Origin of the sequence: Lelliottia sp. 7254-16, from assembly GCF_002922995.1 — a bacterium.
GTDB lineage: Bacteria > Pseudomonadota > Gammaproteobacteria > Enterobacterales > Enterobacteriaceae > Enterobacter > Enterobacter jeotgali.
Genome location: NZ_PQVS01000009.1, coordinates 57,672 through 173,014, shown reverse-complemented (window position 1 = coordinate 173,014; position 115,343 = coordinate 57,672). Strand labels below are relative to the sequence as shown.

The following is a 115,343-nucleotide window of genomic DNA, read 5'->3' as shown; positions in this document are numbered from 1 at the left end:
CGCACTGGCGCGATGGCTGGATCAAACGGGCTGTGGGTGTTGCAGTGGTCGACGTTCTGGATGTAGATACGGCCAGTGGAGGCACGTTCCTGCATCATCAGAGAGAACAGGTCAACGGCTTTCACACGCTGTTTACGGATGCTGTCGTCGTTTTCGTATTGGGTGTACAGACGCTCGAACTCATCCTGATCGGCGAAGAACGCATCGTACAGGCCAGGGACGTCAGACGGGCTGAACAGGGTGATGTCCTGGCCTTTCAGCAGACGGGTGTACATCAGTTTGTTGATTTGTACGCCATAGTCCATGTGACGAACGCGGTTACCTTCGACGCCACGGTTGTTTTTCAGAACCAGCAGGCTTTCAACTTCCAGATGCCACATCGGGTAGAACAGAGTGGCCGCACCGCCGCGAACGCCGCCCTGAGAGCAGGACTTCACCGCAGTCTGGAAGTGTTTGTAGAACGGAATACAGCCGGTATGGAACGCTTCACCGCCGCGAATCGGGCTACCCAGGGCACGAATACGACCGGCGTTGATGCCGATTCCGGCACGCTGGGAGACGTATTTCACAATGGCGCTGGAGGTGGCGTTGATAGAATCCAGGCTGTCGCCGCACTCGATCAGCACGCAAGAGCTGAACTGACGAGTCGGGGTGCGCACGCCAGACATGATCGGCGTAGGCAGAGAAATTTTGAAGGTCGAAACCGCATCATAAAAACGCTTCACGTAGCTCAAACGCGTCTCACGCGGATAGCCAGAGAACAGGCATGCGGCAACCAGAATGTACAGGAACTGCGCGCTTTCGTAGATTTCGCCGGTGACGCGGTTCTGAACCAGGTATTTCCCTTCGAGCTGTTTAACCGCTGCGTAAGAGAAGTTCATATCGCGCCAGTGGTCGATAAACCCGTTCATCTGCTCGAACTCTTCTTCCGTGTAGTCTTCCAGCAGATGCGTGTCGTATTTGCCCAGTTCGACCATTTTCACCACGTGATCGTACAGCTTTGGCGGCTCAAACTGGCCGTAGGCTTTTTTACGCAGGTGGAAAATCGCCAGACGTGCCGCGAGATACTGATAATCCGGCGCTTCGCGGGAGATGAGGTCAGCCGCCGCCTTGATGATCGTTTCGTGGATGTCAGAGGTTTTGATGCCGTCGTAGAACTGAATGTGTGAACGCAGCTCAACCTGGGAGATAGATACGTTATTCAGTCCTTCTGCTGCCCAGTCGAGAACTCGATGAAGTTTATCGAGATTGATACGCTCAGTGGTACCGTCGCGCTTTGTCACCAGCAGACTCTGATTCATGTGGGTTTTTACCTGTCCGTGAATTACCGTGAAATAGAAATATCCCCCGCTTATCCACAGAATGGTCTTGTGACTAAGTCTGTGGATAAATACTACATGTAGGGGTTTTGCGATTAGAAGAACGCTATATGGTGAGTATTCTAGTATCGAATCATTTCAGTACAAGGGTTGATTTTGACGTTAAATTGAGGTTGTGAAAGGGTAAAAAAGCCTAAGTCCTCGTACTGTAAGGCCTGGACGACATGTCAATATTTAAGAAAAAAAATTCAAAATTTGATCGAGTGCTGATTTCTTCAACGAGAGGTCAAAATTGCGCAACATGATGCTGCGCAATCTTTATAAGATTATCGAATGACGTTAGTCGTTTTTTGCGGTTGTGTGCAACATATAATTAACATCTACACCCGGCGCCAGCTTGAATTTATCCGTTAACGGATTGTAATGCAGACCGGTGATGTGCTGCTCTTTGAGCCAGGTGCCATCGACCCAGCCTAACAACTCTGCTGGTTTAATGAATTTTTTCACGTCATGGGTGCCTTTTGGCACCATCCGCAGCACATATTCCGCGCCGACCACCGCCATCAGCCACGCCTTGCCGTTGCGGTTAATGGTCGAGAAGAAGACCTGTCCACCGGGTTTGACCAGCGCGGCACAGGCTTTGACAACCGACTGTGGATCAGGAACGTGTTCCAGCATTTCCATGCAGGTGACGACGTCATACTGATGCGCATGTTTCGCCGCGTGTTCTTCTACAGTCTCCTGCACATATTCCACCTGAATACCGGTTTCTAAAGCGTGCAGACGCGCCACCTGTAACGGCTCAAAACCCATATCCAGCCCGGTGACCGTTGCGCCTTCGCGCGCCATGCTTTCTGCCAGGATGCCACCACCACAGCCGACATCGAGCACTTTTTTACCGAACAGACCGCCGGAACGCTCCGCGATATAGCCCAGACGCAGCGGGTTAATACGGTGCAGAGGTTTGAACTCACCTTCGAGATCCCACCAGCGGGATGCCACCGCTTCAAATTTGGCGATCTCGTTGTGGTCAACGTTGTGAGCTACCGGGGATTTTTCGGCATTCATGGGCGCTTTTACTCCTTATTTCGCAAGAGGATCGAGTATATCAGGCTCTCCCCATGAATAAAGCATACAGGTTTACCTGTCTGAGAGCGGTTGTGTTATAATTTGCGACCTTTGAATCCGGGACACAGTAGAGGGATAGCGGTTAGATGAGCGACCTTGCGAGAGAAATTACACCGGTTAACATCGAGGAAGAGCTTAAGAGCTCCTATCTGGACTATGCGATGTCGGTCATTGTTGGCCGTGCGCTGCCAGACGTCCGAGATGGCCTGAAGCCGGTACACCGTCGCGTACTATACGCCATGAACGTATTGGGCAATGACTGGAATAAAGCCTACAAAAAATCTGCCCGTGTCGTTGGTGACGTAATCGGTAAATACCACCCTCATGGTGATACCGCCGTTTATGACACTATCGTGCGTATGGCGCAGCCTTTCTCCTTACGTTACATGCTGGTGGATGGCCAGGGTAACTTTGGTTCTGTCGATGGCGACTCCGCTGCGGCGATGCGTTATACGGAAATCCGTATGTCGAAAATCGCCCATGAGCTGATGGCCGACCTGGAAAAAGAGACGGTAGATTTCGTCGATAACTACGACGGCACCGAGCGCATCCCAGACGTCATGCCAACTAAGATCCCGAACCTGCTGGTGAACGGTTCTTCCGGTATCGCCGTGGGTATGGCGACCAACATTCCGCCGCATAACATCACGGAAGTGATCAACGGTTGTCTGGCCTTTATTGAAGATGAAGACATCAGCATTGAAGGGCTGATGGAACACATCCCTGGCCCGGACTTCCCGACTGCCGCCATCATTAATGGCCGTCGTGGTATCGAAGAAGCGTACCGTACCGGTCGCGGCAAAATTTATATTCGTGCCCGCGCGGAAGTGGAAGCTGACGCGAAGACTGGCCGCGAAACCATTATCGTCCACGAAATTCCGTATCAGGTGAACAAAGCGCGCCTGATCGAGAAAATCGCGGAGCTGGTAAAAGATAAACGCGTTGAAGGCATCAGCGCGCTGCGTGACGAGTCTGATAAAGACGGTATGCGCATCGTGATTGAAATCAAACGCGACGCCGTGGGTGAAGTGGTTCTGAACAACCTTTACTCCCAGACTCAGCTGCAGGTTTCCTTCGGTATCAACATGGTTGCTCTGCACCATGGTCAGCCGAAGATCATGAACCTGAAAGAGATTCTGAGCGCGTTCGTGCGCCACCGCCGTGAAGTGGTGACGCGCCGTACCATTTTCGAACTGCGTAAAGCGCGCGATCGTGCGCACATTCTCGAAGCACTGGCTGTTGCACTGGCGAACATTGATCCGATCATCGAACTGATCCGTCGCGCGCCAACGCCTGCAGAAGCAAAAGCGGGCCTGGTTGCACGTTCGTGGGAGCTGGGCAATGTTTCTGCAATGCTGGAACGTGCGGGCGATGACGCCGCGCGTCCTGAGTGGCTGGAACCTGAGTTCGGTGTGCGTGACGGTCAGTATTACCTGACTGAACAGCAGGCACAGGCGATTCTGGATCTGCGTCTGCAGAAACTGACTGGCCTTGAGCATGAAAAACTGCTCGACGAGTACAAAGAGTTGCTGGAGCAGATCGCTGAACTGCTGCACATCCTGGGTAGCGCAGATCGTCTGATGGAAGTGATTCGTGAAGAGCTGGAGCTGGTCCGCGATCAGTTTGGCGATGAGCGTCGCACTGAGATTACAGCGAACACCGCTGATATCAACATCGAAGATCTGATCAACCAGGAAGATGTGGTTGTAACCCTGTCTCACCAGGGCTACGTGAAGTATCAGCCTCTGACCGACTACGAAGCTCAACGTCGTGGTGGTAAAGGCAAATCTGCTGCACGTATCAAAGAAGAAGACTTTATCGACCGCCTGCTGGTGGCCAACACCCACGATACGATCCTGTGCTTCTCCAGCCGTGGTCGTCTGTACTGGATGAAGGTTTATCAGCTGCCGGAAGCGAGCCGTGGGGCACGTGGTCGTCCAATCGTCAACCTGCTGCCGCTTGAGCCGAATGAGCGTATTACTGCGATTCTGCCGGTGCGTGAGTACGCAGAAGGTGTCAACGTCTTCATGGCAACCGCCAGCGGTACCGTGAAGAAAACCGCGCTGAAAGAGTTTAGCCGTCCACGTTCTGCCGGCATCATTGCCGTCAACCTGAACGAAGGCGATGAGCTGATTGGCGTCGATCTGACATCCGGTACTGACGAGGTCATGCTGTTCTCTGCCGCCGGTAAAGTGGTGCGCTTTAAAGAGAGCGCGGTGCGCGCAATGGGTCGTACGGCGACCGGCGTGCGCGGCATCAAACTGGCGGGCGAAGACAGCGTTGTTTCCCTGATTATTCCACGTGGCGAAGGCGCAATCCTCACCGTGACGCAGAATGGTTACGGTAAACGTACGGCGGAAGGGGAATACCCAACCAAGTCTCGCGGCACGCAGGGCGTTATCTCGATCAAAGTCACCGAGCGTAACGGCTCCGTGGTCGGCGCAGTGCAGGTTGATGATTGTGACCAGATCATGATGATCACCGATGCGGGCACGCTGGTGCGTACACGCGTCTCTGAAATCAGCGTCGTCGGTCGTAATACTCAGGGCGTTATCCTCATCCGTACTGCGGAAGACGAAAACGTTGTGGGTCTGCAGCGTGTAGCTGAACCAGTGGATGACGAAGAACTCGATTCTATCGACGGAAGTGTGGCAGAAGGCGATGATGAAATCGCGCCAGAAGCTGATACCGATGCCGATGATGAAGCGGCAGATGATGCCGAAGAGTAATGTCTCCTGACAGAAAAAGGGCCGGTTTCCGGCCCTTTCTTTTTTGCAGACAAGCGAGCATTGCGGCAAGCCGCGTTTACCGCTACCTTAACCACATTCCTTTTTGACCCTGCTGGCGGAGCTTCGCCCCCTTGAAATACCTCGTCTCCTTTCGTACCACGCTTAAAGTCTCTCGCTATCTGTTTCGGGCGCTGGCGTTATTGCTTTGGTTGCTGGTCGCGCTGTTCTCGGTGTTTTATATCGTTAACGCGCTGCATCAGAAGGAGTCCGAGATCCGCCAGGAGTTTAACTTAAGCTCCGATCAGGCCCAACGCTATATTCAGCGAACGTCTGATGTGATGAAAGAGCTTAAGTACATTGCTGAAAACCGTCTGACGGCGGAAAACGGCATTCTTGCCACGCGTGGGCGGGAAGACAAATCAGAAGTTCCGGACTTTGAGCCTTTGTTCCCGGATTCAGACTGCTCGGCGATGGGCAATGCGTGGCGAGGCTCTCTTGAGTCACTGTCCTGGTTTATGCGCTACTGGCGCGATAATTTTTCTGCTGCGTACGACCTTAACCGCGTGTTCCTCATCGGCAGCGAAAATCTGTGTATGGCTGATTTCGGCCTGCGGGATATGCCCGTCGAGCGGGAAGATGCGCTGAAAAGTCTGCACGAGCGTATTCTTAAATATCGTAATGCGCCGCAGGATGAGCGCAGCAATAATATCTTCTGGATAAGCCAGGGGCCGCGTCCGGGAGTGGGGTATTTCTATGCCCTGACGCCGGTGTATCTGGCTAATCGCCTGCAGGCGCTGCTGGGCACTGAGCAGACGATCCGCATGGAGAATTTTTTCACGCCGGGCAGCTTACCGATGGGCGTGACCATTCTCGACGAAAATGGTCATAAGCTGATTTCCCTGACCGGACCGGAAGATCGTTTGAAGGTCGATCCACGCTGGATGCAGGAACGCTCCTGGTTTGGCTACACCTCAGGGTTCCGTGATTTGGTGCTGAAGAAAAGCCTGCCACCGTCCTCCCTGAGCATCGTCTATTCCGTACCGGTTGATATGGTGCTGGAACGCATTCGGATGCTGATCCTCAATTCCATCTTACTGAATGTGCTGGTGGGGATTGCGTTGTTTACGCTGGCGCGGATGTATGAGCGTAAGATTTTCATTCCGGCGGAAAATGACGCCCAGCGACTGGAAGAGCACGAACAGTTTAACCGCAAAATTGTGGCCTCCGCGCCTGTCGGTATCTGTATCCTGCGTACTCAGGACGGGACAAATATCCTCAGTAATGAGCTGGCGCATAACTATCTGAACATGCTGACGCATGAGGACAGGCAGCGGCTAACGCAGATTATCTGCGGTCAGCAGGTGAATTTTGTCGATGTGTTAACCAGCAATCACACTAATCTGCAAATCAGTTTTGTACATTCCCGCTATCGCAACGAAAACGTGGCGATTTGCGTACTGGTGGATGTCTCCTCGCGCGTGAAAATGGAAGAGTCGTTGCAGGAGATGGCGCAGGCGGCGGAGCAGGCCAGCCAGTCGAAGTCGATGTTCCTTGCGACCGTTAGCCATGAATTGCGTACACCGCTTTACGGTATTATCGGCAACCTCGATCTGCTGCAAACCAAAGAGTTACCGAAGGGCGTTGAGCGCCTGGTGACCGCGATGAATAACTCATCAAGCCTGTTGTTGAAAATCATTAGCGACATTCTCGACTTCTCTAAAATTGAATCTGAGCAGCTGAAAATCGAGCCGAGCGAATTTTCTCCGCGTGAGGTTATGAACCACATCAGCGCCAACTATATGCCGCTGGTGGTGCGTAAACAGCTCGGCCTTTACTGCTTTATCGAGCCTGATGTGCCGGTAACGCTGCTTGGCGACCCGATGCGCCTGCAGCAAGTTATTTCGAACCTGCTCAGTAACGCCATCAAATTTACCGATGTGGGTTGTATCATACTGCACGTTTCCCGCGCCGGAGATTATCTGAGCATTCGTGTCCGTGATACGGGAACGGGTATCCCGGCAAAAGAGGTGGTAAAACTGTTCGATCCATTCTTCCAGGTGGGGACCGGCGTTCAGCGTAACTTCCAGGGAACGGGGCTGGGGCTGGCGATTTGCGAGCAGTTGATCAGCATGATGGACGGCGATATTTCTGTGGATACCGAACCGGGCATGGGCAGTCAGTTCACGATTCGTATTCCGCTCTACTCGGCAAAATATCCAGTGAAAGCACCAGCGGAAGGCTTGAGCGGCAAAACCTGCTGGCTGGCAGTCCATAACGCTTCGCTGTATGCCTTCCTGGAATCAATGCTGACGAACAGGGGTCTTCGCGTTGTGCGCTACGAAGGGCAAAGCACGGATGCAGACGATACATTGATTACGGATGTGGACGTTGACCCATCGTGGCAGGGCAGAGCCGCCATCATCTTCTGTCGCCGTCATATTGGTATTCCGCAAGAGCGTGTGCCGGGAGAGTGGACGCATAGCGTCGCAACGCCGCATGAGCTGATGCACCTGCTGGCGCATATTTATCGCGTGGAAGTGGACGAGCACGACGGCGTTAACGCGCTACCGTCGCCGGACTCAACGGTGGCAATGAATGACGATATGATGATTCTGGTCGTGGACGATCACCCAATCAACCGCCGTCTGCTTGCCGATCAGCTCGGATCGCTGGGATATCAATGTCTGACGGCCAATGACGGTGTGGACGCCCTCAATGTCCTGAGCAAAAATCACATCGATATTGTGCTTAGCGACGTGAATATGCCGAATATGGACGGCTATCGTCTGACGCAGCGTATTCGTCAGTTGGGCTTGACGCTGCCGGTTGTCGGCGTGACGGCGAATGCGCTGGCGGAAGAGAAACAGCGCTGTCTGGAGTCGGGCATGGACAGCTGCCTGTCGAAACCGGTGACGCTGGATGTGATTAAACAGACGCTGACGGTGTATGCCGATCGCGTCAGGAAATCCAGGGTATAAAAAAACCCGGTAAGCGCGAGCGCTGCCGGGTTTTTTATGAGAGGCGCAGAATCAGTCTTTATCAACCGCGCTCAGCGTAACCGAAGAGAGATAGTTCAGCAGGGCGATATCGTTTTCCACACCCAGCTTCATCATGGCCGATTTCTTCTGGCTACTGATGGTTTTAATACTGCGGTTCAGCTTCTTGGCGATCTCCGTCACCAGGAAACCTTCGGCGAACAGGCGCAGCACTTCACTCTCTTTCGGCGACAGACGTTTGTCACCGTATCCACCGGCGCTAATTTTCTCGAGCAGACGAGAGACGCTTTCCGGCGTGAATTTCTTACCTTTCTGCAGCGCAGCCAGCGCTTTTGGCAAATCGGTTGGCGCGCCTTGCTTCAGGACAATCCCTTCAATATCGAGTTCCAGCACGGCGCTTAAAATCGCCGGGTTGTTGTTCATCGTCAGAACGATGATCGAAATGCTCGGGAAGTGGCGCTTAATGTATTTGATAAGCGTAATCCCATCACCGTATTTGTCTCCAGGCATGGAGAGATCGGTAATGAGAACATGTGCATCAAGTTTCGGGAGGTTATTGATAAGTGCTGTAGAGTCTTCAAATTCACCGACAACATTCACCCACTCGATCTGTTCAAGTGATTTGCGAATACCGAACAGTACAATCGGGTGGTCATCGGCAATAATTACGTTCATATTGTTCATGTATAAGGCTACCTTGCTACAGCAAGCTTTTGACGTAGGCGTCAATGTCGCTGATGTATTTTTCTGTGCCAGAAGCATCCTTCTCGCGAATAAGATGTTCCAGCGTTTCACATAACTGCTTGCCCGGAACCAGATTAAGCATGGCAAACACCCCTTTAAGCCGGTGTGCTGTCTGCGCCAGCGCAGCGAAATCCTTCGCCGCGGACTCAGTATACAACCGCTTAACATCATCTGGTACTGTATCTACAAAGAGCGAATAATATCCACTGGCATGGAGTTCGGCATTTTCATCACCACCCAACGGGGACTCCAGGATCTCTTCTTGTGCCAGTTGCTCCTCTATTAGTTGTAGTACAGCCTCCTGCATAGCATTGCTCATATTAAAGTTGACGCGCATCTGGCCAGGGCCGATTTTTCGCACGCCTGACTCATCATCGCTTAAAAGCAAGCCCGAGGCAGTAAGATTAGACGGATTATCAGTTAAAAACAGATCATATTCTTGACTCGTGAGCCTTTCATCCGGCGTTATGCAGGACGCGCCCCAGTTTTCCAGCTGGCGTACCACGATGTTGCGGATCTCACTCGAGGTCACATCCACCATGATAACTACATCATCCAGCAGTCGTTCTTCATCTTCTTCCTGCGGAGTGGCGGCCATTTTGACGTGCAGTGAATAGCGTGTGCCAAGCGACTCGCGGGCTTTAATGTTCAGATGACCGCCAAGTTTGCGCGCCAGTTGATCGCACAGCCAGAAGGTGAGGGCGTTGGCTTTGCCGTAACTGTCGCTCTGGGTATCGTTCAGGAACGGGAAGTGCAGGTTGTCGACTTCGCTCAGCGTAACGCCTTCGCCGGTGTCCAGAATGCGGAACGTCAGACGATCGTCGGCGGATTCGTCAGTGCTCACTTCCAGCGTAATTTTACCGATTTGCGTGGTGGTGACGGCATATTGGATAAGCATCAGCACAATGCGGCGCAGCGCATCACGATCGCCGTGGCGCTTATCGTTGGCAGGCAGGTTGTTGTTAATCAGCAGCTGCAGCCCTTTGCGCTTGATAACCGGCAGGACTTCAGGCACCACTTCGTTAATCAGATCCTGAATGGAAAACAGGGTGGCGTTGCCTTTCCAGGTGTCATTTTCCAGCATATTGGCCAGCTGGATTTCATCTACCAGGTGTACCAGCGCATCCGCCTGGCTGGCGAGCTGATGGTTTTCCGGGGTGCTGACCATCGCCGCCTGGCTGGCAAGCTCTTTCAATGGGCGTTTAAACGCGTCGCTGATGTTTTGCATAAACGCCGCGCGGCCCTGCTGGTTTTTCTCGTACAACCGCTGGGCCTGCTTCAGCTTTTTGTTCACCAGAACTTCACGGTCCTGGTCGCGAATGATAAAGATCTGCGTGCGAGAAGCGACCTGACTGCGGAACTGACGGATTTCGTACAATTCATTATTTATGGTGGCCTGAATCACCCCCTGATGCTGATCGGCCATCGCAGTGATGTTCTGTAAATTCAGGTGCGGCAGCAGGTGATCGGCAATCTTGTTGCTCATGATTGTACGATTGGCTTCCTGGTCATGCACCAGCAGTCCGAGGGGCAGAATGGAGACGATCTCTTCATTCAGCGCTCGCAGAACACGTAATTCATTGTTTGAGCCGGATGACGAAACGCTTTCGCTTTGACGTCCAGGCTGGAAGCGGAAGGTGCTGTAGCCAAACAATGCCAGCGCCAGCAGACCAATATTCAACAGCAGCGGCAACAGAATGTTTTGCAGAGTATCGAGCAGCAGCGTGCCAAACGGGACTTGCCAGACCAGGCGCATCCCTGTCGAATTAAGCGGCGAGGCGATTTCAATTTTCGAGCCATTAAAGGTGATGGATGCGCTCTCGGTGCTCTCTTTTTTATCCGGTGGCGTACGCAGATTTTGCGCGGAGTTGTCGGGTTCCAGACGGAAGCTGTCCAGCTGCATATCAGGAGGAATCAGATCGTTAATCGGTAAATCGAACGCGACGACGGTGGCGAGATGCCCCGGCTGATTAAAAGTGGTACGCAGCGTAAAGTAATGCCCGTTTTGCCACGCCAGACGGCGCAGGGAAGAGAAGCTTTCGCGCTCATCCAGGGCGTTGGCCTGCTGGAGCATCTCCGCACGGCGAGAATCGACAATCGACCCAATAGTGGACTCTTTAAACCCGGAAGAGAGATCTTTAAGAGGCAGCGTGGAAATCAGGATCATGCTGTTATCCTGACCGTTCAAATAGTACATCGACCAGGGCACGGTTTCTGCGCCCCACAGGGTATCGAGATAGGTCGAGATCCGCTGCGTCATCTCAAGCGTTGCGCTATCGTGCGAGCCAAATATCAGCGCTTCGGTCTTACGGCGCGTTTTTTCAAGGTAGTAAACGTCCTGTTTCAGGCGCGTTTCCTGCAAACCTTCCCCTGATGATGCTCCCGGTGCGGCAGCGATGTTGTCGTAAATCTGCCAGGTAGCATAGCGCCAGGTATCAATACGCTTATGCACCGCGTGGGTGATGTCAACAATCTGGTAGCTTCTGTCCTTCAGCCAGGTATTGACCGCGCTTTGAACCATAACGCCCATCGTCACCAACAGCACAATGATCAAGAGAAGAAAGAAGCGGGTGATGCTCCCAGGAAGGAGGGAGAACTTACCTGGCGCTGAGGTTTCAGACTGACTCATTGATATGTTTAACCCGATTTGGCCGCACGTAAAGGGGGATAGGGCAGTATAAAGGGTAATACCTGAATTTCCAGCATCGTAGCCCGAGCCGGAGGGACTTTTTGTACATTGAATTGCGCGTGGCTGAGTGATTCAGAAAGTGTACAAGAGTGATAGAACTGTACAAATATTTGGCAAGATGCTCGAAAAATAGCACTAATTAACAAGAAATTAAAGATTGTTAAATTTCAGGAAAGAATCAGAAAGGCAATTAATGATTAATTAATAGTCGTTATAATTTCAGTGCGGTAGCACAAATCAATTCATTTTACGTAAAGAAGAGTAAAAAAAAACCGAATGCAGTGCACTCGGTTGAATTAGGGATAAACAGACATTCAAAGCTGAATGACGGTAATAAATAAAGTTAATGATGATAGCGGGAGTTATTTTAGTGATTTGGATGGATTTTGTTTTGACAATCAGTGCGGTAATGTATTCTTTCGCTAAGTCTTTGGTATTACATGGATTAAATGGGTTGTTGCTTTAAAGTGCTATATTTTTTAGCTATTCGTGCTAATGAAAAGTTCCCTCTTATTTACAAAATGAAACATGTTCGTAGATAAATGAAACATCTTCAAAGTTTTAGTATCATAATCTTATTGGATTATTCTGTATTTTTGCGGAGAATGAAGTTGCCGACTGGTTAAGAGGGTTAATCAGTAAGCAGTGGTAATAATAAGGCATATAACAGAGGGTTAATAAAATGAAAGTTAAAGTACTGTCCCTCCTGGTACCAGCTCTGCTGGTAACAGGCGCAGCAAATGCGGCTGAAATTTATAACAAAGACGGCAACAAATTAGATCTGTTCGGTAAAGTCGACGGCCTGCACTATTTCTCCGACGACAAAGGTAACGACGGCGATCAGACCTACATGCGTATCGGCTTCAAAGGCGAAACTCAGGTTAACGATCAACTGACCGGTTACGGCCAGTGGGAATATCAGGTTCAGGGCAACACCACCGAAAGCGACAACCAGTCCTGGACGCGTGTTGCGTTCGCGGGTCTGAAATTCGCTGATGCGGGTTCTTTCGATTACGGTCGTAACTACGGCGTGATCTATGACGTGACCTCCTGGACTGACGTTCTGCCAGAATTTGGCGGCGACACCTATGGTTCTGACAACTTCCTGCAATCCCGTGCTAACGGCGTAGCAACTTACCGTAACCAGGACTTCTTCGGTCTGGTTGATGGTCTGAACTTCGCTCTGCAGTATCAGGGTAAAAACGGCAGCGCAAGCGGTGAAAACGACACCGGTCGCAGCACGCTGAAACAGAATGGTGACGGTTACGGTGGATCCCTGACTTACAACCTGGGCGAAGGCTTCAGCATCGGTGGTGCAGCGTCTTCCTCTAAACGTACTGCTGACCAGAATGGCGCGGTTGTGTATGGTCAGGGTGACCGCGCGGATGTTTACAGCGGTGGTCTGAAATACGATGCCAACAACATCTACCTGGCAGCGCAGTATTCTCAGACTTACAACGCAACGCGTTTCGGTAACTCTCAGAACAACAGCACTGTTTACGGCTTCGCGAACAAAGCGCAGAACTTCGAAGTGGTTGCTCAGTACCAGTTCGACTTCGGTCTGCGTCCATCCGTGGCTTACCTGCAGTCTAAAGGTAAGGACGTAAGCAACAGCACCACCAACTTCGGCGATCAGGATCTGCTGAAATATGTTGATGTTGGCGCGACTTACTACTTCAACAAAAACATGTCCACCTACGTGGATTACAAAATCAACCTGCTGGATGAAAACACCTTCACCAAACAGGCTGGTATCGGTACTGATGATATCGTCGCTCTGGGTCTGGTTTACCAGTTCTAAGACACGCTCAGTAACACAAAAGGGGCCAAATGGCCCCTTTTTCTCTTCTCTTTTTGCGGTCTTACCTGCGTCATGTTTTGGTATACTCTTGCCGCCCAGGCATGAGGATAATAACCAATGGACATGACTTTTTGGCGCGCCGGACTTCTGGCGAGCGTTTTATTACTGGCGGCATGCGACTCTTCCACCTCTGCGGTAAAAACCGAAACCCCTGCGGCCACCGTGCTCGAAGGGAAGACCATGGGGACGTTCTGGCGTGTCAGCATTATCAATGTTGATACCAAACGCGCGGACGAACTGCGCGATAAAATTCAGTCACAGCTCGACGCTGACGATCAACTGCTCTCTACGTATAAAAATGACTCAGCGCTGATGCGCTTTAACCTGTCGAACAGCACTTCCCTGTGGCCGGTAAGCGAAGCGATGGCCGATATCGTCACCGAGTCTCTGCACATTGGCTATAAAACCAATGGCGCAATGGATATTACCGTCGGGCCGTTGGTCAATCTGTGGGGTTTTGGCCCAACAAAACAACCTGAACATGTGCCCGATCAGGCACAAATCGACGAAGCCCGCGCGCGTACCGGTTTGCAGCATCTGACGGTGATCAATCAATACGGGCAGCAGTACCTGCAAAAAGACATTCCCGATCTGTTTGTTGACCTGTCGACAGTCGGAGAAGGCTACGCTGCGGATCATCTGGCTACGCTAATGGCGCAGGAAGGTATCTCACGCTATCTGGTCTCGGTGGGCGGTGCGCTGGTGAGTAGGGGCCTGAACGCCAGCGATAAGCCCTGGCGTGTAGCGATCCAAAAACCGACCGATACCCAAAATGCGGTCCAGGCGGTGGTGGACATTAACGGCCACGGTATCAGCACGTCTGGCAGCTACCGCAACTATTACGAGCTGGATGGAAAGCGAGTTTCGCACGTTATCGATCCAAATACCGGTCGTCCGATCGAACACAATCTGGTTTCCGTCACCGTCATCGCGCCAACTGCGCTGGAGGCCGATACCTGGGATACGGGGCTGATGGTCCTCGGCCCGGAGAAAGCCAAACAGGTGGTGCGACAAGAAGGGCTGGCGGTGTATATGATAACCAAAGAGGGCGAGAGTTTTAAAACCTGGATGTCGCCACAGTTCCAGGGCTTCCTCGTCAGCGAACAAAATTAAAAAGCAAGGTTGCGGGTTTTTGTTCAGTGGCGCTCAGGCATTGTATGAGTATGCTTGTAAGAGGAGCCGATGATGAAAAACCTGACCCTGAATACAGATGAACAACGCTGGCTGGCTGTGCTGGCCCGCGATGTTAATGCCGATAACCAGTTTGTCTTTGCCGTCCAGACAACCGGCATCTATTGCCGTCCCTCCTGTCGGGCGCGTCACGCGCTGCGTAAGAATGTTCATTTCTATCCCGATTCTTTTCATGCCGAACAGGCAGGGTTTCGCCCCTGCAAACGCTGTGCGCCGGACAAAGCTGATCCACAGGCGCAAAAAATGGCCAAAATCGAAAGGGCCTGCCGCCTGCTGGAAAGTGATTCGACGCTAACCCTGAATGCACTTGCCGATCAGGTGGCGATGAGTCCGTTTCATTTTCACCGTCTGTTTAAATCGGTGACGGGCATGACGCCCAAAGCCTGGCAACAGGCGGCACGAGCCCGACGTTTGCGCACGTCTCTCACGGCGGGAGAAAAAATTACTGACTCAGTATTAGCCGCCGGATTCCCCGACAGCAGCAGCTATTATCGAAAAGCCGATGACGCGCTGGGGATGACGGCGAAACAGTATCGCAGCGGCGGAAGCGACGTGACCGTGCGCTACGCCATCAGCGACTGCGATCTGGGCCGTTGTCTGGTCGCAGAAAGCCAGCGTGGGATCTGCGCAATTCTGCTGGGCGATAATGATGATTCTTTGATCGAAGAAATCCACACGCTCTTTCCTCTGGCGCACTCAGAATCGCCAGAGGGTGAATTTGCAAAAAGGCTCCACCAGGTCATTAACAGCCTGGATAACAGCAGTAATACTTTGGCACTCCCGCTGGATATTCGCGGGACTGCGTTTCAGCAGCAGGTCTGGCAAACCCTGCGCTCTATACCTTGCGGTGAAACGGCCAGCTATCAGCAGATCGCCAGCGCTATCGGTAAACCGAAAGCCGTGCGGGCAGTCGCGAGCGCCTGTGCGGCAAATAAACTGGCAATCGTCATCCCCTGTCACCGCGTGGTGCGAAACGACGGCGCTCTGTCCGGCTATCGCTGGGGAACGGCGCGAAAAGCGCAGTTGTTGCAACGTGAAGCAAAAAACCAGGAGGAGTGATGCTGGATCTGTTTGCGGATAGCGATCCCTGGGAAGAGCCTTTAGCGCCCGGCGCGGTGATTTTGCGCCGCTTTGCTTTAGCACGCGCAGAGACCTTATTTCAGGGCATTGAAGCCGTAGCCGCTATTTCGCCGTTCCGCCACATGGTCACGCCGGGCGGCTACACGATGTCGGTGGCGATGACCAACTGTGGCAATCTGGGCTGGGCGACGAACGAAAGAGGATATCTCTATTCGCCCGTCGATCCCAAAACGGGTCATCAGTGGCCGAAAACACCTGAGGTTTTCAGTTCGCTGTGCTATGACGCAGCGGTTGCAGCAGGCTATCCGCATTTTCGGCCCGACGCCTGCCTGGTCAACCGCTACGCGCCAGGGGCGAAATTGTCGCTGCATCAGGATAAAGACGAGCCCGACCTGCGCGCGCCGATTGTGTCTGTTTCGCTGGGCCTGCCCGCTATCTTTCAGTTTGGCGGTTTACGTCGCAGCGATCCGCTTAAACGCCTGATGCTTGAACACGGCGATGTGGTGGTGTGGGGCGGAGAGTCACGGCTGTTTTATCACGGGATTCAACCCCTTAAACCCGGTGTGCATCCGCTGGCGGGGGAGTATCGCTATAATCTGACTTTCCGTCAGGCGGCTGATAGCGAATAAAAATAAGAATTATTCTTGATGTAACCGTCGGGCAGTTTACACTGCTGGCTGTTTTTTCTTGTCCGGATTGCTTTGCATGCAACTACTTCTCCTTGTCTGGCGTCAGTACCGCTGGCCGTTTGTCGCGGTCATGGCGCTCAGCCTTGCCAGCGCCGCGCTGGGCATTGGGCTTATCGCCTTTATTAACGTGCGTTTGATTGAAATGGTCGATACCCAACTGTCGGTTTTGCCGGAGTTTCTCGGCCTGCTGCTGCTATTAATGGCAGTCACCCTGGCCTCACAGCTGGCGCTGACGGCGTTGGGGCACCATTTTGTTTATCGCCTGCGTGGCGAATTTATCAAACGGATCCTCGACACCCAGGTTGAGCGTATCGAACAGCTGGGCAGTGCGTCATTGCTAGCGGGGCTGACCAGCGATGTGCGTGCCATTACCATCGCTTTCGTGCGCCTGCCGGAGCTGGTACAGGGCATCATTCTGACTTTCGGGTCAGCGGCTTATCTGGCGTGGCTGTCGACCAAAATGCTGGCCGTGACCGCAATCTGGATCGTAGTCACTATCTGGGGCGGCTATCTGCTGGTGTCGCGCGTGTACAAACACATGGCGGTGCTGCGCGAAACAGAAGACAAGCTCTATAACGATTATCAGGCGGTGCTGGAAGGGCGTAAAGAGTTGACGCTGAACCGCGAACGCGCCGAGCACATTTTCAATAATCTCTATATCCCGGATGCGCGCGAATATCGGCATCACATTATCCGCGCCGATACTTTCCACCTGAGCGCGGTGAACTGGTCGAATATCATGATGCTGGGCGCAATTGGTCTGGTGTTCTGGATGGCGAACAGCCTCGGATGGGCCGATACCAACGTGGCGGCGACCTACTCGCTGACGCTGCTGTTCCTGCGCACGCCGCTACTTTCTGCCGTTGGCGCACTGCCGACGCTGCTTAGCGCGCAGGTGGCGTTCAGAAAGCTCAATCAGTTTGCGCTGGCGCCGTTCCGCGCAGAATTCCCGCGCCCACAAGCCTTTCCGAACTGGAAAACGTTGGAACTGCGTAACGTCACTTTCCATTATCAGGACCATAATTTTGCGGTCGGCCCGGTGAATCTGACGATCAATCGTGGTGAACTGCTGTTCCTGATTGGTGGTAACGGTAGCGGGAAATCGACTCTGGCGATGCTCCTGACCGGGCTGTATCAACCGCAGTCGGGCGAAATTTTGCTGGATGGTCAAGCCGTGTCGGTCGAGAAGCCGGAGGATTATCGCAAACTCTTTTCTGCCGTCTTTACCGACGTGTGGCTATTCGACCAGCTGTTAGGTTCCGAAGGCAAACAGGCCGATCCTGAGCTGGTGGCAAAATGGCTTGAACAGCTGAAGATGTCCCATAAACTGGAACTACAGGACGGGAAAATCCTCAATCTCAAGCTGTCGAAAGGGCAGAAAAAACGCGTGGCGCTGCTGCTGGCGTTAGCGGAAGAGCGTGACATCATTTTGCTGGACGAATGGGCAGCCGATCAGGACCCGCACTTCCGCCGCGAGTTTTATCAGGTGTTGCTGCCATTGATGCAGGAAATGGGTAAGACTATTTTCGCCATCAGCCATGACGATCACTACTTCATTCACGCCGACCGCTTGCTGGAGATGCGTGACGGTCAGCTCAGTGAACTGACCGGCGACGAGCGCGATGCGGCGTCGCGGGATGCGGTGGCGCGAACCGCATAAACTGTTTTGCCCGGCGGCACTGCGTTTGCCGGGCCTACAAAACCGTAAGCCGGTTAAGGCGTAGCCACCACCCGGCACAAAACCTCTCACTATCCGCCGCTTTTTTATCCATTCCGGCTATTTGTTTATTATCATTTACATTCCCCCGCGCTATGCTTGATATCACCTTATTTCATGGATTTATGATTGATGTCGTTGATAAACAAAAACAGCGCAAGGCTGCGCGATCAGGAGCGTGCCCGACTTATCTGGCTCCTCACTACTGATAAAGCAGTCACGTCGGCGTTATTAGGTAAATTAACCCTGGCTGAGCAATATGACGTCGGTACCTTGTCCGACGATATTGCTGAGGTAGGGGCGCTGGTAGCCCATTTGCCGCCGCCGGATCTGGCGGATACCCTCGAATCTCTCCCCTCTGAAGAGCGTCATGCCCTATGGCGACTGGTGCAGGATCATGAACGTGGTCAGGTACTTCTGGAAGCTTCTGAAAACGTCTGGGACGATCTCATTGATGAGATGAGCGACCGGGAACTTCTTGATGCCGTACAGACCCTGGATATCGACGAACAGATCTACCTGGTCCAACACCTGCCGCGAAATCTGACTGGCCGGTTGCTGGCGTCGCTGCCAGCCGAAGAACGCGCCCGCGTGCGGCAGGTGATGAATTTCGATAAGGACAGCGTCGGCGCGATCATGGAATTCGAAGTGATCATGGTGCGCCCGGATGTCACGCTGGCAACCGTGCAGCGCTATCTGCGCCGACTGGGGAAAATGCCTGAGAACACCGATAAATTGTTTGTCACGGCGCGCGACAAAACGTTGCTCGGTGAGTTAACGCTGCAAACCATCCTGCTCAAAGGTACGCAGTGCCGGGTGAGTGAGGTTATGGAAACCCAGCCGATGGTTTTCTCACCCGAAGACGATGCGGAAAAAGCCGCGCGTACCTTCGAACGTGACAACCTGATCAGTGCCGCCGTGGTCGATTCTGTCGGCAAACTGATGGGCCGTGTGACGATCGATGAGATCGTTGATGTGGTGTACGAAGAAACCGACAACGATTTACGTGCGTTAGGCGGTTTAAGCGCCGAGGATGACGTTCACGCCTCCGTTGGTAAGGCGGTTAAAACGCGCTGGGCGTGGCTGGCCATTAACCTTTGCACCGCTTTTATTGCTTCTCGTGTGATCGACGGTTTCGAACATACCATTTCACAGCTGGTGGCGCTGGCCTCACTGATGCCCATTGTGGCGGGGATTGGCGGTAACACCGGTAATCAAACCATTACCATGATTGTACGTGCTCTGGCGCTGGAGAAAATCCAGCCCGGTAACTTCACGTTTCTGATCTTCAGAGAGATGGGCGTAGCGCTGATTAACGGCCTGGTCTGGGGCGGAATCATGGGCGGCATCACCTGGTGGCTTTACGACGATATGGCGCTGGGCGGGGTGATGATGCTGGCAATGGTGCTAAACCTGTTGGTGGCGTCGATGATGGGAGTCATTATCCCACTGGCTATGACCCGCTTTGGGCGCGACCCCGCAGTGGGGTCGAGCGTGATGATCACCGCCATTACCGATACCGGCGGCTTCTTTATTTTCCTTGGTCTGGCGACGATTTTCCTGCTTTAGCCCTATGTTTGTGTTTTAGGCGGGCAGGGATTATCGCCATCACGATAATTCCGCCCACTACGCCAATCGCCAGATTGCCGGTGAATACGGTGGCTGCAACGGTTACTAGCATCACCGCCGTTTCCGCGACTGGTACAGCCTTAACGGCTGCTGGCTGAACGCTGTGCCAGTTGAAGGTTTTGAACGCCACAATAGCCATGATACCGGCCAGCACCGCCATCGGGATTTTGGCCATCACTTCACTCAGTGCCGTCACCAGAAGCAGCAAAATAACCCCCGCAGCCAGCGTAGAGATACGGCTGCGACCTTTCCCCATCTCCACATTGACGATGGTTTGCCCGATCATCGCGCAACCGGCGATACCGCCATAAAAACCCGACATAATGTTCGCCACGCCCAGCCCGATGCTCTCCCGGCGCTTGCTGGACGGCGTCAAGGTCAGTTCATCAACCAGTTTCGCGGTCAGTAGCGATTCCATCAGACCGACAAACGCGGTACTCAATGCGCAGGGCCAGATAATGCTCAGGGTTTGCATATTCAACGGCACCAGCAGCTGCGTCAGGCCTGGCAAACCGCCGCTCATGGAACCTTCATCGCCGACGGTCGGCAGAATTTGCCCGCTGGTCACAGTGAATATCGTTAATATCACAATGGCGATCAGCGGCGAGGGAACACTTTTGATAAACCGTGGTGCCCAGATAACAATCAGCAATGTGAGCACAAACAGGCCGACGATCAGCGGGCTTTTGCTCCAGAAATGGGGAACCTGAGCAAAGAAAATTAAAACGCCAAGGGCGTTAACAAATCCGGTCATGACCGCTTGCGGAATAAAGCGCATCAGACGCGCCATGCCCAGTGCGCCAAACAGGATTTGAATGAGTCCGGCGAGGATCACCGCAGGCAGAATGTACTGCACGCCATGCTGATGCACCATCGGGCCGATCACCAGCGCGACGGAACCCGCAGCAGCCGTGACCATCGCCGGGCGACCGCCGAAAACGGACATCGCCAGACACAGCACCACTGACGCAATCAGGCTCACCTTCGGATCAACCCCGGCGACCACAGAAAACGAAATCACCTCGGGGATCAGCGCCAGTGCGGTAATCACACCCGCTAATGTTTCTCGCATAAACAATTTGGGGGAGCGCAAAACGCTCGCCACACGGCCATCGTCAGGCGTCAGGGCAGGAGAGTGGGGTAATGACATAGGCATTCACTGGTTAGGGCAGGCTTCCGTGCGCGCGATCACAAAGTGCAGCATAGTAGCCACAAAAACCTCGCCTTGCCAGCCGCCTCTGTGGGTATCCCAACAATAATCCCAACATTTAATTTCACAATTACAATAATTTCTTAACCTTTAAACAATGTTTAAAAATTGTTAAGTTTGCCCCGCAGTTTATTTCACCTGCAATTTCCACCTAAAAAGCACGACTACAAGTAAGGCATAAATGATGAAAAAAATGACTGCCATGCTCTTTTCTATGGCCGTAGGGCTGAGCGCCATCTCGATGGCGGCGAAAGCTGATACCCCGAAAGAGCAGGAAACGGACGTCCTTTTAATTGGCGGCGGCATTATGAGCGCCACTCTGGGCACCTACTTACAAGAATTGCAGCCAGACTGGTCGATGACCATGGTTGAGCGCCTCGACGGCGTCGCGAAAGAGAGTTCGAACGGCTGGAATAACGCCGGTACGGGCCACTCGGCACTCATGGAACTGAACTATACCCCGCAGAAAAAGGACGGTTCCATTAGTATCGAGAAGGCGGTGGAGATCAATGAAGCATTCCAGATCTCCCGCCAGTTCTGGTCGCATCAGGTCAACAGCGGCGTGATGCACGATCCGCACTCGTTCATTAACACCGTTCCGCACATGAGCTTTGTCTGGGGCGACGATAACGTCAATTTCCTGCGCGCGCGCTATGCGGCACTCCAGCAGAGCAGCCTGTTCCGCGGCATGAAATATTCTGAAGATCATGCTCAGATCAAAGAGTGGGCGCCGCTGGTGATGGAAGGTCGCGACCCGAATCAGAAAGTGGCCGCCACGCGCACTGAGATCGGTACGGACGTGAACTACGGCGAAATCACCCGTCAGCTGGTGGGCGCTCTGCAGAAAAAAGACAATTTCAAACTGCAGGTCAGCACCGAAGTGCGCGGTTTCAAGCGCAATGCGGATAACAGCTGGAGCGTGACAGTCGCCGATCTGAAAAACAACGAAGCCGAGCACGTGATCAAGGCGAAGTTTGTCTTTATCGGTGCCGGTGGCGCAGCGCTGAAACTGCTGCAGGAGTCTGGTATTCCCGAAGCGGACGATTATGCAGGCTTCCCGGTTGGCGGCCAGTTCCTGGTATCTGATAACCCGGAAGTGGTGAATCGCCATCTGGCGAAAGTGTACGGTCAGGCCTCTGTTGGCGCACCGCCAATGTCTGTTCCGCACATCGATACCCGTATTCTGGACGGTAAACGCGTGGTGCTGTTTGGGCCGTTCGCGACCTTCTCCACTAAATTCCTGAAAAATGGTTCCCTGTGGGATCTGCTCAGCTCCACGACCACCTCTAACTTTATGCCGATGGTGGACGTGGGCCTGGATAACTTCGATCTGGTGAAATACCTGATTAGCCAGGTGATGCTGTCCGATGATGACCGCTTCGCTGCCCTGCAAGAGTATTACCCGCAGGCTAAGAAAGCCGACTGGCGCTTGTGGCAGGCGGGCCAGCGCGTGCAGATTATTAAACGCGATCCGAAAGAGGGTGGTGTACTGCGCCTCGGTACCGAAGTGGTGAGCGACAAAGACGGCACCATTGCGGCGCTGCTTGGCGCATCGCCTGGTGCATCAACTGCCGCACCGATCATGCTGCATCTGATGGAAAAAGTGTTTAAAGACAAAGTCGCCAGCCCGGAATGGCAGGCGAAGCTGAAAACGATTATTCCTTCTTATGGCACTAAGCTGAACGGGAATGTTGCCGCGACGGAACAAGAGCTGGAATACACCAGCGGCGTTCTGCAGCTTAAATACGAAAAACCGCAGGCAGCGGATGCGGCTCCACAGGCGCAACCGCAGGCAAAACCTCAGCCGGAATCTAAACCGGTCGCGGATATTGCCCTCTGAGTTAACGCAATACAAAAAGGCCGGGTATCGCTACCCGGCCTTTTTTTAACGCACGACGGCGTTTTCGACTTTTTCGTCTGCTTTCCAGACTCGGTATTTCACGTCGATATTCTCAGGCGTGTAGACCACAATCGGTAATTTACTGTTGTAGCGCAGCAGGCTGTTATCACCCAGATAGGCCGTCACGAACTGCTGAGTTTTCTTGCCATCCGGGCAGGCCATCATGGTTGAAACCGGTGACGTCACGTTATCAAACACGTAGTAGTCATAGCCCCAGCCTTCGAGGGTTTTGCTCTCCAGTTTGCCACCCAGGCGATGACGGTTACAGTCCACTTCCAGGTTTTGCCCAATCAACAGCTCGACTTTAAACGCCGATTCATCTTCCTGAACCGGGAGTTGGATGACCTGGCGCTTCATGCCTTTTTCCGCCTGCGGATACGGCGCAGTCTTTTCAAGAGGCTGTGGCTTCTGCGTTTCGCTGGCGAAAGCGCTGGTGCTCATGCAGGCAGCGGTCAGAAGGGCAATGGCAAATTTAGGTGTGTTTTTCACATTCATTCCTTTTATGTCAAACAATCGATGCAAGATTAGCATAGCGCAGGCCAGTGCTTGGTTTGATTTACTTATATTTTGATTTCATAAGGTGGATTGAACTGCTTTGGTGGCGATGGTGCAGATTTAAATGCTGATATGGAATGAAAAGGACGATCGTGTTAGGGTAAGCGGAAATAATGTTATTCATCTGTAAAGGAAAGAGAGACATGGTCCGCGAAAAACTTAACACTCCGCAAGGCAGGAAGTTTTTACTGGCGCTGTTTGTGGTGTTTTTGATTGCCGCAGCTGGCGTTGGGCGAGCGACAATTGTCGGCGTGATTGAGCAGTACAACATTCCGCTCTCGCAGTGGACCACCAGCATGTATGTGCTGCAGTCTGCGATGATCTTTGTTTACAGTCTGGTATTTACGGTCCTTCTGGCTATTCCCCTTGGGATCTTTTTCCTCGGCGGCCCCGATAAGCGCTAAACACGAATACCTGATAGAAGAAGCCAGCCTGTGAGTTGGCTTTTTTATGCCTGATTGTTAGCTAATATCGTTTTATCATCGTTAAAAAGTTACTCATGCGTTAAGTTGTTTAATGTCAGAAATATATTTAATTAACACCTATTATGTATACATTAAATAATGGCCATCCTATAAAAAACTTTCATTTATTGTATTCGTTGAGATGATTGCTTTCATTTTGTAATAACTCTATTCTTTGTCATACAAATCTAATTCACACAGTAATAGATTTAATGTAAACATTTTCAGCCCCACGAATAATGATGAAATTTTTAACGCATTTAATCTATGCGGGATTTTCTATTAAATAAATTTGATGAGTAATGCAATGAATAAAACAATTATTTCTCTGGTGGTACTTTCTGCTTTATCGATGTCTGCGCATGCAATGTCTATTGCGGATGCTGATGCAGAAGTCGCTCGCTCTGAGCGAGCCGTAGAATCTGCCCATGAGCAAGTTATTCACAATATACACAGTGTCTCTCATACGACGATGCAAGACGATCGCGATTTAATGAATGCTGCAGGTGAAATGCGTGCTCAGGCGTATGCTGACCAGCGTGCGGCAGTACAAGAAGCGCAGAATAAACAAGACACCGCTGATAAAGCTGAGATGATTGCAGAGCGAGATGCCAGAACGGCTGCAGCTCGTTTAAATACGCCGTCTGCAACGGCCAGCCGAAGCCTTGGCTGGACGATGGCGCCGGGTATCATCAAAGAATCCAACCCTGAAGGGCATCCCACTCATCAGGTTGACCCGATGGACCCTCACCACTGGACGCAAACGCCAGGCGTTGTGAAAGAGAGTAATCCGGCGGGGCATCCAACCCATCAAATTGGGCCAGCGACTCGTCTTGATAGTAGTACTGCGGATCATCAGGCAGCTAAAGCTGCGGCGAAAGCAGCAATGGCCCAACATAAGGCTGAGTTGTCTCAATACGGAATAAAACAGTCTGGCACCGCGACGTATTCAGAGCCTGCTCATGCGGTTAGCTATTCAGGCACCTCTTCTCGTCCAAATACCGGGGCGACAATCAACGTTGCCGCCAATACTCTTAAACCTGACACCCTCATTCAGGTTACCGATCGCACAACTGGTCGCAAAAGCGTGGTAAAAGCATCAACTCTGACGCCGTCTACTCAGATTAGCGTGCCGTTCCACGACGTTTTCCAGCATTCCGTAAAAGGTGGTAACAGCCATGAGAACGCCGTTTCTCACGGTGATCACGGCACGGGTACGGGTGCTGACAATGCGCATGACCACGCTTTTGGTGGACATGACGGTGCCGGTGGTGGATTCCATATGTAATTGCCGCGTTAGTAAAATTAAAAAGGCCATTAGTTGATGGCCTTTTTAATCGTTGCGATGTGAGTTCTGCTCATCATTAATAAAAATAAGCACCCCTCTCTGGATCCCAATGATGTTTTCTTTTTTCATGTCTGCCAGAATCCCCATCACGCCACTGCGTGACAGTGCCGTTTTTTCAATAATATATTTGCAGGCATTCGTTTTCAGGCGATATTGTTCATTCTCGTTCATCAAATCAAACAGACAGTCACGAATGATATCGCGTGAACGAAGCCCGATACTATGATTACTCAGAGTGGAATGTAATCCCATAATATACAGAAGATAATTACTGTAGTCCTCCCATAACTTCTGCTCTCTGATTATCGTCATCGCACTTTTATATGGCAGGATAGCGACTTTGACCGCCGTTGCACTCATTAAATGGAATGCGTTTCCCATATAGTCTGGATGTGATATCCCCGCCACAAATGGCGCTTTCAATGTTCCTTTTAGAATGCCGTCATCGATGCGGGAAATATCGACCAGACCCTCGAGCAGTATTAAGCATGCCCGTTCTCCCTTGCGATCAAGATGAAGGAGACGATTAGCGGAAAAGTGTTCAATTTCTGCATGCGGAAGGAAGTGGTGAATCAGGCTGTCAATCTGAGCGAAAGGCTTAAAACGTGTCAGAGTGTGGAGCGGCATGACGACTTTGGGATTCATGATGTTGCCCATCAGCTGTTTACATCATTATTGCAGAAGTTATAAAGCGCGCAATCACGCGCTAAATCTGCACTAAGAATTACTCAGAAACCATCCACATATCGGCTTCTTCAAACATTTCTTCGAGCATTCGGTTGAGCTTTTCACGATCGCTTTTGCTGGCATCGCTGTTTAATCCGTTAGCTTGCATGGGTTTAACCTTCACGACGGCATCCGGGAAAATCCGATGCACACGCTTTGTTAATTCATTCAGAATAATGTCACTCGCGCCGGGTAAACCTGCAACGTTGCGCTTGTCATACACCAGTTCAACAAACATAACTGCCTCATGATAACTGTTTTTATGTACAGTATTTTCACTGTAAAATGGGTGAGAGTCAAGCGGCGTGGATATGCAGGTATAAAAAAACCAACCGTAAAAGGTTGGTTTTTTTATATGTTTTGGTCGGCACGGAGAGATTTGAACTCTCGACCCTCGCCACCCCATGACGATGCGCTACCAGGCTGCGCTACGTGCCGACGTATGAAAAAGATACTACCTGTTTGCTTATTGATTGCAAGTCCGTACAGCGCTAATTGATTTAAAATTAATCAGTTAGCGATAAACCGTTTCTCATCGGTTAGTACTTGCAACAGCAGACTAAGCTGTGGTTTTTGGTCGTGTATCTTCTCACCCTGCAGGTTGTATGTCTGGTAATTCCCGTTGCTGTTCAGCACCAGAGTCAGCATAGGCGTTGTTACCGCCAGCGTATTTCCGCTGGCTGCCGTTACCCAGTTATGGCGACGCGTGGCGCTAAACAGGTCTTGCCCCTGTGAGTATTCATTAGCCGGGGTGCTGACATGCAGCAAACGTTGCATCAGCGTGGTCATTACATCTTTGTGTTCCGTCAGCATATTGATGCGCTGCGCGGGCGTGCCCGGCCAGTGAACCACGAGTGGCACGTGCAGGTTAGGGCGAGTCCAGTTCATGTCATTCGCTTCATCACCCAGCGGTACGCCGTGGCCCGCGGTAATAATGACTACCGTATTGTCCAGTTTGCCGGATTCGCGCAATGCCGTAATGACCCGTGCAATCTGAGTGTCGACATCGCCAGCTGCGCGGGCGTAGCGGCGAACAAAGCCTTTTTGATTGCTGTCATTAAGCGTGGTGCCGTTGAATGCTACCCATGAGAACCAGCGGTTATCTTCTTGCGCATAACGGTTAAGCCAGTTAACCCACTGACCGGCGGTTTGTTCGTCGGACTGATTTTTTGCCGCAGGCAGAGAGAAATCAGACAGCAGTGCCTGGCGATAGAGCGGGCTACTGAAACCGTCAGATGAGAACAGCCCAAGCTGATAACCCTGTTGGTTCAGAGACGTAATCAGCGCCGCAGGGGTACGCGAGGAAAGTACGCCGTCCATATAGCCTGCGGAAATACCGTAGAACAGACCAAAAATCCCGGCATCGGTGTTATTACCCGAACTCATATGCTGCGTGAAATTGATGTTTTGTTCAGCGAATTGTGCCAGCGCAGGCATCTGCTTCTCGTAGCGAGAATAGTTCAATCCATCGACGGTAATGAGCAGAACGTTCTGGCCCTGGCCCATATCGCGATAGCGCAATTCACTCAGCGGATACTGAACCGACACCGCTTCCGGATTGCCTTGTTCTACCAGACGACGCTGGTATTCCTGGGCATCCAGTAGACCGTGTTTCTCAAGGAAACGACGGGCCGTCATTGGATAAGAGAGCGGCAGGTTGGCGCGCTGCATGGTAATCGGGCGATAGAAGTTCGCATCTGCCCAGATGTACATAATGTGTGAGCTGATAAACGCCACAAAAAACAGGGCGGCAATCGGCTGCGCGTAGTGACGACGTCGGGTCAGGCTACGCAGTTTTTGCCAGCTCCAGGTGGCAAACAGCATCTCAATCAGCAGGATAATCGGCACGCTGATAAACATCAGCTGCCAGTCACGTGCGGTTTCGTTCTGGTCGGGATTGATCACCAGTTCCCAGACGATCGGATTGAGATGGAGATGAAAACGGGTGAAAACTTCACTGTCGATCAGCAACAGGGTCATGCCGACAGTGGCAAGGATGGCGGATAAGAACCGCATCAGCCGCTGCGACATCACAATAAACGTCAGAGGGAACAGAATCAGCAGATAGGTGGCGAAAACCAAAAAGCTAAAGTGCCCGACAACGCTTATCCAGGAGTAAATACGCCCGGTCAACGTCGTCGGCCAGTCGGCCACTAACAGATAACGGCTGCCGAGCACCATGGCCAACAGAATGTTGAACAAGGCGAACCAGTGCCCCCAGCTAACCATCTGGGAGACTTTTTCACGGTAGCGCTGACGATTCGTCACCATAGACTGTCGTTCGTTTCCCTTAGTGCGCCTGGTCGTCGCTCACTGAAGACTGCAAAGCCTGGGCGAATGATTTTGCGATCGCCTGACGTTGAGCCGGAGCAACGCTGGTATTGATAAGGTTGGTGACCATATTTCCCAAAACCATCAGGGAAAGATCGGTCGGCGTTTTATGTTTTTCAAGTACGTTGACCATCTCACTGAGGAGTTGTTCAACGTGTTCATCACTATAGCGGGAATGTTGTGGCATAAATCGAAATCAGTTTGTTGATGAAAGGGCAACATATTACCGTAGCAACAGCTTTTTTTCCCCTTTTTTATCTTCTATTGCACACATGCGTGGGTGGTGGTTGAATACCGCCCGGTCTTAAAGGAGAGTTTATCATGAGTCTGGATATCAACCAGATTGCCTTGCACCAGCTTATCAAGCGCGATGAGCAAACCCTGGAGCTGGTGCTTCGCGATTCGTTACTGGAATCTACGCCTACCGTTACGGAAATGATGGCGGAGCTGCATCGCGTCTACAGCGCGAAAAATAAAGCCTACGGCATGTTCAACGAAGAGAGTGAACTGGCCGAAAGCCTGCGTCTGCAACGCAAGGGCGACGAAGATTTCCTGGCGTTTAGCCGCGCGGCGACCGGTCGTCTGCGTGACGAGCTGGCAAAATATCCATTTGCTGACGGCGGGATTGTCCTGTTCTGCCAGTATCGCTATCTGGCCGTTGAGTATTTGTTGATAACGGTTCTCAGTAATCTGAGCAGCATGCGCGTTAACGAGCAAATGGATATCAGCTCCACCCACTATCTGGATATTAATCACGCCGACATTGTGGCGCGTATCGATTTGACCGAATGGGAAACCAATCCGGAATCAACGCGCTATCTGACGTTCCTGAAAGGGCGCGTGGGCCGCAAAGTTGCCGATTTCTTTATGGATTTCCTCGGAGCTACCGAAGGTCTGAACGCCAAAGCGCAGAACAAAGGGCTGTTACAGGCTGTGGACGATTTCACTGCCGAAGCGCAGCTCGATAAATCTGAGCGCCAGAACGTGCGTCAGCAGGTTTATAGCTACTGCAACGAACAGCTGCAGGCCGGGGAAGAGATCGAACTGGAATCCCTGTCGAAAGAGCTGTCGGGCGTCAGCGAAGTCAGCTTCCACGAATTTACGGCGGATAAAGGCTACGAGCTGGAAGAGAGTTTCCCGGCGGATCGCAGTACGCTGCGTCAGCTCACCAAGTTTGCCGGTAGTGGTGGTGGATTAACGGTGAATTTCGATGCCATGCTGCTGGGCGAGCGCATTTTCTGGGACCCGGCGACGGATACGTTGACCATCAAAGGTACCCCGCCGAACCTGCGCGATCAGCTGCAACGCCGGACTTCTGGCGGTAAATAACAGCCATAAAAAAACCCCGCGATGCGGGGTTTTTCTCAACTTGTTGGCGATTAAGCGCGAACGAAGTCGACGTGAGACAGTTTTGGCTTGAACGGGTGACGCTGAACAGCCTGAACTTTCACTTTTTCTTCTTTACCATCGAAAACGATAGTCAGAACTTCAGTGTAGAACCCTTCTTTAGTCTGCTGGTTCCAGACTTTGTCCTGGTCCAGTTCGATTGCGACTGGAGCAGCATCGCCACCATAGATGATAGCCGGGAACTTGTTAGCTGCGCGCAGGCGGCGGCTCGCACCCTTACCCTGCACAGAACGTACTTCTGCATTGATAGTAAACATTGATTTCTCTCTGTAAATAAGTCCTGCTACAGGCGACCCAGCAGCAGGTGAGTGTTCTGCCTCACGGATGTGAAGCGGGCGGCATTTTATACTCAAACGCCTTTCACATCAATCAAAAGTCCCTTAACCGCGCAATTCATTGGCCCGGCGGAAGCGTCCTTCGTAATCGAACACCTTTTCGCGCACCTGCCAGAACTGGCCTTTTTTACGTGCGACAACAAAATCAGGATGACGCAACAGCGCCTGATGATGAACGATATCAGCGGCGGTAATCCAGCGCAGAGGCACCCCTGGCGTGCGGGTGTGCGGGCGTATAAAGAGCTGCTCAAAGGCCATGCGCTGGGCGGGTGTATGCAGACGGAAACGTTCGCTGACGTCTGCGCCATCTTCATCGTAGTAGGTGATTTTCAGCCATTCGCCTTTCTCGTCGGCACCGGTTTGCAGTGCCATGCCGGAGCAGCGCAGCACCAGCGCGTCTTTGAGTTTCAGCGCGGCTTTCAGCATATCGTCGGGGTCGACCAGCACCGTATCGCACTCGCGACAGCGCCGCGCGGCGATGTCATTTTCAGCGTTACATTGCGGGCAATTTTTAAAGCGGAAGCGATAATCGCACTGCTCGCGATGGCCGTCGTCATCTTCAAACCAGCCCTGACAGCGGCGGCCAAAATGTTCAATCAGCGTGCCATCGGCGGTGGTTTTCCCCCAGAAAGTATTGGCGAAACCGCATCCTGGACAAAATACCTGCACCGGAACGTTACCGCTTTTGCCTTTTGGCGTACCTACCTCGGGCGAATAGAGATCGTGCGGATTCCCGGCGTAATCCAGAATCAGGCAGTCGGTCTTGCCGGGAGCCAGCCGTAGCCCACGCCCGACAATCTGCTGATACAGGCTGACGGATTCGGTTGGGCGCAAAATGGCAATCAAATCGACGTGTGGGGCGTCAAAGCCGGTGGTCAGTACCGAAACGTTGACCAGATAGCGGAACTGCTGCGCCTTAAACGCGTCAATGAGCTTGTCGCGCTCAGGTCCCGGTGTTTCGCCGGTGATCAGCGCCGCGTCGTTAGCAGGGAGCAGGCCGGTCACTTCCCTGGCATGTTCGACGGTAGCCGCGAAAATCATCACCCCTTTGCGCGTCTGGGCGAACTCCTCAATCTGACTGATGATGTGCGGCGTGATGCGCTGCTGTTTTTTCAGCTCCTGATTCATGTCCGCTTCGCTGAACAGACCGTTACTCTGGGCCTGCAACCGGCTGAAATCATACTGAACGACGGGCATATCAAGACGCTCAGGCGGCGTAAGGTAGCCATGTTTGATCATGTAGCGCAGCGGCAGTTCATAGATGCAGTCGCGGAACAGCGCTTTTTCGTCACCGCGCACCATGCCGTGATAGTGGAACTGATAAATCCAGCCTTTGCCAAGGCGAAACGGTGTGGCGGTCAGCCCAAGCAGACGCACCTGCGGGTTCACCTCTTTCAGGTGGTTGAGGATTTGCTGATACTGGCTTTGGTCGTCATCGCTGATGCGATGGCACTCATCGACAATCAATAGCGAGAATTCACTGCGAAAATGCGGCAGATTTCGCGCCACCGACTGCACGCTACCGAACACCACTTTGCCGTGGCTCTCTTTACGCTTCAGCCCGGCAGCGAAGATATCGGCCTCCAGACCCAGCGCGCAGTATTTGGCGTGGTTTTGCGCCACCAGCTCTTTGACGTGAGCCAGCACCAGCACGCGGCCTCGCGCCAGTCGCGCCAGTTCGGCTATCACCAGGCTTTTACCCGCCCCGGTGGGCAGGACGATGGCCGCAGGATCTGTGTGTTTGCGAAACCAGGCTAAGGTGGCGTCAACGGCTTCCTGCTGATAGGGGCGAAGTGTAAAAGTCATGGGCTCTCTAATTTGTTATCTCGCACATAGTATGCCACGAAACTTTTTCCCTTGAGTGGCGCAACCAGACCGCTATACTGGACAGTTCTTGACTGCTTCTTTTTCGGACATGTTGTCCGACTTCCAGCACCATAAAGGCTATAAGATTTCATGCGACTTGATAAGTTTATCGCTCAGCAACTCGGCGTAAGCCGCGCTATTGCCGGGCGTGAAATTCGCGCCAGCCGCGTTACCGTGGATGGCGATATTGTGAAAGACAGTTCTTTCAAACTCCTGCCAGAACATGACGTGGAGTTCGACGGCAACACGTTGGCTCAGCAGAACGGCCCGCGCTACTTCATGCTCAACAAGCCGGTAGGGTACGTGTGCTCTACGGACGACCCGGATCATCCGACGGTGCTCTATTTCCTCGATGTACCGGTGGCGCACAAGCTGCATGCGGCGGGGCGTCTGGATATCGACACCACCGGCCTGGTGCTGATGACCGACGACGGTCAGTGGTCGCACCGCATTACCTCTCCGCGTCATCACTGCGAAAAAACCTATCTGGTCACGCTCGAATCGCCGGTGTCTGACGATACCGCCGAGCAGTTTACCCAGGGGGTGCAACTGCACAACGAGAAAGATCTCACCAAACCTGCAGTGCTGGAAGTGATCACCCCGACCGAAGTACGCCTTACCATCAGCGAAGGTCGTTATCATCAGGTGAAACGTATGTTCGCTGCTGTGGGTAACCGCGTGGTCGGCTTGCACCGCGAGCGCATCGGTGAGATTGCCCTTGATCCCGAGCTTGAACCCGGTGAATACCGCCCGTTGACGGAAGAAGAAATTGCCAGCGTTGGCATGACTTCCCGCTAATTTCAGGAGCACACTGTGACCACCAGGCCACACTCATCAATCAGCATCGTGTTTATCCTTGGTCTGCTGGCCATGTTGATGCCGCTGTCTATCGACATGTACCTGCCTGCACTGCCGGTGATTTCCGCGCAGTTTGGCGTACCGGCCGGCAGCGCGCAAATGACGCTCAGCACCTATATCCTCGGTTTTGCCGTTGGCCAATTGTTGTATGGCCCGATGGCGGACAGCATTGGCCGCAAGCCGGTGATCCTCGGGGGAACGCTGGTGTTTGCGGGTGCGGCGGTGGCCTGTGCGCTGGCGCAGACGATCGATCATCTGATTATCATGCGTTTCTTCCACGGTCTGGCGGCTGCGGCGGCGAGCGTGGTGATAAATGCCCTGATGCGCGATATCTATCCGAAGGAAGAGTTCTCGCGCATGATGTCTTTCGTCATGCTGGTGACCACCATCGCGCCGCTGTTGGCTCCGATGATTGGTGGCGCAGTATTGGTATGGTTTAGCTGGCACGCGATTTTCTGGATTCTGGCGATTGCCGCGCTGCTGGCCTCAGCGATGATTTTCTTCTTTATCGATGAAACTTTGCCGGTGGAACGTCGGCAGAAGTTTCATATTCGCACCACTATCGGAAACTTTGCGTCGTTGTTTCGTCATAAACGCGTCCTGAGCTACATGCTGGCGAGCGGCTTCAGCTTTGCGGGAATGTTTTCCTTCCTGAGCGCCGGTCCGTTCGTGTACATCGAAATCAACCACGTCTCACCGCAGCATTTCGGCTACTACTTCGCGCTAAACATCGTGTTCCTGTTTGTGATGACCATCATTAACAGCCGCTTTGTCCGTCGGGTTGGGGCCATCAATATGTTCCGCGCGGGGCTGTGGATCCAGTTTGTAATGGCTATCTGGATGGTGCTAACCGCTTTCTTTGGCATCGGTTTCTGGGCGCTGGTGGTCGGTGTAGCGGCGTTTGTCGGCTGTGTGTCGATGGTGTCATCCAACGGCATGGCGGTAATTCTCGACGAGTTTCCTCACATGGCGGGAACCGCATCGTCCCTGGCGGGGACATTCCGTTTCGGCATTGGCGCGATTGTCGGTGCGCTGCTCTCAATGGCGACGTTTAACACCGCCTGGCCGATGATTTGGTCGATCGCGTTTTGCGCCACCAGTTCGATTCTTTTCTATCTCTACGCCAGTCGGCCACGAAAATCGGCAAGCTGATGAAGAAAAGGGGCCAATGCGGCCCCTTTTTTTGACGCTCGTCAACCAAACTCTCGTTTGTTTACCCCTTGTTTGTTTCTTTTATGTAAAATCTATTTATGTAAAAAGTCACATCGTTGTAGTTAAAAAGGTTGAGTTAGATCGCAGAAACGGGTACATATAGCGCCAAAGCGAGCCTGTAACTCACAAAATAATGCCCTGTAAAATCAGACTTCATAGCTTGTAACATCAGGCTGTATGCGGTTTCTCAGGAAAATAACGGCAGGTTAGCAACGATGTGTTACTATAAATGTAAATAAATTGTGAAGGCTTTTTTGCTTCCGGGGAAAGAACGTGAATACATTACAACTCTCTATAGTCCATCGCTTGCCCCAGAGCTATCGCTGGTCGGCGGGTTTTGCAGGTTCGAAAGTTGAACCGATTCCGCAAAGTGGAAAAGAGGGCGAAAACAGTCTGGTTGCGCTGAAGTTACTCAGCCCGGATGATGAAAATGCATGGCCGGTTATGGAGCGTTTGAGCCAGGCGCTGACCGATATCGAAGTTGTCAGCTCTGTGCTGGAGTGCGAAGGCGAGCCGTGCCTGTTTGTAAACAGCCAGGATGAATTTGCGGCGACCTGTCGTTTGAAAAACTTTGGTGTTGCGATCGCCGAGCCGTTTTCCGGCCAGTATCCTTTCTGAGCGTCAGCTCAACGCTAGCAGCTGACGCGTATACTCATGCGTCGGCGCGGCAAAAACGCGCTGACAATCACCCTGTTCGACCACTTCTCCCTGCCGCAACACAATCACCTGATGGCACAATGCGCGCACTACGTGTAAGTCGTGGCTGATAAAGATATAGGCCAGCCGGTGCTTTTCCTGTAATCCCTTCAGTAATGCCAGAATCTGCGCTTGTACCGTTCTGTCGAGGGACGACGTCGGTTCATCCAGAATAATCAACTCGGGCTTCAAAATCAGCGCGCGGGAGATGGCAATTCGCTGGCGCTGACCGCCGGAAAAGGCCGCCGGATATCGATGGCGTGTCTCTGGGTCCAGCCCTACTTCCCGCATCACACGAATCACTTCATCTTCTCGCTGGCGAGCGCTCAGTTCCGGGTGATGAACGCGCAGCCCTTCCTCAATAATTTGCAGCACGTTCAGCCGGGGATTGAGCGACGAGTTCGGGTCCTGAAATACCACCTGCATTCGTGGTCGCACGGGTAACATCTGCCTGCGGTTCCAGCTGTGAAGCGGTTTACCGTCAAACATAATGGTGCCGCGAGAGGCAATCAGGCGCAGCAGTGCCAGGCCTGTGGTGCTTTTCCCGGAACCTGACTCGCCAACCAGCCCCAGCGTTTCACCTGGACGCAGCGAAAAGCTGACGTTCTTCAACACGGTATTCTCTGCCACCTGGCGGCGGAAAATACCTTTACGCACCGGGAAGGCGACGCCGAGGTTTTCGACGTTCAATAGCGGTGGGCTGCCCGCCGTCAGCGGGACCGGATCGCCCGATGGCTCGCTGTCGAGCAGGCGCTGTGTGTAAGGGTGTTGAGGCGCATGGAACAGGGCGCTCGCTGTATTCTGTTCGACGCAGCGGCCGTTTTGCATCACCGCCACATTATCCGCCAGCTTCTTCACAATGCTGAGGTTGTGGGTGATAAACAGCAGACTCATGTTGAGTTCAGCCCGTAGTTCGCGCAGGAGCTGCAGGATTTGCGCCTGCACCGTGACATCCAGCGCAGTCGTCGGCTCGTCGGCAATCAGCAGTTCCGGGCGCGTCAGCAGTGCCATGGCAATCATCACACGCTGGCGCTCTCCGCCCGACAGCTGATGCGGAAAGTCCGTCAGCCGTTTGGCGGCATTGCGAATGCCGGTACGCTCCAGACAATCAAGAATCTCGCCTCGGGCAGCTTCTTTGCGCATTCCCCGGTGCAGGGACAGCACTTCGTACAGCTGTTTTTCCAGGGTGTGGAGCGGGTTTAGCGACACCATCGGTTCCTGGAAGATCATCGCGATTTTATTCCCGCGCACCCCGCGCAGGGTATGTTCATCTGCGTGCAGCAACGACTGGCTGTGGAACAGGATATCGCCCTGCGGATAAACCACCGGCGGTGAGGGGAGCAGACGCAACACCGACAGCGCCGTCACACTTTTTCCGGAGCCGGATTCACCGACCAGCGCCAGCGTTTCCCCGGTGTGGATTTGCAGAGATAAATCACTCACCACGTCACGCGTCTCACCCTGCTGGGTAAAAGCGATAGAAAGATGTTCAATGCTAAGAAGAGGCTGGGTCATCTTATACCGCCTTGTTAGGATCGAAGGCATCGCGGACCGCTTCGCCAATAAAAATCAGTAGCGACAGCAATATGGCCACGGAAAGAAATGCCGTAATACCCAGCCACGGTGCCTGCAAATTGTTTTTGCCCTGCAACAGCAGTTCGCCTAATGACGGTGAGCCGAGCGGTAAACCGAACCCCAGAAAATCCAGCGAAGTCAGGGTGGTAATCGAGCTGCACAGAATAAACGGCAGAAAGGTTAGCGTCGCCACCACCGCGTTGGGCAGCATATGGCGGAAGATAATGCTGCGATCGCTGACGCCTAATGCCTGTGCTGCGCGGATATAATCGAAATTACGGGTGCGTAAAAACTCTGCGCGTACCACGCCCACCAGCGCCATCCAGCCAAACAGAACCGTAATGCCCAGCAGCCACCAAAAGTTAGGTTGTAATACGCTTGAGAGCAAAATAATCAAAAACAGCGTCGGCATTCCGGACCAGACTTCAATAAAACGCTGGCCCCAGAGATCGATTTTGCCGCCGTAATAGCCCTGAACTGCGCCTGCCACCACGCCCATCACGCTTGAACACAGCGTCAGCATCAGGCCGAACAGAATGGAGATCCGCGTACCGTAGAGAATACGTGCCAGCACATCCCCGCCGTTCGCGTCGGTCCCTAGCCAGTTTTGCGCCGAGGGGGCAGAAGGGAAGGGCGTCGAGGTGGAGAAGTTAATGCTGTTCGCGCCAAAACGAATCGGCGCCCACAGCGTCCAGCCGTGGTTGTCGAGCCGATCGCGCAGCCACGGGTCCTGATAATCCGCCGGTGTGGCAAACGGCCCACCGAAATCGCTTTCGCTGTAGTTACTGATAACCGGCGTGTACCAGCGATCGTTAAAATGCACCAGCAGCGGTTTGTCGTTGGCGATAAGTTCTGGACACAGGCTCAGGATAAACAGCACGGCAAAGATCCACAGGGACCAATAGCCGCGACGGTTATGGCGAAAACGCGCCCAGCGGGCCTGGTTGACGGGGCTTAAATGCGGCATCAGCGGCCCTCAAAATCAATACGGGGATCGACCAGCGTGTAGCTGATGTCGCTGATAATATTCAGCAGCAGGCCGATCAAGGTGAAAATATAGAGTGTGCCAAACATAACGGGATAGTCGCGTGAGACGGTGGCTTCGTAGCCGAGCAGGCCAAGGCCATTGAGGGAGAACATCACCTCGATTAGCAGCGAGCCGGTGAAAAACATGCTGATGAAAGTGGCCGGAAAACCGGCGATCACCAGCAGCATGGCGTTGCGAAACACATGCTTCCACATGATTTGCTTTTCGCTCACCCCTTTTGCCCGCGCGGTCACCACGTACTGCTTGCGGATCTCATCCAGAAACGCGTTTTTGGTCAGCATCGTCAGGGCGGCAAACCCACCGATAACGGTCGCCAGCACCGGCAGGGTGATATGCCACAGATAATCGGTGATTTTCTGATACCACGGCAATGAGCTGAAGTCAGCTGACACCAGTCCGCGCAGCGGGAAGAGGTCAAAATAACTGCCGCCAGCAAAAAAGACGATCAGCAGAACCGCGAACAGAAACGCCGGGATCGCGTAACCAATGATGATGAAAGTGCTGCTCCAGATGTCGAAGCGGCTGCCGTTATGCACCGCTTTGCGTATTCCCAGAGGAATCGACACCAGATAGATAATTAGCGTGCCCCACAACCCGAGGGTTATCGATACCGGCAGGCTATCTTTAATGAGCTGGATCACCGAGGCGCTGCGAAACAGGCTGTCACCGAAATCGAAACGCACGTAATCCCAGAGCATTTTGAAATAACGTTCGTGAATCGGTTTGTCGAAGCCATAGCGATGGGTGATCTCGGCGATCACTTCGGGATCGAGTCCACGTCCGCCGCGATAGTGACTCTCACTGATATTCCCGGTGCCGGTTTGTGCGTGGCTGGCGCGTAGGCCTTCGCCACCGCCGCCGGGTAAGCTGCCGCTGTGGCCAAACTCAATGGCGGCAATGGCCTGATCGACCGGGCCGCCGGGAGCAATCTGCACGATGAAAAAGTTAATGGTAATAATCGCCCACAGCGTCGGGATAATCAGCAATAAGCGGCGAATCAGGTAAGCACCCATTTTTATTCCTTAACGCCGTTCAGCGGGCAGTCTGGCGGCTTTATTGACGTCATACCACCAGTTATCGAATCCCAGCGAGTAGATCGGGCGAACGGACGGCTTCGAGAACTTATCCCAGTAAGCGAGGCGATCTTCCCCCATGAACCACATCGGTAGCATGTAGTAGTTCCAGGTCAAAACGCGATCGAGTGCGCGGCCCAGAGGAACCAGTTTATCTTTATCTCCCTGCGCGGCGATAATCTGAGCAATCAGGTTGTCGATGACCGGGCTTTTGACGCCAGGCGCATTGTAAGAGGAGTTGATATAGTCCGACGCCCACGAAATCCGCAGATTGGTGTTGGGCCACGGTTGGGCCTGCCATAAGCGCGGCATCATGTCGTAATCACGGTTGCGCATGCGGTTGGTTATCTGCGCATTATCAACCTGGCGGATCTCCACGGTGACACCTAAACGTTCCAGATTGTGCTGGAACGGCAGCACCCACTGATTATTGCCCGCTGAAGAGAGCAGCAGCTCGAAGCTGAGCGGTTTCCCGGTTTGCGCATTCACCCGCTTCTGGTTTTTAAGCGTCCAGCCAGCGTCGTCCAGCAGTTTGCTGGCTTTGAGCAGGTTATCCCGGTCGTAGCCATCGCCTTTCGACGTCGGTGGCTCAAAGATGCTGGTAAAGACTTCTGGAGGAACCTCCGCTTTGAGTGGTGCAAGCAGGGTCAGTTCGGCGGCGTCGGGATAACCCCGCGCCGCGTACTCAGTGTTCTGGAAATAACTATTGGTGCGGCTGTAAGCCCCGTAAAACAGCGCTTTGTTCATCCATTCAAAGTCAAAGGCCAGGGTGATTGCCTGACGCACACGTCGGTCGGCAAACACCGGACGCTGGATGTTGAACGCCAGCCAGCGGGTGTCCTGCGCGGATTCGTTTTTTTGCTCATCTTTCACGATGAAGTGGTTAGCAAAGTTTTTGCCCACGTAGCGGGTCGCCCAGTTTTTAGCGCTGACTTCCTGGCGCATATCGTACGCTCCGGCTTTGAACGCTTCGAAGGCGACGTTGTCGTCCAGATAGTAGTCGTAGCGAATGGTATCGAAATTCCAGCGCCCACGGTTGACCGGTAAATTAGCCGCCCAATAATCTTTCACGCGGGAGTAGACGATGTATTGCCCCATCTTCCAGCTGGTGATGCGATAAGGGCCGCCAGCCAACGGTGGTGTGGAGATCGGGTCGCTGAGCTTATGGTCTTTCCAGAATGATTCTGGCATCACCGGGAGCGAGAAAAGACTCAGCATGTTCTCTTTGCCCGGCTCAGCCAGTGCGATGCGCACGGTAAGTGGGGCGATAGCTTTCACGGTGGCACCTTTGAACACCAGGCGAAACTGCGGCACACCTTCAGTCATAAATTTATGAAAGGTAAAAGCAACATCGCTGGCTTTGACGGGGGAACCGTCATGAAAACGTGCGCGGGGATTGAGCGTCACTTCCGCCCAGGAAAAGTCATCTGCGTAACGGACGGAATCGGCGATAAGCGGGTAGTAGCTTCCTGGCTCGTCATCAGAGGTGACAAAAAGCGTGTCATTCAGCGAATCGGTACGCTCAGCGGCGACTCCGCGTAGGGCAAAACGGTTGAAATTGTCAAACGTCCCTAGCGAAGAGAGAGTGATATTCCCGCCTTTAGGTGCCGCAGGGTTAACGTAATCGAAGTGGGTAAAGTTTGCCTCATACTTTGGCTCGCCAAGCACGGCAAACGCATAGCTCTCTTTAATATTCTGCGCCTGGCAAGTCACGCTGATGAACGCCATTAACAGCAAAACAAAGCGCATAGTCATTCGCAGCGTATCCCTCTTCTATTCTGGCTCACCGTCAGTGAGACTTATGGTTAGCTGATAATAAGTGACGAAACCGCCATTGTGAAATCATTCACTGTCTTTAACAAAATCAGGTTCCCATTTCAGGAATTGTGCCAGCGGCATGGGGCGGCTAATCCAGTAACCTTGCAGGTAGTTCACGCCATGTTGGCGGAGCCAGGCTGCCTGCTCGGGCGTTTCGACGCCTTCAGCAACTGTCACCATATTCAGGCGTCGTGCCAGCGTCAGCACGGCATCCAGAACCGGAGAAGTGACCGTTTCCGTACCGATGGCATTCACAAAACCGCGATCGATTTTGAGGTAATCCATCGTGAAGCGTTCCAGATAAATCAGCGCGCTGTGGCCAGTCCCGAAATCATCTATCGCAATTTCAAAGCCTTCATGGTGCAGCCATTCGAATAGCGGGGCGGCTTCGAGCTGATTTATCATGTCGCGCTCAGTCACTTCCAGTACCACCTGGAAATGATCCGGCGGCAGAGAGGCCGCGAATTTACGCATGTCGTCTTTGAAGCTGTCGGCATGAAGATGACCTGGCGCGATGTTAATCCCTAGCTTCGCCCCCGGTGGCAGCACGGTTTGTAGCTGCGGAGCATCGCGGATAATCAGATCGAAAAGATGTAGCGTCAGCGGGACAATCAGCTTTTGCGCTTCGGCAAAATTGATAAACGCATCCGGCGGGATTTCGCCCATCGTCGGGTGCTTCCAGCGCATCAGCACTTCGCAGCCCTGCATCTTCAGCTCTTTCGCATCTACCACCGGCTGATAGACCACATAGAACTGGCCACGTTTTATGGCGGTCAGGATCTCTTTGCCGGGATGCAAACGAATGGTGAGGATATAAAAAGTGAGCGTGCCCGCCAAAATGCCGCATATCAGGCCAAAGAGCAGTGCAAACAGGATTTCGTAGGGCGTCCACTCCTGGGCATACAGGTTTATGGTGAGTGGGACGTCTTTCAGGGTAGCGCTGCGGATAGGGTTTTCATGCAAATCGTTGACGTTGATCAGACGGCCTGACGCGGTGGATAACGCCGTTTTGCCAATGATTACCGCGATACCGGCAAACTCATCCTGACGCGAGGTATAGAGCAAATAGGGCGTTAAATTGATATTGATTGAGGTGAATACACCACCGCCTTTGATCAGCGGATTTTGATACCAGACGACGATCGCGGGTTTGTCTGGCAGCATTGGTGTACCGGGCAGCAGTGCCATATCCACGGATTTAGTGGTATCCAGATCCGGTATCAGTTCCTTCATCGGGACGTCCATCGGCCCGGTGGCCGAAGAGCAAAATGCAGCGTTATCCCGGACCAGTAAAAAGGCGCGAACGTTAACGCTAAAGGCGGCACGGGAGGTCAGCTCTGCGCCCACGTCCTGGCAATTGCTCAGGGTGAAGGGTTGCAGGGTATCAATAGAGGTTTTGAGATCGGAGAAATAGCTTTCCATGTAGACTTTAAGGTCAACAATAAGGGTATCGAACTTCACTTCCCGCTTATGGTAGCTCAGAAAAAACTGCAACATTCCGCAGAGGAGGGCAACAATAATGCCCGCGAGGATGCTGCCTGTCAGAACTTTGCGGCTGGTGGAAAAGAAACGAGTGAGCATAAACGTCATTGTTCCTGGATCGTCGTGGTTCCGGCAGGACGACTAATCTTACGTATTTACAAGACTATAGCCTGGTTTTATATAACCAGTGATATATGAGAAAAGAGCGCGCGGGGTTAAACGGGCAAAAAAAAACACTGCCGAAGCAGTGCTTATTTTTTATCGCGTTGCCAGCCAAGGGATAACCAACAACACGACAGATTAACTGCGACTCAGTACACGGCGCGCTTCGTTATAGCGCTTCTTCCAGTAAGGCTCATTCATGCTGGAAATCGTCACACCACTACTTGTGGAAGCATGAACAAACTGGTCGTTGCCGATGTAGATACCGACGTGACGGCCTGTTGAACCGGCGCGGAACAGAACCAAATCACCGGTACGCAATTTCGTACGCGAGATGGATTTACCCATTTCCTGCTGTTCGTAAGTCGAACGTGGCAGATCTAAGCCAAACTGCTCGCGGAATGTACGCTGTACAAAGCCGGAACAATCGATACCTTTTTTGGTGCTGCCGCCCAGGCGATAGCGCACGCCTTTCCAGCTAGCATACTGGTCCATAATGCGGGACTTAACGTCCAGATTACGTACCATATTCTCAAATTCATCCTGAGAGGCTTGCAGTGACGAGGCATCTTCCATGCCCACAACACGCGTCTCAGGATGCATATTCTTTGCGGTGTTTGTCGTGCTACATGCAGATAACAGTACCGCTACTGCTATTGCCGGGATTCCCCGCAAGATATATCTCAAAATCGGTTGAGATTTGACCATTTTGATTATTTTCCCTTGAAGTCCTTAACGATAAATACCGTTATAAAAATGCCAAACGTGACGAGACTAATTACCTGCGCACAATGAGACAATTCTTTATGGCCAAATCTGTGGTCTAACGCACAAACTTATTCACCCTGAGAATAATTATCTCTGTGAGGCAAAACGAGTTCGAGATTACCCGATCCCCTTAGGCATTGAAAGCAAAAATAGGGGCTTTTTTATAAGAAAATGTGATAGGCAAACCGATTAACCGGGATTGACTAAAATAGCGGCAATTTAGGTTAAATCTTATGCAAGGCATTCATTTGTCAGGTGAATGATATTACGAGAAGGTGACAAAATAGGGCATAAGCGGCGGGAAAAGCATCAGGGTTCGAAATGATCCCTGATGGGTGATGTTAATTTAGGTGGGTTATTTGTTTTGGTTTTGTTGCATTTTACCCGGAAGATAGCGATCAAATAACGCAATCAGACGATCGCTGAGCGGGGTCATTAAGCACCACGGCGCGCCAATCAGCACTGCAGAAAGTGAACCGATAACAATATCCGTTAGCCAGTGCGCGCCAATCATTACGCGTGGGAAAGCGAAAACCACAACAATAATCAGGGCAACTGCGAAGGCTTTTTTGCCGAAATAGCGAAACATGAATGAAGAGAAAATAAGCAACATCATTCCATGATCCCCAGGGAAGCTGTCCTTTGACGCATCCTTGGTGGAGATATGCAGTAATTCACTGACCCGATGAACATTGGGGAAGAACAGCGACGGACTGGAGCGCTTAACCGGCATCAACCCTTGCGCCAGCTGGTTAATCACCACGGCGGTGAGCAGCATCACCAGACCGATCATAATGATTCGGCGGCGTCCTGCGGCATCTTCTTTGAGCCAGAATGAGAGCATTAGGCAGCCCATTGCCAGCAGGGAACAGCCATCGAAGGCGCGATTGTTAGTGATCGCGACAAGCCACAGAATCACCTGGCTCTTGACCAGCTGTTCATTGAAGAAATGGAAGATACCGGAATCAATCGGGAACCAGAAACCGTGATTTACCGGCAGATACCAGGACAAAAAGAGCGCCACACCGGCGGCGTTGAGCAATAATATCAGGGGAAGTTTTTTAATCATCGTCATATGCATAGCAGTTTAGTCGGGGGCAACGTTAGTGGCTTCAACTTAAACGAAGCCTCAACAAGCTCGCCTGAAGTGCGTTCCAGTCGGTGTTAACCGCACTAATTAACTCTATTCGGCTGTCAGGTGGCGCAACGTTTTGGGTTTCAATGAAGAAGTCCGCTCCCTGACGGTTAATGCGAACCAGGCCATCCTGGGTGCGCATAACGCCTTTGACGCGATCCACCGGCGCGAGCCTTGCCCACTCAAGAATACCAATGGTGTCGAAGCAGGTATCGGCATCAAAAATCCAGCCACAGGCCTGATGGCCTTGCCCGCTGTTCAGGCTGCGACGCCAGCGCTGATGTTCCGGCAGGCTCAACGCCGCCAGCCCTTTTTGTGGGGCGTGACTGTGGGAATGTGCGGCGCTGGCAGGCAGTTCGGCTATATTCCGACGCGGCAGGTCGAGCAGCGCATTATCGATTTTTCCCTGCGTCGCCATGACAAACTGACGATCGTTGCCAAAATTCTGCCACCAGAAATCAAAGGCGTCGCGGCTTTCCTGGGAAGCACGGTCCTCTTTATTCGCCACAATGATGTCTGCTGAAGCCAACTGATCGCGGAAGTTCTCATTTTTCACCGCTTTCTCATCCAGTAGCTGGCGTGGATCGAGAATACACAGCGTGGCGCGAAGATCGATCCACGGCTCATACACCGGGGCGGTGAGGAGATCGAGAATTTGCTTAGGATGGCCCAAACCGGTCGGTTCAATGATTAAACGGTCCGGCTTTCCCTGGCGCAGCAGAGTGTTCAGCCCCACCTGCATCGGCAGGCCGTTAACGCAGCACATGCATCCACCGGGGATCTCTTTGACCATCGCGCCACTGTCAGCCATCAGCGCGCCATCAATGCCAATCTCACCGAATTCGTTCACCAGTATGGCCCATTTCTCCGCCGGATCTTTATTGGCCAGCAGATGAAGGATGGAGGTGGTTTTGCCGCTGCCGAGAAAACCGGTTACGAGGTTAGTTTTGGTCACATGCGCTCCAGGAATAATTGTAATGCTGTAACAATTATCAATAATCCTGGCGAAAATTAACAGCGTTGGGAAGGGGTGAGGCGAACAGAGGCGCTTCTGTTCGCCTTAAACGCACGATGGGTTAAACGACCAGAGTCTCGAGCACTGCCTGACGTGCACCGTGTTGGACAATGCGTTGATACGCCTGATTTATCGCCTCGACAAACTGCGGATGCTGCGGTAAATCCGTGCCAAACACTTCGCTCAGCGCCAGCAGGGCGCTGACGCGTTCTTCTTCATTGCTGGTTTCCACAATCGCACGAATTTTATCGCTTAGCGGATCGCGAATATCAATGCTGTTGCCGTCGTCATCAAAACCGCTGACGTAGCGCATCCAGCCCGCAATCCCCAGTGCCAGCAGCGGCCAGGCGCTTTCTCGCGCTAAATGAACTCGCACGCCCTCCAGCATACGCTGAGGCAATTTCTGGCTGCCGTCCATCGCGATCTGCCAGGTACGATGCTGTAGCGCCGGGTTGGCAAACCGATCGATCAGGCTGTCGGCATATGCAGTCAGGTCAACGCCAGTAATTCGCAGCGTTGGAGCCTGTTCATTTAGCATCAGGCGGCGCGCGGCCTCACGGAACGCGTCGTCCTGCATACAGTCGCTGATATGCGCAAAACCGGCCAGATAACCCAGATACGCAAGGAACGAGTGGCTGCCGTTAAGCATCCGCAGCTTCATTTGCTCCCAGGGAAGCACATCCTGCACCATTTGTACGCCTGCCAGCTCCCATTCCGGCCGCCCGGCCACAAAGTTATCTTCGACGACCCACTGGATGAACGGTTCGCAGCTGATGGCACAGGGATCTTCCACGCCCAGTTCGCGGGTTATTTCCGCCAGCGACTCTTGCGTGGCGGCGGGGACAATACGGTCAACCATAGTGCCAGGGAAGCTGACGTGTTCAGCAATCCACGCGGCAAGTTCCGGCGAGCGTTTTTCCGCCATCCCCAGCACCGCGTTTTTCACCACATGACCATTATCAGGAATGTTATCGCAGGAGAGTACTGTGAACGGAGCCAGTCCACGCTCGTGGCGCCGATGCAGGGCTTCCACCAGAATGCCCGGTGCCGAGTGCGGCTCAGATGGATTTTCCAGATCGTGAACGATCCGCGCATTTTGCGTATCCAGTTTGCCCGTCGCCGGATCGATGCAATAGCCTTTCTCGGTTATGGTGAGTGACACAATCGCCACCTGCGGCTCACAAAACTTCTCAATAATGGCCACTAGCGAATCGAGTTTTGCATTCAGACATTCATTCACTGCACCGATGATAATTGGCTGATTACCGTCGGCCCCTTTTTCCAGCACAGTAAAGAGATGATCCTGTGCGCGAAGCTGGCTCATCAACGTATCTCCGCTAAACAGGCTAATCTCGCAGATCCCCCAGTCGCCTCCTTTGGCATTTAGCACGCGGTTTGTTAACAACGCCTGATGCGCGCGATGAAAAGCACCAAAACCGAAGTGAACGATGCGGGAGCGAAGCTGCTGGCGATCGAACTGCGGCAGCTGGACATGAGAAGGGAGCGCGGTCGAGGCAATTGTCTTCATGAAATACACACCTGATTAACCATTAATTAACAAGGTCAGTGTAAAGTTATATGACAGCAAATTGAATTGGTAAGCCGTAAATATCCAGATTCTGTGAGATCGATCAATCAATGTCGCCGGCTGTATTGACCGTCAGAACCAAACATGTATGGTAGTCGTCATTGCATTAAACATATTGGTATAACAACTTGAGAGGGTGTGGCAATGGAACAAACCTGGCGTTGGTACGGGCCGAATGATCCGGTTTCTCTTGATGATGTGCGTCAGGCTGGCGCAACGGGTGTTGTCACGGCACTGCACCATATTCCGAACGGTCAGGTCTGGCCGGTGGACGAAATTAAAAAGCGTCAGGCGGTGCTGGCAGAAAAAGGGCTGACTTGGTCAGTCGTTGAAAGCATCCCGGTACACGAAGAGATCAAAACCCACTCCGGTGAGTTTGAAACCTGGATTGCTAACTACCAGCAAAGCATTCGCAATCTGGCGGCCTGCGGCATTGATACCGTGTGCTACAACTTCATGCCGATACTGGACTGGACGCGTACCGACCTGGAATATCAGTTACCGGACGGCTCTAAAGCGCTGCGTTTTGACCAGATTGCTTTTGCCGCTTTTGAATTACATATCCTCAAGCGTCCAGGTGCAGCAGCGGATTATTCTGCTGAAGAGCAGCAGCAGGCGCAGCAATGGTTTAACGATGCCACCGAAGCAGACATCGAGAAGCTCACCCGCAATATCATCGCCGGTCTGCCGGGTGCGGAAGAGGGTTATACCCTGGATCAGTTCCGCGCGCGTCTGGCGGAATACGGCGATATCGACAAAAATCAGCTGCGCGAAAACATGGCCTATTTCCTGCGCGCGATTGTGCCGGTAGCAGAGGCGTGCGGTTTACGTCTGGCGGTTCACCCGGACGATCCACCGCGCCCAATTCTCGGCCTGCCGCGTATCGTTTCCACTATTGAAGATATGCAATGGCTGAAAGAAACCGTCAACAGCATCAACAACGGTTTTACCATGTGCACCGGCTCCTATGGCGTGCGCGCGGACAACGACCTGGTACGTATGATTGAAACCTTCGGCGATCGCATTCACTTCACCCATTTACGTGCGACCTGCCGCGAAGGTAACCCGAAAACCTTCCACGAAGCGGCGCACCTCAACGGTGATGTGAATATGGTGGCAGTGGTTGATGCGATTCTGAGTGAAGAGCAGCGCCGTAAGAAAGCGGGTGATTTGCGTCCGATTCCGTTCCGTCCGGACCACGGGCATCAGATGCTGGACGATCTGCGTAAGAAAACCAACCCAGGCTATTCGGCGATTGGCCGTCTGAAAGGGATGGCGGAAGTGCGCGGCGTGGAGCTGGCGCTGAAGATGACCAAGTATCCAGAGTTGTTGTAGCTTTTATCGTCGGGTGGCGGCTTCGCCTTACCCGACCTGCACAACAGGCATAAAAAAACCGGCCCAGAAGCCGGTTTTTTTGTAGGCCGGATAAGGCGAAGTCGCCATCCGGCAAAAACGCAATCAGTCCGCACGACCCATATAACGTTTTTCTTCGATATGGATACGGATCTTCTCGCCAGCAGACAGATATTCCGGAACCTGCACCACCAGACCGGTGGTCAGGGTCGCTGGTTTGTTACGCGCACTGGCAGAAGCACCTTTGATGCCTGGTGAGGTTTCTACGATTTCCAGATCTACCGTCTGCGGCAGTTCCAGCGCCAGCAGCTGGCCGTCCCATGTCAGAACCTGCATATCCGGCATACCGCCTTCAGGAATGAACTGCAGCTCGTCTTCAATCTGATCTTTGGTGAAGATGTACGGTGTGTAGTCTTCTTTATCCATGAACACGTATTCGTTGCCGTCGATGTAAGAGAAATCAACGAAACGACGGGTCAGGGTCACGGTATCTACGATATCGTCGCCTTTGAAGCGTTCTTCCACTTTCAGGCCGGTACGCACATCAGCAAAGCGCATTTTGTACAGCGTTGCTGCGCCACGGGCGCTAGGGGACTGAACATCGATATCTTTCACAATCAGCAGTTTGCTGTTGTAGTTCAGTACCATACCTTTCTTAATTTCGTTCGCTCTTGGCATTGCAATGATCCTGTTTACTGGGAGGTAAAAAATATCGCGCCAAATTACTCGCGCGCAGCCTTTCAGGCAAGAGGAATTAGTGGCTTTTGCTATCAATACGCAAAAGGTGTTACTGTGCGCGCCACGCCCGACCCTGCGGGCATCTGTCACTCATTGAGAGGGTTTATGGATTGTCGTCCTGACTGTGGTGCTTGCTGCACCGCGCCGTCCATCTCAAGCCCGATTCCAGGGATGCCAGAGGGCAAGCCTGCGAACACTCGCTGCGTTCAGCTTTCTGAAGCCAATATGTGCAATATCTTTGGTTCGCCGCTGCGGCCAAAAGTTTGCGCAAGTCTTAAGCCTTCCGTGGAGATGTGCTCGACGGACCGTCACAAAGCGATGGCGTGGCTTATTCACCTGGAGCAACAAACGGCTCCCTGAAATTATCATTCATTCAGGTTAAACCTTCTAAGTCTATTCTATGGGAAAAACAAATCCCACATTGACCCTTCACTTAGTACGTGTAATAGTCGTGCGGCACTTTTATATAATAATGAGTTGGGATTTTTCTTGCAGGGAAATATTATGATTCAACGATATATAATAACGACGCTATTATTTTTGGTAGTGGCACTGACCGTGTCCACCCGGACATATGCCACTACACCGGAAGAATATGAACAAGATATTGAACAGCACCTTGCGGGGCTCAAGCCTATAACTTTTCGGGCTGAAAATGAAAAAGATCATATCGTAATTTTTGTCGAAAACCAGTGTTACTACTGCGCCGATGTGCTCAAAAACGTTAAAGCCTATACGGATGTCGGTTTGACAATGTCATTCCTGACGGCTGCTCCTAAGAGCATTCGTGACAGCGTCATTGAGGACATGTCCCGGGTTTGGTGTGCTGCCGATCCGGCAAAGAGCCTGCAAAATTCGATGAAAGGTTTTTTGCCTGATAACGACAGTACGCCAGCATGCACACAGTTAATTGAACAACAGGCGGCACTCGCTGATCGTTTAGAAATCCAGGCCACACCCGCGATGATTGTGCTAAGGCCAACCCCAGTTGTTTTTATGGGAAATGTAAGACCAGAAATTATATTGAAAGAATTATCAAATTAGTAAACGTTCTGCTAATGCACGAAAGAGGCTCCGATATTTAATATGAGTAATTTGCTTCTTGGCAAAATAACCTTCGCCATACTTCTGATGCTGTGGGTATGGCGTATTTTGAGAAAGCGAAAAAAAGAAAAGTACTTTAGTTCAGCTATCTCTGAAGCTGATGCGAAAGAGTGCTATCAATGGCGATATTTCCGCTGGGGTTTTCGGCTTGTTCAGGTTATCTGCGGTGGATATTTTGTCTGGCTATCGATCACGTTTCTGCTGCAATAACTCAGCGGGTAGCGATTGATAATGGTGACACTTTGTCGCAGTGTCACCTCTTTGGGAATGAGGATATCTTCCTAAACGTCTTTAATCCGCGTCAGGCACCCAGTAGTAATGATGCACATCACCAGCGCTATCCAGAACACTGTGTGATAGCTCCAGATTTCCGCCACAATTCCAGCCAGCGATCCCGCGATAATCCAGCCGACACGGGTCGTATTAGTATAAAGAGTGGTTGCTGCACCAGCCTGGCCAGGCATTAAATCCTGGAAGTAGAGCATGCCGATACCTGCCAGGATACCAATATAGATAGCGTTCAGCAGTTGTAACGCCAGCAGTAGCGCCGGGGTATGAACCGTCAGCATCCCGACGTAAAACAGCAAGCCTGCGACGACCGCAATCCGCATCAAAAAACGCTTTCCGAAGCGCTTCGCGTAGTAACCGGCGATCAGCATCGTCGGGATTTCCAGACCCGCCGCCGTGCCCATCATGATGCCCGCCAGTTTTTCCGGCAGGTGCAGTTCATCAATAATAAACAGCGGCATATTGATGATATAGAGGCTGTTGGTGCCCCACATCAGCGTGCAGACGACAAACAGCAGTAGGGCATCGCGACGGTTACGGCGCGGGGCTTCCAGCGCACCCGTTGCCAGTTTCGGCTCTTTGCGCATCGACGGCAGGAAAAACCACACCATGGCCCCGCACACCACAAACGCCACGGCTGCACTCAAATACATCACCGTAAAGCCAAAACCCATCGCCAGCGCGTAAGCCAGCGGCGGGCCAATCACCCACGCCAGCGAGACCTGGGCGCGCAGAATGGAGCTGAACATCACTGCTTCGCGGCCCGTGTGGTCCGCATGTTCGCGTGCAAGGGCAAACATCTGCGGGTTGGCGGTCGAGCCAAAGCTGCTCAGAAACACCCCGACAAACAGCAGAACAAAATAGTTTCGGTTCCAGGCAAACAGCACGCAGGCAAACACGCCGAGCAGGCAGCAGAAGACAATCAGGCTTTTGCGATCGCCTTTCCTATCCGATCGTCCCGCCAGAAACTGGCTGACGAGAATGCCGATGATGGCACTGCCGGTAAAGAAAAAGCCGACCATCGCCGGACGGGCGTGGACTTCGTTGGTCAGAAACAGGCTCAGCGTTGGCGTCTGTAACGCACCGGCGATCCCGGTGAGAAAGGCAACAATCAAAAACGCCGATGACGTCAAATCAAATGGCTTTGGTGAGGCGGCAGCGGGGGAATTGTGCATGGTTTGATATCGGTGATGTGAAGAGTCGCGGAGTTTACGCCGCTTGTCAGAAAATAAACAGGTGGTACGGTCAAATTACCCACGAAAAATCAAAATAGCATTTCAAAATTATATCTGGCTGAAGTGTGCTGAAGCGAAGCGGTAAACGTCCTTGTCCTATCAGCAAATGTTGAAGAAATGTGCTGCACTTCTAAATTCTGAAACGTGAAATGTAACTTTCCTTGCAAGCCATAACATTAAGCGCAAGACTTCTTGAAACGTTTCAGCGCTATCTTGTTTTAACTGACGGAGCAGGTTAGCGCATTTTTTCTCATTAAGGCTGAAACGATTCAATTCAGCGAGAGAGGAGAACCATGTTCCAGTTATCAGTGCAAGACATCCATCCGGGCGAACAGGCCGGTAATAAAGAAGAGGCCATTCGCAAGATTGCCGCTGCCCTCGTGCAGGCGGGCAACGTGGCTGACGGCTACGTAGACGGCATGCTGGCGCGTGAGCAGCAGACCTCCACCTTCCTCGGCAACGGTATCGCCATCCCGCATGGCACCACCGATACCCGCGACCAGGTGCTGAAAACCGGTGTTCAGGTTTATCAGTTCCCGCAGGGCATTTTGTGGGGCGAAGGGCAGGTGGCTTACGTGGCAATCGGCATCGCCGCCAGTAGTGATGAGCATCTGGGCTTGCTGCGTCAGCTGACGCATGTGCTGAGCGACGACTCTGTTGCTGAACAGCTGCAATCCGCGACCACCGCAGATGAGCTCCGCGCTCTGCTGATGGGTGAAAAACAGAGCGAAGCGCTGAAGCTGGACAACGAGACGCTGACGCTCGACGTGGTGGCTTCCGATCTGGTGACCTTACAGGCGCTGAACGCCGGTCGTCTGAAAGAAGTGGGTGCTGTCGAAACCGCTTTCGTCGCCCGCGTGATTAACGATAAGCCGCTGAATCTGGGCCAGGGGGTCTGGCTGAACGACAGCGCGGAAGGCAACGTGCGCAGCGCTATCGCCGTGAGTCGTGCCGCAACGGCATTTGAAGCCGATGGCGAACACGCCGCTCTGCTGGTGACCGTCGCGATGGCCGATGAACAGCCGGTTGCCGTGCTGAAACGCCTGAGTGATCTGTTGCTGAATAACAAAGCTGAACATCTGCTGAAAGCGGATGCAGCGACGCTGCTGGCACTGCTGACCAGTGACGATGCCCCAGCCGATGACCTGCTGACCGCTGAGTTTGTGGTGCGCAACGAACACGGTTTGCACGCGCGTCCTGGCACCATGCTGGTCAACACCATTAAACAGTTCGAAAGTGAGATTACCGTGACCAACCTGGATGGTTCGGGCAAACCGGCCAATGGCCGCAGCCTGATGAAAGTCGTCGCACTGGGTGTGAAAAAAGGCCACCGCCTGCGCTTCACTGCCCAGGGTGCGGATGCTGAACTTGCGCTGAAAGCGATTGGCGATGCCATCGCGGCCGGTCTGGGGGAGGGCGCATAATGAGCAGACGTGTCGCAACTATTACGCTGAATCCGGCTTACGATCTCGTTGGCTTTTGCCCTGAAATTGAACGCGGTGAAGTGAACCTCGTTCGCACCACCGGTCTGCACGCTGCCGGTAAAGGCATCAACGTGGCTAAAGTTTTAAAAGACTTAGGCATCGACGTGACCGTGGGCGGTTTCCTCGGCAAAGACAACCAGGACGGTTTTCAGCAGCTGTTCAGCGAGTTGGGTATAGCCAACCGTTTCCAGGTGGTTCAGGGCCGTACCCGTATTAACGTCAAGCTGACGGAAAAAGACGGTGAAGTGACCGACCTGAACTTCTCAGGTTTTGAAGTCACCGGCGCAGACTGGGAGCGTTTCGTGAACGATTCCCTGAGCTGGTTGGGTCAGTTCGATATGGTTTGCGTCAGCGGCAGTCTGCCGTCAGGCGTCAGCCCGGAAGCGTTCACCGACTGGATGCTGCGTCTGCGTAGTCAGTGCCCGTGCATTATTTTTGACAGCAGCCGTGAAGCGCTGGTGGCGGGTCTGAAAGCCTCTCCGTGGCTGGTCAAACCCAATCGCCGCGAACTGGAGATCTGGGCGGGCCGTAAGCTGCCAGAATTAAAGGATGTAATTGAAGCAGCCCATGCGCTGCGTGAACAGGGTATCGCTCACGTGGTCATTTCGCTGGGTGCAGAAGGCGCGCTGTGGGTTAACGCGTCTGGCGAATGGATCGCCAAGCCACCGTCGGTGGAAGTGGTCAGCACCGTAGGTGCCGGGGATTCAATGGTGGGCGGCCTGATCTACGGCCTGCTGATGCGCGAATCCAGTGAGCATACTTTACGTCTTGCTACCGCTGTTGCCGCCCTGGCCGTAAGTCAGAGCAATGTTGGAATTACCGAACGTACCCAGTTGGCCGCGATGATGGCGCGCGTTGACTTACAACCTTTTAACTAACAGCAGGAGAGGCATAATGAAAACGCTGCTGATCATTGATTCCGGTCTCGGACAAGCTCGCGCCTATATGGCGAAGACCTTGCTGGGCGCGGCGGCACACAAAGCGCATGTTGAAATGGTCGATAACCCAAATGATGCCGAACTGGCGATTGTTTTGGGCGATAAAGTTCCTGCTGACAGCGCGCTGAACGGCAAAAAAGTGTGGCTGGGCGATATCAATCGCGCAGTGGCACATCCTGAATTATTCCTGAGCGAAGCAAAAGGCCATGCGGCAGTTTATACCGCACCTGTTGCTACCGCTGCGGTTGCATCTGCGACTGGTCCGAAACGCGTCGTGGCCATCACCGCTTGTCCAACGGGCGTGGCGCACACCTTTATGGCGGCTGAAGCCATCGAAACCGAAGCGAAAAAACGCGGCTGGTGGGTGAAGGTTGAAACCCGCGGTTCCGTGGGTGCAGGCAACGCGATCACACCTGAAGAAGTGGCGGAAGCGGATCTGGTTATTGTGGCCGCTGATATCGAAGTAGACCTGGCGAAGTTTGCCGGTAAGCCAATGTATCGCACCTCTACCGGACTGGCGCTGAAGAAAACGGCGCAGGAATTTGATAAAGCACTCGCGGAAGCGAAGCCTTATCAGGCGACGGGCAAATCTGAGTCCTCTGCAACCGAAGGCAAAAAAGAGTCTGCGGGCGCTTATCGCCACCTGCTGACCGGCGTGTCATATATGCTGCCGATGGTGGTGGCGGGCGGTCTGTGTATCGCGCTGTCCTTCGCGTTCGGTATCGAAGCCTTCAAAGAGCCAGGCACGCTGGCGGCGGCATTGATGCAGATCGGTGGCGGTTCGGCGTTTGCGCTTATGGTGCCGGTGCTGGCGGGTTATATTGCCTTCTCCATCGCTGACCGTCCGGGTCTGACGCCGGGTCTTATCGGCGGTATGCTGGCCGTGAGCACCGGTTCTGGCTTTATCGGCGGTATCATTGCCGGTTTCCTGGCAGGTTACGTGGCGAAAGCCATCAGCTCTAAGCTGAAATTACCGCAGAGTATGGAAGCGCTGAAACCGATCCTGATAATCCCGCTGATTTCCAGCCTGGTGGTTGGCCTGGGTATGATCTACCTGATTGGTAAACCGGTTGCCGGTATCCTGGAAGGCCTGACCCACTGGCTGCAAACTATGGGAACAGCGAACGCGGTACTGCTGGGCGCAATCCTTGGCGGCATGATGTGTACTGACATGGGTGGCCCGGTTAACAAAGCGGCGTACGCGTTTGGTGTTGGCTTGCTGAGTACCCAGACTTATGCCCCGATGGCGGCAATCATGGCGGCCGGTATGGTGCCACCGCTGGCGCTGGGTCTGGCGACTATCATTGCACGTCGTAAGTTTGATAAGGCGCAGCAAGAGGGTGGTAAAGCGGCTCTGGTTCTGGGTCTGTGCTTCATCACCGAAGGTGCGATTCCGTTCGCAGCCCGTGACCCGATGCGCGTTCTGCCTTGCTGTATCGTGGGTGGCGCGGTGACAGGTGCAATCTCGATGGCGATTGGCGCGAAACTGATGGCACCGCACGGTGGTCTGTTTGTTCTGCTGATCCCTGGCGCGATTACCCCGGTTCTGGGTTATCTGTTCGCGATTATCGCGGGTACGCTGGTGGCGGGTCTGTCTTACGCGGTGTTGAAACGCCCGGAAGTCGAAGCGGTTGCTAAAGTAGCCTAAACCTATTGTCGGGTGGCGCTTCGCTTACCCGACCTACAAAAAAAGCCGGGTGCTTACGCTGCCCGGCTTTTTTATTTACGCTTCCGGCTTAATTTCCGGTGGATAAACATCCAGATGATTCTGTCCATTGCTGCCATTTTCCATGATGTCTAATTCTGGTGACATTTTTCAATGTTATCATGGGTAAACTCCGCTAATGCAGAGTTTCCGTGAGCATGAGCTTTTTATGAGGCGCTTCCAGGAGAGAGAAACTTCGGAATGCCATGATCTATTTTTACAACAATAAAGAATTAAGAAATAGATATGCTCTCAATAATTTTCTTCATACCCTCAGACTTTGTATAATAATATTAATCGACTCTGATGTTTCTCGTATAATTGCCCGTGTACTATCGACCAGACTAAGCTACCTCGCTAAAAGAATGCAGTCTTGAGGATTATCGAGGCGGTTTATTTAGTCGTCTAACATAAACCTCAGGCGCTGAAGAAACACGACCAGAACGGCAACTGACCAGCCCACCATCAATGCTCCTACCAGCCCTTCAGATGCTCCGATAAGACGCCATTCTCCTGACAGGGTGACATCCCCGTAACCGACGGTGGCATAGCTGACCAGTGAAAAATAGAGGCTGCTTTCCCAGGTGTTGAGCGCACCGGAGTGGAAATAATAGAGGGCAAAAACACCGGCTTCCAGGATATGGGCAACAAGGGCCGTGGAAACAACGAGGATGTTCCTGAGGATGATTCGAAACGCAGATGTTCTGGTAAATTTTACATACCTCATGATCCACAGCATCCAGAGGGAGTGAATAATTACCGTGATAATCAACAGCATTAATATACTGAAAACCATAAATGGGATGCCTATTTAGTTTAGTGTGAGTAATTACTCCTCGTCTTAAAGATGATAGCCGCTAATGCCGATGATGTGATAGAGGTAAATGAGAGTTAAAAAATGGATAATATTTTAATAAAACAATCAGGTAATATTATAGATAATGACACGTATTAAATGTTTAATTCCATCATGCTAAATAATTAAGATGGTTTCCCCCAGATGCGGCAGGGGGAAATGGCTGACGGGCTCTATGGATACCGGGATAACGATGACTTCTTCCTGAAAATCAAAGCACCGTTCCCCGGTAAAGCGCGATGAACCTTTTTTATGCGGCTTGTTCAGCCGTTTGCTGGGCTTTCAGCCAGGCGATCTCTTCCGCCCAGATATCGGGGTTCACCGTTTCGAGCACCATCGGGATGCCGTCAAAACGGTCGTCCTGCATGATAAAGCGGAACGCGTCATGACCGATGTTGCCTTCACCAAGGCTGTGATGGCGGTCAACGCGACTGCCGAATGCGCTCTTGGCGTCGTTCAGGTGCATACCGCGCAGATACCTAAAGCCCACGATACGTTCGAACTCCGCAAAAGTTTTTTCACACTCTTCGCGCGAACGCAGGTCATAGCCAGCAGCAAACGCGTGGCAGGTATCGATACATACGCCAACGCGGGATTTGTCTTCCACACCGTCGATGATCGCTGCCAGATGTTCAAATTTGAATCCCAGATTGCTGCCCTGACCGGCGGTGTTTTCAATGACTGCCGTCACGCCCTGAGTCTGGGCCAGCGCAATGTTGATAGACTCGGCGATGCGCGCCAGACAGGCGTCTTCGTCGATTTGCATCAAATGGCTGCCTGGATGGAAGTTCAGCAGCGTCAGGCCAAGCTGCTCGCAGCGTTGCAGTTCATCAAGAAACGCATCACGGGATTTTTCCAGCGCTTCTTCGACCGGATGGCCCAGGTTGATGAGATAGCTGTCGTGGGGAAGGATCTGACCCGGCCCGAAACCATACTTTTCGCAGGCGGCTTTGAAATCATCAATCACTTCAGCGGTGAGCGGTGCCGCGCGCCACTGACGCTGATTTTTGGTGAACAGGGCGAAAGCGGTCGCCTCGATTTCGGCGGCGCGAATGGCGGCATTCGCAAGACCACCTGCTGCGCTCACGTGCGCTCCAACGTATTTCATAAGGGACTCCTGTTAACCCGAAACGCTTATGATAGCGGGTTAACAGGAGAAGGATGTAGTGGTTTATGCCATCAGGCTATGAACCGCCAGGTTAATCGCGCCCCCGCCAACAATCAGCCAGGCGAAGAGCATCAGCGCCATCAGCAGCGGTTTTGCGCCGGCTTTTTTCAGTGCACTGACGTGAGTGGTCACGCCCAGTGCCGCCATCGCCATCGCCAGTAAAACCGTATCCAGCGTGACCAGCATATCAACCACTGCTTTTGGCAGCAGATGGAAGGAGTTAAAAATCGCCACCACGATAAACAGAATCGCAAACCACGGAATAGTGATTTTGCTTTTCTCGCCTTTGCCCGCTGGAGTCAGCTGTTTAACGCGTGCCGCCAGAATGAGCAGGAACGGGGCCAGCATCATGACGCGCAGCATTTTAGCAATCACTGCTGCATTTTCAGCGTCCGGGCTGATGGCATGGCCCGCTGCGACCACTTGTGCCACTTCATGCACGGTCGAACCAATGTAGATGCCGTACGCTTCCGGGGTGAACCAGTGCGCCAGCAGCGGGTAAATGGCTGGATACAGGAAAATTGCCAGCGTACCGAAAATAACCACGGTGGCTACCGAAACGGTCACTTTACTGGATTCCGCTTTGACCACCGGTTCCGTCGCCAGAACTGCCGCTGCACCGCAAATACTGCTACCTGCGCCAATCAACCAGCTGGTTTGTTTGTCGAGACCAAACACTTTTTGGCCGATAACGCAGGCTAGCAAGAAGGTACTGGTCAGCGTCAGCACGTCGATGGCGATGCCGCTCACGCCGACATCCGCAATTTGCGCGAAGGTCAGGCGAAAACCATAAAGAATAATCCCCAGGCGCAGCAGATGCTGTTTCGCGAACAAGACGCCGCCGTCGCATGAGCTCCAGATTTTAGGGTAAACCGTATTCCCGACGACCATCCCCAGCAGGATCGCCAGGGTTAATGCGCTGAAACCTGCCCCGGCGATGGCTGGAATGCTGCCGCCCCATAATGCCGCGCCGGTGATGAGTGCGCTCAGCGCAAGCCCCGGAACGTAATGCCACAGCGTACGATGATGATGCACAGTGAGTTCAGTCATAGCCTTCTCCTTTCAATGGTTAAAAGGTTACGGCGCTCTGGCTTAAAAATAAAATTGATTATATATTTATAATTAATCTTTATAAGTGGTAAGCAACGCGCTTACCCGCGCGGAAGGCCACTATGCACATTACATTGCGTCAACTCGAAGTCTTTGCCGAAGTCCTGAAAAGCGGGTCAACCACGCAGGCTTCGCAGCGCCTTGCGTTGTCCCAGTCAGCGGTCAGCGCGGCGCTGACCGATCTGGAAGGGCAGCTTGGGGTGCAGCTTTTCGACAGAGTAGGGAAACGGCTGGTAGTGAACGAACACGGGCGACTGCTGTATCCGCGCGCGTTGGCTTTGCTGGAGCAGGCGATCGAAATTGAACAACTTTTCCGCGAAGACAACGGCGCAATTCGTGTGTATGCCAGCAGTACGATTGGCAACTATATTCTGCCGGAAGTGATAGCCCGCTATCGCCGCGATTTTCCGACGCTGCCGCTGGAGATGAGCGTCGGTAACAGCCAGGATGTGATCAACGCGATCATCGATTTCCGCGTCGACATTGGTCTGATCGAGGGACCATGCCATAACGTGGATATCATTGCCGAACCCTGGCTGGAAGATGAGCTGGTGGTGTTTGCCTCTCCCGCATCGTCTTTGCTGAAGGGCGAAGTGACGCTGGAGCGCCTGGCGCAGGCGCCGTGGATTTTGCGCGAGCACGGTTCCGGTACGCGCGAAATCGTAGACTATTTGCTGCTTTCCCATCTGCCGCAGTTCCAGCTCGGTATGGAACTGGGGAATTCCGAGGCCATCAAGCACGCGGTGCGCCACGGTCTCGGGATCAGCTGTTTATCCCGTCGGGTGATCGCCGAGCAGCTTGAGAGCGGGTCGCTGATTGAAATCCCGGTCCCGCTGCCGAAGCTGGTGCGCACGCTGTGGTGCATTCACCATCGCCAGAAACACCTGTCGAACTCGTTGCAGCGCTTTTTGCGCTATTGCGAAATGTAGACCAGGCTCTGCTTTACTTATAATTCCTGGGCAGTCATGAAGCTCTCTTATAACAGAGCATTTCTGCCGGAAGGTTCGCAGATCGTCTGCTACAATCTCGCCTCATTTTTTGAATGGACAGCATTTTCATATGGTTTCCGAAACTAAAACCACAGAAGCGCCCGCGCTACGCCGCGAACTCAAGGCGCGTCACCTGACGATGATCGCTATTGGCGGATCAATCGGTACAGGTCTTTTTGTTGCCTCTGGCGCAACTATTTCAGCGGCAGGTCCCGGTGGCGCGCTGTTTTCTTACATGCTGATTGGTCTGATGGTGTACTTCCTGATGACCAGTCTGGGCGAACTGGCGGCTTACATGCCGGTCTCTGGCTCCTTCTCTACTTACGGCCAAAAATACGTTGAAGAAGGCTTCGGCTTCGCGCTGGGTTGGAACTACTGGTACAACTGGGCGGTGACCATCGCCGTTGACCTCGTGGCCGCACAGCTGGTGATGAACTGGTGGTTCCCGGACACGCCAGGCTGGATCTGGAGCGCCATCTTCCTGGCGGTGATTTTCCTGCTGAACTACATCTCTGTGCGCGGTTTTGGCGAAGCGGAGTACTGGTTCTCACTGATTAAAGTCGCGACCGTGATCATCTTTATCATCGTCGGCGTAGCAATGATTGTCGGCATCTTCAAAGGGGCGCAGCCTGCGGGCTGGAGCAACTGGCAGATAGGCGAAGCGCCGTTTGCCGGCGGTTTTGCGGCGATGATCGGCGTGGCGATGATTGTCGGCTTCTCCTTCCAGGGCACTGAGCTTATCGGTATCGCAGCTGGTGAATCTGAAGATCCTGAGAAGAACATTCCGCGCGCGGTGCGTCAGGTGTTCTGGCGTATTCTGCTGTTCTATGTGTTCGCGATCCTGATTATCAGCCTGATTATTCCTTACACCGATCCAAGCCTGCTGCGTAACGATGTGAAAGACATCAGCGTCAGCCCGTTCACGCTGGTATTCCAGCATGCGGGTCTGCTCTCTGCGGCGGCGGTGATGAATGCGGTAATCCTGACGGCGGTGCTGTCGGCGGGTAACTCCGGGATGTACGCGTCAACGCGTATGCTTTACACCCTGGCTTGCGACGGTAAAGCGCCACGTATTTTCTCTAAACTGTCTCGTGGCGGCGTACCGCGCAATGCGCTGTATGCGACCACGGTAGTGGCGGGTCTGTGCTTCCTGACGTCGATGTTTGGCAACCAGACGGTTTATCTGTGGCTGCTGAACACCTCCGGTATGACCGGTTTCATCGCCTGGCTCGGTATTGCTATCAGTCACTATCGTTTCCGTCGCGGCTACGTGATGCAGGGACATGATATTAATGACCTGCCGTATCGCTCCGGGTTCTTCCCGCTGGGACCGATCTTCGCCTTCATTCTGTGCCTGATCATCACGTTCGGCCAAAACTACGAAGCCTTCCTGTCTGACACCATCGACTGGGGCGGCGTAATGGCGACCTACATTGGTATTCCACTGTTCCTGATTATCTGGTTTGGTTACAAACTGACGAGAGGAACCCGCTTCGTTCGCTACAGCGAAATGGAATTCCCAGGACGATTCAAACAATAATCGCACTTCCTCTCTTTTAGCCCGCTCATTCGAGCGGGCTTTTTTATCTCCACAGTATGCATAAAAGACATAATTGTTAACAATTGAATTGATAATAATTATCGTTTGTTTTATCGTTATCGCCGTTATCAAAAGGATGAAGGAGTCAGCGTCGCGTTGTGGGTTAGACGATGACGTTACTGCCACACCTGCAAATAAACACACAGCCGACCAGCCAAAGAAGCCGGCGGTATGCAATGCACTGTGAGCAATAATTATTTGATATTGTTGTGTTTACCTCATGGAGATATGGAATGTTTAGGTTAAATCCCTTCGTACGGGGAGGACTTTGTGCGTCTGCAATGTCCCTGGCGTTACCGGTTATCGCGGCTGAATCTGGCGATACGCTGGTTGTCACGGCGTCTGCCACCGAACAAAACCTCAAAGATGCGCCAGCCAGTATCAGCGTCATTACTCAGGAAGATCTGCAGCGTAAACCCGTTCAGAATCTGAAAGATGTGTTACAAGACGTGCCAGGCGTGCAGCTCACCAATGAAGGGGATAACCGTAAAGGGGTCAGCATCCGTGGGCTGGACAGCAGCTACACCCTGATTCTGGTGGACGGTAAGCGCGTCAACTCCCGCAACGCCGTCTTCCGCCATAACGATTTCGATCTCAACTGGGTCCCCGTCGATGCTATCGAGCGCATCGAAGTGGTGCGCGGCCCGATGTCCTCCCTGTATGGCTCCGATGCGCTGGGTGGCGTGGTGAACATCATCACCAAAAAAATCGGCCAGAAATGGACCGGCACCCTGACGGCAGACACCACTATTCAGGAACATCGCGATCGCGGTGATACCTACAACGGTCAGTTCTTTACCAGCGGTCCGCTGGTGGATGGCGTGCTAGGGCTGAAAGCCTATGGCAGCCTCTCTAAACGTGAAAAAGACGATCAGCAGGAATCCTCGACCTCTGCGACGGGCGAAACACCGCGCATCGAAGGATTCACCAGCCGCGACGCCAACGTCGAGTTCGCCTGGACGCCGAATCAAAACCACGATTTCACCGCAGGCTACGGTTTCGACCGTCAGGACCGCGATTCAGACTCCCTCGACCAGAACCGCCTCGAGCGCCAGAACTACTCCCTGAGCCACAACGGGCGCTGGGATGTCGGTAATAGCGAGCTGAAATTCTACGGCGAGAAAGTGGATAACAAAAATCCAGGCAACAGCAGCCCAATCACCTCGGAAAGCAACAGCATCGACGGGAAATATGTCCTGCCGCTGGCTGAAATCAACCAGTTGCTGACCTTCGGCGGGGAATGGCGTCACGATAAGCTAAAAGATCCGATCAACCTGACCGGCGGCTCCAGCAGCAACACGTCCGCCAGCCAGTACGCCTTGTTTATCGAAAACGAATGGCGCATCTTTGAGCCGCTGGCGCTGACCACCGGCGTGCGTATGGACGATCACGAAACCTACGGCGACCACTGGAGCCCGCGTGCGTATCTGGTGTATAGCGCCACCGACACCGTGACGGTGAAAGGCGGCTGGGCGACGGCATTCAAAGCGCCATCCCTGCTGCAGTTAAGCCCGGACTGGACCACCGGCTCGTGCCGTGGTGCCTGTGAAATTGTCGGTAGCCCGGATCTGAAACCCGAAACCAGCGAAAGCTTCGAACTGGGTCTTTACTATGCCGGGGAAGAGGGCTGGTTAGAGGGCGTGCAGGCTAGTATTACCACCTTCCAGAACGATGTGGATGACCGAATCAGCATCAGCCGCACCGCGAACGTGAACCAGGCGCAGAGCTACCCGAACTACGTTGGGCTGAATGCCGACGGCGAGCCGATTTTCCGCTACTACAACGTCAATAAAGCGCGTATTCGCGGCGTGGAAACTGAGCTGAAATTCCCGCTGGCGGAAGACTGGAAAGTGACGCTGAATTACACCTATAACGACGGACGTGATATCAGCAATGGCGGCAACAAACCGCTCTCCGAGCTGCCGTTCCATACCGCGAACGGAACCGTTGACTGGCAGGCGACGCAGGACTGGTCGTTCTACATGCAGGGTAACTATTCTGGTGAAAAACGCGCTCTCACCGACGGTGCGGCGACGCCTGGCGGATATGTGGTCTGGAATACCGGTGCAGCGTGGCAGGCCACCAAAAATGTGAAACTGCGTGCTGGCGTGCAAAACCTGCTGGATAAAGATCTGAGCCGCGACGACTACAGCTACACGGAAGATGGCCGTCGTTACTTTATGGCGGTGGATTACCGGTTCTGATAGCTGAGCTGTCTGTTTTGCCGGGCGGCACTGCGTTTGCCCTGCCTACAAAACCTGAATGTAGGCCGGGTAAGGCGAAGCCGCCACCCGGCAAAACCACGCACTTATCCGAACAAATGCTCCGCATGGAAGCGGAGATGATCCTCAATAAACGACGCAATAAAGTAATAGCTGTGATCGTGTCCCGGCTGAATACGCAGGGTCAACGGCCAGCTTTTCTGTCGCGCTACTTCTGCCAGAACGGCGGGCTGCAGCTGATTTGCGAGGAACTGATCCGCATCGCCCTGATCGATAAGGGTCGGGATCGCGTCTTCCGCATGACTTGCCTGCATCAGTGCGCAGCTGTCCCATTCCTGCCACGTTGTTTCATCATTACCCAGATAATTCGAGAACGCTTTCTGTCCCCACGGCACCTGCGTCGGGTTAACGATAGGCGCAAACGCCGATACGCTGGTGAACGTGCCAGGATTTTTCAGCGCCATAATCAGCGCTCCGTGGCCGCCCATCGAATGTCCGCTGATAGCCGCGCGATCGCTCACCTCAAACTGTGCCTTGACCAGAGCAGGCAATTCGTCGCGGATGTAATCGTACATCCGGTAGTGGTTCGCCCACGGCTGTTGGGTGGCGTTAAGATAGAAACCAGCACCTTTACCCAGATCGTATCCGGCGTCGTCGGCGACATCATCCCCGCGCGGGCTGGTGTCGGGCATCACCAGCGCAATGCCTAATTCGGCGGCCACGCGCTGTGCCCCTGCTTTAGTGGTGAAGTTTTCATCGTTACAGGTGAGACCGGAAAGCCAGTACAACACCGGCGGTTTAACATTTTCTGCCGTCGGCGGGAGGAAAATGCTGAACGTCATGGCGCAATTTAGCGTGGTGGAGTCGTGCCGCCAGCGCTGCTGCCGACCTTCAAAACAACGGTGCTCTTCGAGCAGTTCCATGCAAGGCTCCTGATAGGTATTGATATTCACTCAATCCATAATACAGATTATTCATTCACCTGTGAGTAACTTTCACTTCCGCTCAAACGTCAGATGTTGCATCATGAATTAACTAAATTTTAACAATTGAGGCAATCATGGCGCTGCGTATCGCGCTCAGCGGATTTGTGGTGTTAGTGGTAGCGATGGGGATAGGGCGTTTTGCCTTTACTCCTCAGGTTCCACTGATGATTGCGGCTGGACAACTGACGCTAACCAGCGCCGGGCTGGTAGCCGCCATGAACTATCTGGGCTATCTGGTCGGCGCGTGGGATGCCATGCGTGCGCACCGGTTTGTCGAAGGGCGTCTGTACCTCGGGATTTTTGGCGCAGTGGCACTGACGCTGTTGTCAGCCGTGGCGGATAACGCTGTTATTCACGGCCTGATTCGATTCGTGATCGGCTGCATGAGCGGCTGGTCGATGGTACTGATTGCCGCGTGGACCAACGAACGGCTGGCGCACTACGGCAAGCCGGGACTCAGCGCGGCAGTCTTTGCCGGGCCGGGGGCGGGGATTGCACTCAGCGGCCTGCTGGCGGTTTACATTCAGGCGCGCTCGCTTTCAGCCGGAGCGGCGTGGCAGATTTACGGCGTGCTGGCGCTGATATTAATTGTGCTGGTGGCGCGCTATCTCCCGCGTGGTGGGCAGTTGCATCGCCCTGGCACCACGCCGGAACCGCTGGTCTTGACCCCTGATTTACGTCGCCTGGTCTGGAGCTACAGTCTGGCTGGTTTTGGCTACATTCTGCCCGCCACTTTTTTATCGCAGATGGCGGCGGTGCGCTTCCCCGGTAGCCTGTTTGCGCAGTTTGTCTGGCCAGTGTTTGGTGCAGCTGCCGTGGCTGGCATTGCGTTAAGCATTGCCCTGCGCCATGTTTCAACGTCGAACCGCCGCCTGTCGATAGTGCTGTGGTTACAAGGGGTGGGCGTCTTTGCCGCCTGGCTGATGCCGGGAATCAGTGGGCTGGTTACAGGGGCGCTCTTGGTCGGTGGTGGATTCCTGTGCGCCGTTCAGTTGTCCCTTCTGTGTGGGCGCGAACTTGCGCCGAATCACACCCGTTACATGGCCGGGTTACTGACCACCGGGTATGCGCTGGGCCAGTTGGTTGGCCCGGTCACGTCGGCGATATCGACCTGGCTCACCCATCAGCTTGAACCCGCGCTGGGCCTTGCGGGTGTCGCGCTGATCGTCGGGGGGGCATTGGTCTGGGATCGACAAGCCGAAAGGCAGCAACAATTGCAATAATAATCGCCGTGAATACTGGATTATGTGCGCCGCCTCACGCACAATGAGCGCACACTTTTGCTTCAAAGAGGGCAAAAGGCAGCCACACCTGCAGGAGACAATAATGCCATCACTCAGTAAAGAAGCCGCTCTCGTTCATGAAGCGTTAGTCGCGCGTGGTCTTGAAACCCCGCTGCGTCCGCCCGTTAATGAACTGGACAAAGAAACACGCAAACGTCTTATTTCCGGGCACATGACCGAGATCATGCAGTTGCTGAATCTCGATCTGAGCGATGACAGCCTGATGGAAACGCCGAATCGCATTGCAAAAATGTATGTCGATGAGATTTTCTCCGGCCTGGATTACGCCAACTTCCCAAAAATCACCGTCATCGAAAACAAGATGAAGGTTGATGAAATGGTGACCGTGCGCGATATCACGCTGACCAGCACCTGCGAACATCATTTTGTGACCATCGACGGTAAAGCCACCGTGGCCTATATCCCGAAAGATACGGTGATTGGTCTGTCGAAGATCAACCGCATCGTGCAGTTCTTCGCCCAGCGTCCTCAGGTTCAGGAACGTCTGACACAGCAGATCCTGACGGCGCTGCAAACGCTGCTCGGCACCAACAATGTGGCTGTATCCATTGATGCCGTCCATTATTGCGTGAAAGCGCGTGGCGTTCGTGATGCAACCAGCGCGACCACGACTACGTCGCTGGGTGGTCTGTTTAAATCCAGCCAGAATACTCGCCAGGAGTTTCTGCGCGCCGTGCGTCACCACAACTAATTACAGGGCAGGATAAATGGAGCGTAATGTCACGCTGGATTTTGTACGTGGCGTTGCCATCCTCGGTATCCTGCTGCTGAATATCGCCGCGTTTGGTCTGCCAAAAGCGGCGTATCTCAACCCTGCCTGGTATGGCGAAATCACCCGCAGCGACGCCTGGACGTGGGCGATCCTCGACCTTTTCGCACAAGTTAAATTCCTCACTCTTTTTGCACTCCTCTTCGGCGCAGGGCTGCAGCTGCTGCTCAAACGCGGCAAGCGTTGGATCCAGTCTCGCCTGACGCTGCTCGTTTTACTCGGGTTTATCCACGGTCTGTTTTTCTGGGACGGCGATATTTTGCTGGCCTATGGATTAGTGGGCCTGATTTGCTGGCGGATGATTCGTGACGCGCACGACGTGAAAAATCTGTTCAATACCGGCGTCATTCTGTATCTCATCGGTATCGGCGTGTTGTTGCTGCTGGGGATGATTTCCGGCGGAGCGACCAATCGGTCGTGGATACCGGATGCCGCGAATCTTCAGTATGAACAGTTCTGGAAACTCAAAGGCGGTGTCGAAGCCGTCAGCAATCGTGCCGATATGCTCGGCGATAACCTGATCGCGCTGGGTGCACAGTATGGCTGGCAGCTGGCCGGGATGATGCTGATGGGCGCGGCGCTGATGCGAACCGGCTGGCTGAAAGGGGAGTTTAGTCTCTCTCATTATCGCCGGACGGGGGCTGCTCTGGTGTGCATTGGCGTCGTCATTAATCTTCCCGCGGTTGTCGCGCAGTGGGTGCTGGACTGGGATTATCGCTGGTGTGCCTTCCTGCTACAGGCCCCGCGCGAGTTAAGTGCACCGTTTCAGACTATCGGCTATGCGGCGTTGATTTACGGCTTCTGGCCGCAGATGGCGCGCTTCAAGGTGGTGGCTGCCGTGGCGTGTGTGGGCCGAATGGCATTGAGCAATTACCTGCTGCAAACGCTCATTTGCACCACGCTTTTCTATCGATTCGGTCTGTTTATGAAATTCGACCGACTCCAGCTGCTGGCATTTGTTATTCCGGTCTGGGGGATAAACATGGTGTTTTCTGTTATCTGGCTGCGCTTTTTCCGCCAGGGCCCGCTGGAATGGCTGTGGCGTCAATTAACCGCACGTGCTTCAGGTGTATCATTGAGTAATACATCCAGATAACGATCTGGATCACAATCATTAACAAAACGGATGTAACCGTTTTCATCTGTGTGACCTTCTTCACGTAGTCCCCTCTTCGTCACTGCCAGAATAGCCTCCTTGCTAAACACAGGGGGTGTCTGTGAGTTGCTGCAATCCATATAAGGATGGTGAATATGATCACCATTCGTGACGTAGCCCGCATCGCGGGTGTATCTGTCGCCACTGTCTCCCGCGTACTGAACAACAGCGCGCTGGTGAGTCCTGAAACTCGTGAAACTGTGATGAAGGCGGTGACGCAACTCGGCTATCGCCCGAATGCTAACGCCCAGGCTCTCGCCACCCAGGTGAGTGACACCATTGGCGTGGTGGTGATGGACGTGTCAGATGCCTTTTTTGGTGCGCTGGTCAAAGCCGTGGACGTTGTCGCCCAGCAGCACCATAAATATGTGCTGATCGGTAACAGCTATCACGAGGCTGAAAAAGAGCGTCATGCCATTGAGGTGCTGATTCGCCAGCGATGTAACGCCCTGATCGTCCATTCAAAAGCGCTCAGCGATGAGGAGTTGGCTGGGTTTATGGACCAAATCCCCGGAATGGTGCTCATCAACCGTGTGGTGCCGGGTTACGCCCATCGCTGCGTGACGCTGGATAATGTCAGCGGGGCGATGATGGCGACGCGTATGTTGCTCAACAACGGCCATCAGCGCATCGGCTATCTGGCGTCCAGCCATCATATTGAAGATGACGATATGCGCCGGGAAGGGTGGCAAAATGCTCTGAAAGAAGCCGGAATTTCGCCCGCTGACAGCTGGATTGGCACTGGATCGCCTGATATGCCGGGAGGGGAGGCCGCAATGGTTGAACTGCTCGGACGTAACCTGCAACTGACCGCCGTCTTTGCCTACAATGACAGCATGGCCGCCGGTGCGTTGACCGCGTTGAAAGACAACGGCATTGCCGTGCCGCAGCATCTGTCATTGATTGGTTTCGATGATATCCCGATTGCCCGTTACACCGACCCGCAGCTTACCACCGTGCGTTACCCGATTGCGTCAATGGCTCGCCTGGCCACTGAACTGGCGTTACAAGGGGCCGCAGGACAGCAGGATCTCAGCGCAACACACTGTTTCATGCCGACTTTAGTGCGTCGCCATTCGGTTGCTATTCGGCAAATTGTGGCTCCGATCACTAACTGATTATGTTGGGTGATGTAACCGTTTTCAATCTGTGAGTAAATTCACAGTATCTTAACAAGCCGCTGACTATGATGTCAGCGTTTTAGGGACTGAAACGCTATGTAACGGTGATTAATCACTTTCACTATAGCCAAAGTGCCACAAACAACCAATAAAACGCATTACTGGAGCGTTACCGAACACGGAAGATAGAAATTTTATAAGTGAACTTCGGCTGTCAGTAACGTTTTCTTAACATCTGCCCGCCGACCGTTATTCACAAGAACTACCCTGCATAAAAAAAACCGGAGATACCATGAATAAGAAGGTTTTGACTCTGTCTGCTGTTATGGCAAGCATGCTTTTTGGTGCGGCTGCGCACGCTGCGGATACCCGTATTGGTGTGACAATCTATAAATACGACGACAACTTCATGTCTGTTGTGCGTAAAGCTATCGAGAAAGATGCTAAAGCAGCGCCAGATGTTCAGCTGCTGATGAATGACTCCCAGAACGACCAGTCCAAACAGAACGACCAGATCGACGTTCTGCTGGCGAAAGGTGTGAAAGCCCTGGCCATTAACCTGGTTGACCCGGCTGCAGCAGGTACAGTGATTGAGAAAGCGCGTGGCCAGAATGTGCCAATCGTATTCTTCAACAAAGAGCCATCCCGCAAAGCGCTGGACAGCTATGACAAAGCCTTCTACGTCGGTACTGATTCCAAAGAGTCCGGTATTATCCAGGGCGATCTGATCGCAAAACACTGGGCTGCTAACCCGAACTGGGACCTGAACAAAGACGGTCAGATTCAGTTCGTGCTGCTGAAAGGCGAGCCGGGCCATCCGGATGCTGAAGCGCGTACCACATATGTTATCAAAGAGTTGAACGACAAAGGTCTGAAAACCCAGCAGCTGGCATTAGACACTGCAATGTGGGATACCGCTCAGGCGAAAGATAAGATGGACGCATGGCTGTCTGGCCCGAATGCTAACAAAATCGAAGTGGTTATCGCCAACAACGATGCGATGGCAATGGGTGCAGTTGAAGCGCTGAAAGCACACAATAAATCCTCTATTCCGGTCTTCGGCGTGGATGCACTGCCAGAAGCGCTGGCACTGGTTAAATCTGGCGCAATGGCCGGTACCGTTCTGAACGATGCCAACAACCAGGCGAAAGCGACCTTCGATCTGGCGAAAAACCTGGCCGATGGTAAAGCAGCGGCAGAAGGCACCAACTGGAAAATCGAGAACAAAATTGTTCGCGTACCTTACGTGGGCGTAGACCAGTCAAACCTGGCTGAGTTTATCGGTAAATAAGTTAGATATTGCCTGTTCTCACAGGGCGCAATTCGTTGCGCCCTTTTATAACGCGATATGCGAGGCCGTCAAGGTATAATTATGGTCAGCACAAATACTCAGTCCTCAGGTGAATTCTTGTTAGAAATGAGCGGTATTAACAAGTCTTTTCCGGGCGTTAAGGCTCTCGACAATGTTAATTTAAAAGTACGTCCTCACTCTATTCATGCGTTGATGGGAGAGAACGGTGCAGGTAAATCGACATTATTAAAATGCCTTTTTGGAATCTATCAAAAAGATTCTGGTAGCATTCTTTTTCAGGGGAAAGAGATCGACTTCCATTCCGCCAAGGAAGCACTGGAGAATGGTATTTCGATGGTTCACCAGGAATTAAACCTGGTGCTTCAACGTTCTGTTATGGACAATATGTGGTTGGGTCGTTATCCGACCAAAGGCGTATTTGTCGATCAGGACAAAATGTATCGTGATACGAAAGCGATTTTTGATGAACTGGATATTGATATCGACCCGCGCGCACGCGTAGGCACGTTATCCGTTTCACAAATGCAGATGATCGAAATTGCCAAGGCCTTCTCCTATAACGCGAAAATCGTGATTATGGATGAGCCGACCTCATCACTGACGGAAAAAGAGGTTAATCACCTTTTCACCATTATCCGTAAGCTGAAAGATCGCGGCTGTGGCATCGTTTATATCTCGCACAAAATGGAAGAAATCTTCCAGCTGTGCGATGAAATCACCATTCTGCGTGACGGTCAGTGGATCACCACTCAGCCCCTTGAAGGGCTGGATATGGACAAGATCATCGCGATGATGGTGGGCCGTTCCCTGAACCAGCGCTTCCCGGATAAAGAGAACAAGCCGGGTGAAGTGATTCTTGAAGTGCGTAACCTCACATCCCTGCGCCAGCCGTCTATTCGTGATGTGTCTTTCGATTTGCACAAAGGCGAAATTCTGGGCATCGCGGGCCTGGTCGGTGCAAAACGTACCGATATCGTGGAAACCCTGTTTGGTATCCGTGAAAAAGTCGCGGGTACGATTACGCTGCACGGAAAGAAAATTAATAATCACAACGCCAATGAAGCCATTAATCACGGTTTCGCCCTGGTGACCGAAGAGCGCCGCTCAACGGGGATTTATGCTTATCTGGATATTAATTTTAACTCGTTAATTTCTAATATTCGGAACTATAAAAACAAAGTCGGTCTTTTGGATACTTCCCGCATGAAAAGTGATACCCAGTGGGTTATCGATTCAATGCGTGTGAAAACGCCAGGACATCAAACGCAAATTGGCTCACTTTCCGGCGGTAACCAGCAGAAGGTTATTATTGGTCGCTGGCTATTAACCCAACCAGAAATTTTAATGCTTGATGAACCGACTCGTGGTATTGACGTAGGTGCAAAATTTGAAATCTATCAGCTGATTGCTGAACTGGCGAAAAAGAATAAAGGGATCATTATTATTTCTTCCGAAATGCCGGAATTGTTAGGGATCACAGATCGTATTCTGGTTATGAGCAATGGTCTCGTTGCCGGAATTGTTGACACCAAAACGACAACGCAAAACGAAATTCTCCGTCTTGCGTCTTTGCACCTTTAAGATCAGGGGCTCCTCATGAGTGCGCTAAATAAAAAGAGTTTTCTCACTTATCTGAAAGAAGGCGGTATTTACGTTGTTCTTTTAGTGTTGCTGGCCATTATTATTTTCCAGGACCCTACGTTCTTAAGTTTGCTTAACTTGAGTAACATTTTGACCCAGTCCTCAGTGCGTATCATCATCGCCCTCGGGGTGGCCGGGCTGATTGTGACTCAGGGTACTGACCTGTCAGCCGGGCGTCAGGTCGGTCTGGCTGCGGTTGTCGCGGCCACGCTCTTGCAGTCGATGGAGAACGCCAATAAGGTATTCCCTGAAATGGCGACCATGCCGATCATTGTCGTCGTGCTGATCGTCTGCGTGGTTGGCGCCATCATCGGTCTGATCAACGGTATTATCATCGCCTACCTGAACGTGACGCCGTTTATCACCACGCTGGGCACGATGATTATCGTTTACGGCATCAACTCCCTGTACTACGACTTCGTCGGCGCATCGCCGATTTCAGGCTTCGACAGTGGCTTCTCGACGTTCGCGCAAGGTTTTGTGGCGCTGGGCAGTTTCCGCCTTTCCTACATCACCTTCTACGCGCTGATCGCCGTCGGTTTTGTCTGGGTACTGTGGAACAAAACCCGCTTCGGTAAAAACATCTTCGCTATCGGCGGTAACCCAGAAGCGGCAAAAGTATCTGGCGTGAACGTGGCTCTGAACCTGCTCATGATTTATGCCCTGTCCGGCGTGTTCTATGCCTTCGGTGGTTTGCTCGAAGCAGGCCGTATCGGCTCGGCGACCAACAACCTCGGCTTTATGTATGAACTGGATGCGATTGCAGCCTGCGTGGTGGGCGGCGTGTCCTTCAGCGGCGGTGTGGGTACCGTAGTCGGCGTGGTGACCGGTGTTATCATCTTCACCGTTATCAACTACGGTTTGACCTACATCGGCGTGAACCCGTACTGGCAGTACATTATCAAGGGCGCGATCATCATCTTCGCCGTCGCCCTGGATTCACTGAAATACGCGCGTAAGAAGTAATCTTCACGACGCTTATGAGGCCCGCTGAATCAGCGGGCCTTTTTATTTAGTAGAGTTTTTGCGGCGTGAAAACGCCGTAATGGGAAGTTCTGAACACCGGTGCCGCAGGCCGGGTTTTATCCTCCAGCGCCTCAATAAAGGTTCGTCCCCACCACAGGCTGTCGTAGCGCAGAACCTTCTTCAGCATCAAGCCGTGACGCCGTTTGCGCTCATGAAGCGGCATCGAGAGAGCAGAGTGCAGAGCATCGCTGGTTTCGTTGGCATCGTAGGGATTAACAATAATCGCTTCGCTCAGTTGTTCCGCCGCACCGCTAAACATCGAGAGGATCAGCACGCCAGGATCGTCGACATCCTGCGCCAGGATAAAGGCCTTGGCGCTCAGGCTGGTGCCTTCCGATAGTGGTGTAAACAGCGCCACCTGGGCTTTGGCGTACAGCTCCTGAATCAACGTCTGGCTGCACAGGGTGTTGTGGATGTAATTCACCGGATACCACGAAAAATCACCGTACTGGCCGTTTAACTCACCGCAAAACCTTTCCAGACGCGTACAGAGATTGCTGGTCGAACGAGGATATTCACGCGACGGATCGGATATCTGTAGCAAACTGACATTGCGGATGTACCGCGGATGGTGGTTCAAAAAGGTTCGCATCGCATCCAGCCGGTAATGAATACCGCTAATATCGCTGATCACATCGTTGCTGATAATTATCTGACGTGGATAGTCATCAACCTGACGATGTATGGGCGGTGCCACGTTCTGAGCATCAGCCACAATCCCGCAGGGGAAAATGCCGATGCGGATGGTTTTGCCATTGAGCTGAATAAGGTCAGGCGCCAGACGTGTGACCCGATGGTATCGCAGCACGTAGGTCAGAAAATTACTGACGTCGGCGCTCGACTGAAAGCCAATCACGTCATACTCCAGTAACGCGTTCACCAGCCAGTTATGCTCCGGGATGCTGCGCAGGACGTCACCCGGCGGGAAGGGTTGATGCAGGAAAAAACCGCTCATATTGTGATGCCCCCCATCACGCAGCATTTTGCCCACCGGGAGCAAATGGTAATCATGCACCCAGATAATCTCTTCATCGCGGAGATCTTGCGCGATATCCTCTGCGACGTTTTGCGCATTCATTTTATAGGTCGTGAAATACTCTTTTTGATATTCCGCAAGGTCGGGGCGATTGTGAAATACCGGCCACAAGACTTTATGGATGTATCCGTGATATCCATTCTCGTATTCGTTGGCGGAAAACGGTCTGCTATATACGGTAAAAGTATTAATATCATGGCGGCTTCGTTGTGGTCCTTTTCGGCTGGTCTCTATTTCACCGTCCCATCCGTACCATTTAGCGGAATAATTAATGGCTATTTTTTCCAGAACGTCCAGTAGCGGATCGGTAAATGTCGTCTTTCGCGTAATGCAACGGTTCGAAACAATAATCAACGTAGACATAATATATCCAGTGAATCTGGCCTCGGGGAAATGATATTCCAGAACGGAATTAACTCAGGGTGGATTCTTCCTCTGTCACGATACTTTCGAACCAGGCTAATTCCGACAGTTTGCAGGCGATCCACTGCTGCGAAAACGCGTGTCCCAGGCTGTCGGTCAGATACTGACACTGGGCAAACTGTTCGATGGCCTGCTGCTGAAACAGTGGCAGGGCCGGGGCGGCGTTCTGCGGGTCGGCAAGGTCGTGCTTGTCGAAGCACTCCAGTCCGTACAACATGCCGGTGAGAATGGTCGCGACCACCAGATAGGGGTTGGCATCGGCGCCTGCAAGACGATATTCGATGCGTCGGTTTCCCTCGTCAGAGCACGGAATACGCAGGGCGGCGGAGCGGTTGTTATATCCCCATGAGTTAAACAGGGGCTCATCGAGGTTCTTGCGCAGACGCCGAAATGCGTTCACACCGGGCGCGAGGATGGCTACCGAAGCAGGCATCAGCGCCAGCTGACCGGCAATGCACAGGCGCATCATGCTGTTGAGCTCATCGGCGGAGGAGGCAAACACGTTTTCTCCGTGTACATCCTGCAAACTGAAGTGAAAATGCAGACCATTGCCAGACTGTAGGCTGTAGGGTTTCGCCATAAAGTTGGCTTTAAGACCCTGTTTTTCAGCGACATAACGCGTCAGGCGGCGCAAGGCCAGCACGTTATCACAGGCTTCTAAGATGCGGGAACTGTGCTTAAGATTCAGTTCAAACTGGCCAGATTCGGCCTCTGCCACAATACCGGTCAGCGGGATTTGCTGAACCTGCGCGAGCTGCTCAAGGTCATTAAAAACGGCGCTACGGGCTGTGGAATTCTCCATATTAAAACATCCCTGGCCGCGGATTTCCTCTGGCTGCGGGCTGGAGAGATAAAACTCAATTTCGGGGGCGACCACCGGATAAAGCCCGTGCTGATGAAAGCGCGAAAGCACGTTCTGCAGAATAACGCGCGGTTCCAGCTGACACGGAGCCTGATGGTTGTCGGTCATCGTCAGTAGAATCTGCGCGGTATGCAAGGGGTCCTGAGGCGAAGGGCGCAGCGTGCCCGGCACTGGCAGGCACAGGTGATCGGGTTCGTCATTAAGGGGTTGCGCTGGGGAATGACACGAAACCTTGCCTTTCTGATCCATCGAATAGACGGAAAGCGGAAAATAAAATCCTTTTGAAAGCGTAAAAAGACTCTCAACAGAAAGACGTTTTCCGCGCATCGTGCCATTGATGTCATAAAGATAAACATCTACATGTTGAGTCAGTGGATAATCACTTAAATAATCGTTAACTTCCGACTGTAAATAACCGGGCAGAGATGCGACCGGGAAATTAAGATATGAGCGGATATTTTTCAGAAATAAAGTACTGATGATGGAGTTCATAATTGCGTTTCAGTGAGGCCGTGATGGCGATGAATCCAGCATAAAATAGCCGTTTGTTTTAAGATATAAACGGGCTGTAAAAATGCCACTCACTACTATAAAGAAAATATAAAAATGACTTATTTTTTCTCTTTCTTTTGCAATTCAAGAAGCTGTTCCGGCGTCACCGCTGGATAATCCTGCGCATCTTCAGGCACCTGATGCATCGCCGGAATCGGAACTAACGGGCCGAGGAAACGCGGTTCACGTTTGAACAGATAGAGATCGGCCAGCGCGCCAAAGCGGGCGCCAAACTCACGTACCCGAACGCTCCACATATCTTTCGGTGAGGGAACGGCATAACACTGGGCCTGAATGCCCATGTGCAGGGCGATAAACAGTGCCCGTTCGCAGTGGAAGCGCTGGGTGATAATAATAAAATCGTTGGTATCAAAGACCTTGCGCGTGCGGACGATGGAATCCAGGGTACGGAATCCGGCGTAGTCGAGCACGATATCTGCCGGATCGACACCTGCGGCAATCAAATCCTTTCGCATGGTCATCGGCTCGTTATAACTTTGTTGGGCGTTATCGCCACTCAGCAGCAGGTAATTGACCTTTCCGCTGTTATAGGCGTTAAGCGCGCCCTGAATGCGGTAGCGATAATACTGATTGATAACGCCAGTACGGTAATACTTGGCGGTACCCAGCACCACGCCGACCTGGCGATAAGGTAAATCCTGCAGATCATCAAAGATGTAAGGGGCGGTTTTCCAGCTCATCCAACGGTCGAGGCCAAGTGCAGTCAACAGCAGAATGCCGACCAGGACAAACAGGCTGTAAAACACGCGCTTTAACATGAAGATGGCTCGTTCCGTGAAGGGAAATTTCACTCAGGCTACTTTACCCGCCTGGTAAGCGCAAGAAACAGCGGTTTGATTGGGGGGATTTTCATCAGCAGAGCGGGCATTTCTGCCCGCACAGGGTAATTACGCCAGCAATGTCCGGTCGATGCTGGTACAGCCCAGCGCTTTCAGCGTGGCGGCGGTGGCGTCCCACTGGATCAATGGTGCATCGGCAATTTCAGCCAGAATCGCGCGCTGAATATCCGGATAGTCGTACCCGTTCAGGCTCAGCAGATTCAGTGCGCCTTGCAGCGGTGGCAGCGTCGGGTTGAAGGCGGCGTTTTCAGCGTAGCTCCCGGAGAAAATTTGCCCATCACGCAGCTCCAGCGCCACGCCGCTCGGCGATTTACTGTAAGGGGTATGGCTTTTGTTCGCCGCAGCGATTGCGGCCTGGGACAGCGCATCACCTGTCAAAGCATAGCCGTGATCCTGGTCATCCATCAGCAGAGTTTTGATATCCAGATCTTTCGGGCCAAAGGCATCCGGCAGATAGTCACCCAGCGTATGTGGCTCACGGCCAGGCAGATTGATGCGCAGTTGCAAACCGCTGTTCAGCTCATTCATAAACTGGCGGCAGTGACCGCAAGGAGTGTAGTTCACAGTGATGGCCTGCAGCGCTTTTTCACCGCGCAGCCAGGCATGGCTGATGGCGCTTTGTTCGGCGTGGACGGTCTGTTGCATGGTCGCACCCAGGAACTCCATGTTCCCGCCGAAATACCAGGTCCCGCTCACGCCGCGCGCAATGGCACCAACGTTAAAGTGGGAGAGATCGGCTCTGGCGCAGGCGGCAGCCAGCGGCAGCAGTGCGAAAGCCAGCGCGTCTTCGTCCAGTCCCGTTGCCTGTTTAAGCGTCGTGACCTGCTCTGCGCTCAGCAAGGCGGGGAAGTGCGTATCCGCCAGAACCGGAGCCAGGGCTGATTGCAAATTCTCTGCTAGCTGGGCAAAAGCAGTTTGAAAACGTGGGTGCATGGCAATGCCTCATAAAGGTTAATGGATCGGTAGTGTACGGAGCCACCAGGGCTTTATATGTGATCCACTTCTCATTATGTATGCAACTTATGAAAACAAAATGAAATTTGCGCGACACATCGCAAATTTTAGCCAACGATCGCCAGAATAATCGGGAACAGGAAGGGAGCGATGAGCGAAGTCATGATCCCGCAAATCACCAGCGCCAGCGAACTGAACGCGCCTTCCTGATAGTCCAGTTCAGCACAGCGCGCAGTGCCAAGGGCGTGCGAAGCGGTACCCATCGCCAGGCCGCGCGCAGCTTTGGTCCGGATACGCATTAAATTTAGCAAAGTATGACCAAACACCGCGCCTAAAATACCGACAAAAATAACGCACATGGCGCTGATCGCCGGTATCCCGCCGATGCTGCCGCCAACGGCCATTGCAATGGGTGTGGTCACGGATTTCGGCAGAATAGAGGCGGCAATTTGCGGAGATGCGCCCATCAGCAGCGCCACTGACGTGCCAGTGACCATTGCCACCACGCTGCCAATCAGGCAAATGGTGATGATTGACTTCCAGCGTGCGCGGATTTGATGCAATTGCTCATACAGCGGGAACGCCAGTGCCACAACGGCGGGCTGGAGTAAATCGTTCAGAATCTTGCTACCGGCAAAATAGCGCTCATAAGGAATACCGGTGAACAGCAGGAACGGAATAATGACCACCATGGCAACGAGCAGCGGATTGAGCAATGCCATCTTAAAGCGTGCCGCAAGTTTACGCGCAGCGAAAAACACCACCAGGGTCAACGGCAGCGACCACCAGATATTGGCTATCATTCTTTAGTCCCTTTTTGCCCAATGACTTTGCGTTCGCCGTGCACCAGATGCGAGCTCCAGCTCACCACCAGGAACACCACCAGCGTACTCACCGCACATGAGACCAGAATCGGGCCGTACTGGGCTTTAAGCAGATCGTAATATTGCATCACCCCGACACCAATAGGCACAAACAGCAGCGCCATATAGCGGATCAGCACGTAGCAGCCGGGATTGACCCATTTAGCGGGCAGGATTTGCAGCGCCAGCAGCAAAAACAGAATCAGCATCCCGATAATACTGCCAGGTATGATGATAGGCAGCAGGGAGGCGATGAAAATCCCGGCGTAAAGGCAGGCATAAATCAGCACAAATGCACGCAGGTACTGCCAGAGGGTATTGAATGTTTTGGTCATGGTGAAAGTCCTTGATGGAACGCATTCATCATACAATTAAACATGGAAACGTGCTACGGATCACAACATGAAATTTGAGCATACCAGACATTCCTTTTTGGAACGTTAGGCATTTCCACAGCATTCACAGTAAAAGCCAGTTAAAACAGTGTAGTTGCGGTGACTATTTTTGAAGCGATGATATGATAAAAGGCATTATCGTGGTCAGGAGATTCCGGTGAAAGATTTCATTTTTTTCAAAAAGGGAACACAGATTTCGGCAGTGGAGAAACGTAACGCTGAGGCCGCAACGCTTCTGAAAGAGCAGGGCTATGAACAGCAGTTTGAAGAGGTTACGGCATTGGATGCCGCAAGCGCCCTGATGCGTTTCAACGATATAAAAAAAGAAGAAGATCTGAACTGGTACGCCTTCGCAATGGGGCCGGCTTTCACGATACTCATTGTTATCGTGTTGGGCATATTGGCCTACTGGTTTGTGAGATAGACTCGCGTTAAAGCCTTTGCACGCCTGTAGAGAGCGGCTACTATAGCGCGTCTTTTTTCACAGGTACTGAGAATGCGTGTTTTACTGGCGCCGATGGAAGGCGTGCTCGACTCATTAGTGCGCGAGCTGCTGACCGAGGTTAACGATTACGATCTCTGCATCACCGAGTTTTTGCGGGTGGTCGATATGCTATTGCCAGTAAAGTCGTTTTACCGACTCTGCCCGGAGCTGCATCGCCAGAGCCGCACCTCATCCGGCACGCTGGTACGCATTCAGCTATTGGGACAATACCCTGAGTGGCTGGCGGAAAATGCCGCCCGCGCCGTTGAACTGGGTTCATACGGTGTGGATCTCAACTGCGGCTGTCCGTCGAAAATGGTCAACGGCAGCGGCGGTGGGGCGACACTCCTCAAAGATCCTGAACTCATTTATCGTGGCGCGAAAGCAATGCGCGAGGCGGTGCCAGCCCATTTACCGGTCACGGTGAAAGTGCGTCTGGGCTGGGACAGCAGCGACCGCCAGTTCGAAATTGCCGATGCGGTACAGCAGGCCGGAGCCACAGAGCTGGCTGTTCATGGGCGAACCAAAGATGACGGCTACAAAGCCGAGCGTATTAACTGGCAGGCGATCGGCGAAATCCGCCAGCGACTCTCTATTCCAGTAATCGCTAACGGCGAAATCTGGGACTACGAAAGCGCGCAGGCGTGCATCAAAGAAACGGGCTGCGAGTCGGTAATGATCGGTCGCGGCGCGCTCAATGTGCCCAATCTGAGCCGGGTGATTAAGTACAATGAACCGCGTATGCCCTGGCCTGACGTGGTCACGCTGCTGCAAAAATATTCTCGTCTGGAAAAGCAGGGCGATACCGGGCTATATCATGTGGCGCGTATTAAGCAGTGGCTGAGTTATTTACGCAAAGAATACGCCGAAGCGCTGACGTTATTTCAGGAGATTCGCACTCTGCAAACGTCGGCGGAGATTGCGCGGGTCATTCAGTCCAAATAATCTTGCCCCGACAGGCCAAAGCCTGTCGGGTGACCCTCAGAAAATCATTTTAAAGACGCCTGTCACAACCAATAAACCAATCAGGAAAATAATCAGAATAACCCACAGTAGTATTTTCATTCCCTTCGCCCTCTCTACTTCGCAATAGAAATCAAATCACTTAAAGTGTAGCAGCCTGACGGCGCACTCAAATAATCAGTGCGATGAATGAATGTAATCGATTAATTCATAAGGGAAATATTTTTCTGATTATGTGCGTGTGTTTCAAAGTGCGGGTTGCCACGGGTTACTAAAAAAAAGAAAAGCATCAGGCGTAATTTGCGTCTTTCTATTTTGCGTGAATGGCGTGATGAAACGTTCAATTATTTATTCTTTGAGTTTACCTCTCTCTTTACTTCTTGTGGCGTGTGCTCCAGGCCACGACACGGCGGCTTCACTGAAACCGCAATCGCCTGTGACCCAAATCAGCACTCAGTTTAGCCATACCCAGTGGCCCAAAAACGAATGGTGGAAAGATTTCCACGACCCTGAGCTGGATTCCCTGATTGCGAAAGCGCAAGCCGATGCGCCGGATATGCAGATCGCGCATCAGCGTATCGCGCTGGCCGAAGCACAGGCCAAAATGGCAATGGCAGCGGGTGGCCCTCAGGTTGATTTCTCTGCTGATGCCGAGCGGCAAAAAATGTCAGCTGAAGGGCTGATGGGTCCGTTTGCCTTCACCGATCCAACGGCGGGCACTACAGGGCCGTGGTACACCAACGGTACCTTTGGCCTGACCGCGGGCTGGGATTTGGATCTGTGGGGGAAAAACCGCTCTCAGGTCGAGGCACGCATTGGCAAAGTCAACGCGCAGAAAGCGGAGATGGAACAGACCCGGCAACTGCTCGCCAGCAGCGTGGCGCGTTTGTACTGGGAGTGGCAAACACAGGCCGCCATCGGCAATGTGCTCACCCACATCAAGCAAGAACAAGAGTCAATCATCGCCGTCGATCGCGAGCTGTATCAGCAGGGCATCAACTCTTCTGTTGAAGGCGCCGTCACCGATATCAACGCCAGCAAAACCGAGGAGCAGATGGCCGAAGTCCACGGGAAAATGAAAGCCATCGAAGCGCGCCTGCAGGCGTTGACCAATACCTCGTCGATGAAGCTGGCCCCACACGACCTGCCGAAAGCTGAGGCTTCGCTACCGTCGACGCTCGGTTACGAATTGCTGGCACGCCGCCCGGATCTGCAGGAAGCGCACTGGTATATCGAAGCCTCTATGAACGAAGTGGATGCGGCGAAGGCGGCCTTTTATCCTGACGTCAACCTGATGGCGTTCCTGCAACAGGATGCCCTGCACTTAAGCGATTTGTTCCGCTCGTCGGCGCAACAAATGGGCGTAACGGCAGGTTTGACGTTGCCGATTTTCGACAGCGGACGCCTGAATGCCAATCTGGATATCGCCCAGGCGCAAAGCAATCTGTCCGTCGCGAATTACAACAAAGCGGTGGTCGATGCGGTGAATCAAGTCGCTCGCACAGCCAGTGAAGTGGACACGCTGATCAGTAAGACCCAGCAACAGCAGAAAATTGAAGCCGATACCGCGCGCGTGGTAGCTCAGGCGCAGGCTCGCTTTAACGCCGGGATCATTGCTGGTTCGCGCGTCAGCGAAGTGAAAATTCCTGCTCTGCAGGAGCACATCGCTGGGCTGACGCTGCAAGGCCAGTACGTCGATGCCACGCTGCAACTCACCTCCGCGCTGGGCGGCGGATACCACCACAGCTAAACGCGTGCGGGAGTGATACTTTTACTCCCGCGCACTATCCCGATGCTTGCGCCACAGTCGCCAGGCTACCACCACGACCACCACCACGATTAACCAGATCCAGTGCTTCAGATGCTTATCGAAATTATGCAACCACGGGCCGATCACTTCCCCGCCGACGTACCCAAGCGTGGTAAAAATCAGCGCCCAGGCAATGGCCCCGATGATGTTGAGCGGCAGGAAGATTTTCGGCGGCAAACGACTGGCACCAATCAGCAGCGGGCCGATAATACGAAAGCCGTACATAAACCGGGTGCCGATAACAAACAGGTAAGGATGACGCTGAATCAGCCGCTGGGCGCGGTTGATTTTTTTCTGATGCTTTGAGAAACGTTTGAGCAGGGTCGGGCCAAAGCGTAATCCCAGCAAATAGAGCAGTTGATCGCCAATCATCCCGCCGAGCGCCACGGCGGCCACCACCAGCGGAAAACGGAGTAAACCCTGATGGGCCGCCACCCCTCCGAGAAGCGTAATGGTTTCACCTTCCGCCACACTGCCTATCACCAGCGCCGCATACCCGTATTGTTCAATCAGACTATTGATATCCATAAGGTCAGCGTTGTCTCCCTCTGTGAACCTCTATTAAGCATACACCCTGTGAATCAATGGCGCGGCAACCAGCGTGATTTGCCCGTAAGCGGCATTTTTATTGCTGGTCATAAAATAATCTAAAGCTGAATTATACTTAGGGTATCGCCTGACGGGCCGACAATGAGGGGGCTTTATGAACCATGTCTGGGGGCTGTTTTCCCATCCCGATCGTGAGATGCATGTCATCAGAAGCGAGAATGAAACGGTCGCGCATCACTACACGCACCATGTCCTGCTCATGGCTGCCGTACCGGTGATCTGCGCGTTTATAGGCACAACACAAATTGGCTGGAATTTTGGCGATGGCACTGTCGTGAAGCTTTCCTGGATGACCGGGCTGGCGCTGGCGATAGTGTTCTACGGACTGATGCTGGCAGGCGTGGCGGTGATGGGGCGGGTTATTTACTGGATGGCGCGTAACTATCCGCAGCGTCCGTCGCTTACGATGTGCATGGTCTTCGCCGGATATGTGGCGACACCGCTGTTTATGAGCGGCATCGTGGCGCTCTATCCGCTGGTCTGGCTATGCGCGCTGATTGGGACCATCGCGCTGTTTTACACCGGCTATCTGCTGTACGTCGGTATTCCGACCTTCCTCAACATTAACAAAGAAGAAGGTTTAAGCTTCTCCAGTTCAACTCTCGCCATTGGCGTGCTGGTGCTGGAGGCGCTGCTGGCACTCACGGTCATTCTGTGGGGTTACGGCTACCGTCTCTTCTGAGGTAAAAGCATTGCTGGCGTAAATGCCAGCAATGCAGCATCTGTTCATGATTCTCCACTGGCGACAACTCACCAGGGCCGCTATGATGCCTTTGCCAGCCTGTTTCGCTCGATGTGACAGGAGGCGTACGTCATCACGTGCATGAATAATTATCAGAAGTCTCACCATGCTGAAATTCCGAATTTCTTTGCTTAGCCTTGCGCTGATCCTGGCTGTGCCTGTTGCCGCGCCAGCGATTGCTAAAACAACTGCAGTCACCACTGCCGCTCAACCGGAAATTGCCTCCGGTAGCGCAATGATTGTTGATCTGAATACCAATAAGGTGATCTATTCCAGTCATCCGGATCTGGTGCGTCCGATTGCGTCTATTACCAAATTAATGACCGCGATGGTGGTGCTTGATGCACGACTGCCGCTGGATGAGAAACTGAAAGTCGATATTAGCCAGACGCCAGAGATGAAAGGAATCTATTCTCGCGTGCGTCTGAACAGCGAAATCAGCCGTAAAAATATGCTGCTGCTGGCGCTGATGTCCTCGGAAAACCGTGCGGCCGCGAGCCTCGCGCACCATTATCCGGGCGGGTATAACGCGTTTATCCGCGCGATGAATGCGAAAGCCAAATCACTGGGCATGACCAACACCCGTTTTGTCGAGCCGACCGGTCTATCGATTCATAACGTCTCGACCGCGCGGGACCTGACGCAGCTTCTGCTGGCCAGCAAACAGTATCCGCTGATCGGCCAGCTCAGCACCACGCGCGAAGAGATGGCAACCTTCTCCAATCCGGCGTACACGCTGCCGTTCCGCAATACCAACCATCTGGTGTATCGCGATAACTGGAATATTCAGTTAACCAAAACCGGCTTTACCAATGCGGCAGGTCACTGTCTGGTGATGCGTACCGTCTTTAACGGTAAACCGGTCGGGCTGGTGGTGATGGATGCGTTCGGGAAATACACCCACTTTGCTGATGCGAGTCGTTTACGCACCTGGATTGAAACCGGGAAAGTCACACCCGTTCCTGCGGCGGCGATGAGCTATAAAAAGCAAAAAGCGGCGCAGATGGAAACCGCGCAAAACGATTGATCGTCTGCTGTGGTTATGTTGGTTGTGGTTTTGTAGGCCGGGCAAACGCCGGGCCTACAAGGTCAAAGCAAAACGGCAACTTCGTTGCCGTTTTTAGTGTTTTCTCCCTCTCCCGTGGGAGAGGGCCGGGGTGAGGGCACCAGACCGCACAAATACCGCTATTCCGGCAGCGTCCAGTCACCGTCGTTCAGCGGACGCTGCATAATCAGCGTATCCCGCCAGTTCCCTTTCTTATAGCCCACACTTCTGAGCTGTCCGGCCACTTCGAATCCATGTTTTTTATGCAACCGCAGAGAGCCAGCATTGTTATGCCCGTCACCGACCACGGCAATCATCTGTCGCCACGGACCTTGTTCGCAACGGGCGATAAGTGCGTCCATTAATGCACTGCCAAAGCCACGCCCTGTCGCGCTGGCATCAACGTAAATCGACTCTTCCAGCGTGTAGCGATAAGCCGGGCGCACACGATACAGGCCCGCGTAGCAATAACCGACCACCACGCCGCGGTACAGCGCCACCAGCCAGGGTAAACCGTCAGCGGCAATCGTGCTCATACGCTGGCGCATTTCATCAATAGTCGGGGGAACTTCTTCGAACGAGGCACGCCCGTTGAGCACATGCCAGGCATAGATCGCGGCAATGGCATGAACGTCGTCAGGTTGGGCGTCTCGTACCTCAACTTCACAAGCAGATAAGATATCAACGGCCGACATGGTGGGCTTGCTCCTCAGAATAAAATGCCGGAGAAAGGTTTCTCCGGCGATGTGAAACTACTCTAGTACGATTGTTAAGAGCTTAACAACAGTTTCAATGGGGCTTTATTATTTGATCAGCAGCTTGCGTCTCGCCATGCTCTGCATCTGACGCCTCTTTCCAGTATTTGTGCTTTGTGGTCTTACCAATGCCGGGATTCATGCTATTGGTTGGGTCATTCTCGCGATAAAAATGTTTAAGCGTCTCAGGGGCTTCATACAGATGCCCCACGTTGTGTTCCGCCGGGTATTGCGCCCCGCGCGCGCGCAACAGTTCCAGCATCTGTTCTTTCAGCTCATGCGCGTCCACGCCTTTTTTGACAATGTAATCCTGGTGGAAAACGTGACACATAAAGTGGCCATAATAGAGTTTATGCACCAGCTTGCTGTCGATTTCCGGCGGCAGATGTTCAAACCATTCGGTGTCGTTACGACGCAGGGCGATGTCCAGCGCCAGAATATCTTCCACTTCGTCGGCGTGAACCGCCTGGTAGCGAATCGCTGCGCCCGCCGCGGCAAAGCGGTGTAAGAACGCCTTGCTGCCTTCTTCCGGCGTACAGGCGAAGAAATCGCCTTCGGCAGTTTTAAAGTAATCCGCTAGCCAGGTCTGCGCTTCGGCAATTCCATCGCCCGACATCTTCAGCAGCAGGTGATGTTCGTACTTATCGCGCCAGCTTTTCATGCGCGGCGGCAGATGCGCCGGGAAGGCGGTACCGAGCTTCTGCATAAAGCGGTCGGTGAAGTGCGGTTTGAACAGCGACACTTTACCGAGCATCGCGTCGGCACGGCCCTTCATGGTGAAGAAGAACGGCATTTTGTCGGTGCCGAGTTTGTCGATCATCAGGAAGGTGTCTTTTCCGTAACGCTCGGCGATATCGTAAATATCGCGGTGCATATACTCGCCCGCCACCGGCAGATTTTTGAACTCACCTAAAATATGGCGACGGATTTCGGTCAGCACGTCCGGCTGGTTGGTGCCGATATAAAAGACCTGCTGATTTTTCTCTGCCGGGAAAGTGTCGAGGCGTACGGCAAACACCGCCAGTTTGCCCGCGCAGCCGGAGGATTCAAACAGACGATCCGGGTCAGCGTTATAGCGTGCTGGGGTATCGGCCTCGATATCACGCACGCGTTCAACGTAATCATGATCGTGGGCGTGACGGCCATCGTGTTGCACGTCGGCGTCGTTGACACGCTCGTCGTCGAGCTTGCTGAGGATCTGCTCCGGCGTGACGCCAAGATTGATCCCCAGATGGTTCACCAGCTGGAGCTTGCCGTTTTCATCAATACGCGCAAACAGCGACATTTCGGTATACGCCGGGCCGCGCTGCACCAGCGAACCGCCGGAGTTATTGCAGATCCCGCCAACCACCGACGCGCCAATACAGGAGGAACCAATCACCGAATGCGGCTCACGACCGAAAGGCTTGAGCGCTTTTTCCAGTGAATACAGCGTGGTGCCAGGATACGCCAGCACCTGCTCGCCTTTATCCAGCAGATGCAGCTTATCGAGGCGCAGGGTGCTGATAATGACGATATCCCGGTCGTAATCATTGCCGTTTGGCGTAGAGCCTTCCGTCAGGCCGGTATTCGCCGCCTGCATCAGAATAATTTTGTCGGCGGCGACGCAGGCGCTGAGGACGCGCCACAGTTCCAGCAGCGTGCCGGGGAACACCACCGCCAGCGCTTCGCCCTGACCAGAACGGAAGCCCTTGCGATAGCGGGCGGTTTTTTCCGGGTCAGTCAGCAGGTGAGAGTGACCAACCAGGCGAGACAGTTCGTTAATGAAAGTGTTGTTATTTTGTGTGCGAACAGACGTCATCTTCCACTCCTTGTGGTGGGGCAAATTTCTCGCTGTAAAGCATAGCGCGATTAACTGTTAAGCGAACAAGTATTCATGAGAAAAATCAGAGAATAACCCTGCAACGTTTAAAGGGTTTGTGGCACACTGCGCTTTTCGCACGGTCTGGCCGAGTTTTCCGGCGGTTGATGATGAGAGAGTACAACAACATGAAATGGCTTTGTTCTGTAGCTGTCGCAGTAAGCCTGGCGCTGCAACCCGCGCTGGCTGAAGATCTGTTTGGCAACCACCCGTTAACCCCGGAAGCCCGTGACGCCTTCGTTACCGACTTGCTGACCAAAATGACGGTCGATGAAAAAATCGGTCAGCTGCGTTTGATAAGCGTCGGCCCGGATAACCCGAAAGAGGCGATCCGCGAGATGATCAAAGAGAGCCAGGTCGGGGCGATTTTCAACACCGTCACCCGCGAAGATATCCGTAAAATGCAGGATCAGGTGATGCAGCTCAGCCGCCTGAAAATTCCTCTCTTCTTCGCCTACGACGTGGTCCACGGCCAGCGTACCGTCTTCCCGATTAGCCTCGGTTTAGCCTCGTCCTTTAACCTCGATGCGGTCAGAACCGTCGGGCGCATTTCCGCCTATGAAGCTGCCGACGATGGTCTGAACATGACCTGGGCACCGATGGTCGATGTCTCGCGCGATCCGCGCTGGGGCCGTGCCTCCGAAGGCTTTGGTGAAGACACCTTTTTAACCGCCACTCTCGGTAAAACGATGGTCGAAGCGATGCAGGGTAAAAGCCCGGCGGATCGCTATTCAGTGATGACCAGCGTTAAACACTTCGCTGCCTACGGCGCAGTGGAGGGCGGGAAAGAGTACAACACCGTCGATATGAGTCCGCAGCGCCTGTTCAACGACTACATGCCGCCGTACAAAGCCGGGCTGGACGCGGGCAGCGGCGCGGTGATGGTGGCCCTGAACTCCCTCAACGGCACCCCGGCGACCTCCGATTCCTGGCTGCTGAAAGACGTCCTGCGCGACCAGTGGGGCTTTAAGGGCATTACCGTTTCCGATCACGGCGCGATTAAAGAGCTGATTAAACACGGTACCGCCTCCGATCCGGAAGATGCGGTGCGCGTGGCGCTCAAAGCCGGGATCAACATGAGCATGAGCGACGAGTACTACAGCAAATACCTGCCAGACCTGGTGAAAACCGGCAAAGTCACGATGGCGGAGCTGGATGACGCCACCCGTCACGTGCTGAACGTAAAATACGACATGGGGCTGTTTAACGATCCGTATAGCCACTTAGGGCCGAAAGATTCTGACCCGGTTGATACCAACGCCGAAAGCCGCCTGCATCGTAAAGATGCCCGTGAAGTGGCGCGCGAAAGCCTGGTACTGCTGAAAAACCGCCTCGAAACCCTGCCGCTGAAAAAATCTGGCACTGTCGCAGTGGTCGGCCCGCTGGCTGATAGCAAACGCGACGTGATGGGCAGCTGGTCCGCAGCGGGTGTCGCCGATCAGTCCATTACCGTGCTGACCGGTATTAAAAACGCGCTGGGTGAAAACGGCAAAGTGGTGTACGCCAAAGGGGCGAACGTCACCAACGACAAAGATATCGTTACCTTCCTGAACCAGTACGAAGAGGCGGTGAAAGTCGATCCGCGCTCTCCTCAAAAGATGATCGACGAAGCGGTCAATGCGGCGAAACAGTCTGATGTGGTCGTGGCGGTTGTCGGCGAAGCGCAGGGTATGGCGCACGAAGCGTCGAGCCGTACCGATATCAACATTCCGCAGAGCCAGCGTGACCTGATTAGCGCCCTGAAAGCGACCGGTAAACCGCTGGTGCTGGTGCTGATGAACGGTCGTCCACTGGCGCTGGTGAAAGAGGATCAGCAGGCAGACGCGCTGCTGGAAACCTGGTTCGCCGGAACTGAAGGCGGTAACGCCATCGCCGACGTGCTGTTTGGCGATTACAACCCATCGGGCAAACTGCCGATGTCCTTCCCGCGTTCCGTTGGTCAGATTCCGGTCTATTACAGCCACCTGAACACCGGTCGTCCGTATAACGCGGATAAGCCGAACAAATACACCTCGCGCTACTTCGACGAAGCGAACGGCCCGCTGTATCCGTTCGGTTATGGTCTGAGCTACACCACCTTCAAGGTATCGGACGTGAAAATGTCTACGCCAACGATGAAACGTGACGGCAAAGTGACCGCCAGCGTGGACGTGACCAACACCGGTAAACGCGAAGGCGCAACGGTGATTCAGATGTACGTTCAGGATGTCACCGCGTCCATGAGCCGTCCGGTGAAACAGCTGCGCGGCTTTGAGAAGGTTGACCTGAAGCCGGGTGAAACCAAAACCGTGAGCTTCCCGATTGACGTCGGTGCGCTGAAGTTCTGGAATCAGCAGATGAAATATGATGCGGAAGCGGGCAAGTTCAACGTCTTTATCGGCGTAGATTCTGCGCGGGTGAATAAGGGCGAGTTCGAGCTGTTGTAGTGGTGGTTTCCCCCCTCACCCTAACCCTCTCCCTAAGGGAGAGGGAACCGCACTAAGCTGGTTTTATCCCTCGAGGGAGAGAGGACTAAATTCGCCCTCTCCCTCGAGGGTGAGGGGATTTAATTCTCCCTCTCCCAGTGGGAGAGGGCCGGGGTGAGGGCATCAAGCCGCACAACCCCCAATCCCACACTCCCCGCCCAATCTGTGACCCACCCCGCAACATTCCTCCCTCTCATCCCAAAATCTCACCGAAACGCACTTTTCACCCCCTCAGCCACCCGCCAAACGTGACCCCATTCACACTTCATTTTTCCCTCACCGATGAAAACGTGAACAAGATCAAATGCGCAACCTGCCGCGTCGGGCAGGCGTGACTCTCTTCACTCTTCCCACAAAACCCCGCTAAACATGCCACTTACCCGGCGCAGAAAACCCGTTTAATCCCTGTCACATCACAGCAGACAGGTATTCACATGAAACTCTCATTAGAAAATGTCTCCCTCGATCGCAGCGGCCAGACGCCGGTGACGTCCACCCTCCAAAGCCTAATTGACCAACTTGCCGCAGCCGGAGGCGGCACGCTGGTGGTCACGCCGGGAATTTACCTCACCGGTACGCTGGTGCTGCCGTCGAATTTCACCCTGCATCTTGAGGCGGGTGCACGGCTGCTGGCCAGCCAGAATGCGCGCGATTACCACGCCGCCGAAACGCAAAGCATGGCCGAGCTGTCTCGCATGGCGCTGATCTACGCCCGAGATGCGCGCAACGTGACGCTGAGCGGTGCGGGCTGTATCGACGGCAACGCCACCGCCTGGTTTGAAGCACAGGCGGATTCTCAGGGCTATCGCCAGCCGAAAGAGCAGCGTCCGCGCCTGCTGGTGCTGGAAGGGTGCGATCAGGTACGCATCACCGATATCACTCTGTACGACTCGCCGATGTGGACCGCCCATCTGGTGAGCTGCAACCACGTGTTTATCCGCAATATCAGCATTGATAATGATCTGACGCTGGCGAATACCGACGCGCTGGATATCGACAGCTGTCAGCATGTCCACATTAGCGACAGCTATTTTAGCGCTGCCGATGACGGCATCTGCCTGAAAACCACCGCTAAAACGCCGGAGCTACAGCAGCCGATTTATAACGTCACAGTGAACAACTGCATCATTCGCTCCAAAAGCTGCGCGATTAAAGTCGGGACCGAAACCTTCGCCGACATCACCCATCTGGCGGTCAGCAACTGCGTGATCTTTGAATCCAACCGCGGTATCGGCCTGGTCTCCCGCGACGGCGGCCATTTCAGCCAGATGAGCTTCAGCAACATCGTTTTCGACTGCCGCCACGCCAATCCGTGTCACTGGGGGAAAGCCGATCCGGTGTTTATTTCCGTGCGCCACCGCGCGCCGGACGTTACGCCAGGCGATATCAGCCAGATTGTCTTCGCCAGCCTGAACGGTGTGGGTGAGGGGGCGATTAATCTGCACAGCGAAACGTCGGGTGCGATCCGCGATATCACCTTTAACGGTCTGACCTTCAATCAGCAACTCGCTGAATCCGACGAGCAAGGCTACTACGACGTGCGCCCGCCGTGTAACCCGGAGCGTCCAACTGGAATGGGGCTGGATAACGCCTATCTGGTGAATCCACAAACCGGGCGCGCCCACGGTGTGGAAATGTACCCGCACGGCCTGCCTGCTATTTACGCGCACGGCGTCGACGGATTGCATCTTCATGCCATCACCATTACGCGCCCAACACCGCTGCCGACGGGCTGGGACCCAGAGAATATCCGGAGTTCAAAATGATCAAAAAAGTGCGGGAAATCAAACTGCGGAACTACGTCTGCTACGGTCTGGCGGATGTGATCGGTTCCGGGGCCTTTACGCTAGTCAGTGCCTGGCTACTGTTTTTCTTAACCACCTTTTGCGGCCTGACGCCGATCCAGGCGGGCTCGTTGTTTGCGGTGGCGAGAATTGTCGACGTGATCATGTGTCCGGTGATTGGCTACGTTTCCGATAACTTCCACAAAACGCGTTTAGGGCGTCGGTTTGGCCGTCGCCGTTTCTTCCTGTTAGCCAGTATTCCGCTGGTATCGGTCTACAGCCTGTTATGGGTAGAAGGCTTCAACTACTGGATGTACCTGCTGTTCTACATCCTGTTTGAAATTGTCTACACCATGATCATCATCCCGTACGACACCCTTTCAGCGGAGATGACGTCGGATTTCAAAAAACGCTCAAAACTGACCAGCGCGCGCATGTACATCGCCCAGCTCGCGGGCTTTGCGGCGGCGTTTCTGCCGGGGCGTCTGGTGGCGTACTTTGGCCCTGACTCGTCCGATTCGTTCTTCTACACCGGGGCGATTTTTACCGTCTCCTTTATGATCGTGCTGTTCTTCGTTTACTTCGGCACCTGGGAACGCTCGCTGGAAGAGATCCAGCAAAATGAGCAACACGACGAGGACGAAGAGAAAGAGCCGTTCGCCACCCGCGCGTACCATATCTATTACGATTTCGTTTCGACGTTAAAAATCAAAACTTTCCGTTCGCATCTGGGGATGTATCTCGGTGGCTCGGTGGCGCAGGATATTTTCAACTCGGTCTTTACCTACTTTGTGGTCTTCGCCCTGATGACCTCGTCGGTGATGGCTTCTAACCTGCTCGGCGTGGTCAATGGCCTGCAATTCTTCGGCGTGGGCATCGCGACCTGGCTGACGTTGCGCTACTCCCCGTCACGCGCGTTTGCTACCCAGGCCACGATGGCGCTGGTGGCCTTCGCGCTGTTTGTCTCGGCGTACTTCAGCGGGACCAGCGGGATGACGCTGCTGTACGTCGGTGCAGCAGTGGCTGGGCTGGCGCGTGGCGGTATCTACGCTATTCCGTGGAACAACTACACCTTTGTTGCGGACGTGGATGAAATTCTCACCTGCCGCCGTCGGGAAGGGATCTTCGCGGGCTTTATGAGCCTGCTGCGGAAAGCCTCGCAGGCGCTGTCGATTTTCCTCGTCGGCGTGGCACTGCAAATATCCGGTTTCGTCTCCGGACAAAGCGCACAGCCGCAGTCGGCCATCAACATGATTCTGGTGATCATGATTGTGCTGCCGGTCATTTTGACGCTGTGGGGGATCTGGTCGGCCTTCCAGTTCAAAGTGAACAGCCGCACCCACGCGATTCTCAACGAAGAAGTGGCGCGCCTGAAGCAGGGCGGCAGCAAGGCAACGGTCAGTGCAGAAAATAAAGCGGTGATCGAAAGCCTGACCGGGATGCCGTACGACCACTGCTGGGGAGAAAACAGCGTCGGATATATGAATCGTAAACGCATGAATGCACGCACGCTGCGAGACAAAATGGCATGACGGAACAAGGACTTTTTATCCAGCAGGGCCTGTGGGCCAGGCTGGGGTTGCCCAGGGAATTGTGCTGGGGTTTTGTCGGGATTTTTCTGTTTATTACCGGGGCCACCATCGAGCAGAGTTGGCTGGCATCGATGCTCCAGCACCGGGGTTTTGATGCGGTACACATCAGCCTGCTGTCGTCGGTGTTTGGTTTGTGCGTCGCGGCGGTATCGTGGTTCTCCGGGATTGGCGCGGGCGTGCTCGGTCTGCGCCGCCTGATGTGGGCCGCGACGCTGATTTACTTCATCGGTTCGATTCCGTTTATCGGTTACGCGCTGCCGCAGGGGAATTATCCCTTGATGGTCGCGAGCTACGCCCTGCGCGGCGTGGCATATCCGCTGTTCGCCTATTCGTTTCTGGTGTGGATTAACCAGCGCTGCGAGCCGGGCATTCTTGGGCGCGCGGTGTCGTGGTTCTGGATAGCGTTCGGCGTGGGGATGACCATCGTTGGACCGTGGTACTCCAGCCTGATGCTGCCGCGAATTGGCGAAACCTCCACGCTGCTGAGCGGATTTGCGTTTGTTGCAGCAGGCGCATTCTGCGCGCTGGTGCTCAATCGCGATCGCCCGACCTGGCAGCGCGAAGGCCATCTCGGCGCGGCCTTTGCCGAGGGAATTCTGGTGTTGGTGCGCGAGCCGAAAATGCGTCTGGCGGTGATCGTCAAAACCATCAACGATATCGGCAAGTTTTCGCTGGTGATCCTGATGCCGGTTTACCTCCCGCGTTTCGGCTTTAGCATCGCCGAGTGGCTCACCGTCTGGGGGCTGGTGAATGTGCTCAACATCTTTGCTAACTACTTCTTCGGCTGGCTGGGCGACACCATCGGCTGGCGTAACACGGTGGTCTGGTTCTCTGGCTCCCTGTGCGGCCTGGCGATGCTGGCGGTGTGCTACGCCCCGGTACTGTTCGGTGACAGCGAAACGGCGCTGTTTCTGGCCCTGGCCCTGTACGCCATCGGGCTGGGAGCCTTTGGCCCGTTGAGCGCGCTGATCCCGTCGCTGCTACCGGAGAACAAAGGCGCAGCCATCTCGTGCCTGAATCTCGGATCGGGGCTGAGCAATTTTGTTGGCCCGCTGATTGTGACGCTGTGTGTGTCACCTTTTGGCGTGGAGGGGACGCTGTGGGTGATTGCGGTGCTCTATTTTGCCGCCAGTTTGCTGACGGTTCCGCTCCGGTTGCCAGAAGAAGGATGACTTTCCGATTTTAGTCTACGCTTTTCTCTCAAGCCCCTGATAAAGGCGGCAAATTAATGAGGAAAGTGGAATGACAATCGCAAAGGGGATATGGGGTTCAGCGGCGTTACTGGCGGCGCTGAGCTTGCCTTTACAGGCGGCAGAGCCGGTAAAGGTGGGGTCTAAGATTGATACGGAAGGGGCGTTGCTGGGCAATATTATCCTGCAAGTGCTTGAAAGCCACGGCGTGAAGACCGTCAATAAAGTGCAGCTTGGCACCACGCCAGTGGTTCGCGGGGCGATTACCTCTGGTGAGCTGGATATCTATCCGGAATACACCGGTAATGGGGCTTTCTTCTTCAAAGACGAAAACGACGCGGCGTGGAAAAACGCCAGCGCGGGCTACGAGAAGGTGAAAAAACTCGATGCCGAACAGAACAAACTGATCTGGCTGACGCCTGCGCCCGCCAACAACACCTGGACCATTGCGGTTCGTAAAGACATCGCCGAGAAAGGCAAGCTGACGTCGCTCGACGATCTCAGCCGCTATCTGAAAGACAAGGGCGATTTCAAACTGGCAGCCTCGGCGGAATTTATCGAACGCCCGGATGCGCTTCCGGCCTTTGAAAAAGCCTATGATTTCAAACTCGACCAGAAACAACTGCTGTCTCTCGCGGGCGGTGATACGGCGGTGACCATCAAAGCCGCCGCGCAGCAAACGTCGGGCGTGAATGCGGCAATGGCCTACGGCACCGACGGCCCGGTGGCGGCGCTGGGTCTGCAAACCCTGACCGATCCGAAAGGCGTGCAGCCTATCTATGCCCCGACGCCGGTAGTACGTGAGGCGGTGCTGAAAGAATATCCGCACATCGGCGACTGGCTGAAACCGGTATTTGAAAAACTCGATGAGAAAACCCTGCAACAGCTGAATGCGAGTATTGCGGTGGAAGGGCTGGATGCCAAAAAAGTGGCGGCAGATTTCCTGAAGCAAAAAGGACTCGTGAAGTAACAGGACAACGCTTTGCCAAAAACATGTCATAACCGCGTACTGCTGCTGCTCGCGTTTGTCGGGCTGGCAGCGTGCGCGCTTCCGTTCGTCAATTTTGCACCGAACCGGCTGATGTCCGGCGAGGGGCTTTCAGTCTGGCAGGTGTGGGCGGTTTCGCCCTTCCTGCTGGCTCTCTCTCTGGTATGCGTTACCGTGCTGTCTTTTTGCGCCGGGCGCGTGCCGCTCATTCTCACGCTGATAGTTTGCGAACTGCTTTTTGTGCTGCTGGCCTGGAGCGCCGGACTGGCGGCGAATCATCTTGCCACAGCCGACACTCCGCTAGCGCGTACCTCAACAGGCAGCGGTTTGTGGCTGTGGATGGCGCTATGCCTGCTGGCCTGTAGCGATGCGATCCGCCGTCTGACGACGCGCCCGGTGTGGCGCTGGCTGCTGAATGCGCAGATCTGGATTTTGCCGCTGGCGCTGCTGTTCAGCGGTGAACTGAACACCCTTTCGCTGCTGAAAGAGTACGCCAACCGTCAGGAGGTGTTTAACGATGCGCTGTTGCAGCATCTGACCATCCTGTTTGGCACACTGGTTCCGGCGCTGCTCATCGGCGTGCCGATCGGCCTGTGGTGCTACCGTCTTCCTAAACGCCAGGGTCCGGTATTTACGGTGCTGAACGTGATCCAGACCATCCCGTCCGTGGCCCTTTTCGGCCTGCTGATTGCACCGCTCGCAGGCCTGGTGAAATCTTTTCCCGCGCTCGCCGCCATCGGAATCGCGGGGACCGGGCTAACCCCTGCGCTGATTGCACTGGTGCTGTATGCATTACTGCCGCTGGCGCGTGGGGTGGTTGCCGGATTGAGCCAGGTGTCGCCCGATGTGCTGGAAAGCGCCAGCGCGATGGGGATGAGCGCCAGCCAGCGATTCTGGAAAATCCAGCTTCCGCTAGCGCTACCGCTTCTGCTGCGCAGCCTGCGCGTGGTCGCGGTGCAAACCGTCGGGATGGCGGTGATAGCCGCGCTGATTGGGGCCGGTGGCTTCGGGGCGCTGGTGTTCCAGGGCTTGCTCAGCAGCGCGCTGGATTTGGTGTTACTCGGCGTCATTCCGACCATTGCACTGGCGGTGGTAGTGGACGCACTCTTTGCCCTGTGGCTGGCCCTGCTGAAGGGGAAAAATAATGATTGAATTTCACGATGTGAGCAAAGAATTTGCCGGGCAGACGGCGGTAAAAAACCTGAATCTGCGCTTTGAAGAAGGGGCGTTTTCGGTGCTGATTGGCACCTCCGGTTCAGGAAAATCGACCACCCTGAAGATGATCAACCGGCTGGTGGAACACGACAGCGGGCTGATTCGCTTTGCCGGGGAGGAGATCCGCAGCCTGCCAGTGCTGGAGCTGCGCCGCCGGATGGGCTACGCCATTCAGTCGATTGGCCTGTTTCCGCACTGGACGGTGGCGCAAAACATTGCAACCGTGCCGCAACTGCAAAAATGGTCGCGGCAAAAAGTGGCCGACCGGGTGGATGAGCTGATGGCGCTGCTGGGGCTGGAGCCATCGCTTCGCGAGCGCTATCCGCATCAGCTGTCCGGTGGGCAACAGCAGCGGGTCGGGGTGGCGCGTGCCTTAGCTGCCAATCCTGAAGTACTGCTGATGGATGAACCCTTTGGCGCGCTGGACCCGGTGACCCGCAGCGCGCTGCAAACGGAGATGACCCGCATCCACCGCATTCTCGGGCGCACGATTATTCTGGTGACGCACGATATCGACGAAGCCCTGCGCCTCGCCGATCGTCTGGTTTTGATGGACAGCGGGGAAGTGGTGCAACAGGGCACGCCGCTGGAGCTGTTAACGCGTCCTGCGACGGACTTTGTACGCGAATTCTTTGGCCGCAGTGAACTGGGCGTGCGGCTGCTGTCTCTGCGCACCGTTGGTGAGTATCTGCGCCCGCAGGATGGCGCTGTCACTGGGGAGCCGCTTCAGGCACAGATGAGCCTGCGCGATGCGCTGTCGGCGTTTGTCGCCCGTCAGTGCGAAGTGTTGCCGGTGGTGGATGAGCAAGGCTTTCCGTGTGGGACGCTGCATTTTCGGGATTTACTGGCGGGAGAGGTGGCACATGAAATGGCTACGTGATCCGCTCCTGTGGCTGGTGCTGCTGTTCGTCGCGCTATTATGGCTAATGCCTTACAGCGGTGGGCTGTTTAGCGCGTTGTTCCCCGGATTGCCGCGCCCCGTGTATTTGCAAGAGAGTTTTATCAGCCTGACGCTGGCCCATTTCTGGCTGGTGGGCGTTTCGAGCGCCATCGCGATTGTGATCGGCGTTGGGGCCGGGATTGCAGTGACGCGACCTATGGGCCGTGAGTTTCGCCCGCTGGTGGAGACGATTGCTGCAATTGGACAGACATTTCCCCCGGTGGCGGTGCTGGCGATTGCGGTACCGGTGATTGGCTTTGGTCAGGAACCGGCGATTATTGCGTTGATTTTATACGGCGTGTTGCCGATTTTGCAGGCGACGCTGGCAGGATTGACGGCTGTGCCTGCGGCGGCGACAAGCGTGGCGGAAGGGATGGGCATGAGTGCGGGGCAACGTCTGCGAAAAGTGGAGTTGCCGCTGGCGGCACCGGTGATTCTGGCTGGGGTGCGCACGTCGGTGATCATCAATATCGGCACGGCGACCATTGCGTCAACGGTCGGGGCGAACACCCTGGGCACGCCGATCATCATCGGATTAAGCGGATTTAACTCAGCCTATATTGTGCAAGGTGCGGTGCTGGTTGCGCTGGCAGCGATTGTGGTCGATCGCGGGTTTGAACGGCTGGCGCAGTATCTCAGCCGACACCGCCACGCACGATAAATGAGTAGCCGGCGAGCATAACGCCGCCAATGCCACTGATGGCCATTAAAGCGAAGAGGGTGATTGCGGCCACTTTGGTTGCCTTCATAATGTGCTCCTTTTGTTAACCGCCCAATTATACGGTGAAGCACACCTGTTAATGAACCATTAAATGCCGTTAAGACATTTACGGGCCGAGGGTAATGACGGGATAGCCGTGTTCGCGCCATTCATTCAGCGACTGCTGTTGGGCGGCAGTGGGGATATCTCCGCACCAGACCAGCAGGGTTTGCCCTTCGAAAAGCTCGGGGCGAAGCTGAGCTAATGAATGCGCCAGCACGTCTACACGCCAGCCTTGCTGCGTGGCTATCCAGGCTTCGAGCCATAAGCGGGTGGTGTCGTGAACATTCCAGCCGACCACCAGGGCGTCCTTTCCGCTCTTCTTGCGTGCCGTCGACAGGCACACGGAAATGTAATTGATCAACATCCCATCGAGCATGCTCAGCAGCGCCTGCAGTGCCGGTTGCTGAGAAAGACGGCGACGAAGCGGTATAAACAGATGTGTGATTAACGTCTGGGCGGGATAACCCCGGCCCTGCTCCTTGATCCAGGTTCGCAGACGCTGAAAGTTACCGGCCTGTAGCAGCCGGAGCAGTGTTTCCTGATGTTCACGCCACTCGGCCAGACTATCGGCATCGTGTTCACATAACAACGATTTGACCTTGCTGACCTGGACGCCGTTATCGATCCAGCTTTTGATCTCGCGGATCCGGTCGATATCCGCTTCGTTAAACAGACGATGTCCTCCGTCCGTTCGCTGCGGTTTTAGCAGCTCATACCGCCGCTGCCATGCTCGCAGCGTCACAGGATTGATATCACAAAGCAGTGCCACTTCACCTATCGTGTAAAGCGCCATGTTCGCCCCCTGGCTTGCGCATCCCCAGAATAACTGTAGACGCTGATTCGCGAACCAGGAAGAATCGACCGTTTTTTGAACAAATAATGCGAAGGGTGGAAGTTGTACCGCTAAAGTATGTGATGACGGGCACGAATTGCAGCTTTTTTGGAATGCTTCAAAGAAAGTTAATGTGTATCAGTGTATGTTACGCGTTTTTAGACAGTGCGGTTTGCAGTCATGTACGAATTTAATCTGGTGTTGCTGCTGCTTCAGCAGATGTGCGTTTTCCTGGTCATCGCGTGGCTGATGAGTAAAACGCGGCTGTTCATTCCCCTGATGCAGGTCACCGTTCGCCTGCCGCACAAGCTCCTCTGCTACGTCACCTTCTCGATTTTCTGCATTCTTGGCACCTATTTTGGCCTGCACATTGAAGACTCGATTGCCAACACACGCGCCATCGGGGCTGTGATGGGCGGGCTGCTCGGCGGCCCGGTGGTGGGGGGATTAGTCGGGCTGACGGGCGGATTGCACCGCTATTCGATGGGCGGCATGACCGCGCTCAGCTGTATGATCTCGACGATCGTCGAAGGGCTGCTCGGCGGCCTTGTCCACAGCTATATGATCAAGCGTGGTCGCCCGGATAAAGTCTTTAGCCCGCTGACCGCCGGAGCAATTACGCTGGTGGCGGAGCTGGCGCAGATGCTGATTATTCTGCTTATCGCCCGCCCGTTTGAAGATGCTTTGCATCTTGTAAGCAGCATCGCTGCCCCGATGATGGTGACCAATACCGTCGGCGCGGCGCTGTTCATGCGCATCCTGTTAGATAAACGTGCGATGTTTGAGAAATATACCTCGGCGTTTTCGTCGACGGCGTTAAAGGTGGCGGCCTCGACGGAGGGTATTCTGCGCCAGGGCTTTAACGAAGAGAACAGCATGAAAGTGGCGCAGGTGTTGTATCAGGAGCTGGACATTGGCGCGGTGGCGATCACCGACCGTGAACGGCTGCTGGCCTTTACCGGCACCGGCGACGACCACCACCTACCGGGCAAACCGATATCTTCAGCCTATACGCTGCGCGCTATTGAAACCGGCGAAGTGGTGTACGCCGACGGAAATGAAGTGCCGTACCGCTGCTCGTTACATCCGCAGTGCAAGCTGGGTTCGACGCTGGTGATTCCTCTGCGCGGTGAGAATCAGCGGGTGATGGGCACCATCAAATTGTATGAAGCCAAAAACCGGCTGTTCAGCTCGATCAACCGCACGCTGGGCGAGGGGATTGCCCAGCTGCTTTCGGCGCAGATCCTGGCGGGGCAGTACGAGCGGCAAAAAGCGCTTCTGACTCAGTCAGAAATCAAGCTGCTGCACGCTCAGGTGAATCCGCATTTTCTGTTTAATGCCCTCAATACACTCAAGGCGGTAATCCGCCACGACAGTGAACAGGCGACCCAGCTGGTGCAATTTCTGTCGACCTTTTTCCGCAAGAATCTGAAGCGCCCTTCAGAAATTGTGACCCTGGCCGATGAGATTGAACATGTGAATGCCTATCTGCAAATTGAGAAAGCCCGGTTCCAGTCGCGGTTGCAGGTGTCGTTGTTCGTCCCGGACGCGTTAGCCCATCAGCATCTTCCGGCATTTACTCTACAGCCGATTGTGGAAAATGCTATTAAACACGGCACCTCGCAGCTGCTGGGGACCGGCGAGATTCGTATCTCCGCCAGCCAGTTTAATCATCATCTGGTTCTGGACATTGAAGACAACGCTGGGCTTTACCTGCCTGGCGCCGAGTCGGGCGGGCTGGGAATGAGCCTGGTCGACAAACGTCTGCGCGCGCACTTTGGCGATGATTGCGGCATTACCGTAGACTGCGAGCCGGACAGTTTTACCCGTATTACGTTACGATTGCCGCTGGAGGAAAACGCATGTTAAGCGTGCTGATTGTCGATGATGAGCCGTTAGCGCGGGAAAACCTGCGGGTTCTGTTACAGGAACAGAGTGATATTGAAGTGGTGGGTGAGTGTGCCAACGCCATCGAAGCCATTGGCGCGGTGCATAAATTGCGCCCCGACGTGCTGTTTCTCGATATCCAGATGCCGCGCATCAGCGGTCTGGAAATGGTCGGAATGCTCGATCCAGAGCATCGTCCGTACATCGTTTTTCTGACCGCATTTGATGAGTATGCGGTCAAAGCTTTTGAAGAACATGCTTTCGATTATCTGCTGAAACCTATCGAAGAGAAGCGACTGGAGAAAACCCTTAACCGCTTGCGCCAGGAGCGTACCGCGCAGGACGTGACGCTCCTGCCGGAACATCAGCAGGCACTGAAATTTATCCCCTGCACCGGACACAGTCGTATTTACCTGTTGCAGATGGACGATGTGGCGTTTGTCAGCAGTCGCATGAGCGGGGTGTTTGTCACAAGCTCCGAAGGCAAAGAGGGCTTTACGGAGCTGACCTTGCGCACGCTGGAGAGCCGCACGCCGCTGATCCGCTGCCATCGCCAGTATCTGGTGAACATGGCGCATCTGAAGGAGATACGTCTCGAAGAGAACGGCCAGGCGGAACTGGTGTTGCGCGCGGGGCAAACGGTGCCGGTGAGTCGGCGCTATCTGAAAACCCTGAAAGAGGCGATTGGGTTGTAAAACTGGTACACTGCGCCCCATCGCATCACCGACAGTTGAAGGCTCTATGTTAAGTAACGATATTCTGCGCAGCGTGCGCTACATCCTGAAATCCAACAATAACGATCTGGTTCGTATTCTGGCGCTGGCGGAGGTCGAGACGACCCCGGCGAATATTGCCAGCTGGATAACCAAAGAGGACGAAGAGGGCTTCGTTCGCTGCCCGGACATCATCCTGTCTTCGTTTCTGAACGGGCTAATCTACGATAAGCGCGGCAAAGACGAGTCTGCCCCGGTGCTGTCACCAGAGCGCCGCGTGAACAACAACATCGTGCTGAAGAAGCTGCGTATCGCGTTTTCGCTGAAATCCGACGACGTAATGGCGATCATGACCGAGCAGAAATTCCGCGTGTCGATGCCGGAAATCACCGCCATGATGCGTGCGCCGGATCATAAGAATTTCCGCGAGTGCGGCGACCAGTTTATGCGTTATTTCCTGCGCGGGCTGACCCATCGGGTGCATAGCGCGAAGCCGTCTGCCTAATCAAGGGCCTACGGGTTTTGTAGTTTAGTAGGCCGGGTAAGGCGAAGCCGCCACCCGGCAAAATAGGCAAAAAAAAGCCGGAGATAATCTCCGGCTTTTTCGTTTATTTCACCTGCTGACCCGGCTTCGCGCCTTCGTCAGGGCTTAACAAGAAGATATCTTTCCCGCCAGGGCCTGCGGCCATCACCATCCCTTCCGAGATACCGAAGCGCATTTTGCGCGGCGCAAGGTTAGCGACCATCACCGTCTGGCGACCAATCAGCACCTGCGGGTCCGGATACGCAGAACGAATGCCGGAGAAGACGTTACGCTTCTCACCGCCCAGATCCAGCGTCAGACGCAGGAGCTTGTCGGAGCCTTCCACGAATTCCGCGTTTTCAATCAGCGCAACGCGCAGGTCGACCTTAGCGAAATCATCAAAGGTGATAGTTTCCTGAATCGGATCGTCTGCCAGCGGGCCAGTCACTGGAGCAGAGGCCGCTTTCACTTCTTCTTTCGACGCTTCAACCAGAGCTTCAACCTGTTTCATCTCAATGCGGTTATACAGCGCTTTGAAGGTGTTTACCTTGTGGCCGAGCAGCGGCTGCTGGATTGCATCCCAGGTCAGTTCGGTATTCAGGAACGCTTCAGCACGTTCGGTCAGCTGCGGCAGTACCGGCTTCAGGTAGGTCATCAGCACGCGGAACAGGTTGATGCCCATTGAGCAGATCGCCTGCAGATCCGCATCGCGGCCTTCCTGCTTCGCAACTACCCACGGAGCCTGTTCGTCAACATAGCGGTTCGCCAGGTCGGCGAGGGCCATGATTTCGCGCACTGCCTTACCGAACTCACGCGCTTCCCACGCTTCGCCAATGGTCGCTGCCGCGTCGGTGAAGGTTTTGTACAGAGCCGGGTCAGCCAGTTCAGCCGCCATCACGCCGTCGAAACGCTTGGCGATAAAGCCTGCGTTACGCGACGCCAGGTTCACCACTTTATTGACGATGTCCGCGTTCACGCGTTGCACGAAATCTTCCAGGTTCAGGTCGATATCGTCGATGCGCGAAGAGAGCTTCGCGGTGTAGTAGTAGCGCAGGCTGTCAGCGTCGAAATGGTTCAGCCAGGTGCTGGCTTTGATGAAGGTCCCGCGTGATTTGGACATCTTCGCGCCGTTCACCGTTACGTAGCCGTGCACGAACAGGTTGGTTGGCTTGCGGAAACCGCTGCCTTCCAGCATCGCTGGCCAGAACAGGCTGTGGAAATAGACGATGTCTTTACCGATGAAGTGATACAGCTCAGCGCTGGAATCTTTTTTCCAGAACTCTTCAAAGCTCGTGGTGTCGCCGCGTTTGTCGCACAGGTTCTTGAACGAGCCCATGTAGCCGATTGGCGCGTCCAGCCAGACGTAGAAATATTTGCCCGGTGCGTCAGGAATTTCGAAGCCGAAGTACGGCGCATCGCGGGAGATATCCCACTGCTGCAGACCGGATTCGAACCACTCCTGCATCTTATTTGCGACCTGCTCCTGCAATGCACCGCTGCGGGTCCACGCCTGCAGCATTTCGCTGAACGACGGCAGATCGAAGAAGAAGTGTTCAGAATCACGCATCACTGGGGTCGCGCCGGAGACCACGGACTTCGGCTCGATAAGCTCGGTCGGGCTGTAGGTTGCGCCGCACACTTCGCAGTTATCGCCGTACTGGTCCGGGGATTTACACTTCGGACAGGTGCCTTTCACAAAACGGTCCGGCAGGAACATGCCTTTTTCCGGATCGTACAGCTGAGAGATGGTGCGGTTTTTGATAAAACCGTTCTCTTTCAGACGGGTGTAGATTAGCTCTGACAGCTCGCGGTTCTCGTCGCTGTGCGTCGAGTGGTAGTTGTCATAGCTGATGTCAAAGCCAGCAAAATCGGTCTGATGCTCCTGACTCATTTCGGTAATCATCTGCTCCGGGGAGACGCCCAATTGCTGTGCTTTCAGCATAATTGGCGTGCCGTGAGCATCGTCCGCGCAGATGAAGTTTACCTGGTGGCCGCGCATTCGCTGGTAACGGACCCAGACATCAGCCTGGATATGCTCCAGCATGTGGCCGAGGTGGATTGAGCCGTTTGCGTACGGCAGGGCGCACGTTACCAGAATTTTTTTCGCGACTTGAGTCATAGTGGGCATTACTTCTTTTACAGTAAAAAGGGTTTTTGATAGTACCAAAAGGGTCATTATTAAGTAAGCACAAACCACGGCCTTTCAGGTAAACTTGTTCAACTAAGGTCTTATTCACAAGAACAAAGGAGTCGGGATGAGTTCTCAATCCCAGGCCAAATCGCCGGAAGCCTTACGAGCAATGGTCGCCGGGACGCTGGCTAATTTTCAGCATCCAACCCTGAAGCACAATCTCACCGCACTGAAAGCGCTGCACCACGTCGCGTGGCTGGATGATACGCTGCACGTCGAATTGCAAATGCCGTTCGTCTGGGCCAGCGCCTTCGAAACCCTGAAAGAGCAGTGCAGCTCTGACTTGCTGCGCATCACCGGGGCGAAGGCGATTGACTGGAAGCTGACGCACACCATCGCCACGCTCAAGCGTGTGAAAAATCAGCCGGGCGTCAACGGCGTGAAGAACATTATTGCCATCAGCTCCGGCAAAGGCGGCGTGGGGAAATCCTCCACTGCCGTGAACCTGGCGCTGGCGCTGGCCGCCGAAGGGGCCAAAGTCGGTATTCTGGATGCGGATATTTACGGCCCGTCGATCCCGAACATGCTGGGTGCGGAAAATCAGCGTCCAACGTCACCGGATGGCACCCACATGGCGCCAATTATGGCCTATGGCCTGGCAACCAATTCGATTGGTTATCTGGTAACAGACGATAACGCGATGGTCTGGCGTGGCCCGATGGCCAGCAAGGCGCTGCTGCAAATGCTGCAGGAGACCATGTGGCCGGATCTTGATTATCTGGTACTGGATATGCCGCCGGGTACGGGTGATATTCAGCTGACGCTGGCGCAAAACATCCCGGTGACGGGTGCAGTCGTTGTGACGACGCCGCAGGATATCGCGCTGATTGACGCCAAAAAAGGCATCGTGATGTTCGAGAAAGTGGAAGTGCCGGTTCTCGGCGTGGTCGAGAACATGAGCGTGCATATCTGTAGCAACTGCGGGCACCACGAGCCGATCTTCGGCACCGGTGGCGCGGAGAAACTGGCCGCGCAGTATCACACCCAACTGCTGGGGCAAATGCCGCTGCACATTACGCTGCGTGAAGATCTCGACAGCGGTAAACCGACCGTGGTGAGCCGTCCTGAGAGTGAGTTTGCGGGAATGTACCGTCAGCTGGCAGGGCGCGTGGCTGCGCAGCTGTACTGGCAGGGTGAAGTGATCCCGAGCGAGATCGCGTTCCGCGCGGTGTAATTTTTAGATTGTTGTGCCGGGTGGCGGCTTCGCCTTACCCGGCCTACAAAACCCGTAGCCCCGCAGCGCAGCCAGACCGCACCAAACCCGTAGGCCCGCGCAAGCGAAGCGCCGCCGGGCGCAAGACCGCACGGAACCCGCAATTACCGCAACCGGTAATGCATCAGGTAATACTCTCCGTCCGGAGAATCCCCCGTGGCTTCGATATGCCAGCCGTGCCGCTGGTAAAACGCCACCGCCCGCTCATTTCTGACCAGACACTTAAGCGATCCTGTACTGGTGAACCTCTGTTGTACGTGTTCCAGCATTAGGCTCCCTGCGCCACCGCCCTGATACTGCGGGTCGACAAACAGATTATGCAGAAAATTATCGTTGCTCCAGACCGAAGCAAACCCGACGCGATGACCATTTTGCATCGCCACCCAGATCTGCTCGTCGCGCGTGGCTGCGTCGAAATCCTCAAGCTTCCAGTCGGCGCTATCCAGCCACGGCCACGCTTTACGACGGGCCTGTAAAAAGAGGGTGCGCAGGAAAGGCCGATCGCTTTCCTGCCACAGTCTGACGGTGATGGGATCAGCGGTGATAGAAAATATCCCCGTTGTACGCTTTGAGAATTTTCCCGTCAGTATCATTAATCAGGACATAGTTCTCGCCCATGTAAGTCCAGTGCGTTCCCGCGTCAGGCGCAGGCAGATTACGCAGCTGAAATTGCTTAATGATGTACTCAGGCGTTTGATACATCGCCGGGGCCGTGTCGCCAATTTTGAATTTTGTGAAATCGGCAATGAACTCTTGTTCTTCGTAAGCCTGAATGCCGGAAGGCGCAGCGGCCGGTTGCGGAGCGGCATATACGGCACCCGCCAGTGACATCAACACACCCAGAAGCAGCAATTTACTCTTAGCCATTTTTTCTCCAGTTAACCCTTTTGCTGATACCTCAGCCCGCTGTGGTATCACAGCGCAGCAAGCGTCCCATTTTAGGTATCACCGCCGCAGATGTTTGAAAAAAAATGTAACAAATCTGAACAGCTTTGCCCAGGCGTTACTGACACGAGGGGTAAATGAATAATCCGAATTTTAGTGTGGACACGCTTTATTGCGTTGGCGCAGTGGCGGAGAAAAAGGGGGATTTTGACGGAAGATAAAGAGGAAGAACAAAACGAACATTACCCCCGCACCAGGCGGTGCGGGGGTAAACGAAAGTTACTTCGCCAGAATTTCGTGCGCCGTGCGTTCGACCAATGACAGCAGGACTTTCACATCATCCAGCGTCACCGTTGGATTCAGCAGCGTCAGCTTCAGACAGGTCACGCCGTTGTGCTCAGTCACACCGACGTTCGCACGACCGGAGTCGAGCAGGGCGTCACCAATTTTCTGGTTCAGCAACGCGATGGTAGCCTCGTTCAGCTCAGCGTTAGGACGGAAGCGGAACAGCACGCTCGCCAGCTGAGGCTGCATGACCAGCTCAAGGTTATCCTGAGTTTGTACGTACTCCGCCACATCCTGCGCCAGCGTTACGCCGTTGTCGATGATCGCCGCGTACTGCTCCTGACCCAAGGCTTCCAGGCTCATCCACAGCTTCAGCGCGTCGAAACGGCGCGTGGTCTGCAGTGATTTGGAGACCAGGTTCGGTACACCCGCTTCTTCGTCAAACTCGGAGTTCAGGTATGCAGCCTGGTAGCGCATCAGCTCGTAATGACGCTCTTCTTTCAGCAGGAACGCACCGCAGCTGATGGTCTGGAAGAACTGCTTATGGAAGTCCAGCGTGATGGAATCCACCAGTTCAATACCGTCCAGATAGTCGCGATATTTATCGGACATCAGCAGCGCGCCGCCCCAGGCCGCATCCACGTGCACCCAAATCTGCTGTTCTGCGGCCATCTCAGCGATAGCACGCAGCGGATCGATAGCGCCTGCGTCGGTAGTCCCGGCGGTGGCAACAATCGCCAGAATCTGCTCACCATTGGCATTGCACTGGGCAATTTTTGCCGCCAGATCGTTCAGGTCCATGCGCGAACATTCGTCGGTTTTCACCTGAATGACCGACTGGTAGCCCAGACCGAGCAGCGCCATGTTCTTCTGCACTGAGAAGTGTGCATTTTCAGAACACAGCACGCGGATCTTACGCAGATCGCCAATCAGACCGTCCTGCTGGATAGAGTGGCCCTGACGCGCGAAGAACGCGTCACGTGCCAGCATCAGCCCCATCAGGTTGCTCTGAGTGCCACCGCTGGTGAACACGCCCGCATCACCGGCCTGATAGCCCACGCGGGTACGCAGCCAGTCGATCAACTTCATTTCAATAATGGTCGCTGACGGGCTTTGATCCCAGGAGTCCATGCTCTGGTTGGTGGCGTTGATCAATACTTCCGCCGCCTGGCTTACCACCAGGCTCGGGCAGTGCAGGTGCGCCACGCACTGCGGGTGGTGAACCGACAGACTGTCTTTCAGGAAGTACTCGACCGCGCGGGCAATAGCCGCTTCGTTGCCGAGGCCTTTCTGACCGAAGTTCAGAGAAATGTTATCGCGCAATTCGGCGACGGTTTTCCCCTGATACATCTCAGACTGTTGCAGCCATTGCATCACCGCCTGAGAACTCTGCTCGATGGCCTGTTGATAGGCCTCGATGCTTTGCGCCGACGACGACAGAATTGGGTTTACATCAGACATCGTTTTCACTTACTCCGGTGAAACGGGGCGAACGCCCGCAGCAAGCAGCGCCTGCTCAAATTTATCCAGGAACACGTTCAGTTCCTGCTCGTTGATCAGCAGGGACGGCAGCAGACGCAGAACCACGCCATCACGACCACCGCGCTCCAGAATCAGGCCCGCTTCGAAGCATTTCTTCTGGATCAGGGCAGACAATTCGCCATCACCCGGGAAGCAGCCCATGTGGTCTGGCGCTTCGTGCGGTTTCACGATCTCGATACCGATCATCAGGCCCAGGCCGCGCACGTGGCCGATCACCGGATAACGTTTCTGCAGCTCTGCCAGCTGGCCTTTCAGCCATTCACCCTGAGCGGCGACTTTGTCAGCGATATTCTGCTCTTTCAAAATTTTCAGCGTGGTCAGGCCGGTCGCCATTGCGAGCTGGTTGCCACGGAAGGTGCCGGTGTGATGTCCCGGTGCCCAGGCATCGAACTGCTTTTTGATACCGAGGACGGCCAGCGGTAAACCACCACCGACGGCTTTAGACATCACGATGATGTCCGGCTCGATGCCTGCGTGTTCGAAGGCGAACTGTTTGCCGGTACGGCAGAATCCAGCCTGAACTTCATCAAGAATGAGCAGAATGCCGTGTTCCTGAGTCACTTTACGAATGCGCTGCAGCCACTCAGCCGGAGCCGGGTTCACGCCGCCTTCGCCCTGAACCGCTTCTAAAATCACGGCCGCAGGTTTACGCACGCCGCTTTCGACGTCGTTGATCAGGTTATCGAAGTAGTAAGTCAGCGCTTTCACGCCCGCGTCACCGCCGATACCCAGCGGGCAACGGTACTGGTGCGGATACGGCATGAACTGCACTTCTGGCATCATGTTATCGACCGCTTCTTTCGGTGACAGGTTACCTGTCACGGACAGCGCGCCGTGGGTCATCCCGTGATAACCGCCAGAGAAGCTAATGATGCTGCTGCGCCCGGTGACTTTTTTCGCCAGCTTCAGCGCGGCTTCTACCGCATCTGCGCCGGACGGGCCGGTGAACTGCAGGCAATATTCTTTGCCCTGGCCTGGCAGCAGGGAGAGCAGGTATTCCGAGAACTCGTCTTTCAACGGAGTCGTCAGATCGAGCGTATGTAACGGCAAGCCGCTGGTAATGACATTTTGGATGCTTTTCAGCACATCAGGATGGTTATGGCCAAGCGCGAGGGTGCCAGCGCCGGCAAGACAGTCAAGGTATTCTTTATTATCTGCATCGGTTATCCACACGCCGTCTGCTTTAGTGATAGCTAAAGGCAGCTTGCGAGGATAACTCCTGACGTTCGATTCAAACTCGGCCTGACGGGCCAGATAGGTTTCGTTGCTTTTGCGGGCATCTGCGGTGTCAATACGGACTTTATCCGTCATCATATCACTCCTACAACCGGGGCAGTCTTATGCGCCTCGATTGAATAAATAGTTAGTTAAGGATGTAGCGAGTAAAAAACGCGGCCAATATAGAGCCTTTTGGCGCGTGGCTCAATGGTTAATTTGTTTACTGTTTTGTTACAAAAGAGGGGGGTTAAAGAGTAGCCAATAACCCGATGTTTTTGATAGCAAAAATCTGCCGCTTCGCAGTCCAAACCCCTCACCATGCGCGATACAAAAAAGGCGGCACGTTAGCCGCCTTAACATTACTTCTGCGTAAACTGCAATAAACCATGATCGCGACCGTGGGTTCTGTTCCAGGACGCGTCGGTGATGCCGTTATCATCGAGGGTGACCGAGAGAACGTATCCCGCCCCTTTGATTTCATAACTATTCGCATTAAAACGTTTCACGACGGCTTTCTTACCGTTGATTTTCGCGGTGAAAAAACCGTTACTAACCGTGGCGTTAATGCCATTGGCGGTAAATGACGCCTCACGCAGCGGGTCCTGCACTTTGGCACTTTGCGCGTGTTGCACTGCTTTAGCGGCATTCTCCATAGCCTGTTTTTCGGCCACGGCATTCATCGCCGTGGTGCGGTTTTGTTCCGCCAGATAACAGGTATCACGGCTAACGCCCTGAGCTTCACACTTCGCCATGCGTTCAGCAGGGGAGGTGCAGGCAGAAAGCGCGGAAACCGCCAGGGCAATCATCAGTAACTTCTTCATTTATTAACCTCATTACAATGAACACAATTTAAAGCCAGGGAAAACTGACGGCAGGAGAAATAATCGCTATACAGGGTGCCGAGCCAAAAACCGGTTAACAGCAGTGATATATAGAGAATAGCGGAGCAAAATATTATTTTTATCATGACGAAAATCGGATCTGAATGGCTGACCAGGCGGCACTATCCATGAATGATCGCTGCTAATCCATGACCTGGATCACAGAGCCTCATTGTTCTTAATATACTGAAAGTAAACATTAATTTTTGCAAATGATTGTTTTTTATGTAGACTGATTTGTGTCTTTGACGGTGGGTGAATTTAAATGTTGAATAATCAAAAGGATTAAATGTCTACATCGTTAAAGCGGGGATTTGTCTTTTAGGATAATTAGCAATTAAAAGGAAAAATACATGAGTTCAGGAAAGATAGACTCAAAAATGAAAACGGTAATTAACTATTTATTGATAGCCGGAGTAGTCCTGTTAACCGGGTGCACGAAGACCGTCGCTAGCACAGAAGATAAGGCTGTAGACGACCTGTTCAATAATGTCGCTCCGGCGAATGACGCCACCCCTGGGGCTTATGCCGCAAAAATTCAACATGCGGTGTCAACGGCGTTGCCTGAAATGCAACGCTATCGTGGGCAAAGTTGCTCAGTCCATTTACGTCTTTCGCCCGATGCGAAGCTATTAACCGCTGCCATCGAAAAAGGGGATCAACCCTTGTGCGAAGAAGTGCTCAACGCGATAAAAAAAATCACGTTCCCGCCGTTCCCCAACCAGGATGTCGAGAAAGTGTTCACGTCATTCATGATGGATTTTAAGCCTTAGGAACAGGCCATTTTATTCATTTACAAGATCACTTGCTCACATTAAGCTTTTGCAGGCTTACGCAAATTGAGCCAAAGAATTTAAAGACATGACTCGGGGTGCCCTTCCTTGTGAAGGCTGAGAAATACCCGTACCACCTGATCTGGATAATGCCAGCGTAGGGAAGTCAGATGCCTTTCACGGTTATCGCTTCTTCACGCAAGGCAGGAGCGAAACCATGCAGCCTGACCTGCTCGATTTACACGTCTTACATCACTTCCGCACGCGCTCTCCGCTCACCCACTGCATGACCAACGATGTGGTGCAAACCTTTACCGCTAACGTTTTACTCGCGCTTGGCGCGTCTCCGGCGATGGTTATCGAAGCCGAAGAAGCAGAGCAGTTTGCCGCGCTGGCCGATGCGTTGTTGATCAATGTCGGGACGCTGACTTCGCCACGCGCGCAGGCCATGCGTCGGGCGATCGAAAGTGCGGTTGCCGCCGGAAAACCCTGGACTCTCGATCCCGTCGCCGTGGGCGCACTGGCGTTTCGTACACGTTTTTGCCAGCAAATTCTCACCCTCAAACCCGCCGCCATTCGCGGAAATGCCTCGGAAATCCTCGCTCTCGCCGGAATGAGCGCGGGCGGTCGCGGAGTGGACACCACCGACACTGCCGCCAGCGCGTTACCCGCCGCACAGGCACTGGCGCGCCAGACCAACGCGATTGTCGCGGTCACGGGAGAAGTGGATTACGTCACCGATGGCCAGCGAACACGAACCATTCCAGGTGGCGACCCGCTGATGACCCGCGTGGTAGGCACCGGCTGCGCCCTGTCGGCGGTGGTGGCGGCAAGCTGTTCGCTGCCGGGTGACCGTCTGGATAATGTTGCCGCCGCCTGTGGATGGATGAAACGCGCGGGAAGCGTAGCGGCTTCGCAAAGCGCCGGGCCAGGCAGTTTTTCCGGCGCCTTTATTGACGCCCTCTGGAATCTGGAGGCGCAGGCATGAAACGTATCAACGCACTCACCATTGCAGGCACCGATCCGAGCGGCGGGGCGGGCATTCAGGCCGATCTCAAAACGTTCTCGGCGCTCGGGGCCTACGGCTGCTCGGTCATCACTGCGCTGGTGGCGCAAAACACCCGCGGCGTGCAGTCGGTGTATCGCATTGAGCCGGATTTTGTCGCGGCGCAGCTGGATTCCGTGTTCAGCGATGTGCGCATAGATACCACCAAAATCGGTATGCTGGCTGAGACGGATATCGTCGAAGCCGTCGCCGAACGTCTGGCGCGGTATCAGGTGCAAAACGTGGTACTCGATACGGTAATGCTGGCGAAAAGCGGCGATCCGCTGCTCTCGGCATCTGCCGTCGACACCCTGCGTAAAAAGCTGCTGCCGCAGGTGTCGCTGATTACGCCGAATCTACCAGAAGCGGCGGCGCTACTGGATGCGCCACACGCACACACCGAGCATGAAATGAAAGAGCAGGGCCGCGCATTACTGGCGCTCGGCTGCGACGCGGTACTGATGAAGGGCGGTCATCTGGAGGATGCCGAAAGCCCGGACTGGCTCTTTACTCGCGACGGTGCACAGCGATTCACCGCCCCGCGCGTGATGACCAAAAACACCCACGGCACGGGCTGTACGCTCTCGGCTGCGCTGGCGGCACTGCGTCCACGCCATGAAAACTGGGCCGATACGGTGCAAGAGGCCAAAGTCTGGCTTTCGCTGGCGCTCGCTAAAGCCGATAGTCTGGAGGTCGGTCACGGTATTGGCCCGGTTCACCATTTTCATGCATGGTGGTAACGGGTTGAGCGAGTATACTGGCTAGAGATTTTCGGCCAGGAAAACAGAGATGGAACAAGCGCATACCCGGTTAATTGCTCAACTGAATGAACGGATCGCGGCGGGGGATAACACCCCGCTGTACCTCAGGTTTGCTGAGACGGTCAAAAACGCCGTGCGCAGCGGAATACTGGAGCACGGCAATATTTTGCCGGGCGAGCGCGATCTGAGCCAGTTAACCGGGGTGTCGCGCATTACGGTACGCAAGGCGATGCAGGCGCTGGAAGAAGAGGGTGTGGTGACGCGTTCACGTGGCTACGGCACCCAAATCAATAACATCTTTGAATATTCGCTCAAGGAAGCGCGAGGATTTTCCCAGCAGGTGGTTTTGCGCGGTAAAAAGCCCAATACCCTGTGGGTGAATAAGCGGATCGTTAAGTGTCCGGACGAGGTGGCGGCGGAGCTTGCCATCGCGCCGCAAAGCGAGGTGTTTATGCTCAAGCGCATTCGCTACGTGGACGACGATGCCGTCTCGATTGAAGAGTCGTGGGTGCCGGTTGGGCTTATCCACGATCCCGACGCCATCGGTATTTCCCTGTATGACTATTTCCGCAGTCAGAATATCTTCCCGCAGCGCACGCGCTCCCGCGTCAGCGCCCGGATGCCGGACAGCGAATTCCAGCTGCACATCAAAATGGACGAAAAAATACCGGTGCTGGTGATCAAGCAAGTTGCGCTTGACCAGCAACACCGGCCGATTGAGTACAGTATTAGTTACTGTCGCAGCGACTTATACGTCTTTGTGTGCGAGGAGTAGTTCCTCGCGCGTCGGCGCACAATCGCCACCGCGATGGCTCACCACCCACGCCGCGACTGCATTTCCCAGCGTTATCGCCTCCGGCAATGTCCAGCCTGCCGCCAGCCCGGCCAGGGTTCCGCCTGCGTGACTGTCTCCCGCGCCAATGGTATCCACCACTGTCGCGGTAAAGGCCGGAACATATCCTGCGTTTTCGCCGTCGTAATACCAGGCGCCGTCTTTATCGTGACGCACAATCAACGGGCAGCCGTAGCGGTCTTGCCACGCCTCGCCCAATGATTCCACTGCTACGCCAAGGCGCTCAGCGGCGATCTGCGCTTCCTGACGATTGAGCGACACAACCGGTTTGCAGGCCATAATTCGCGCCATCAGCGCATCAGGGATATCCGCGAGCCGTGGACCGAAATCGATAAACGCGGTGACGTCGTTCAGTTCTTCCAGCCAGCGCATCAGCAGTTCACCACACGGCGAGGCCAACTGATAGCCCGAAAGATACACCAGGCTTTTGGCCGGAATCACCAGCGCATCCAGCCAGCTCTGCTGCCACTGGTTTTCCACACCGCTGAAGGACATAAAGGTGCGTTCGCCATCAGGCTCCACCAGCGCCAGACACCAGCCGTTATCGCCGCTGTCGGCTTCCACTGCGCTGTGGAGATCCTGTTTCGCCATTGCGTTGCGAATAATATCGGCCCACACGCCGTGCCCGACCGGCAGCGCGTTTTGCGCTTCAATGCCGAGGCGTTTAAGCGCGATGGCGATATTCAGCGCACAGCCGCCGATGTTCACGCCCTGCTGTTTTAATTCGATGTCACACCCGCGCCAGGGCAGGGCGTAGGCGTCGGCGATCACATCAATAACCGCCGCGCCCAGCACCGTAACCGGGCGCTGTGCCGTTAATGTTTCAAGACTGTGAGAAAGTCCGGTTGTCATGCGCCCTCTCTTTGTTCCCGATAGTTCAGCAGATGGTCGCAGTAGTAGTTGAAATCAAGCTGATTCACTGCGTCCAGCTCGGCTTTCAGCGCCGGATCAATTGCCTGAACGCCGTGCAGCGCGCCGCAAATGGCGGTGGCCATCGCGCCGATGGTGTCCGTATCGCCGCCGAGATTCGCGCACAAAATCGCGCAGCGGTTTGGGTCGGTGCCGGCCAGTTCGACCATTGCAATCGCCGCCGGAACGGATTCGATGGTGCTGGTGCCCGCGCCGATCAGCTGATAAATCTGCTCGCTGGCGGAATCAATGCCGTTGGCTTCGCGCACGGTTTTAAGCGCCAGTTCCAGACGTGCGGCCAGAGATGCGCTAAACGTAGTGGTTTTGGCCTCCTGGGCATAACGCGCGATGCCGGGCAGGGCGTCGACAATGTTTTGCCAGCTTTCGCCGTCGATGGCGCGGGAGATGGCCCAGGCGATCACCACCGCCCCGGCAATCGCCAGATCCGATTTGTGCGTCGGGCTGGACGCCAGCGCCACCTGCTCGACAAAATGCTCAAGACGGGTCGCCGGGAGCAGGCAGCCCAGCGGCGATGCACGCATTGCCGCCCCGTTGGTGACGCCATTGTTTTCCAGCTCGCTCACCGGCTTGCCCGCACGAATGGCATTCAGCGCAATTTTCGACGTCGGGCCGAGTACATTCTTGTTAAAGGCATCAAACTCTTCCGCCCACAGCAGGATATGTCTGCCGATGGCGTCTGGGTTGATCTGTCCGTCGCATTCGATAATCGCATCCGCCAGGCTCAGGGCCATCGACGTATCATCCGTAAACTCTGCGCGACCAAAATAACAGGCGGCATTATTCTCTGCCGGACCCGGCAAAAAGCGGTCGATCCAGCCAAAGTGGGCTTTCACACGGCTTCTGGGCCACAGTTCCGACGGCATGCCCATCGCATCCCCCAACGTCTGCCCGTACAGGGCACCGAGAATACGTTCTGCTTTCATTTAACTTCCCCTCGTGTCAGCGCGGTATCGCCATCGACCACCTCGATTGCGGTGATCTCTTTGTCCGATTCGCGGAAAAACAGCATAAACAGAACGGCGATGACGGCAATCATGATGCCACCGAACGCCCACATTCCGGCCCAGTTGAAGGTCAACCCATTCACAGGCTCTTTATAAGCAAACATTTTTTCCATCATCACGCCGCCCAGGCGGTAGCCCAGCAGGCTGCCAAAGCCCTGACAGCACAGTGTAATCAGCCCTTGTGCTGCGGTGCGCATATGCACCGGC

Annotated in this window: 100 protein-coding genes, 1 tRNA gene and 1 riboswitch (2 of these 102 cut by a window edge); of the genes, 53 read left to right on the top strand and 48 right to left on the bottom strand. The window is 53.9% G+C overall.

The features are described from left to right. Both nrdA and ubiG read right to left on the bottom strand, forming a co-directional pair. Positions 1–1,301 carry the 5' portion of a class 1a ribonucleoside-diphosphate reductase subunit alpha gene (nrdA, locus tag C3708_RS13930; protein WP_103949632.1) on the bottom strand. Its footprint begins 985 nt before the window's first position, so 1,301 of the gene's 2,286 nt are visible here — the first part of the coding sequence; its start codon is at positions 1,299–1,301; its stop codon lies off the left edge, out of view. Positions 1,302–1,658: 357 nt separating this feature from the next. Then, on the bottom strand, positions 1,659–2,387 hold the full coding sequence (gene ubiG / locus C3708_RS13925) for a bifunctional 2-polyprenyl-6-hydroxyphenol methylase/3-demethylubiquinol 3-O-methyltransferase UbiG (protein WP_095282722.1): 729 nt from the start codon (positions 2,385–2,387) through the stop codon (positions 1,659–1,661). A 146-nt stretch (positions 2,388–2,533) separates the two neighbouring features. Between ubiG and gyrA the strand changes: the two genes are divergently transcribed. Together gyrA and rcsC are read left to right on the top strand one after the other, a co-directional pair. Then, positions 2,534–5,176 (top strand): DNA topoisomerase (ATP-hydrolyzing) subunit A, encoded by a 2,643-nt coding sequence (gene gyrA, locus C3708_RS13920; protein ID WP_095282721.1) that lies wholly within the window; start codon positions 2,534–2,536, stop codon positions 5,174–5,176. 131 nt (positions 5,177–5,307) lie between these two features. Continuing rightward, positions 5,308–8,154 carry a two-component system sensor histidine kinase RcsC gene (gene rcsC / locus C3708_RS13915; protein ID WP_103949631.1) on the top strand — a complete coding sequence of 949 codons (2,847 nt, stop codon included), beginning with the start codon at positions 5,308–5,310 and terminating at the stop codon, positions 8,152–8,154. Between the two features lie 51 nt (positions 8,155–8,205). Here rcsC and rcsB read toward each other — a convergent pair whose 3' ends face one another. Together rcsB and rcsD are read right to left on the bottom strand one after the other, a co-directional pair. Next, the gene (gene rcsB / locus C3708_RS13910) at positions 8,206–8,856 is read right to left on the bottom strand and encodes a response regulator transcription factor RcsB (RefSeq protein ID WP_015959795.1); all 651 of its coding nucleotides are present in this window, start codon (positions 8,854–8,856) and stop codon (positions 8,206–8,208) included. 16 nt (positions 8,857–8,872) lie between these two features. After that, positions 8,873–11,545 carry a phosphotransferase RcsD gene (gene rcsD, locus C3708_RS13905; RefSeq protein WP_103949630.1) on the bottom strand — a complete coding sequence of 891 codons (2,673 nt, stop codon included), beginning with the start codon at positions 11,543–11,545 and terminating at the stop codon, positions 8,873–8,875. Between the two features lie 742 nt (positions 11,546–12,287). Between rcsD and C3708_RS13900 the strand changes: the two genes are divergently transcribed. The 6 genes from C3708_RS13900 to mgtE all read left to right on the top strand — a co-directional run bounded on the left by C3708_RS13900 (position 12,288) and on the right by mgtE (position 19,712). Further along, on the top strand, positions 12,288–13,406 hold the full coding sequence (locus C3708_RS13900; RefSeq protein ID WP_103949629.1) for a porin OmpC: 1,119 nt from the start codon (positions 12,288–12,290) through the stop codon (positions 13,404–13,406). A gap of 117 nt (positions 13,407–13,523) precedes the next feature. Beyond that, positions 13,524–14,579 carry an FAD:protein FMN transferase ApbE gene (apbE, locus tag C3708_RS13895; protein WP_103949628.1) on the top strand — a complete coding sequence of 352 codons (1,056 nt, stop codon included), beginning with the start codon at positions 13,524–13,526 and terminating at the stop codon, positions 14,577–14,579. 72 nt (positions 14,580–14,651) lie between these two features. Continuing rightward, positions 14,652–15,716: a bifunctional DNA-binding transcriptional regulator/O6-methylguanine-DNA methyltransferase Ada gene (gene ada, locus C3708_RS13890; RefSeq protein ID WP_103949627.1), complete on the top strand. Its 1,065-nt coding sequence runs from the start codon at positions 14,652–14,654 to the stop codon at positions 15,714–15,716. Further along, on the top strand, positions 15,716–16,366 hold the full coding sequence (alkB, locus tag C3708_RS13885) for a DNA oxidative demethylase AlkB (RefSeq protein WP_103949626.1): 651 nt from the start codon (positions 15,716–15,718) through the stop codon (positions 16,364–16,366). Before ada ends, alkB begins: the two co-directional genes overlap by 1 nt. A gap of 76 nt (positions 16,367–16,442) precedes the next feature. Then, the gene (locus tag C3708_RS13880) at positions 16,443–18,086 is read left to right on the top strand and encodes a multidrug ABC transporter permease/ATP-binding protein (RefSeq protein ID WP_103949625.1); all 1,644 of its coding nucleotides are present in this window, start codon (positions 16,443–16,445) and stop codon (positions 18,084–18,086) included. Positions 18,087–18,275: 189 nt separating this feature from the next. Beyond that, on the top strand, positions 18,276–19,712 hold the full coding sequence (gene mgtE / locus C3708_RS13875; protein WP_095282713.1) for a magnesium transporter: 1,437 nt from the start codon (positions 18,276–18,278) through the stop codon (positions 19,710–19,712). Here the strand turns inward: mgtE and C3708_RS13870 are convergent. After that, the gene (locus C3708_RS13870) at positions 19,675–20,928 is read right to left on the bottom strand and encodes a SulP family inorganic anion transporter (RefSeq protein ID WP_338091890.1); all 1,254 of its coding nucleotides are present in this window, start codon (positions 20,926–20,928) and stop codon (positions 19,675–19,677) included. The genes mgtE and C3708_RS13870 overlap by 38 nt on opposite strands. 238 nt (positions 20,929–21,166) lie before the next feature. Here C3708_RS13870 and mqo point away from each other — a divergent pair, with 238 nt between their 5' ends. Next, a complete protein-coding gene (mqo, locus tag C3708_RS13865) occupies positions 21,167–22,822 on the top strand; it encodes a malate dehydrogenase (quinone) (RefSeq protein ID WP_103949623.1) in 1,656 nt (551 codons plus the stop codon). 45 nt (positions 22,823–22,867) lie between these two features. Here mqo and eco read toward each other — a convergent pair whose 3' ends face one another. Further along, entirely contained in the window at positions 22,868–23,377 is a 510-nt protein-coding gene (eco, locus tag C3708_RS13860; RefSeq protein WP_095282710.1) for a serine protease inhibitor ecotin, read from the bottom strand. A 203-nt stretch (positions 23,378–23,580) separates the two neighbouring features. Between eco and C3708_RS13855 the strand changes: the two genes are divergently transcribed. Both C3708_RS13855 and C3708_RS13850 read left to right on the top strand, forming a co-directional pair. Beyond that, a complete protein-coding gene (locus C3708_RS13855) occupies positions 23,581–23,841 on the top strand; it encodes a DUF2534 family protein (RefSeq protein WP_095282709.1) in 261 nt (86 codons plus the stop codon). Between the two features lie 367 nt (positions 23,842–24,208). Further along, positions 24,209–25,189, top strand: a complete 981-nt coding sequence (locus tag C3708_RS13850) for a hypothetical protein (protein ID WP_103949622.1) — start codon at positions 24,209–24,211, stop codon at positions 25,187–25,189. A 45-nt stretch (positions 25,190–25,234) separates the two neighbouring features. Here C3708_RS13850 and C3708_RS13845 read toward each other — a convergent pair whose 3' ends face one another. From C3708_RS13845 to C3708_RS13825, 5 genes are all read right to left on the bottom strand, one after another. Further along, the gene (locus C3708_RS13845) at positions 25,235–25,894 is read right to left on the bottom strand and encodes a helix-turn-helix domain-containing protein (RefSeq protein WP_157738411.1); all 660 of its coding nucleotides are present in this window, start codon (positions 25,892–25,894) and stop codon (positions 25,235–25,237) included. Between the two features lie 79 nt (positions 25,895–25,973). Continuing rightward, complete coding sequence (locus C3708_RS13840; protein ID WP_103949621.1) at positions 25,974–26,213, bottom strand: DinI family protein; 240 nt, start codon at positions 26,211–26,213, stop codon at positions 25,974–25,976. Between the two features lie 123 nt (positions 26,214–26,336). Next, positions 26,337–26,413: transfer RNA gene (locus tag C3708_RS13835), tRNA-Pro, on the bottom strand. Positions 26,414–26,485: 72 nt separating this feature from the next. After that, positions 26,486–28,246, bottom strand: a complete 1,761-nt coding sequence (gene yejM / locus C3708_RS13830) for an LPS biosynthesis-modulating metalloenzyme YejM (protein WP_095282705.1) — start codon at positions 28,244–28,246, stop codon at positions 26,486–26,488. Positions 28,247–28,265: 19 nt separating this feature from the next. Then, on the bottom strand, positions 28,266–28,493 hold the full coding sequence (locus C3708_RS13825; RefSeq protein WP_095282704.1) for a YejL family protein: 228 nt from the start codon (positions 28,491–28,493) through the stop codon (positions 28,266–28,268). 134 nt (positions 28,494–28,627) lie between these two features. Between C3708_RS13825 and yejK the strand changes: the two genes are divergently transcribed. Beyond that, on the top strand, positions 28,628–29,635 hold the full coding sequence (yejK, locus tag C3708_RS13820) for a nucleoid-associated protein YejK (protein ID WP_095282703.1): 1,008 nt from the start codon (positions 28,628–28,630) through the stop codon (positions 29,633–29,635). 50 nt (positions 29,636–29,685) lie between these two features. Here yejK and rplY read toward each other — a convergent pair whose 3' ends face one another. Then, positions 29,686–29,970 (bottom strand): 50S ribosomal protein L25, encoded by a 285-nt coding sequence (gene rplY, locus C3708_RS13815; RefSeq protein WP_095282702.1) that lies wholly within the window; start codon positions 29,968–29,970, stop codon positions 29,686–29,688. Positions 29,971–30,093: 123 nt separating this feature from the next. Beyond that, positions 30,094–31,854: a DEAD/DEAH box helicase gene (locus C3708_RS13810; RefSeq protein ID WP_103949620.1), complete on the bottom strand. Its 1,761-nt coding sequence runs from the start codon at positions 31,852–31,854 to the stop codon at positions 30,094–30,096. Between the two features lie 150 nt (positions 31,855–32,004). Between C3708_RS13810 and rsuA the strand changes: the two genes are divergently transcribed. The 3 genes from rsuA to C3708_RS13790 all read left to right on the top strand — a co-directional run bounded on the left by rsuA (position 32,005) and on the right by C3708_RS13790 (position 34,602). Further along, the gene (rsuA, locus tag C3708_RS13805) at positions 32,005–32,712 is read left to right on the top strand and encodes a 16S rRNA pseudouridine(516) synthase RsuA (RefSeq protein ID WP_095282700.1); all 708 of its coding nucleotides are present in this window, start codon (positions 32,005–32,007) and stop codon (positions 32,710–32,712) included. Positions 32,713–32,727: 15 nt separating this feature from the next. Continuing rightward, complete coding sequence (locus tag C3708_RS13800) at positions 32,728–33,924, top strand: Bcr/CflA family multidrug efflux MFS transporter (protein ID WP_103949619.1); 1,197 nt, start codon at positions 32,728–32,730, stop codon at positions 33,922–33,924. A 333-nt stretch (positions 33,925–34,257) separates the two neighbouring features. Beyond that, positions 34,258–34,602 (top strand): YejG family protein, encoded by a 345-nt coding sequence (locus tag C3708_RS13790; protein ID WP_095282697.1) that lies wholly within the window; start codon positions 34,258–34,260, stop codon positions 34,600–34,602. 3 nt (positions 34,603–34,605) lie between these two features. On the opposite strand, the gene yejF is transcribed toward C3708_RS13790, so the two are convergent. The 9 genes from yejF to C3708_RS13740 all read right to left on the bottom strand — a co-directional run bounded on the left by yejF (position 34,606) and on the right by C3708_RS13740 (position 46,284). Then, the gene (gene yejF / locus C3708_RS13785; RefSeq protein ID WP_103949618.1) at positions 34,606–36,195 is read right to left on the bottom strand and encodes a microcin C ABC transporter ATP-binding protein YejF; all 1,590 of its coding nucleotides are present in this window, start codon (positions 36,193–36,195) and stop codon (positions 34,606–34,608) included. 1 nt (position 36,196) lies between these two features. Further along, a complete protein-coding gene (locus tag C3708_RS13780; RefSeq protein WP_103949617.1) occupies positions 36,197–37,222 on the bottom strand; it encodes an ABC transporter permease in 1,026 nt (341 codons plus the stop codon). Then, the gene (locus tag C3708_RS13775; protein ID WP_095282694.1) at positions 37,222–38,316 is read right to left on the bottom strand and encodes a microcin C ABC transporter permease YejB; all 1,095 of its coding nucleotides are present in this window, start codon (positions 38,314–38,316) and stop codon (positions 37,222–37,224) included. Before C3708_RS13775 ends, C3708_RS13780 begins: the two co-directional genes overlap by 1 nt. 9 nt (positions 38,317–38,325) lie before the next feature. After that, complete coding sequence (locus C3708_RS13770; RefSeq protein ID WP_103949616.1) at positions 38,326–40,131, bottom strand: extracellular solute-binding protein; 1,806 nt, start codon at positions 40,129–40,131, stop codon at positions 38,326–38,328. An 87-nt stretch (positions 40,132–40,218) separates the two neighbouring features. Beyond that, entirely contained in the window at positions 40,219–41,775 is a 1,557-nt protein-coding gene (locus C3708_RS13765; RefSeq protein ID WP_103949640.1) for a cyclic di-GMP phosphodiesterase, read from the bottom strand. Between the two features lie 201 nt (positions 41,776–41,976). Beyond that, on the bottom strand, positions 41,977–42,546 hold the full coding sequence (gene mepS / locus C3708_RS13760; RefSeq protein WP_095282692.1) for a bifunctional murein DD-endopeptidase/murein LD-carboxypeptidase: 570 nt from the start codon (positions 42,544–42,546) through the stop codon (positions 41,977–41,979). A gap of 415 nt (positions 42,547–42,961) precedes the next feature. After that, positions 42,962–43,675 carry a phosphatase PAP2 family protein gene (locus C3708_RS13750; protein ID WP_103949615.1) on the bottom strand — a complete coding sequence of 238 codons (714 nt, stop codon included), beginning with the start codon at positions 43,673–43,675 and terminating at the stop codon, positions 42,962–42,964. Between the two features lie 43 nt (positions 43,676–43,718). Then, the gene (locus C3708_RS13745) at positions 43,719–44,696 is read right to left on the bottom strand and encodes a GTP-binding protein (RefSeq protein ID WP_103949614.1); all 978 of its coding nucleotides are present in this window, start codon (positions 44,694–44,696) and stop codon (positions 43,719–43,721) included. 121 nt (positions 44,697–44,817) lie between these two features. Beyond that, positions 44,818–46,284, bottom strand: a complete 1,467-nt coding sequence (locus C3708_RS13740) for a mannitol dehydrogenase family protein (RefSeq protein WP_103949613.1) — start codon at positions 46,282–46,284, stop codon at positions 44,818–44,820. A gap of 204 nt (positions 46,285–46,488) precedes the next feature. Between C3708_RS13740 and uxuA the strand changes: the two genes are divergently transcribed. After that, positions 46,489–47,679, top strand: a complete 1,191-nt coding sequence (gene uxuA, locus C3708_RS13735) for a mannonate dehydratase (RefSeq protein WP_103949612.1) — start codon at positions 46,489–46,491, stop codon at positions 47,677–47,679. A gap of 123 nt (positions 47,680–47,802) precedes the next feature. Here the strand turns inward: uxuA and yeiP are convergent, their stop codons facing one another. Then, positions 47,803–48,375 (bottom strand): elongation factor P-like protein YeiP, encoded by a 573-nt coding sequence (gene yeiP / locus C3708_RS13730; protein ID WP_095282688.1) that lies wholly within the window; start codon positions 48,373–48,375, stop codon positions 47,803–47,805. 165 nt (positions 48,376–48,540) lie between these two features. On the opposite strand from yeiP, the gene C3708_RS13725 reads away from it, so the two are divergent. The 3 genes from C3708_RS13725 to C3708_RS13715 all read left to right on the top strand — a co-directional run bounded on the left by C3708_RS13725 (position 48,541) and on the right by C3708_RS13715 (position 49,749). Further along, on the top strand, positions 48,541–48,795 hold the full coding sequence (locus C3708_RS13725) for a YkgJ family cysteine cluster protein (protein WP_095282687.1): 255 nt from the start codon (positions 48,541–48,543) through the stop codon (positions 48,793–48,795). A gap of 144 nt (positions 48,796–48,939) precedes the next feature. Further along, positions 48,940–49,479: a thioredoxin fold domain-containing protein gene (locus C3708_RS13720; protein WP_217450146.1), complete on the top strand. Its 540-nt coding sequence runs from the start codon at positions 48,940–48,942 to the stop codon at positions 49,477–49,479. Positions 49,480–49,521: 42 nt separating this feature from the next. Further along, positions 49,522–49,749, top strand: a complete 228-nt coding sequence (locus tag C3708_RS13715) for a hypothetical protein (protein ID WP_103949611.1) — start codon at positions 49,522–49,524, stop codon at positions 49,747–49,749. Between the two features lie 71 nt (positions 49,750–49,820). Here C3708_RS13715 and setB read toward each other — a convergent pair whose 3' ends face one another. Further along, positions 49,821–51,002 carry a sugar efflux transporter SetB gene (gene setB / locus C3708_RS13710; RefSeq protein ID WP_095282685.1) on the bottom strand — a complete coding sequence of 394 codons (1,182 nt, stop codon included), beginning with the start codon at positions 51,000–51,002 and terminating at the stop codon, positions 49,821–49,823. A gap of 353 nt (positions 51,003–51,355) precedes the next feature. Between setB and fruB the strand changes: the two genes are divergently transcribed. The 3 genes from fruB to fruA are packed head-to-tail and all read left to right on the top strand — an operon-like array spanning position 51,356 to position 55,132. After that, positions 51,356–52,486, top strand: coding sequence for a fused PTS fructose transporter subunit IIA/HPr protein (fruB, locus tag C3708_RS13705; RefSeq protein ID WP_103949610.1), 1,131 nt, complete (start codon positions 51,356–51,358; stop codon positions 52,484–52,486). Next, entirely contained in the window at positions 52,486–53,424 is a 939-nt protein-coding gene (gene fruK, locus C3708_RS13700; RefSeq protein WP_095282683.1) for a 1-phosphofructokinase, read from the top strand. Before fruB ends, fruK begins: the two co-directional genes overlap by 1 nt. Before the next feature lie 16 nt (positions 53,425–53,440). After that, positions 53,441–55,132, top strand: a complete 1,692-nt coding sequence (gene fruA / locus C3708_RS13695) for a PTS fructose transporter subunit IIBC (RefSeq protein ID WP_103949609.1) — start codon at positions 53,441–53,443, stop codon at positions 55,130–55,132. A gap of 454 nt (positions 55,133–55,586) precedes the next feature. Here the strand turns inward: fruA and C3708_RS13690 are convergent, their stop codons facing one another. From C3708_RS13690 to C3708_RS13680, 3 genes are all read right to left on the bottom strand, one after another. After that, positions 55,587–55,967, bottom strand: a complete 381-nt coding sequence (locus C3708_RS13690) for a potassium channel family protein (RefSeq protein WP_233210418.1) — start codon at positions 55,965–55,967, stop codon at positions 55,587–55,589. Between the two features lie 328 nt (positions 55,968–56,295). Beyond that, positions 56,296–57,153, bottom strand: coding sequence for a deoxyribonuclease IV (gene nfo / locus C3708_RS13685; protein ID WP_095282680.1), 858 nt, complete (start codon positions 57,151–57,153; stop codon positions 56,296–56,298). 63 nt (positions 57,154–57,216) lie between these two features. Further along, positions 57,217–58,263 carry a YeiH family protein gene (locus C3708_RS13680; protein WP_103949607.1) on the bottom strand — a complete coding sequence of 349 codons (1,047 nt, stop codon included), beginning with the start codon at positions 58,261–58,263 and terminating at the stop codon, positions 57,217–57,219. Positions 58,264–58,385: 122 nt separating this feature from the next. Here C3708_RS13680 and yieE point away from each other — a divergent pair, with 122 nt between their 5' ends. From yieE to cirA, 3 genes are all read left to right on the top strand, one after another. Next, positions 58,386–59,252, top strand: coding sequence for a DNA-binding transcriptional regulator YeiE (yieE, locus tag C3708_RS13675; RefSeq protein WP_103949606.1), 867 nt, complete (start codon positions 58,386–58,388; stop codon positions 59,250–59,252). A gap of 130 nt (positions 59,253–59,382) precedes the next feature. Next, a complete protein-coding gene (lysP, locus tag C3708_RS13670) occupies positions 59,383–60,852 on the top strand; it encodes a lysine-specific permease (protein ID WP_103949605.1) in 1,470 nt (489 codons plus the stop codon). A 293-nt stretch (positions 60,853–61,145) separates the two neighbouring features. After that, positions 61,146–63,116, top strand: coding sequence for a catecholate siderophore receptor CirA (gene cirA, locus C3708_RS13665; RefSeq protein ID WP_095282676.1), 1,971 nt, complete (start codon positions 61,146–61,148; stop codon positions 63,114–63,116). Between the two features lie 104 nt (positions 63,117–63,220). Here cirA and fghA read toward each other — a convergent pair whose 3' ends face one another. After that, on the bottom strand, positions 63,221–64,057 hold the full coding sequence (fghA, locus tag C3708_RS13660) for an S-formylglutathione hydrolase (RefSeq protein ID WP_103949604.1): 837 nt from the start codon (positions 64,055–64,057) through the stop codon (positions 63,221–63,223). A 137-nt stretch (positions 64,058–64,194) separates the two neighbouring features. On the opposite strand from fghA, the gene C3708_RS13655 reads away from it, so the two are divergent. The 7 genes from C3708_RS13655 (at position 64,195) to mglC (ending at position 72,389) form a co-directional block, all read left to right on the top strand. After that, complete coding sequence (locus C3708_RS13655; RefSeq protein WP_095282674.1) at positions 64,195–65,343, top strand: YbfB/YjiJ family MFS transporter; 1,149 nt, start codon at positions 64,195–64,197, stop codon at positions 65,341–65,343. Between the two features lie 103 nt (positions 65,344–65,446). Continuing rightward, entirely contained in the window at positions 65,447–66,115 is a 669-nt protein-coding gene (folE, locus tag C3708_RS13650) for a GTP cyclohydrolase I FolE (RefSeq protein ID WP_095282673.1), read from the top strand. A gap of 16 nt (positions 66,116–66,131) precedes the next feature. After that, a complete protein-coding gene (gene yeiB, locus C3708_RS13645) occupies positions 66,132–67,289 on the top strand; it encodes a DUF418 domain-containing protein YeiB (protein ID WP_095282672.1) in 1,158 nt (385 codons plus the stop codon). A 155-nt stretch (positions 67,290–67,444) separates the two neighbouring features. Next, complete coding sequence (gene galS, locus C3708_RS13635; RefSeq protein ID WP_103949603.1) at positions 67,445–68,467, top strand: HTH-type transcriptional regulator GalS; 1,023 nt, start codon at positions 67,445–67,447, stop codon at positions 68,465–68,467. A gap of 295 nt (positions 68,468–68,762) precedes the next feature. Continuing rightward, positions 68,763–69,761 carry a galactose/glucose ABC transporter substrate-binding protein MglB gene (mglB, locus tag C3708_RS13630; protein ID WP_103947188.1) on the top strand — a complete coding sequence of 333 codons (999 nt, stop codon included), beginning with the start codon at positions 68,763–68,765 and terminating at the stop codon, positions 69,759–69,761. Between the two features lie 81 nt (positions 69,762–69,842). Continuing rightward, on the top strand, positions 69,843–71,363 hold the full coding sequence (gene mglA, locus C3708_RS13625; RefSeq protein ID WP_103947187.1) for a galactose/methyl galactoside ABC transporter ATP-binding protein MglA: 1,521 nt from the start codon (positions 69,843–69,845) through the stop codon (positions 71,361–71,363). 15 nt (positions 71,364–71,378) lie between these two features. Beyond that, a complete protein-coding gene (mglC, locus tag C3708_RS13620) occupies positions 71,379–72,389 on the top strand; it encodes a galactose/methyl galactoside ABC transporter permease MglC (protein WP_095282667.1) in 1,011 nt (336 codons plus the stop codon). Positions 72,390–72,435: 46 nt separating this feature from the next. Here mglC and C3708_RS13615 read toward each other — a convergent pair whose 3' ends face one another. From C3708_RS13615 to C3708_RS13590, 6 genes are all read right to left on the bottom strand, one after another. Further along, positions 72,436–73,848, bottom strand: coding sequence for a trehalose-6-phosphate synthase (locus C3708_RS13615; RefSeq protein WP_103949602.1), 1,413 nt, complete (start codon positions 73,846–73,848; stop codon positions 72,436–72,438). A 49-nt stretch (positions 73,849–73,897) separates the two neighbouring features. After that, positions 73,898–75,262, bottom strand: a complete 1,365-nt coding sequence (locus C3708_RS13610) for a glutamine synthetase family protein (protein WP_217450145.1) — start codon at positions 75,260–75,262, stop codon at positions 73,898–73,900. A 119-nt stretch (positions 75,263–75,381) separates the two neighbouring features. Next, positions 75,382–76,101: an outer membrane permeability protein SanA gene (gene sanA, locus C3708_RS13605; RefSeq protein ID WP_095282665.1), complete on the bottom strand. Its 720-nt coding sequence runs from the start codon at positions 76,099–76,101 to the stop codon at positions 75,382–75,384. A gap of 129 nt (positions 76,102–76,230) precedes the next feature. Beyond that, the gene (gene cdd, locus C3708_RS13600) at positions 76,231–77,115 is read right to left on the bottom strand and encodes a cytidine deaminase (RefSeq protein ID WP_103947185.1); all 885 of its coding nucleotides are present in this window, start codon (positions 77,113–77,115) and stop codon (positions 76,231–76,233) included. A 128-nt stretch (positions 77,116–77,243) separates the two neighbouring features. Further along, positions 77,244–77,939 (bottom strand): CidB/LrgB family autolysis modulator, encoded by a 696-nt coding sequence (locus tag C3708_RS13595; protein ID WP_103947184.1) that lies wholly within the window; start codon positions 77,937–77,939, stop codon positions 77,244–77,246. Next, entirely contained in the window at positions 77,936–78,334 is a 399-nt protein-coding gene (locus C3708_RS13590; protein ID WP_095282662.1) for a CidA/LrgA family protein, read from the bottom strand. The genes C3708_RS13595 and C3708_RS13590 overlap by 4 nt, the downstream gene beginning before the upstream one ends. A gap of 217 nt (positions 78,335–78,551) precedes the next feature. On the opposite strand from C3708_RS13590, the gene C3708_RS13585 reads away from it, so the two are divergent. The 3 genes from C3708_RS13585 (at position 78,552) to mdtQ (ending at position 81,591) form a co-directional block, all read left to right on the top strand. Then, positions 78,552–78,818 carry a hypothetical protein gene (locus tag C3708_RS13585; protein WP_103949601.1) on the top strand — a complete coding sequence of 89 codons (267 nt, stop codon included), beginning with the start codon at positions 78,552–78,554 and terminating at the stop codon, positions 78,816–78,818. A gap of 72 nt (positions 78,819–78,890) precedes the next feature. Next, entirely contained in the window at positions 78,891–79,823 is a 933-nt protein-coding gene (gene dusC, locus C3708_RS13580) for a tRNA dihydrouridine(16) synthase DusC (RefSeq protein WP_095282660.1), read from the top strand. A gap of 349 nt (positions 79,824–80,172) precedes the next feature. Further along, positions 80,173–81,591, top strand: a complete 1,419-nt coding sequence (gene mdtQ, locus C3708_RS13575; RefSeq protein ID WP_103949600.1) for a multidrug resistance outer membrane protein MdtQ — start codon at positions 80,173–80,175, stop codon at positions 81,589–81,591. A gap of 21 nt (positions 81,592–81,612) precedes the next feature. On the opposite strand, the gene C3708_RS13570 is transcribed toward mdtQ, so the two are convergent. After that, positions 81,613–82,179, bottom strand: coding sequence for a DedA family protein (locus C3708_RS13570; protein WP_095282658.1), 567 nt, complete (start codon positions 82,177–82,179; stop codon positions 81,613–81,615). Positions 82,180–82,354: 175 nt separating this feature from the next. Between C3708_RS13570 and C3708_RS13565 the strand changes: the two genes are divergently transcribed. Both C3708_RS13565 and pbpG read left to right on the top strand, forming a co-directional pair. Beyond that, positions 82,355–82,942 (top strand): Yip1 family protein, encoded by a 588-nt coding sequence (locus C3708_RS13565; RefSeq protein WP_103949599.1) that lies wholly within the window; start codon positions 82,355–82,357, stop codon positions 82,940–82,942. Positions 82,943–83,108: 166 nt separating this feature from the next. Then, on the top strand, positions 83,109–84,029 hold the full coding sequence (gene pbpG, locus C3708_RS13560; protein WP_095282656.1) for a D-alanyl-D-alanine endopeptidase: 921 nt from the start codon (positions 83,109–83,111) through the stop codon (positions 84,027–84,029). Positions 84,030–84,187: 158 nt separating this feature from the next. Here the strand turns inward: pbpG and C3708_RS13555 are convergent, their stop codons facing one another. Continuing rightward, a complete protein-coding gene (locus C3708_RS13555; protein ID WP_095282655.1) occupies positions 84,188–84,742 on the bottom strand; it encodes a GNAT family N-acetyltransferase in 555 nt (184 codons plus the stop codon). A gap of 94 nt (positions 84,743–84,836) precedes the next feature. Then, on the bottom strand, positions 84,837–86,603 hold the full coding sequence (gene dld / locus C3708_RS13550) for a D-lactate dehydrogenase (RefSeq protein ID WP_103949598.1): 1,767 nt from the start codon (positions 86,601–86,603) through the stop codon (positions 84,837–84,839). 188 nt (positions 86,604–86,791) lie between these two features. On the opposite strand from dld, the gene bglX reads away from it, so the two are divergent. From bglX to C3708_RS13510, 8 genes are all read left to right on the top strand, one after another. Beyond that, positions 86,792–89,089 (top strand): beta-glucosidase BglX, encoded by a 2,298-nt coding sequence (bglX, locus tag C3708_RS13545; RefSeq protein ID WP_103949637.1) that lies wholly within the window; start codon positions 86,792–86,794, stop codon positions 89,087–89,089. A gap of 473 nt (positions 89,090–89,562) precedes the next feature. Beyond that, positions 89,563–90,894, top strand: a complete 1,332-nt coding sequence (locus C3708_RS13540; RefSeq protein ID WP_103949597.1) for a glycoside hydrolase family 28 protein — start codon at positions 89,563–89,565, stop codon at positions 90,892–90,894. Further along, entirely contained in the window at positions 90,891–92,444 is a 1,554-nt protein-coding gene (locus tag C3708_RS13535; protein ID WP_103946222.1) for an MFS transporter, read from the top strand. The genes C3708_RS13540 and C3708_RS13535 overlap by 4 nt, the downstream gene beginning before the upstream one ends. Then, on the top strand, positions 92,441–93,676 hold the full coding sequence (locus C3708_RS13530; RefSeq protein WP_095282650.1) for an MFS transporter: 1,236 nt from the start codon (positions 92,441–92,443) through the stop codon (positions 93,674–93,676). The genes C3708_RS13535 and C3708_RS13530 overlap by 4 nt, the downstream gene beginning before the upstream one ends. A gap of 70 nt (positions 93,677–93,746) precedes the next feature. Beyond that, the gene (locus tag C3708_RS13525; RefSeq protein WP_103946220.1) at positions 93,747–94,664 is read left to right on the top strand and encodes an ABC transporter substrate-binding protein; all 918 of its coding nucleotides are present in this window, start codon (positions 93,747–93,749) and stop codon (positions 94,662–94,664) included. Positions 94,665–94,676: 12 nt separating this feature from the next. Then, the gene (locus tag C3708_RS13520; RefSeq protein ID WP_103949596.1) at positions 94,677–95,834 is read left to right on the top strand and encodes an ABC transporter permease; all 1,158 of its coding nucleotides are present in this window, start codon (positions 94,677–94,679) and stop codon (positions 95,832–95,834) included. After that, a complete protein-coding gene (locus C3708_RS13515) occupies positions 95,827–96,777 on the top strand; it encodes an ABC transporter ATP-binding protein (RefSeq protein WP_095282647.1) in 951 nt (316 codons plus the stop codon). Before C3708_RS13520 ends, C3708_RS13515 begins: the two co-directional genes overlap by 8 nt. Continuing rightward, positions 96,761–97,498 (top strand): ABC transporter permease, encoded by a 738-nt coding sequence (locus C3708_RS13510; protein ID WP_095282646.1) that lies wholly within the window; start codon positions 96,761–96,763, stop codon positions 97,496–97,498. The genes C3708_RS13515 and C3708_RS13510 overlap by 17 nt, the downstream gene beginning before the upstream one ends. Here the strand turns inward: C3708_RS13510 and C3708_RS13505 are convergent. Both C3708_RS13505 and mlrA read right to left on the bottom strand, forming a co-directional pair. After that, positions 97,473–97,586: a protein YohO gene (locus C3708_RS13505; RefSeq protein WP_015959724.1), complete on the bottom strand. Its 114-nt coding sequence runs from the start codon at positions 97,584–97,586 to the stop codon at positions 97,473–97,475. The two genes, C3708_RS13510 and C3708_RS13505, sit on opposite strands and share 26 nt — an antisense overlap. 78 nt (positions 97,587–97,664) lie before the next feature. Further along, positions 97,665–98,393, bottom strand: coding sequence for an HTH-type transcriptional regulator MlrA (gene mlrA / locus C3708_RS13500; RefSeq protein WP_095282645.1), 729 nt, complete (start codon positions 98,391–98,393; stop codon positions 97,665–97,667). A gap of 219 nt (positions 98,394–98,612) precedes the next feature. Between mlrA and C3708_RS13495 the strand changes: the two genes are divergently transcribed. From C3708_RS13495 to C3708_RS13485, 3 genes are read left to right on the top strand one after another with little or no spacing between them, the layout of a single operon-like run. After that, positions 98,613–100,301, top strand: a complete 1,689-nt coding sequence (locus C3708_RS13495; protein WP_103946216.1) for a sensor histidine kinase — start codon at positions 98,613–98,615, stop codon at positions 100,299–100,301. Next, positions 100,295–101,014, top strand: a complete 720-nt coding sequence (gene btsR / locus C3708_RS13490; RefSeq protein WP_103949595.1) for a two-component system response regulator BtsR — start codon at positions 100,295–100,297, stop codon at positions 101,012–101,014. The genes C3708_RS13495 and btsR overlap by 7 nt, the downstream gene beginning before the upstream one ends. Before the next feature lie 46 nt (positions 101,015–101,060). After that, entirely contained in the window at positions 101,061–101,537 is a 477-nt protein-coding gene (locus C3708_RS13485) for a DUF1456 family protein (protein WP_103949594.1), read from the top strand. Between the two features lie 103 nt (positions 101,538–101,640). Here the strand turns inward: C3708_RS13485 and metG are convergent, their stop codons facing one another. After that, positions 101,641–103,674 carry a methionine--tRNA ligase gene (gene metG, locus C3708_RS13480; protein ID WP_103949593.1) on the bottom strand — a complete coding sequence of 678 codons (2,034 nt, stop codon included), beginning with the start codon at positions 103,672–103,674 and terminating at the stop codon, positions 101,641–101,643. A gap of 136 nt (positions 103,675–103,810) precedes the next feature. On the opposite strand from metG, the gene apbC reads away from it, so the two are divergent. Then, positions 103,811–104,920 (top strand): iron-sulfur cluster carrier protein ApbC, encoded by a 1,110-nt coding sequence (gene apbC, locus C3708_RS13475; protein WP_095282640.1) that lies wholly within the window; start codon positions 103,811–103,813, stop codon positions 104,918–104,920. A 143-nt stretch (positions 104,921–105,063) separates the two neighbouring features. Here apbC and C3708_RS13470 read toward each other — a convergent pair whose 3' ends face one another. The 5 genes from C3708_RS13470 to C3708_RS13450 form a co-directional block, all read right to left on the bottom strand. Continuing rightward, positions 105,064–105,552 (bottom strand): GNAT family N-acetyltransferase, encoded by a 489-nt coding sequence (locus C3708_RS13470; protein WP_095282639.1) that lies wholly within the window; start codon positions 105,550–105,552, stop codon positions 105,064–105,066. Beyond that, positions 105,494–105,826: an RcnB family protein gene (locus tag C3708_RS13465; protein ID WP_095282638.1), complete on the bottom strand. Its 333-nt coding sequence runs from the start codon at positions 105,824–105,826 to the stop codon at positions 105,494–105,496. The genes C3708_RS13470 and C3708_RS13465 overlap by 59 nt, the downstream gene beginning before the upstream one ends. Positions 105,827–106,123: 297 nt before the next feature. Beyond that, positions 106,124–107,590, bottom strand: a complete 1,467-nt coding sequence (locus C3708_RS13460; protein ID WP_095284326.1) for an aspartate aminotransferase family protein — start codon at positions 107,588–107,590, stop codon at positions 106,124–106,126. Positions 107,591–107,599: 9 nt separating this feature from the next. Beyond that, the gene (locus C3708_RS13455) at positions 107,600–108,985 is read right to left on the bottom strand and encodes a diaminobutyrate--2-oxoglutarate transaminase (protein WP_095282637.1); all 1,386 of its coding nucleotides are present in this window, start codon (positions 108,983–108,985) and stop codon (positions 107,600–107,602) included. A 263-nt stretch (positions 108,986–109,248) separates the two neighbouring features. Next, positions 109,249–109,710 carry a hypothetical protein gene (locus C3708_RS13450; RefSeq protein ID WP_103949592.1) on the bottom strand — a complete coding sequence of 154 codons (462 nt, stop codon included), beginning with the start codon at positions 109,708–109,710 and terminating at the stop codon, positions 109,249–109,251. 413 nt (positions 109,711–110,123) lie between these two features. Between C3708_RS13450 and C3708_RS13445 the strand changes: the two genes are divergently transcribed. The 4 genes from C3708_RS13445 (at position 110,124) to C3708_RS13430 (ending at position 113,124) form a co-directional block, all read left to right on the top strand. Then, entirely contained in the window at positions 110,124–110,543 is a 420-nt protein-coding gene (locus C3708_RS13445) for a cell envelope integrity TolA C-terminal domain-containing protein (protein WP_103949591.1), read from the top strand. Positions 110,544–110,627: 84 nt separating this feature from the next. Continuing rightward, positions 110,628–110,724: riboswitch (TPP riboswitch) on the top strand. Between the two features lie 36 nt (positions 110,725–110,760). After that, positions 110,761–111,531, top strand: a complete 771-nt coding sequence (gene thiM / locus C3708_RS13440; RefSeq protein ID WP_103949590.1) for a hydroxyethylthiazole kinase — start codon at positions 110,761–110,763, stop codon at positions 111,529–111,531. Further along, positions 111,528–112,328 carry a bifunctional hydroxymethylpyrimidine kinase/phosphomethylpyrimidine kinase gene (thiD, locus tag C3708_RS13435; RefSeq protein WP_103949589.1) on the top strand — a complete coding sequence of 267 codons (801 nt, stop codon included), beginning with the start codon at positions 111,528–111,530 and terminating at the stop codon, positions 112,326–112,328. Before thiM ends, thiD begins: the two co-directional genes overlap by 4 nt. A gap of 49 nt (positions 112,329–112,377) precedes the next feature. Continuing rightward, a complete protein-coding gene (locus tag C3708_RS13430) occupies positions 112,378–113,124 on the top strand; it encodes a GntR family transcriptional regulator (RefSeq protein ID WP_095282630.1) in 747 nt (248 codons plus the stop codon). On the opposite strand, the gene C3708_RS13425 is transcribed toward C3708_RS13430, so the two are convergent. The 3 genes in view from C3708_RS13425 to C3708_RS13415 are tightly spaced (each overlapping or abutting the next) and all read right to left on the bottom strand, a layout consistent with a single transcriptional unit that may run on beyond the window. Continuing rightward, a complete protein-coding gene (locus tag C3708_RS13425; RefSeq protein ID WP_103949588.1) occupies positions 113,098–114,054 on the bottom strand; it encodes a PfkB family carbohydrate kinase in 957 nt (318 codons plus the stop codon). The genes C3708_RS13430 and C3708_RS13425 overlap by 27 nt on opposite strands. Continuing rightward, positions 114,051–115,055 (bottom strand): ADP-ribosylglycohydrolase family protein, encoded by a 1,005-nt coding sequence (locus tag C3708_RS13420; protein WP_095282628.1) that lies wholly within the window; start codon positions 115,053–115,055, stop codon positions 114,051–114,053. The genes C3708_RS13425 and C3708_RS13420 overlap by 4 nt, the downstream gene beginning before the upstream one ends. Continuing rightward, a protein-coding gene (locus C3708_RS13415) for a nucleoside permease (RefSeq protein ID WP_095282627.1) crosses the window boundary here: on the bottom strand, positions 115,052–115,343 show its end. Its footprint extends 986 nt past the window's final position; 292 of the gene's 1,278 nt are visible here — the last part of the coding sequence; its start codon lies beyond the right edge, outside the window; the stop codon is at positions 115,052–115,054. The genes C3708_RS13420 and C3708_RS13415 overlap by 4 nt, the downstream gene beginning before the upstream one ends.

Coding starts and splice junctions, on each gene's coding strand:
- ubiG (WP_095282722.1), bottom strand. CDS start 2,387: ATGAATGCCGAAAAATCCCCGGTAGCTCACAACGTTGACCACAACGAG.
- gyrA (WP_095282721.1), top strand. CDS start 2,534: ATGAGCGACCTTGCGAGAGAAATTACACCGGTTAACATCGAGGAAGAG.
- rcsB (WP_015959795.1), bottom strand. CDS start 8,856: ATGAACAATATGAACGTAATTATTGCCGATGACCACCCGATTGTACTG.
- rcsD (WP_103949630.1), bottom strand. CDS start 11,545: ATGAGTCAGTCTGAAACCTCAGCGCCAGGTAAGTTCTCCCTCCTTCCT.
- C3708_RS13900 (WP_103949629.1), top strand. CDS start 12,288: ATGAAAGTTAAAGTACTGTCCCTCCTGGTACCAGCTCTGCTGGTAACA.
- apbE (WP_103949628.1), top strand. CDS start 13,524: ATGGACATGACTTTTTGGCGCGCCGGACTTCTGGCGAGCGTTTTATTA.
- ada (WP_103949627.1), top strand. CDS start 14,652: ATGAAAAACCTGACCCTGAATACAGATGAACAACGCTGGCTGGCTGTG.
- alkB (WP_103949626.1), top strand. CDS start 15,716: ATGCTGGATCTGTTTGCGGATAGCGATCCCTGGGAAGAGCCTTTAGCG.
- C3708_RS13880 (WP_103949625.1), top strand. CDS start 16,443: ATGCAACTACTTCTCCTTGTCTGGCGTCAGTACCGCTGGCCGTTTGTC.
- mgtE (WP_095282713.1), top strand. CDS start 18,276: ATGTCGTTGATAAACAAAAACAGCGCAAGGCTGCGCGATCAGGAGCGT.
- C3708_RS13870 (WP_338091890.1), bottom strand. CDS start 20,928: ATGCCTATGTCATTACCCCACTCTCCTGCCCTGACGCCTGACGATGGC.
- mqo (WP_103949623.1), top strand. CDS start 21,167: ATGAAAAAAATGACTGCCATGCTCTTTTCTATGGCCGTAGGGCTGAGC.
- eco (WP_095282710.1), bottom strand. CDS start 23,377: ATGAATGTGAAAAACACACCTAAATTTGCCATTGCCCTTCTGACCGCT.
- C3708_RS13855 (WP_095282709.1), top strand. CDS start 23,581: ATGGTCCGCGAAAAACTTAACACTCCGCAAGGCAGGAAGTTTTTACTG.
- C3708_RS13850 (WP_103949622.1), top strand. CDS start 24,209: ATGAATAAAACAATTATTTCTCTGGTGGTACTTTCTGCTTTATCGATG.
- C3708_RS13845 (WP_157738411.1), bottom strand. CDS start 25,894: ATGAATCCCAAAGTCGTCATGCCGCTCCACACTCTGACACGTTTTAAG.
- C3708_RS13840 (WP_103949621.1), bottom strand. CDS start 26,213: ATGTTTGTTGAACTGGTGTATGACAAGCGCAACGTTGCAGGTTTACCC.
- yejM (WP_095282705.1), bottom strand. CDS start 28,246: ATGGTGACGAATCGTCAGCGCTACCGTGAAAAAGTCTCCCAGATGGTT.
- C3708_RS13825 (WP_095282704.1), bottom strand. CDS start 28,493: ATGCCACAACATTCCCGCTATAGTGATGAACACGTTGAACAACTCCTC.
- yejK (WP_095282703.1), top strand. CDS start 28,628: ATGAGTCTGGATATCAACCAGATTGCCTTGCACCAGCTTATCAAGCGC.
- rplY (WP_095282702.1), bottom strand. CDS start 29,970: ATGTTTACTATCAATGCAGAAGTACGTTCTGTGCAGGGTAAGGGTGCG.
- C3708_RS13810 (WP_103949620.1), bottom strand. CDS start 31,854: ATGACTTTTACACTTCGCCCCTATCAGCAGGAAGCCGTTGACGCCACC.
- rsuA (WP_095282700.1), top strand. CDS start 32,005: ATGCGACTTGATAAGTTTATCGCTCAGCAACTCGGCGTAAGCCGCGCT.
- yejF (WP_103949618.1), bottom strand. CDS start 36,195: ATGACCCAGCCTCTTCTTAGCATTGAACATCTTTCTATCGCTTTTACC.
- C3708_RS13780 (WP_103949617.1), bottom strand. CDS start 37,222: ATGCCGCATTTAAGCCCCGTCAACCAGGCCCGCTGGGCGCGTTTTCGC.
- C3708_RS13775 (WP_095282694.1), bottom strand. CDS start 38,316: ATGGGTGCTTACCTGATTCGCCGCTTATTGCTGATTATCCCGACGCTG.
- C3708_RS13770 (WP_103949616.1), bottom strand. CDS start 40,131: ATGACTATGCGCTTTGTTTTGCTGTTAATGGCGTTCATCAGCGTGACT.
- C3708_RS13765 (WP_103949640.1), bottom strand. CDS start 41,775: ATGCTCACTCGTTTCTTTTCCACCAGCCGCAAAGTTCTGACAGGCAGC.
- mepS (WP_095282692.1), bottom strand. CDS start 42,546: ATGGTCAAATCTCAACCGATTTTGAGATATATCTTGCGGGGAATCCCG.
- C3708_RS13750 (WP_103949615.1), bottom strand. CDS start 43,675: ATGATTAAAAAACTTCCCCTGATATTATTGCTCAACGCCGCCGGTGTG.
- C3708_RS13740 (WP_103949613.1), bottom strand. CDS start 46,284: ATGAAGACAATTGCCTCGACCGCGCTCCCTTCTCATGTCCAGCTGCCG.
- uxuA (WP_103949612.1), top strand. CDS start 46,489: ATGGAACAAACCTGGCGTTGGTACGGGCCGAATGATCCGGTTTCTCTT.
- yeiP (WP_095282688.1), bottom strand. CDS start 48,375: ATGCCAAGAGCGAACGAAATTAAGAAAGGTATGGTACTGAACTACAAC.
- C3708_RS13725 (WP_095282687.1), top strand. CDS start 48,541: ATGGATTGTCGTCCTGACTGTGGTGCTTGCTGCACCGCGCCGTCCATC.
- C3708_RS13720 (WP_217450146.1), top strand. CDS start 48,940: ATGATTCAACGATATATAATAACGACGCTATTATTTTTGGTAGTGGCA.
- C3708_RS13715 (WP_103949611.1), top strand. CDS start 49,522: ATGAGTAATTTGCTTCTTGGCAAAATAACCTTCGCCATACTTCTGATG.
- setB (WP_095282685.1), bottom strand. CDS start 51,002: ATGCACAATTCCCCCGCTGCCGCCTCACCAAAGCCATTTGATTTGACG.
- fruB (WP_103949610.1), top strand. CDS start 51,356: ATGTTCCAGTTATCAGTGCAAGACATCCATCCGGGCGAACAGGCCGGT.
- fruK (WP_095282683.1), top strand. CDS start 52,486: ATGAGCAGACGTGTCGCAACTATTACGCTGAATCCGGCTTACGATCTC.
- fruA (WP_103949609.1), top strand. CDS start 53,441: ATGAAAACGCTGCTGATCATTGATTCCGGTCTCGGACAAGCTCGCGCC.
- C3708_RS13690 (WP_233210418.1), bottom strand. CDS start 55,967: ATGCTGTTGATTATCACGGTAATTATTCACTCCCTCTGGATGCTGTGG.
- nfo (WP_095282680.1), bottom strand. CDS start 57,153: ATGAAATACGTTGGAGCGCACGTGAGCGCAGCAGGTGGTCTTGCGAAT.
- C3708_RS13680 (WP_103949607.1), bottom strand. CDS start 58,263: ATGACTGAACTCACTGTGCATCATCATCGTACGCTGTGGCATTACGTT.
- yieE (WP_103949606.1), top strand. CDS start 58,386: ATGCACATTACATTGCGTCAACTCGAAGTCTTTGCCGAAGTCCTGAAA.
- lysP (WP_103949605.1), top strand. CDS start 59,383: ATGGTTTCCGAAACTAAAACCACAGAAGCGCCCGCGCTACGCCGCGAA.
- cirA (WP_095282676.1), top strand. CDS start 61,146: ATGTTTAGGTTAAATCCCTTCGTACGGGGAGGACTTTGTGCGTCTGCA.
- fghA (WP_103949604.1), bottom strand. CDS start 64,057: ATGGAACTGCTCGAAGAGCACCGTTGTTTTGAAGGTCGGCAGCAGCGC.
- C3708_RS13655 (WP_095282674.1), top strand. CDS start 64,195: ATGGCGCTGCGTATCGCGCTCAGCGGATTTGTGGTGTTAGTGGTAGCG.
- folE (WP_095282673.1), top strand. CDS start 65,447: ATGCCATCACTCAGTAAAGAAGCCGCTCTCGTTCATGAAGCGTTAGTC.
- yeiB (WP_095282672.1), top strand. CDS start 66,132: ATGGAGCGTAATGTCACGCTGGATTTTGTACGTGGCGTTGCCATCCTC.
- galS (WP_103949603.1), top strand. CDS start 67,445: ATGATCACCATTCGTGACGTAGCCCGCATCGCGGGTGTATCTGTCGCC.
- mglB (WP_103947188.1), top strand. CDS start 68,763: ATGAATAAGAAGGTTTTGACTCTGTCTGCTGTTATGGCAAGCATGCTT.
- mglA (WP_103947187.1), top strand. CDS start 69,843: ATGGTCAGCACAAATACTCAGTCCTCAGGTGAATTCTTGTTAGAAATG.
- mglC (WP_095282667.1), top strand. CDS start 71,379: ATGAGTGCGCTAAATAAAAAGAGTTTTCTCACTTATCTGAAAGAAGGC.
- C3708_RS13615 (WP_103949602.1), bottom strand. CDS start 73,848: ATGTCTACGTTGATTATTGTTTCGAACCGTTGCATTACGCGAAAGACG.
- C3708_RS13610 (WP_217450145.1), bottom strand. CDS start 75,262: ATGAACTCCATCATCAGTACTTTATTTCTGAAAAATATCCGCTCATAT.
- sanA (WP_095282665.1), bottom strand. CDS start 76,101: ATGTTAAAGCGCGTGTTTTACAGCCTGTTTGTCCTGGTCGGCATTCTG.
- cdd (WP_103947185.1), bottom strand. CDS start 77,115: ATGCACCCACGTTTTCAAACTGCTTTTGCCCAGCTAGCAGAGAATTTG.
- C3708_RS13595 (WP_103947184.1), bottom strand. CDS start 77,939: ATGATAGCCAATATCTGGTGGTCGCTGCCGTTGACCCTGGTGGTGTTT.
- C3708_RS13590 (WP_095282662.1), bottom strand. CDS start 78,334: ATGACCAAAACATTCAATACCCTCTGGCAGTACCTGCGTGCATTTGTG.
- dusC (WP_095282660.1), top strand. CDS start 78,891: ATGCGTGTTTTACTGGCGCCGATGGAAGGCGTGCTCGACTCATTAGTG.
- mdtQ (WP_103949600.1), top strand. CDS start 80,173: ATGAAACGTTCAATTATTTATTCTTTGAGTTTACCTCTCTCTTTACTT.
- C3708_RS13570 (WP_095282658.1), bottom strand. CDS start 82,179: ATGGATATCAATAGTCTGATTGAACAATACGGGTATGCGGCGCTGGTG.
- C3708_RS13565 (WP_103949599.1), top strand. CDS start 82,355: ATGAACCATGTCTGGGGGCTGTTTTCCCATCCCGATCGTGAGATGCAT.
- pbpG (WP_095282656.1), top strand. CDS start 83,109: ATGCTGAAATTCCGAATTTCTTTGCTTAGCCTTGCGCTGATCCTGGCT.
- C3708_RS13555 (WP_095282655.1), bottom strand. CDS start 84,742: ATGTCGGCCGTTGATATCTTATCTGCTTGTGAAGTTGAGGTACGAGAC.
- dld (WP_103949598.1), bottom strand. CDS start 86,603: ATGACGTCTGTTCGCACACAAAATAACAACACTTTCATTAACGAACTG.
- bglX (WP_103949637.1), top strand. CDS start 86,792: ATGAAATGGCTTTGTTCTGTAGCTGTCGCAGTAAGCCTGGCGCTGCAA.
- C3708_RS13540 (WP_103949597.1), top strand. CDS start 89,563: ATGAAACTCTCATTAGAAAATGTCTCCCTCGATCGCAGCGGCCAGACG.
- C3708_RS13535 (WP_103946222.1), top strand. CDS start 90,891: ATGATCAAAAAAGTGCGGGAAATCAAACTGCGGAACTACGTCTGCTAC.
- C3708_RS13530 (WP_095282650.1), top strand. CDS start 92,441: ATGACGGAACAAGGACTTTTTATCCAGCAGGGCCTGTGGGCCAGGCTG.
- C3708_RS13525 (WP_103946220.1), top strand. CDS start 93,747: ATGACAATCGCAAAGGGGATATGGGGTTCAGCGGCGTTACTGGCGGCG.
- C3708_RS13515 (WP_095282647.1), top strand. CDS start 95,827: ATGATTGAATTTCACGATGTGAGCAAAGAATTTGCCGGGCAGACGGCG.
- C3708_RS13510 (WP_095282646.1), top strand. CDS start 96,761: ATGAAATGGCTACGTGATCCGCTCCTGTGGCTGGTGCTGCTGTTCGTC.
- C3708_RS13505 (WP_015959724.1), bottom strand. CDS start 97,586: ATGAAGGCAACCAAAGTGGCCGCAATCACCCTCTTCGCTTTAATGGCC.
- mlrA (WP_095282645.1), bottom strand. CDS start 98,393: ATGGCGCTTTACACGATAGGTGAAGTGGCACTGCTTTGTGATATCAAT.
- C3708_RS13495 (WP_103946216.1), top strand. CDS start 98,613: ATGTACGAATTTAATCTGGTGTTGCTGCTGCTTCAGCAGATGTGCGTT.
- btsR (WP_103949595.1), top strand. CDS start 100,295: ATGTTAAGCGTGCTGATTGTCGATGATGAGCCGTTAGCGCGGGAAAAC.
- C3708_RS13485 (WP_103949594.1), top strand. CDS start 101,061: ATGTTAAGTAACGATATTCTGCGCAGCGTGCGCTACATCCTGAAATCC.
- metG (WP_103949593.1), bottom strand. CDS start 103,674: ATGACTCAAGTCGCGAAAAAAATTCTGGTAACGTGCGCCCTGCCGTAC.
- apbC (WP_095282640.1), top strand. CDS start 103,811: ATGAGTTCTCAATCCCAGGCCAAATCGCCGGAAGCCTTACGAGCAATG.
- C3708_RS13470 (WP_095282639.1), bottom strand. CDS start 105,552: ATGATACTGACGGGAAAATTCTCAAAGCGTACAACGGGGATATTTTCT.
- C3708_RS13465 (WP_095282638.1), bottom strand. CDS start 105,826: ATGGCTAAGAGTAAATTGCTGCTTCTGGGTGTGTTGATGTCACTGGCG.
- C3708_RS13460 (WP_095284326.1), bottom strand. CDS start 107,590: ATGTCTGATGTAAACCCAATTCTGTCGTCGTCGGCGCAAAGCATCGAG.
- C3708_RS13455 (WP_095282637.1), bottom strand. CDS start 108,985: ATGATGACGGATAAAGTCCGTATTGACACCGCAGATGCCCGCAAAAGC.
- C3708_RS13450 (WP_103949592.1), bottom strand. CDS start 109,710: ATGAAGAAGTTACTGATGATTGCCCTGGCGGTTTCCGCGCTTTCTGCC.
- C3708_RS13445 (WP_103949591.1), top strand. CDS start 110,124: ATGAGTTCAGGAAAGATAGACTCAAAAATGAAAACGGTAATTAACTAT.
- thiM (WP_103949590.1), top strand. CDS start 110,761: ATGCAGCCTGACCTGCTCGATTTACACGTCTTACATCACTTCCGCACG.
- thiD (WP_103949589.1), top strand. CDS start 111,528: ATGAAACGTATCAACGCACTCACCATTGCAGGCACCGATCCGAGCGGC.
- C3708_RS13430 (WP_095282630.1), top strand. CDS start 112,378: ATGGAACAAGCGCATACCCGGTTAATTGCTCAACTGAATGAACGGATC.
- C3708_RS13425 (WP_103949588.1), bottom strand. CDS start 114,054: ATGACAACCGGACTTTCTCACAGTCTTGAAACATTAACGGCACAGCGC.
- C3708_RS13420 (WP_095282628.1), bottom strand. CDS start 115,055: ATGAAAGCAGAACGTATTCTCGGTGCCCTGTACGGGCAGACGTTGGGG.